Below are 110,290 nucleotides of genomic sequence, written 5' to 3'. Positions count from 1 at the left end.
GCTGCGCGGTCCGCGTGATCCGCCCCAACGGCGACAACACCCGCCCCGCCATCGCATAACCGAACGCGAACGCCACCACCGTCAGCCCCAGCAACGCCAGCAACGAACGGTTCAGCAGGCTGTTGAGCGCCAGGGCGCGCTGGTGCTGGAGGCACTGCTCGACGGCCTGCTGGAGCAGCGGTCCGGACGTCTGGGTGGGCAGGTCGCAGATGTCACTGGTGGACTCGAACTTGCCGCCGAGGATCTTCAGCGGCAGCGCGCTGCCGTCGTGCAGGGCGTCCGCGGCGAGCATGTAGATGATGGTCAGCAGCACGATGCCGGCCATCAGGAACATCCCGCCGTACAGCAGCGTCAGCCGTATCCGGATCGTCGGCCTGAGCCACGGGAAGGGCCGGACGTTGACCGGTGGGCGGGGGTCCCAGGCGGGTTTGGGCGGAATGGGCGGCGGTGGGGCGGCCGGCTTGGAGAACGAGGGCAGGGAAGGCATCGCCGGTCAGATCCGGTATCCCGAGCCGGGGACGGTGACGATCACCGCGGGCTCGCCGAGCTTGCGGCGCAGTGTCATGACCGTGACCCGCACGACGTTGGTGAACGGGTCGGTGTTCTCGTCCCAGGCCTTCTCCAGGAGCTGTTCGGCCGAGACGACGGTGCCCTCGCTGCGCATCAGCACCTCCAGCACCGCGAATTCCTTCGGGGCGAGCTGGACCTCCTTGCCGTCACGGAAGACCTCGCGGCGGTTGGGGTCGAGCTTGATCCCGGCACGCTCCAGGACGGGCGGCAGCGCGACGGTCGTCCGGCGCCCCAGAGCCCGCACCCGGGCGGTCAGCTCGGTGAAGGCGAACGGCTTGGGGAGGTAGTCGTCCGCGCCGATCTCCAGGCCCTCGACGCGGTCGCTGACGTCTCCGGAGGCGGTGAGCATCAGGACGCGGGTGGGCATCCCCAGCTCGACGATCTTGCGGCAGACGTCGTCGCCGTGGACGACCGGGAGGTCGCGGTCGAGCACGACGACGTCGTAGTCGTTGACCGCGATCCGTTCCAGGGCGGCAGCGCCGTCGTAGACCACGTCGACGGCCATGGCCTCCCGGCGTAGTCCGGTGGCCACCGCATCGGCGAGCAGCTGCTCGTCCTCGACGACGAGAACACGCACGTCGCTAGTCCTTCCTCACGGCCCTTCGGGCGGGCACAACAATCACTCTGAGCCCTTCCATCCTGCCCCGAAGAGCCATAAACCGGCAGTAAGGCGGGAGGGGCGGGCCCTGGGGCCCGGGGCCGCCACGCCCGTTCGGCAGGATTCCTGGGCGGGTTGAGGTTTCCCTGAGGTTGCGGGTGGGGAGGACGACTGCACACCCGCGATCACGCCCTGTCGTTGGCGACCCACGAGCCATGAACTGATCCATTCCACAGGGACCACTCCGTGATCGACCCACCGTCGGCACACCCCCGTGCCACCGACCCACGACGAGGGGGCGCACATGGACGCGTTCACCGCAGGCATTTTGCAGCGCATAGAGAACACCGAAGCCGATCTGGACCGGGCCCGCCGCGCGGGCGATGACTTCCTCGTCGAGGTCGAGCAGGCCGAGCTCGAGGACCTCCAGCGGCTGGCGAACGAGCACGGTGTGCGTTACGGAGCGGTCAGCAACGCCTGATCACGCCGGCGTACGGGGATCGCGCCCCGGCACCCAGGACAGGGTGCCGGGGCGCGGTCGTGCCCGGAGGGTGGCGATGGCGCGGGTCAGTCGTGCCAGGCGCCGAGTTCGTCCAGCATCGGCTGGAGCTGCGCGAAGAGCTCAGGGGAGGCGGCGAGGGTCAGCTCGTGGGAGGCCGGCTGCCCGGGGCGGCCGCCGGTGCGGGCCCCGGCCTCACGGGCGATCAGCGTCCCGGCCGCCAGGTCCCAGGGGTTCAGCCCGCGCTCGTAGTAGGCGTCCAGCCGGCCGCAGGCCACGTCGCACAGGTCGATGGCGGCGGACCCGCCCCGCCGGATGTCGCGGACCTGCGGCAGCAGGGTGCGCACGACCTCGGCCTGGGCGGCGCGGCGGTCGGCCAGGTAGGCGAAGCCGGTGCCGAGCAGCGCCTGGGAGAGCGGCGGCGCGGGCCGGTGCCGGACCGGCTCGCCGTTGTTGTACGCGCCCCGGCCCAGGACGGCGTGACAGGTCTCGCCGCGCATCGGGGCGGCGACCACCCCGACGACCACCTCGCCGTCCTTCTCGGCGGCGATGGACACCGCCCAGGAGGGCAGGTCGTAGAGGTAGTTGACGGTGCCGTCGACGGGGTCGATGACCCAGCGGATGCCGCTGGTGCCCTCGATGCTGGCGCCCTCCTCCCCCAGGAAGCCGTCGTCGGGGCGGTGCTCCCCGAGGAAGCCGGTGATCAGCTTCTCGGATGCCAGGTCCATCTCGGTGACGACGTCGATCGGGCTGGTCTTCGTGGCGGCCACACCGAGGTCGGCGGGCCGGCCGTCGCGCAGCAGCGTCCCGGCGCGGCGGGCGGCCTCCAGGGCCAGCTCCAGAAGGTCGTCGTACAGCGCGTCGGTCTGCGTCGGGTCGGGCACGGTGCTCCTTGCTCGGACGAGCGGCGGTCGGGCGGCGGTCGGGCCGCATAGGGCACACGGCAACCGCCGGGCGTCCGCCGCCGCGGGGTACGGGTCTACGCGGGGCCTTGAGCGGCCGGGCCCTGCCAGTCGGCGCCGGCCGCGGCCGGGCGCGGGGTGCGGGCCGGGCAGCAGCCGACCGGGCACAGGTCGTGGGAGGGGCCCAGGGCGCCCAGGGCGCAGCGCTCGGGGGTGCGGCCGCATTCGGTGGCGGCGCGCTCCAGGAGGAGCTCTCGGACGGCGGCGGCGAACCGGGGGTCGGCGCCCACGGTCGCGGACCGGGCGACCGGCAGCCCCAGTTCGGCGGCCTTGGCGGTGGCCTCGGTGTCGAGGTCGTACTTGACCTCCATGTGGTCCGAGACGAAGCCGATGGGGGCCATGACCACGGCGGGGACGCCGGCGGCGTGCCGCTCCTCCAGGTGGTCGCAGATGTCCGGCTCCAGCCAGGGGATGTGCGGGGCGCCGCTGCGGGACTGGTAGACGAGCTGCCAGGGGTGGTCCACCCCGGTCTCCGCGCGGACCGCGTCGGCGATCACCCGTGCCACGTCGAGGTGCTGGGCCACGTAGGCGCCGCCCGCGCCGTCCTCGGTGTGGTCCTCCGGGGTGCCGGAGGTGTCCGCGGCTGCGGTGGGGATGGAGTGCGTGGTGAAGGCGAGGTGGGCGCCGTCGCGGACGTCCTCGGGCAGCGCGGCGAGGGAGGCCAGCACGCCGTCGACCATCGGCCGGACGAAGCCGGGGTGGTTGAAGTAGTGCCGCAGTTTGTCGACCTGGGGGACCGGCAGACCCTCGGCCTGGAGGGCGGCGAGCGCGTCGGCGAGGTTCTCGCGGTACTGGCGGCAGCCCGAGTACGAGGCGTAGGCGCTGGTCGCCAGTACGGCGATGCGGCGGTGGCCGTCGCCCACCATCTGGCGCAGGGTGTCGGTCAGGTAGGGCGCCCAGTTGCGGTTGCCCCAGTAGACCGGCAGTTCCAGGCCGTTCTCGGCGAAGTCCTTGCGCAGTGCGTCGAGCAGTTCGCGGTTCTGGGCGTTGATCGGGCTGACGCCGCCGAACAGGAAGTAGTGCTGCCCCACCTCCTTGAGCCGCTCGCGGGGGATGCCGCGGCCGCGGGTGACGTTCTCCAGGAACGGGACGACGTCCTCGGGGCCTTCGGGGCCGCCGAAAGAGAGCAGCAGCAGGGCGTCGTAGGGGCGGGGATCACGCTGTTCGGGCATGGCATCGATCCTGCCACCCCTCCCCCGGGTGCGGCGGGCAGGTCCCGGTAGGCGGACGGCCGGCGAGCGCAGCGGGATCGGGCCGAAAAATCGGAGGCGTGGGGCTCGGCACCGCCCGTAAGCTGTATCGGCCACATACATTCCTTACCGATCTTCGGTCCTCATCCGGCGGAGCGCCCCCGTTGCCCAGTCCCTACCGCGCCATCTTCGGCCGCCCCGGCACCAAGTCCTTCTCCGCCGCCGGGCTGCTGGGCCGGATGCCGCTGTCGATGTTGAGCATCGGTGTCGTCACGATGGTCTCCCAGCTGACCGGGCGGTACGGCCTGGCGGGCGCGCTGTCGGCGACCCTCGCGCTGTCCGCGGCGGTGCTCGGCCCGCAGATCTCCCGGCTGGTGGACCGGCACGGCCAGCGCCGGGTACTGCGCCCGGCGACGCTGGTGTCGCTCGCCGCGGTCGCGGGTCTGCTGCTGAGTGCCCAGCAGCGGTGGCCGGACTGGGTGCTGTTCGTCTTCTCCGCGTGTGCGGGGTGCGTGCCGAGCGTCGGGTCGATGGTCCGGGCGCGCTGGGCGGAGCTGTACCGGGGCTCTCCGCGGGAGCTGCACACCGCGTACTCGTGGGAGTCGATCGTCGACGAGATGTGCTTCATCGTCGGGCCGATCCTGTCGATCGGGCTGTCCACCGCGTGGTTCCCGGAGGCCGGGCCGCTGCTGGCGGGGGGCTTCCTGGCGGCCGGGGTGTTCTGGCTGACGGCGCAGCGGGCGACGGAGCCGGTGCCGCATCGGGGGGAGCAGCAGGCCAACGGCTCGGCGCTGCGTTCGCGGGGGCTGCAGGTGCTGGTGGGGACGTTCGTGGCGACCGGCGCGATCTTCGGGGCGATCGACGTGGTGACGGTGGCGTTCGCGGAGGAGGCCGGGCACAAGACGGCGGCCAGTCTGGTGCTGGCCGTGTATGCGCTCGGTTCGTGTGTGGCGGGCGCCGTCTTCGGGCTGCTGCACCTGAAGGGCCATCCGTCGCGCCGCTGGGTGATCGGGGTGTGCGCGATGGCGGTGAGCATGGTGCCGCTGCAGCTGGTGGGTTCGCTGCCGCTGCTGGCGGTCGCGCTGTTCGTGGCGGGGCTGTCCATCGCCCCGACGATGGTGACGACGATGGCGCTGGTCGAGGAGCACGTCCCGCGGTCGAAGCTGACCGAGGGCATGACGTGGACCAGCACCGGTCTGGCCGTGGGGGTCGCCCTGGGTTCGTCGGCGGCCGGCTGGGTGGTGGACGCCGCGGGTGCGGAGCGCGGCTATCTGGTGCCGGGGGCGTCGGGCGTACTGGCCGCGCTGGTGGCGTTCGCGGGCTACCACCGGCTCCGTCCGCGGCAGGCGTCGTCCGCGGCGGCCGGCCCGGTCGCGGCGGGTCTGCCGGAGGGCGGTACGGCGGCCGCGGAACGGCAGGACGGGCAGCCCGTCGGGTGAGTCGCGCGACCCCGGGGGTTACCGGCGGTACGAGATGTCCCGGAGCCGGGTGATTGCGGCCGATTCCTTGATCGCGCAATTCCGTTCGGCCCCTGTGGAGGACCCCGGGGTGACTGACATCATGCGCTCACACCCGCGGCGGCCGACCGGCCGGCCCGCGTGGAGGGAGGGGACGTCACCATGGCAGTCAGCAACGCCGTCGGCGGCTGGGGAGGGCGCGGCTCCACGGCCGCCCCGTGGCGCAACTGGGCGGGCAACGTCACCACCCGCCCTGCCCGGAGCGTGGCCCCGGCGAGCACTGAAGAGCTGGCGGCCGCGGTCCGCGCCGCCGCCGCGGACGGGCTGACGGTCAAGGCGGCCGGTACCGGCCACTCCTTCACCCCGGCGGCCGCCACCGACGGGCTGCTGGTCCGTCCCGAGCGGCTGACCGGCGTCCGTGCGGTGGACCGCGCGGCCGGCACGGTCACGGTGGCCGCCGGAACGCCCCTCAAGCACCTCAACGAGACGCTGTCCGCGCACGGGCTGTCGCTGACCAACATGGGCGACATCATGGAGCAGACCGTCTCCGGGGCGGTCAGCACCGGCACCCACGGCACCGGCCGGGACTCGGCGTCGCTGGCCGCCCAGGTCACCGCCCTGGAGCTGGTCACCGCCGACGGCTCGGTGCTGACCTGTTCCGCCGAGGAGAACCCGGACGTCTTCGCCGCCGCCCGGCTGGGCCTGGGCGCGCTCGGCGTGATCAGCGAGCTCACCTTCGCGGTGGAGCCGGAGTTCCTGCTGAACGCCCGTGAGGAGCCGATGCCGTTCGACGAGGTGACCGGCCGGTTCGACGAACTGGTCGCGGAGAACGAGCACTTCGAGTTCTACTGGTTCCCGCACACCGGCAACTGCAACACCAAGCGCAACAACCGCAGCCAGGGCCCCGCGGCCCCGCCCGGCCGGATCAGCGGCTGGGTCGAGGACGAGCTGCTCTCCAACGGCGTCTTCCAGGTCGCCTGCGCCGTCGGCCGTGCGGTGCCGGCCGCCATACCGGGCATCGCCAGGATCTCCAGCCGCGCCCTGTCGGCCCGTACGTACACCGACATCCCCTACAAGGTGTTCACCTCGCCACGACGGGTGCGGTTCGTGGAGATGGAGTACGCGCTGCCCCGGGCGGCCGCGGTCGCGGCGCTGGGCGAGCTGAAGGCGCTGGTGGAGCGCTCGGACTTCAGGATCAGCTTCCCGGTGGAGGTGCGCACCGCGCCGGCCGACGACCTCCCGCTGTCCACCGCCTCCGGCCGGGAGACCGTCTACGTCGCCGTGCACATGTACCGCGGCACGCCGCACGAGGCGTACTTCGCGGCCGCCGAGCGGATCATGACCGCGCACGAGGGCCGCCCGCACTGGGGCAAGCTGCACACCCGTGACGTGGCGTACCTCGCCGACGCCTACCCGCGGTTCGGCGAGTTCACCGCCGTCCGGGACCGGCTGGACCCGGACCGGCGGTTCGGCAACGCCTACCTGCGCCGGGTGCTCGGGGACTGACCCGGGCACCCGACGCGGGCGGAAACGGCCGTTTCAGGAAGCTCCCCGTTCAGGAAGCTCCCGGTTCCGGCGCCCCCGCCTCGGGCTCCGGCCCGTTCTGCTGACTCCCCTGGTTGCCGCCGGTCGCGTCGTCACCGCTTCCGGTGTCGCCGCTGTCCGCCGAACCGCTCGGGGACGGGTTCGTGGACGGCGAGTTCTCCGGGTCCGGCGAGCTCTTGCCGCCGTCGGACGGGCTGGGGCTCGGTGACGGGGTGCCGTGGTCGGTGCCCCGGCCGTCGCCGGTGTCGCCGGACCTGCCCGGGTCCGGGGTCGCACCGCTGCCGTTGCCGTGCCGGCCGCCGTCCCTCGGGGTGTCGCCCGGACCGGGCGACTGCGGGGTGACGGGCTGGTGCCGGCCGGTGCTCCCGGTCCGGGTGAGATTGCCGAGCGTGGTGCCCTGCTGGCCGCTCGGGGTCTGCCCGGTCAGCAGCTCGGTGGCGGTGACCCCTCCCATGGCGAGGGCGAAGACCGCGAGCGCGCCGAGCGCCGGCCGCTTCCAGCCGCGCAGCCGGGTGCCGTACGTGGTGGCGCTGATCTCCTCGGGCCGGCCGACGGGGGGCGCGGCCGGGGCCGGCGCGGTGGGAGCGGCAGCCCGGCGGGCGGGCGGCCGCCCCGGCGACAGGGCGCGCTCGTCGAGGCGCGGCACCATGTGGGTCCGGTCGAGGGGATGGGCATTCGCGGGATCGCGCCGGCGGGCCATCTCGGCCCGGGGGATCACCTGTGTACGGGCCGCGTCGGGCCCGGAGGTCCGGGCGGCGACGGAGGTGACGGGGTCCTCCGTGCCCTGCTTGTCGAAGGTGGGCAGCACCATCGTGGGGTCGGGCTGCCCGGCCTGGCGGGTGATGGATGGGATGCGGGAGGAGGAGCGGCGCGGCCTCGGCCGGGTGCTGACCGAAGCCTCCTTGATCTGCTCGCCGGTACGCCGGAAGAGGTGCTGGAATATCGACCCGCCGGTGGTGGCCACGACACTGACCAGACCCGCGCCGATGATGGTTCCGTACACACCGAGTTGACCGGCGAGATACGCGGCGACGGCCGCGGCGAGTGCACTGCCGGCCACCTGAGCGACGCTCAGGTCTATCCGCTTCTCCTTCTTCTTCGTGCCAGTTTCGGTTTCTTCGTCCATCTCCAACCTTTGATAGCCCCTTCGATCCATCTTGCACGGAGAAATGACCAATTGGCGGAGTCAACAGTTCCGAATCTGGGGAATATGTGAAACTCCCCACCCGTGCGCCAGGTCGAGAGATCGACAAGGTGACCGAGCGCCACCGTTCCCCCGGAAGTTCGGCGGCGCGGCGGTCCACCTCGGTGGTCCGAATGGAGTACTGTGACCAACCCTGGCCCCGGTTCCCGTCCGGCTGCCCGGAACCCACGGGAGGGGCCAGATGGCGGCACTCAACCCCGGGGCGCCGCCGCTCGGCACGGGTGATCGGCGACAGGGCAAGCGGCATGGTCACTGAGCGTTGCGAACTGGTAACCGTGTCATAACGGCGTTCGAGGGCCAAGCCTCGACACGCCGGGCAACTCGGCAATGTTGTGGCAGGCTGCACCCGGGCAGGCCACACTCGACTAGCGGAAGCAGCGACGCACGTGACGTCGGCAGGCACCACCCGGGAGGTCCCCATGCCCGAACTGCGTGTCGTGGCCGTCTCCAACGACGGCACACGGCTGGTGCTCAAAGCTGCGGACAGCACCGAGTACACGCTTCCGATCGACGAGCGGCTGCGCGCCGCCGTCCGCAACGACCGTGCGCGGCTGGGCCAGATCGAGATCGAGGTCGAGAGCCACCTGCGGCCGCGGGACATCCAGGCCCGGATAAGAGCCGGTGCCTCCGCCGAAGAGGTCGCGCAGCTGGCCGGCATCCCCGTCGACCGGGTGCGTCGCTTCGAGGGCCCGGTGCTGGCCGAGCGCGCCTTCATGGCCGAGCGGGCCCGCAAGACGCCGGTGCGCCGGCCCGGTGAGAACACCGGCCCGCAGCTCGGCGAGGCGGTCGCAGAGCGGCTGTTGCTGCGCGGCGCCGACAAGGACAGCGTCCAGTGGGACTCCTGGCGCCGGGACGACGGCACCTGGGAGGTGCTGCTGGTCTACCGGGTCGCCACCGAACCGCACTCGGCGAGCTGGACCTACGACCCGCCGCGCCGGCTCGTCCAGGCCGTGGACGACGAGGCCCGGGCGCTGATCGGCGAGGCCGACGACACGCCCGAGCCGAGCTTCCCGTTCGTACCGCGGATCGCCCGGCTGCCGCGCGACCGGCCGCTGGACCGCACGCTGGACCGGCACTCCGAGCGCGGTGAGCGCGGTGCCCAGTCCGGCGGCGAGGACGACGCCCGGGGCACGGAGGAGGCCACCGGCGAGCGGGAGCGGGATTCGCTGACCAGCCTGCTGGAGGCGGTGCCGAGCTTCCGCGGCGACATGGTCGTACCGGAGAGCGCCAAGGCGCCGCAGGCCGACGAGGAGTCCGAGGCCGAGGTCGAGGAGCCGCCGGCCCCGGCGGCGAGCGCGGGCGCGGGTTCCGCGTACGCCGATGTGCTGATGCCGCGGGCGGTGGCCGGCCACCGCGACCGGCTGACCGGGACGACGGACCGGCAGGCCGAGGCGGACGGCGTCCGGCCCGGCCGCCGGGCCGCGGTGCCCAGCTGGGACGAGATCGTCTTCGGCACCCGGCGGAAGAAGCCGGAGTAGCGGCCGCCGGTCCGTGCCCCGTCCGTCCGGTCCCGCTCAGGGGCCGGGCGGACGGCGCGTACGGGGCCGTGGACGGCCCGTGACGGGGCTCAGCCGGGCTGCGGGCCGGTGGCGACCGGTCGGGACGGGTCGGCGGACCATTCGCTCCAGGAACCGACGTACAGGGCCGCGGGGATGCCCGCATGGGCCAATGCGAGCACCTGATGGGCCGCGGAGACCCCGGAGCCGCAGTAGACGCCCACCTCGGTGTCGGGGGTGGCGCCCAGCGCCGCGAACCGCTCGGCCAGCTCGGCCCGGTCCCTGAAGACCGTGCCGCCCTCGGCGACGTTCTCCGTCGTCGGCGCGGACACCGCGCCCGGGATGTGGCCGGCGACCCGGTCGAGCGGCTCCACCTCGCCCCGGTAGCGCTCGCCGGCCCGGGCGTCCAGCAGGACACCGCGGCGGGCCAGAGCGGCCGCCTCGTCCGCGGTCAGCAGCGGCAGCGCGCCCGGCACCGGTGTGAAGTCGCCCGGTTCCGGCGCCGGTTGGGCGCGGCTCAGCTCGCCGCCTGCGGCCCGCCAGGCGGCCAGCCCGCCGTCCAGCACCCGTACGTCCTGGTGGCCGCTCCAGCGCAGCAGCCACCAGGCGCGGGCGGCCGCCCAGCCCTGTCCGCCGTCGTAAACGACCACCGGGCGGTCCGCGCGGACCCCGGCGGCCTGCATCGCCTTGGCGAAGACGCCGAGATCGGGGAGCGGGTGCCGGCCGGCCGGGCCGGGCGGCGCGGCCAGCTCGGCGTCGAGGTCAACGTAGACCGCGCCGGGCACATGGCCGGCCTCGTACTCGGGGCGGCCGGGCGGGCCCCCGAGCTGGTAGCGGACGTCCAGGACCACCGGAGGAGTGGACTGCGCCAGCTCGCTCGCGAGTTCGGTAGCGGTGATGATGACATTCATGGGACTCATCCTTGCGTAGCGGCGACTACGTACAGAAGCGGGTGCGCACCCTCCGTATGACGGAGTTACGCTCTGCATTTACGACTCCGAAACGGACTCGAAACATCAAAACGGGCATTCTCCTTTGCGAACGCGCCGTGGACGGCGCGGCCGGGGCGCACACCAGGACACAGGGTGCGAGCATCTGCTCGGGCCCCCGCCCGTACCCCCATGGTCAGCCCCCGATGCTCCGAGGAGAGTGACGATGACGACCGAGGCAGCGACTCGGCGGATGCCCGGCGCGCCCTGCTGGGTGAGCCTCCTGGCCCACAGCCTTTCCGCGACGCAGGAGTTCTACGGCGCGCTGTTCGGCTGGGAGTTCCGCCCGGGGCCGCAGCACTTCGGTCCGTACGCGCGGGCCTTCCTCGACGGCCGGGAGGTCGCCGGGGTCGGTGAGCTGGCCCCCGACCGCCATCTGCCGGTCGCCTGGACCACCTATCTGGCCAGCGACGACGCGGATGTGACCGCCGAACAGATCCGTTGCTGCGGCGGGACGGTGGGCGTCGGCCCGCTGGACGCGGACCATGACGCGGGCCGGATGGCGATCGCCTCCGACCCGCAGGGGGCGATCTTCGGGATCTGGCAGGGCCGGACGATGATGGGCACCACGGTCACCGGCGAGCCCGGCACCCCGGTGTGGAACGAACTGGTCACCCAGGAGACCGGCGCCGTCAGCCCGTTCTACGAGCACGTCTTCGGCTTCGAGGCCGAGCCGGCTCCCGCCGACGGCACCGACCCGGGACCCGGCTCCGGCTCCGACTCTGACTCTGGTTCCGGCTCCGACTATCTGATGCTGCGGCTCAAGGGCCACCCGGTGGCCGGCATCCACGGCGTGGGCAACGCACCGCTCCGCGACCGCGGCCCCCATTGGATGACGTACTTCGCGGTCCCCGACACGGAGGCCGCGGCCCGCCGCGTCAGCGAACTGGGCGGCCAGGTACTGGACCCGGCCCACGAGTCCGCCCACGGCCGGGCTGCCACCGTCGCCGACAGCGAGGGCGCGGTGTTCACGATCGTCCAGCAGCGCTGAGCCGGGCGGGCAAGAAAAATACCGGGCGGTCTCTTTGGCCGCGCCACCTCGGCGCCTCACTCCCGGCACCCGACTCAGGAGACCGCCGACGCCTTCCCGGCCTCGAAGAGCCGCTCGGCGCGGAACGGTGAGGTGTCCAGCCTCGCCAGCACCCCGGGAACGGCGACGTTGGGCAGGAAGAGCTCCAGGAGCCGGGAGATCTCGGTGGACAGGTCGGGAGCGTTCGGCACGGCCTCCGCGACGAGCTGCACGCCGGTCCAGGCACCGACGAACAGCCGGGCCGTGTCGGTCGGGTCGACGTGCGGCAGCAGTTCACCCCTCCCCCGGGCCTCGATGAGCAGCTCCCGGCCCAGCACGATCCAGTCGGGCCAGCGGGTGCCGAACAGGCTGCGCGCCTTGGAGTCGACGGACAGCCGGATCGACGCACTCAACAGGGGCTCCCGGGGCAGGCGGTGAGCCAGCAGCAGTGAGATGTCCACCCACTCCTGGAGCTTGAGCACCTGCGGCACCAGCCCCTCGGTGGTCACCGCTTCGTCCAGGACACCGCGGGCGAGCTCCTCCTTGGAGGTGAAGTGGAAGTACAGCGCGCCCCGGGTGAGCTTGGCCCGCTCGATGATGGCGGCGATGGTGGCGGCTTCGTAGCCGTACTCGTTGAAAATCTCCGCGGCGGCCACCAGGCAGGCCTTGCGTGTGCGGATCGCCCGTTCCTGTTTCGCCAACTCGCGTCTCCCGTGACCAGGTGTTTGCCGCAGTCTTTACCGCAGCACAGAAAAAGACCGCGGACCCGGTATTTTATCAGCGCGCAACTTCCTTCACATGCGTCGCATACAGGGGACCCCCATGCCCGAAGCCGCCATCCGCATACACACGTTGCCCCACGACCGCGGGTCCCCGGGCCCCGCCCTTCGAGTTCTCGATGCTCAGAGCGGCACAAGTACCGCCGTGACCACCGCAGTTCCCCGGGAATATGCCCATCTCCGGGATGCGGAACGGGTATTCATCACTGGCTGGAACCGTTGCGGTCCCGGCGCATTCTCGCTCACCGGCCGGTGGCCGGCCGCCCCCGACGAGGGGCGGTGCGATCCGAGAGTGCTGGCGCAAACCTTCCGGCAAAGTGGGCTGACGATCGCTCACGCGGAATACGGCGTCCCCCTGAGCCACCACATGATTCTGCATAACCTGAGTTTCACGACGAATCCGAAATTCCGTGTTTCGGACGGCGGGCCCACGGAACTCGGTATCGAGGTCGCCGTCTCACAGGCCCGCCGCAGCGGCCGCTGCGTCAACGCCCTGGGCATGGCGGTTCGCCTCCACCAGGGCGACGTGACCGTCGCACAGGCGGAGGCGGAGTTCGCCTGGTCCTCGCCGGCGGTGTACCGGCGGCTGCGCGGCGAGCACCTCGACGTCGGCTGGGGCTCCTGGCCGCTCCCCGCCCCGGTCCGCCCGGAGCTGGTGTGCCGGTCCGGAGCGGCCGAGGTGATGCTCGCCCCCGGCGCCCGCCCGCGCCGCTGGCAACTGCGCAACGACACCCGCAACACGCTGCTGTTCGACCACCCCGTCGATCACGTCCCCGGCCTCGCCCTGCTCGAAGCCGCCTATCAGGCCACCCACGCCACCGTCGCACCGGCCCGCTTCACCCCGGAGACGGTCATCAGCACCTACGAACGCTACGTCGAGTTCGACGAACCGTGCTGGATCGAGGCGCAGTTACTGCCCCGCACCCCCTCGGGCCGCCTCACCGTCCTCGTCACCGGCACCCAGAGCGGCCGGACCGCCTTCCGAGCGGGCCTGAGCGGAGCGCCCTGTTGAGGGCGTGGGTGGCTCACCGGCTCACTGGTTGACCAATCCGCCGTCCACCGGCAGCACCGTCCCGGTCAGGAACGGGCAGCGGTCGCTGAGCAGCCATGCCGCGGCCGCCGCGATCTCCTCCGGAGCCGCGGTACGTCCTTGCGGCGTCGTGGAGTTGGCCAGCTCCTCCAGGCCGGGGTTGCGGGCGAACCATTCGGTGGTGATCTCACTGCGGGTGGTGCCGGGCGCCACCGCGTTCACCCTGATGCCCTGGCGGGCGTACTCGTCCGCCGCGGCCCGGGTGAGCCCCACCACCGCGTGCTTGGAGGCGATGTAGGGGGCGGCGGCCGGGATCGCAATCAGACCGGCCACGCTGCTGTTGTTGACGATGGCGCCGGCGCCCTGCGGGAGCATCGCGGCTATCTCGTGGCGCAGGCAGTTCCACACCCCTCGCACGTTGGTGTCCATGATGGCGTCGTACACGTCGTCGGACATCAGGTGGAGCGGGGTGCGGTCGCCTCCGATGCCCGCGTTGTTGAAAGCCGCGTCCAGCCGCCCGTACGTCGTGACGGCGAAGTCCACCGCCCGGGCGGCGTCCTCGGCCACGGACACGTCGGCGACGACGTACGCGGCCTCGGCGCCCTCGGCCCGCAAGACGCCGGTCAGTTCGGCGAGCCGTTCCTCGCGGCGGGCGACCAGGACGACCGTCGCCCCCTCGTCGGAGAACACCCGCGCCGCCGCGGCGCCGATGCCACTGCTCGCCCCCGTGACCAGGACGACTTTGCCGGAGAGAAGTTTGCCCGAGAGAAGATCGCTGTTCATGGGACGAGTCTGGCAGGGGCCGCCCTTGGCGAGGGTCAGCCCGTCGCGTCCTGCGGCGTCGGGGCGACCGGCAGGACGTCCGGGGAGAGCGCGCCCGCACGGGTCGTGGCGCTGGTCATCCGGCGCAGGTGGTGACGGCGGCAGAGCACCTCGTAGCCCACTTCCGCGGTCGTCCGGCGGACATCGCCGACCACGACCTGGGCGCCCTCGACGACCATCGCGCCGCCACCGTGCGGGCGTTGTGCGTGGCCCGGGCGCCGTCCGACGGACGTCAGCAGCGCCGCCATGTACTCGGCCGGGTAGTTCGCCTTGAGGTAGGCGGTCCAGTACGCGACCGGGCTGTAACCGGCGGTGTGGGACTTGTTGAAGGCGTAGCCCGAGAAAGGGAGCATGACGTCCCACAGGGCCTTGATGGCCTGCGCCGCCATCAGGTCCACCGGCGGCTCCGGCTCAGCCGGCGGTACTGCCTGGCCGCCGGCTGCGAGGGTGTCCACCAGGAGGTTCAGCGCCTCGGCGTAGTCGTCGTGCAGGTCACTGATGTCCACGCCCGCCATCTCGGACATCAGCAGCTCGGCCAGAGTCAGCTCCCGGTCCGTGGTGGGAGCCGGACTGGACAGGTCCCCGGGATCTCGGATCTCCTCGGGCCAGTGCAGCGTGTGCAGCACCAGGATTCCGTTGCGCGGCCGTAGGACAGCCGGCCTCTCCCGCCCTGTTGACTGAACCAGTAGACGTATTTACGCAGGTCAGGTGGGGTTTCTGCTAGCTTCCCGACATGCTTGATCCAAGCCTGCATGACCGGGATCTGGCCTCGCTTGTGCTGCCCGAGATCGGACGGCTCGCCGAGACAGATGCCCCCTGGTCGCCGTAGCGATTGGTCGATCCGGCCGGGAATGTAGTGGAGCCGGTGGCGCTCTACTTTGGCCCGGACCCGCTGAGGAGGTCGGCAGGCAGCCGGTCGGGGTGGCGCTCATGCCGCGGGAAGCGCTACAGCGAGTGACGATCTTCGGTACCTGTCATCAAGCCCCACAGCCAGTCAGATCGAACACGGCCTTGTCTCCCACCGAGCACGAGATTTCCCGGTGCTGGTTCGGTGCTGACTTCGGAGGGTCAATGGCGGCAAAACCACAGGGCGTAGCTCTGACCGGATGAGTTGTCGTACCACTGGACGGTGGTGCCGACCCGGCTCGCGGCGACGATGCGCTTGAGGTGGGGAGTGGGCGGGGAAGCGGTTGCAGAGGCGGCCATGGGTACCACTTCCGGGCGGGTGCGGGGAGGTTGACGTGTGGCCACACCGTAGAAACGTCCGGGTACGTCGCGCATGTGGCGGGACACCACACTTCACGGCCGGAGGGTGCGTGCGCCCCTCATGAGGGGTCGGTTTGCCTCCGTGAAGCCGTTGCGGAATTCGCCGAACGGTTCCCCCTCGTGACCGTGCGTAGTCAGGTGGAACGCATAACGGTTGGGGGATGGCTTGGACAACCGGACAAACGCAGGTAAATGGGCCCTGCTGTGAAGGGTTGTGAAAGTCTGCTCGCCAATTTCTGTTACGCACAGCCAGTCACCCGCGTCTCCTTACATGTACGGCGGAACACAGTCGCGCGCACCGGCGCCGAGAGAGCAAACGCAGAGAGTGGGGGGCGTGGACGCGGAAAACGGGGTGGCGGTGGTCACGGCCGCACAGAACGGCGACCACCGGGCTCAGGACGAACTCGTCGGCGAGTGCCTGCCGTTGGTGTACAACATCGTCGGCCGGGCCCTGAACGGTCACGCCGACGTCGACGACGTGGTGCAGGAGACCATGCTCCGCGTCATCAACGGCCTGGACAGCCTGCGCGACCCGGCGGACTTCCGGTCGTGGCTGGTGGCCATCGCCATGAACCAGATACGCCAGTACTGGCGCGAGAACCAGTCGCGGACCGCGCCCCTCCCCGGGTACGACGGGCTGGACGACTCCCTCGACATCGCCGACCCCGGCGCCGACTTCGTCGATGCCACCATCACGCGCCTGGGCCTGGAGGGCCAGCGCCGCGAACTCGCCCAGGCCTCCCGCTGGTTGGACAGCGATGACACGGCCCTGATGTCGCTGTGGTGGCTGGAGGCGGCGGGTGAACTGACCCGCGCCGAGGTCGCGGCCGCCCTGGAGCTCTCGCCCCAGCACGTCGGCGTCCGGGTGCAGCGGATGAAGGGCCAGCTGGAGACGGCCCGGGTGGTGGTGCGGGCACTGGACTCGACCCGCAAGGCGGGCCCCCGGGCCTGTGCGGAACTGGAGTCGATGGCGGAACGGTGGGACGGGGCGCCCTCCTCGCTGTGGCGAAAACGGTTCTCCCGGCACGTTCGCGCGTGCGCGGGCTGTTCGGGCCACCGGGAGGAGTTGGCACCCGCCGAGAAACTCCTCGTCAACCTCACGCTGGCGCCCATGACAGGGACGGCCGCGGCCGCGCTGCTGGAGGCGGTGTGCGCGAAGGCGGACGCCGGGGAGGTGGCGGCGCGGGCGGCCGGAGGGATGACCCCGCTGCCCGCAGCCGAGGCGGGCTCGTTCGCGGGCGCCGCCGGGCCCCGTACCGTCCATGCTCCCGTGCGTGCCGGGCACCGCCGTGGCACCGGCTCCCGCCACCGCCACGGTCGTCACCGGATACCCCTCGGCCGCCGGGCCGGACGGACTACGAGCAGCACAGCGCTGCCCGTCTCCCTCGCGGGCGCCGCCCACCCGGCCGACCGGGGCCGACGGCGAAGCCCCTTCGCCCCGCGGCCGGCGGTGGCCCTCCCGTCCGGTCACGCCGCGTCCCCTGCCGGTCAACTCGTCCGCACGTCCGGCCAATCCCGAGAAGAAACGTTTCGTCCGACAGGCCGCCGGCCGGCTCGCCCCCGAACGAACCGAGACCGGCCGGCCACCGCCGCGCACCGCCCCGACGCGCCGGCCGGCGGTACAGCGCCGCCCGGAGGACCTGCGCACCCCCCGCTTCCACGACCCCACCGACCCGGACGGCACCGGCCCCGCCGAGCGGATCACCGCGGCGGTCTCTTCCCGGAGCGCCCCGGTCGACAACACCGCCCTCCGTCGGCCGGGCCCGGTGAGAGCGACGAGCGCCCGGAAGAACGGCACGGTGCACCGCCGCCACGCGCCCACCCACACCTGTACGGACGGCCGGAGCCGGCGTCGCCTGCGGGCCGGCGCGGGCCGTGCCGGACACAGCACGCCACGACGCAGCTGACGCGTTTCCGCTGACGTGACTCCGCCTGCGCGGCACCGCTGAAGCGAACCGCCGCGAACCCCCCGGCCCCCTGAACCCCCACCGCACCCCCCACAACACGGGCGTTCCACGGCACCACCCTGCGCACCGCTCACGCGCCGCAACGTGCCCAACGCCTGTTCATCACCACCACACACCACACGGCAGGAGAGAGAGTTGGGGAAGAGAAGCAGACGCCGTCACGCCGCGCGCAGCGCCGGTGGCGGTCGTCGGACCGGCATAGTCGCCGCCGCGGTCCTCGCCGCGACCGGCATCGTCGCCACGGGCGTCGTCTACGGCGTGACCAATGGCGGTGCCTCCGGCGACCGCGAGACCGCGGCTGCGCCCGGCTCGGCGTCGCAGACGGCGACGAAGCCGGCCGCCAGCCCCGAGCACAAGAAGCCGCTCGCACCGCTGGAGAAGCTGCCCAAGAACGACCCGAAGCACGGCATGGTCTACAAGGGCCTCAAGCCGGCCCCGAAGAGCGACTCCTGCGTGGGCGTCTACAAGGTGGTGCGCTCCGGACTGTGCACGCACGGACCGGACGAGCCGCCGAAGGGCGTCGACATCCACCGCACCACCCCGCCGGCTGTCAAGGCCAGCGCACCCAAGCCGGACCTGAACAGCGGTGACGCCCACGCGCCGTCGTCGAAGGATCTGCTGAAGGACGCCCCGCCGGTACTCGACGCCCAAAAGGACGCCGGCCAGCAGACCGCAGCGGCCCAGGCACCCGCCGCGGGCGACGGAGAGCGCACGGCTGCGGCGGGCGGCCAGCAGGTCGTGTGCGACGGCGACGGCGCCACCGGCAACCGCGTACAGGTGCTGTACGTACACGCGCCCGGCCAGTCCCGGTACGGGCAGTACGTCGCCTCGTTCAAGCAGTGGGCGGCCGGCGCCGACCTCATCTACGCCGAGAGCGCCAAGGAGACGGGCGGCACCCGGCACATCCGGTACGTCACCGGATCCGACTGCACCCCCACGGTCCTCGACGTCGAACTGCCCGCCTCATCGCTCGGCGAGTTCAGTGCCACCAACAACGCACTGGCGGAGCGGGGCTACAACCGCCGCGACCGGAAGTACATGATCTTCGCCGACGCGCAGGTGTACTGCGGCATCGGCAGCTTCGCCGGTGACGAACGTCCCGACGCGAGCAACCAGAGCAACTTCGGCCCGTCCTACGGCCGTACCGACTCCGGCTGCTGGAGCGCCTCCACAGCCGCCCACGAGCTGGGCCACAACCTGGGCGCCGTCAACAACAGCGCCCCCAACACCAGCCGCGGTGCACACTGCACCGACGAGTGGGACATCATGTGCTACTCGGACACCCCCTACTACCCGCAGATGCGCACCGTCTGCCCCGAGCGCGGCCACGACGAGCGCCTCGACTGCAACCACGACGACTACTTCAACACCGACCCCCGGCCGGGCAGCTACCTCGCCACCCACTGGAACGTGGCGAACAACCAGTTCCTGATCAAGGGCGGCTCCAGCCCCGACCCGGACCCGGGCCCCACCGCCGGCCCGAAGCCGGTCGTCGGCACGGTCACCGCCGACACCGTGAGCCTCAGCTGGCAGGCCGTCAACTCCGCGGCGAGCTATGACATCGTCCTGAACGACCAGTCCATCGGCAGCGTCAGCACCGCCGTGACCCGGATCGTCAACCTGCGCCCGGACACCGACTACACCGTCGCCATCGCCGTGAAGGACCGCGACGGCCGTACTTCCAAGCCGGGCCCGAAGACGTCGTTCCACACCGCCTCCGCAGGCGACCCGACGAAGACGATCGCCTCCGGCAAGCCCTACGCACTGCTGAACCCCCTCACCGGCAAGGCCGCCGACCTCTACGGCGGATCCTCCGCCGACGGCACGGTCCTCATCGGCTGGCAGCGTCACGGCTACGCCAACCAGCAGTGGGTCTTCCGCGACGCGGGCGGCGGCTACCTGCGGATCGAGTCGGTGCTGTCCCACAAGTGCCTCCAGGTCGGCGGCTCGCTCCAGGCCGGTGCGTACGTGATGCAGCAGCCGTGCTCGTCCGCCGCGTCGCAGCAGTGGAAGACGACGGCCTCCGGCAGCACGTGGACGTTGGCCCCCAAGGGCACGGACCTGGTGCTCGGTGTCAGCGCCCGCGACTACTACGGCGGCACGCTGCTCGAACTCCAGCGGCCGGACAACCGGGGCCAGCAGAACTGGACCGCCCAGCCCGTCTCCTGACCGCCTTTCCTCCCCTCTCCCCGGCCACGCCGGCCATACCAGCCCCACCGGCCACACCGGCCACCTCGGCAAGGAGCCCCTGATCCATGCGTCTGCGTCCTCGCGCACTGTGTGTGCCCCTCCTGGCGTTCCTGGCGTCGCCGCTGCTCGTCCTGGTCCAGGCCGGGCAGGCCGACGCGCACGGTGACAGCATCCAGTTCACGGTCACCGGCCAGGACACCGGGCACGTACGGGCCCAGGCGACGTACGAGGACGACCATGACCCGGTCGACGAGCGGATCTCGGGCACGCTGACCGCGGTGTCCGCGGACGGGCGCACGCGTGGCCCGTGGCGGCTGGTCGCCGTCCCGGGCCACGCCGGAACCGTCACGACCCAGGAGGTACTGCCTCCGGGCACCTGGAAGGTGACCGTCGAATCCGGCTTCCCGGAACTCGGCCGGGGAGAGGGGAAGATCGACGTGCCGGTGGTGGACCCCCGGCCCGGGGGGAAGACAACCCCCCGGCCGGCGCGGCCCACGGCGTCCGGGACCGCCTCCGCGGCCCCGTCCGTCGAGCCCGCCACACCGGCCACCGCACATGCGGCGGCCAGGGCGGGAGCGGAGTCCGGGTCCGGGTCCGAAAGGGCGACGGCGTGGCTGCCTTGGACCGCCGCGGCCGCGGCCGTACTCGCGGTCACAGCCACCACGGTCACCGCCGTGCGCCGTAGGCGGCGTTCGCGCACGAACTGACCCACACCGAGGGCGCACCCTCCTCACAGCCCGGGGCGTAGCTCACCGAGCCACCCTCGCCGCTGGGGCGTGTCCGCAGAGTCCTGCCAGGCGTCACAAGCCTGGCAGGACTTTTTGCGGGCACGCCCCAGCTTTTCAGCCGCTCGTGCAGTTCCTCGGCATCGCTCAGGAACCAGGTCTGCTGCCCGCGGTTGCACTCGCGGACGAAGTCGCGCAGCGCCGAACTGGCCCCCGTATGACGCGAGATGTCGCCGATGGCGGCGAGCCCCACACGGTAGTTGACGAACTTCTGGATGATCTCACCGGCGATGCGGGTGCGCAGCCGGAAGAACGCCTCGTCGAACCGCCCGGCGGGGATGACGACCCATCGGACGCCCTGATACACGGCATTGCCGATGAGATCCAGTACGTCGCCCTCGCTGCTGATGCTCGCGCCCTCGGGGGCGCACATCAGGACAGGGACGTCATGGATCGTCTGGACAGCGGTCGTCATGGCAGCCAAGGCTAGTAACCTGAGTCGGAGATCCGGTGGCAGTACGCGGCGACTTTGTCGAGGATCTCGTCGGCTGTCTTGGTCCAGACGAAGGGCCGTGGTTGCTCGTTCCAGTCGGTGAGCCAGGCACGGATGTCGCGTTCGAGGGCTTGGACGGAGCGGTGGACGCTGCGCTTGAGCTTCTTCTGGATGAGCTCGGCGAACCACCGTTCCACCAGGTTGAGCCAGGACGAACTGGTGGGCATGAAGTGCACGTGGAAACGTGGGTGCGCCAGCAGCCACTTCTTGATCACTGGCGTCTTGTGCGTGGCGTAGTTGTCGAGGATCAGATGGACCTGAAGGCCTGCCGGCACTTGTTTGTCGACCTTGGCCAGGAACTTTTTGAACTCGGCGGCCCGGTAGCGGCGGTGGAGGGAGCCGATGACTTTTCCGGTCGCCACTTCCAGAGCGGCGAACAAGGTGGTGGTGCCGGCCCGGACGTAGTCATGACTGCGGCGTTCGGGAACGCTGGGCATCATCGGCAGGACCGGCTGGGAGCGGTCCAGTGCCTGGATCTGCGACTTTTCATCCACGCACAGGACCAACGCCTTTTCCGGCGGATCGAGGTAGAGCCCGACCACGTCGCGGACCTTGTCGATGAAGAACGGATCTGTGGACAGTTTGAACGTCTGCGTGCGATGCGGGGCCAGCGCAAATGTCCGCCAGATCCGCGAGATGGCCGACTGCGACATTCCCGTGGCTGCGGCCATCGACCGGGTCGACCAGTGGGTGGCGCTCTTCGGGGTCTCCTGCAGTGTCTTGACGATCACCCGCTCGACATCGGCATCAGTGATCTTCCGCGGGACACCGGGACGCGGTTCGTCGGACAAGCCGTCCAGGCCACGCTCCAAGAAGCGCCGCCCGCCAGGTGCGGACCGTGTCCGGGCGATGCGCAGCCGGCGTGATACCTCCATGATCGAGTGCCCGTCGGCATGCCCGTGATCACCCATCTAGCCGAGTCCGTTTGTCCTGCCCCTCAAGTCGTTGAACCTTGGCGCACTCCGCAGCACGGTTGCCGCGGCCCTCAGTTACTCCTTCTCAATATCGTCGTCACAACCCCTTGAAATCGCAGAGAGCTGCCGCTGTCCCTGACTCACTTGGTGGAAGACCAGCCGATTTGGATGACACGGGGCCGCTGTCTGGGAGTGACCAGTTGGGCTCGCCCAGGCGGCATGCGTTCGGCCTTGGCAGTGCCTATCAGAGGTCCTTCGTCTGAGTCCCCGGACAGGACGACGCCGGTGGCTCCGAGTTCCTTGAGGCGTCGGGTGACCGGGTCGAATGAGGCGCGGGCTGCTCCGGCGGTGTTGCGGGCGACGATTATGCGGAGGCCGATGTCCCGGGCGTACGGAAAGAATTCGGCCAGCGCTTCAAGGGGGTTGCCGGACGGTAGTGCAACGAGGTCGTAGTCGTCAATGACGATGAAGATCTCAGGGCCGTGCCACCAGCTGCGGGCACGCATCTGCTCGGCAGTGACCTCTTCCGTCGGCATCCGGGCTTGCAGGATCGGGATGAGGCGATGGATGCCCTCTTCGAGGGATGCTGCTGCGGGAGCGTAGTGAAGCACGTGGTCCTCGGGGAGCTGGCCGTGCAACCCTCGGCGGTAGTCGCCGACGATCGCCAGTGCTTCATGAGGCTGATGCCGCTCGGCCAGGCGCCGGGCCAGCAGGCGCAATAGCGCGGACTTCCCGGATTCGCTTTCGCCGTAGATGACCACGAGTGGGTCGGTGTCGAAGTTGAGGTAGACCGGAGCGAGCGCCGTTTCATCGAGGCCCACTGCGAAGCCCTGCTCGGGGGTTTCGCTCGCCTTTGGCAAAGCGTCGACGTGCAGGCGCTCCGGGAGCATGCGTACCGGTGGGCACACGGGGCCCTGCCAGTTGGATGCGATGGCCGCAATCAGAGCGACGGAGCTCGCGGTGTCGTCCGTAGGGTCTTGTGTGGCGTGGGGCTGGGCGCCGTGTGGGAGCGCGGCCACATAGTGCAGTCCGCCTCGTGCGAGGCCGTGGCCGGGGCGGTCCATGGGTACGTTACGGGCGCGTTTGCGGTCGTGTTCGGAATCCAGGGGATCGGCCATCCGGAGTTCCAGCCGGGTGGCGAGTTGGTCTTTGAGGGCGGGGCGGATGTCGTTGTACCGGCCGGCCGTGAGGATGAGGTGGATGCCGTAGGCGAGGCCCCGCATGGCCATTGCCTCGACTTCGGCGACCAGCTGCTCGTGCTGCCGTTTGAAGGTTCCCCAGCCATCGATCACCAGGAAGACGTCGCCGAAGAGGTGGTCGGGGTAGTGCCCTACGGCTCGTCGTCCGCGGTAGGTCCGGATGGAGTCGATGTGGTGGTCGCGGAAGAACGCCTCCCGTTCGTCGAGGAGCTCGCGTATCTCGGCGATGGTCCGACGGGCCTTTGCCGCGTCGAGCCGCGAGGAGACGCCCCCGACGTGAGGGAGCTCTGCCAGGGACGACAGAATGCCGCCCCCGAAGTCGAGGCAGTAGAACTGGACTTCACGGGCTGTGTGGGTCAGGGCGAAGGACATGACGAGGGTGCGGAGCAAAGTGGACTTGCCTGAACGCGGTCCGCCGACAACGGCAGCATGGCCTTGCGGGCCAGAGAAGTCGCAACGAAGGGTCTCGCGGCGCTGCTCGAAGGGAATATCGGCAATGCCCACCGGTATGACCAGGGACATCTCCCGCCATTCGGCCGGCTGCAGACCTCGCTCGGATGTGATCGTGAGCGGGGGAAGCAATTCGCCGAGGCAGGGAGAATCTTCCAGCGGCGGCAGCCAGACCTGCTGTGCCGGTGGGCCCTGATCTTGGAGGCGCTCCACCAGCACATCCAGTACGGAGATCTCGGCGACGTGGCCATCGGCCGCAGTTGCCTCAGGCGCAGGGTGTGACGGGACGGGATCTGCGAGGGCGGATTCGGCGGTGAACAGCATCGGTGAAAGATCATCCCGGTGCCCAGAGGTCGTGATTCGCCTCGGGCGGTGCGGACCGGAAACGTACGCAGCCTTGAATTGCGTCGGTGCCTCTGTGTCGTGGCTCAGGAGCCCGGCTCCTGGCACGTTGGGCAAGTGGTAGGCATCGGTGCTGCCGAGGGCTATCCGTGATTCTTCGGCGGTGAAGGTGCGCATCACCAGCCGGTAGGACAGATAGGTGTCCAAGCCCCGTAGCCGGCCTTCGTCCACCCGTTGCGAGGCGAGGAGCAGGTGCACGCCGAGCGAGCGTCCGATGCGTCCGATCTGAAGGAACATATCGATGAATTCAGGCCTGGCCGTCAGCAGTTCGCTGAACTCATCGATGATGATCAGCAGGGTGGGTAACGGCTGAAGCGGCGCACCCGCTGACCGTGCTCGCTCGTAGGCGCCGATGTCGGCGAAGTTTCCGCTGGAGCGGAGCAACTCCTGACGGCGGAGAAGTTCACCGGCGAGGGCGTCCTGCATGCGGTCGACGAGGGTGAGCTCCTCGGCGAGATTGGTGATGAGCGCGGCGACATGCGGCAGGTCGGCCAGGCCGGCGAACGTTGCGCCGCCCTTGAAGTCGGCCAGGATGAAGTTCAGTGTCTCGGACGTGTGGGTGGTCGCGAGGGCGAGGACGAGGGTGCGTAGTAGCTCGGACTTGCCGGAGCCGGTGGCGCCGACGCACAGGCCGTGGGGCCCCATGCCTCCCTGGGATGCCTCCTTGAGGTCGAGGACCACGGGGTTTCCGTCTCCGTCCACTCCGACCGGTACACGTAGGCGGTCTTGCGCAGCCCGTTGTCCGGACGGTGGGTCGAAGGTTGTGGGGTCCTCGATGTCCATGAGCTCGGTGAAGCTGAGGTTGCCCAGCAGCGGGTCCTCATCCTCGTCGTCGCTGGTCCGCAGCGGGGAAAGGGCCCGAGCGAGGGCAGTGGCTTCCACTGCGGTGAGAGTGTCTGGCATACCGGCATAGACGGAGCCGGAGGCGGAGACAAGGCTGAGGGCTTTCGGTTCGACAGCCAGCCCCGGTCGGCGATCCACTCGATGGGATCCACCTCTGGGTGTACGGCGCTGCCGCTCGCCGCCGACAGCCGTTTCGAGGTCGATGACTGTCACGCCCAGAAAGCCGTCCCGGTCGAATGGCCAGCGAAATGTCGTCGCCGGACCGGGATCCGCGAGGATCACCACATGGGGTCGATCGAGCAGCGGCTGGTCATCCACTGCCCAGGTAGGGCGCGTGGAGAAATCCTCGGCGAAGTCCTCTGCGAGCTCGTTGAGCGAGGAGTAGACCAGCAGTTGTTGCGCCTTTCGACCGCCTGCGGCCCAGGCCTTGGTGGAGTAGGCGTGCGGCAGCCACTTGATCCAGTCCCATTCCCCGGCCGTACCCAGAGCCGTGACGACCACGACGCGCACATCGTCCGGTGAGTGCAGCGTCGCCAGCTGGCAGACCAGCGCCCGAACCGACCCCTGGACGGTGTCGGGATCGCCCCTGATCGTCAGCCGTGGGAACGCCCGCAGAGACAGCGCCAGGGGCAGCTCATCGAGGTACTCGTACGCTGCAACGAAGTGTCGCAGTGCATGCGCGGACAGCGGCTCCCACTCTTCCGCAGGCGCTGCCCGCGGAACCACGAGGCGGGTCGCGAGAGTCTGCGGCCCCAACCCGACGCGTACCTGTACGAAGTCATCGTCGCCAGGCCGGCGCTCCCACAGCCTCGTGCGTTCGGCGATGGCCGCCCAGAGCTGGGCCGGCTCGGGGAAGGTGTGGAGTTCGGCCAGGCGCTGGGCGCGTGCGGTATCCCGTGCCTGCTTTCGGGTGCGGGCCAGGTACTTCAGGTATTCCTGACGTGCCGCGTGGACGCCTGATGATGAGCCGCGCCGGGCACGGACGAACTGGCCCACCCCCATGATGGCGGCGGAGATGAGCATGATGCCGCCCATGAGCTTCATGAACGGTGGTGAGCCGGGAAGGAAGAAATACACCGCCGTGCTGGCCATGCCTGCCATGGGCAGCAGTGTCAGGAGAACGGATTCGCCCTTGTGCTCCGGCAGCTCGGGAGGCGCCTTCAGCTGCAGCTCGCCCTTGGGGTAGTCAGGGGGCACGGTGCGCGGAGGGCGCTTGATGGTGACGGTTACCAATGGGGCCTATTACTGCTGGAAGGGCGGGCCGGGCTGCTGGTGGCTGTACGGGGAAGGCGGCGGCGCGACAGGGCGCCGGCGCCTGACAATGACCACGACTAGCGCGGTCATGAGTCCCAGCGCCACTACGCCGACGGCGCCCCAGATGACATAGGCCGAAGCCCTACTCCCGTTGGAAGAGGCGTCGGACGAGGCACCGGGAGCCGGTGAAGCCGAGGACGGAGCCGGCAGCGGGCCGTTCTGCGAGCCTGCCGGGATGTCATCGGTCAAGGCGCTGAATGGGCGGATGAACCCGTAGCCGTAGTGCTTGTCCGGGAGCTTCGCACCCTTCACTGAGTCCGGCAACTTGGCTGTCTTCACAAGGCGGTTGGCGATCTGCCCAGCCGTGAGGTTGGGGAACTTGGAGCGGAGGAGGGCTGCAGCGGCTGAGACATAGGCGGCGGCGTCGGAGGTGCCGGTGCCACTTCGATAGCCGTGGTCACGTCCGGCGCCGGGGATGTCCACTCCCGGTGCCGCGAGCAGGTTGTTCGACCCGTAGTTGGACTTCTCCCAGACCTTGCCTGAGGAGTCGACCGCTCCGACCGAGATCACGCCTGGGATGCTCGCGGGGTAGTTCGGTTCGGCAACTCCGTCGTTGCCGGCCGCGGCAACAATGACGGCATCTTTCTTTCGCGCATACTGAACAGCATCGTCCAGGTCAGTGATCTTGAACGTGTCCCCCAGCGACAGATTGATGACTGTCGCTCCGTGGTCGACGGCATAACGGATCGCTTGCGACACGGGGGATTCCCCCTTGCCCGTGCCGATCCGCAGGCCATCTTGAGTGTTGACGAGCAGCGGCAGAATCTTTGCCCCGGGGGCGAGCCCCTTGACGCCAGCTGCGCCCCGGGGCCCGTGACCATGGCCTGCGATCAAGGAGGCCATGGCGGTGCCGTGTGAATTCTCAGTTTCGCGGTCGGCACGACCGCTGCCCTTGAGAAGGTCCTTTCCCGGCAGCACATTGCCCACCAGGTCGGGGTGGGTCCCGTCGACGCCGGTGTCGACAACAGCGACGGTCACCCCCCGACCTGTGGACACCTTCCCAATCGCATCCGCATCGAATGCCGACAAGGCCCACTGACGATCGCGAATGGAATCCGCGGCTGCCGGGGGCGCTACATGCGCGAGACCGACCACGCACAACAGCGCCGTCCCACCTGCCGATCTCATCCATCGTTTGAACGTCACGCCTTGCTGTTTCCTTCCGAACTGTCCGGCTCCAGCGCACGGCTCCGCTCTTCCGGTATGGCGCCGTCCTCCGCCTCCTCAGAGGCCGGAACGCCAACGACTCCCGGCACAACGTCCCGCTGCGAAACCCAGGTCTCTTCATCCTCGACGAGATAGTCAGGACGCTCTGACTTGCGTCGCTCCTTGCCTTTACTGGCGGACTGCCCGCTGGCCGGTACGCCCAGCGGACCACGCGAACGAGACGATCCTTCCGAACGGCCGTTCAGAGCGCCACCCCGACTGCGATGCAGACCTGAGCCGCCCTGTGAACCACGACCCGGTACACCAGGCTTGTTCGGTTCCCCGACGACACCACCGGGACGCCGCGCTACCCCTCCCTGACGGCCACGAGCGGCCCCCTTACCGGACCCGCCGGGGCCCGTGCCGCCGGCAATCGGCGGTCGTCCCGCCTGGCCCGGCTGGCCGGGAGCACCCGGCACAGCGGTCTTCCCTGCAGTAGTACGACCACCCGGAGGCTTGCTCGGAACGCCCGGTGAACCGGGACGCACCGTTCTGCCGCCTGCAGGCCCGCGCCCGCCCATCACCGGGCCACCACCAGGAATGCTCGGCCCACCGATGCCTGAACCAGAGTTGTCAGGAGCCCCGACGACCGGGGCCCCGGGGCCGGTGCCAGGCGGACCGACGGGATTGGCTACACCCCCACGAACACCGTCCAACGCCGTACCAGGACGCGGCGCCTGCGGCATAGGAGGACGCGTCCCGGACCGGGCAGAGCTTCCTGTACCCCCGCCTTCCTGTGAACGCTGAGGCGAAGCAACACCACCCGCGGGAGGCATGCTGCCGGATGCACTCCGGCTGGACGCCCTGGCGGCAGTCCCTGTCCCCCTCCGCGGACTCGCCACGGCTGGAACCACAGCAACTCCCACATCTGGCGGCGGCACCGTCGAATCCGGTGGCGAGATGGGCTTCTCCGAGTCACGGGGTGGTGGTGGCGCCAGCTGATTCGACTTGACGTTGTACGAGGCCCCGAGTTTCTCCATATGGGCGGCCGCCTGCAAGGCAATCTCCCGCCCACGGGACAGCGTGCCCCTGTGCTTGTCCAACGCATCGCCGGAGTTCATGCCGTTGGCAAGATCGTGCTTCAGGGTGTCATCGCTGCGAGAACCGAAATCACTCAGCCAGTCCGCACCATCCTGAACCTTAGAGCCGATGGCTTGAAGGAGGTCCCCACTCTTCGATGCGCCCTCGGAGTCCTGCAGAGCCGTGACGGTCCTTTGGGCATCGCGAAGGTCGATCGCCGCGGCTTTCAAAGTATGCGCCGTATTCTTTGCGTACAAGGAGCCGTTTGCGAGACTCGCGCTCAGAGTCTTTGCGTGCCTTTCGAAGGCTTCTGCGGCTGCACCGTGCCAGTACTCGCGGACATCCGCCACGGCCTTGTCCAGCAGATCCTTTATGCTTCCGTCCGGCGCATCGCCGGCAAGCTGGTCGTGCACGTACATCCAGTGGTCGGCGATCTCATCGACCTTGTCTGGCTGCGCGTCGCGCACCATGGCCTTCAGCGACTCAAGCGTATGGCTTGAGAAGTTGGTGGAGTGTCCACCCCCGCTACCCATCTCATTCCTCCCCGTTGTGCCGACTCACTATTGAGTCGGCGGCAGCCTGCGTCAGCGCATGGACTGGCGGACTTCTTGCTCACGGCTCTCGTAGTCGTCGTGCACGCTTCTCGACTTCTTGCCGGCGTCAGCAATCATGTGCTTCAGCTCGGCGACCATGGCGGCGAGCTCCCGCTTCATCTTGCTGTGCGCATTCCGAAGCCCAGCTTCCTCGGCGAATCCCTGGCCGAGGTATCCCTCCGGCAGCTCTGTCTTGTACTCCGCCGTGGCCCCGACCCCGTCCATGGTGTCCACAAGCGCATTGAGCCGCGTGATGACCTGCTGCAGCGCACTCAGATCGACCCGATATTCCTCGGCCATCTGTAAATCCCCCTTGGTGTCGCAGAACCGTGCCTCGCCCCCCACGCACGGCAGACACATGTAACCGCCCATCAGAAGGCCGGGTCAACCGGCTTCCTGGCGGGTCGCGAGACGACGTATATGTGTCCTGAAAGCGATGCTGATCTGGCTCGCATGACTGCTGCGTCGGGCCGCGCTCACCTGACGGGCACCCCTCCGGGTGTAGCCGAGCTACTGGCGAGCCCGAAGCCGGCCACCGTCGTCACGGCAACTTGAGACCGGTGCAGCCGTGACGTTCGGCCGACCGTGTGGCGAATGTCTTGAGCGCAGAGAGCTCCAATTGCCCATCCGGGGCGAAGTGATCGCTCTCATCGGGCAGGCCCGTAGCGATGTACAACGCCTTGCCTCCGGAAGGACACTCGGCCGTAGCCCAAGTACTGCTGCCTTTACGACCAGCCGGCTTTCCGGGATCGAGCTCGTCCCCATACCCCAGCTGTGCTGGCAGTGCCTGAACGAACGGGCCGTAGAAGGCGCTAACGCGATAGCGGGATTTCCCTGAATCCGAGAGGAGGTAGCAGTTCTCGATAGGCGCCTTCGGATCTGTGGCGCTTTCACGCACAGCGGTCGCGATACCTGCGCAGGTTCCTCTGGCCTTACCTTGCGGCACTTTCGCGTGTGCCGTGTTGTCCGATACACGGTCGATGGAGCCACCGGGACGGACATCGCATCCCCAAGCTCTGGCCGCGTTCTCCGCCGTCTTCACGGTCGTACGCGCAAATCGGGTACGCTGAGCATTTGCCTCGATCGAGTGCGTAGCCTGCCCTTTCACCGTGACGATCAGCGAGGAACGCTTCGGGTCACCAGGGTGGTTTGCGCACGGCATGGTAACCGTTGCGACGAGGTCGTTCCCTGAGCGCCCCTCGTCCATCACCCCTTCCCATCCACGACCGAGCGGAATTGCCATTCCCACATCACCGTACGGCTCAAAGCCGCCGAAGTCATGGAGAGCGCCTGCCGCGCCGGAACTCCAGTCCATTGCCGCCGACAGCCACGCCCGGCCCTCAGGATCGCCTACGGAGCACTTGTTCAGTTGACCTGCATGCGGATTAACTCCACCCTCGGCTTCGACGTCGTGTCCGCGCAGGCGATCAACTCCGAGAAGTTCCTTGACTTCCGAAGTGTCAACGCTGCCCCTGCAAACGTCGGCCAGACTTCGCTCGTCCTGCCAACGATCGTAGGCTCCGCTGAAGTAAAAGACGCAGGGCGCAACCAAGGCAAAGGCGATGACACCGAAAATCAGCAGCCTTTTGCGTTTCACGCGATCGGCTCCCGGCACGGGATCACCGATGCGACGCTGTTCCGTAGCATCAACCATGACTAGTTATTATTCTTCCCTCGACCCAGCGTATCCTGAGCGTCAGTGCGACCGTCCTCATAAATACCCCTCATATCATTCTGCACGGAATGAACGTGTCCCGAATCAGGGTCATCGTTGTGCATCTTGTACCACTCGGCCACCATCTTTTGGACGCCTGATTGTCCGCTGGTCCCGAGTTCACCTCGGATGGTGTTCTCATCTATTTCGCCAGCTCCGGCAGCCTGAACGGCTGAGTCCACATGCTGTTGCCAGGCAGCAGCGCCGACGTCGGTAAGGCGAACCGCGATATCGCCGACTACGGGGAATTTGGTAACGATTCCTGCGGTGGTGTGATAGCCAGCCTTTCCGATCCACCACTTATGATCAGTGAGTCCACTGTCACGCCGATCGAGGATGACATCCCCCTGGATAGCGTCAATGGCGCCGGTAACTCTTGCAGCGTCTCCCATGACACCCCTTACGTCTTTCTCTGGGGCATCGGGCGAGAGGTCAGCCAGCTGCTGTGCCACATGGGCCGTTCCTGCCTCCTGCAGGATGTGGTACGCCTCAGGATCATCCGAGACTCCGCGCATCACCCGAATCAAAGACGACCTGTCGGTGGACATCCGTATCTGTCCAGCGCCTTCGTCCTGCCAGACGCCTGATTCCCCCTTCCCCTGGTGGTCCAGGGACTCGACGTTGTTTCCTGTCAGGATGTCGTGCGTATCCGATACATAGTCGCCAAGCGCGCTGGCGATCGGACGCTGCATACCTTCGGGGAGCTTCTCGTTCTTTGGGCCACCGTCGAGCATGTTGATGCTGTCACGCATGACCCTGGCCTGCGATGCAGTGTGCTCCCGCACAGCATCTTCCCCACCGGGCTGATGCCCGGTTGCGCCGGCTTCGATGGCAAGGGCCAACGACCCCTGCCCCGTCTTCTCCTCGAACCCGTCTTTCACCCACTCACGGTCATCCACAAGGTATTTGAGATTTCCGTTCTCACGAGACTCGCCAGGATCGAGGAACTGGGTGGCAGCATCCGGATTCATGCTCAGCGCATCCATGTACCCCGTCATGGGATCGGCGCCCGGTCCATCTCCGGAGTAGTCGATCCGCAGCATGGTGGAGTCCGGAGCCCACAACTCCCTGGGGGTCGATCCACTTCTGGACTTCTCGTACTTCACGAGGTCCCGGCCGTAGTCATTGAGGAAATCGGCGTCGTAGATCCCGCTGCGCATCAGGCTGCTCATCAACTGGTAGCCCTTCGCGTTGGGGCCACCGCTACCGCCGGGGTCGATCGTCTGCGGGCCCAGCGCCAGCATCTTCTCCTTCCAGCCGTCCATCGCTGCGCTGTCACTCTGCGTGGCCATGCCGAGTGTGGAGCCAAGACCGGCCTGCAAATGCTTCAGAGCAAGGTTGCGTTCGACGCCTCGCTCTCCGGAGCCGGGCCCGGACGCCTCACGCCAGAATTCGAGTACGCCCTTCGGGCCCATGGCGGTAGCGAACTTCTCCGCGAAGACCATGTCGGTTCTGCGCCTGGAAAGGATCTTCCCCAGCCTGTCCAACTCGGCGTTGCTGAGGTCTTCACCCTTCTCGGTCAGCCTCAGTGCCTCGGCCATGTCCTTCTTGGCATCCCGGGCCGAGTCCAGTGACGTATAGATGTTCTTGCTGAAGGAGTCGTTGTTCTTGCCGTTGGCGTCCTGGCGCAGTGCCCAGTCCGCGGCTTCGTCAGCTGCGGTGGCGTCCCTCAGCACCTTCTCGATGCGCCGTTGTATGGCTTCGATCTGGGCCTTGCGCTCCGGCTTGAAGACGTCCACAGACGCGGCGCCAAAGCCTTGGTTCTCGGGATCCACATCGATGACCGTGCCGCTGTCCAGCACTTCAAGCTTCTCGGCCGGTGCTTCCTCATCGACGATCCGGCGAAGCTTCTTCTGTGCGGCGCTGAACTCCGCATGGGCGTCGAGCAGCAGCGTCGCGATCGCTTGCGCCTCTGCCGCGGCGGCACCGTACTGCTTCTTGATCTCAGCGAGAGAGCTCTGCGCCTGGTCGGCCGCGTCCCCTTGCCAGTCAGCCTTGAGTGGGTTCGTGACACGGGCCTCGAACAGCTCTTGCAGCCCCTGGTACTTCTTGGGCAGCAGCTTCCACTCGTCAGCCGCCGCCTGAAGCTTGCCAAGGTCGGCGTGGAGGAGATCGGAGAACGCAACCATGCTCAGCCCCTCCCGCCGTCAAGTGAATCCATCCTGGTCTTCTCACCGTGCTCGTTCCGCTCGTACGAGGAACTGGTGTCGCGCAGCTTTACGTTGGCCTCAAACAACATCGCACTGAGGTGGACAGACTCCTCGGCCCACCGCCTGTGCAACCTGAACAGTCCGCCGGCCGATTGCCAGCCGCGAAGAGCGTTCGACGCCACATCAGTCTCCGCCAGCGTGTGCTGATCCACCTTGTCGGTGTCCCCCTGCAGCTCATCCAACGCCCTGGCCGCCTTGGTCAGAGCGGATGGGCGGACCGTCGATTGATGGCCTACCGCCCCTGCGCCTCCACCCCCGTTGGCACCAGCCGAGTTGAGCTCCATCGTCACGTTCTGGCGCTTGGCGGCATCGGTGAGTGTCCCGTCCGCGTTGTAGCGGAACGGATTGAGACGGCGGTCCCAATCCTGGTCGTAGTTCATCTGCTTCCCCCGTGGCAGTGCAGCCTGTTGAGCGCTGCGAGTGCGCAGCAGAAGGAGCTTAGGACGTCAAGTAGAGCGGGACAATTAGCTCTGCGGTTTGTCTCAAAACCATTGCTGACCTGGGAAGATGAAGGAAACGGGCGAATGGGAAGCGGCACGGTCATGCCCGGTACGGGATTCAACTGACGATGAGTGGCGATGGGGCGCCGCTGCCTCACAAGAGCAACAACCGGTGCGGACGGTGGCGCGCGAGCAGCGGCACGTGATCACCGGGAGCACCACTGGCTCAGCACCAAACTCACGCTGTGGCTCCCAGACAGCCGGTCAGTCGTCCGTCTATCGGCACCTGTCCGGCCGCGTGGGTCCGCGGAATCTTGTCCCACACCGCCACGGCGCGAGCTGGGCGCGGCTGTAGCCAGAGTGACGCCCACCGCCGACGAAACCACGGCGGAGGAGACAGACGGTGAATGCCGGAACGAGTAACCGAATCGTTCCGGCACGTCTCGCCACGGCATCCCAGTCCGCACCCGGCAGTATCCCGTTGGTCACCTGCCGGTGATCGCGCCACCGCCCGCACCGGCTGTGGCCCGTCCGCAACAGCAGCTGGCCAACCGTGCGTCGCCACCACCCGGGCGCTCGCCGGACACCGCGCCCCACCAGTCGCAAACCACCGATCGTGATCCTCCCAGTGGTGGCACCCCTGACAGCCCTGTCCCGCATACCCATCCCTGTGGACAACCAGTGCACATTCCCGGAGGCACTCCCGGGAACCCGCAGGTCAGAGAGGGGAGCCCACCGGGATGCAAAACGGCCCCGACCAGGGCATCTCCCCAGGTCACATGGGGTGTGACGCGACCTTCCCTTGGTTGTGGCTTCTGCCCTGGACTCGAAGAACCTACTGCCAATGCGGCTCGTCACCCCAGTCGTTCAGCCACGTCACGTCTGGAACACAATGAGCCACTCCCTCCCCGGAGCTCGACAGTGCCGCCTTGACGCATGGTCAACCCGACGTCACCGGCAGCACATCAGGCGAAAGCGTTGCCGCTCGTGCCGTCGCGCTCGTCACCCGCTTGCGATGATGACGGCGGCACAGGACCTCGTACCCGACGGCCTCCGCAGCCCCTCGCACATCCCCCACCACGACCTGTTCGCCCTCGACGACCATCTCGCCCCCCACCGTGCGAGCGTTGTGCGTGGCCCGTGCCCCGCACCAGCACATCGCCTCGACCTGAAGCGTCTCAAGCCGGTCCGCCAGTTCGATCAGCCGCTGCGAGCCGGGGAACAACTTGGTCCGGAAGTCCGTAGTGATGCCGAACGCGAAGACATCGAGGTCCAGATCGTCCACGATCCGGGCCAGCTGGTCGATCTGCTCGGGCGACAGGAACTGCGCCTCGTCCACGATGACGTAGTCCACCTTGCCTCCCCTCGACATGCGCTCCACCACGAACGCGTACAGATCCAGCTCGGGACCGGCCTCCACCGCGTCGGTCACCAACCCCAGGCGCGAGGACAGCTTGCCGGACCCCGCACGGTCCTCCCGGGTGAAGATCACGCCCTGCAGCCCGCGGGCCGACCGGTTGTGCGCAATCTGTAGCGCCAGAGTCGACTTCCCACAGTCCATCGTTCCGGAGAAAAATACCAATTCGGACATGGCGCGGGGGATGGCCTTTCGGGTCGGAGTCGTCGCCCACCCAGGGGAGGGCACGGCCCGCGCGGGGCCAACGGGCGGAGGGCACAGGGAAGGTGAAGGGCGGGGTCGCGGGCGGGCTGCGGTCAGGTGCGGACTTCCAGGAGCGGCACCAGCTGCTCCATGGAGGTCATCGACCCGTGCATACCGACCATCTCCGACTCCCGGGGCTCCCGTTCGGTCGCGATGATCACCATGTCGGCGTGGGCGGCCGCGACCACGTCGCCGATCCGGTCACGCACCCGGTCGTCGACGTACGGCCCGAACCACCCGGCGGCGATGGCCTCTTCGCGACTCGCGACCCACATCTGGTCGCCGACCACCTCGCGCCACACGGCGAGCACATCGGCGGCCGCGCCCGGATGGGCGTAGACGTGCCGGGCCCGGCCCTCGCCGCCCAACAGGCGGACGCCGGCGCGGAGTTCCCAGTCCTCGTCGAAGTCGATCCGGGACTCCGGGCCGAACGGGATGTCGATCATGCCGTGGTCGGCGGTGATGTAGAGCGCGCTGCGCGGCGGCAGTTGCTCGGCCAGCCGCTGGGCCAGCCGGTCGACGTACATCAACTGTCCGCGCCAGGCGTCGGAGTTGACGCCGTAGCGGTGGCCCTTGCCGTCGACCTCGGAGTAGTACGTGTAGACCAGCGAACGGTCGTCGGCGGCCAGCTGCGCGGCGGCCAGGTCCATCCGCTCCTCGCCGGAGAGCCGGCCGTGGAAGGTGCCGCCGCTGAGCGCGATCTTGGTCAGCGGGGTGTGCTGGAAGTCCGGCGCGGAGACCTGGCAGGTGTGGATGCCCGCGGCGTCGGCGAGCTGGAAGACCGTCGGGTAGGGCTGCCAGGCGTACGGGTCGGTCCACGGGTACCAGCGCAGCTGGTTCATCAGCTCACCGGTGGCCGGGTCCTGGCAGGTGTAGCCGGGCAGGCCGTGGGCGCCGGGCGGCAGGCCCGTGCCCACCGAGGCGAGCGAGGTCGCGGTGGTCGAGGGGAAGCCGGCGGTGAGCGGACGGCCGCTGCCGTTGAACGACGATCCAAGGAGAGAGGTGAGGAACGGTGCCTCCTCCGGGTGCGCGCGGAGCAGGTCCCAGCCGAGGCCGTCGATCAGGAAGACGCAGGCCCGGTCGGCGGGTGCGAGGTCCATGCCGGTGGCGAGCTCGGCCATGCCGAGACCGGCGGCGATGGTGGGCAGCAGATCGGCGAGCGAGCCGGTGCCGTACTGCGGGACCGGCGCGCCCAGCGGGTCGAGCGGTTCGGGTTCCGGCCAGGCGGGGGCGACGTCGACCATCAGCGGGAGGTGGTGGTGGCCGCGGTGGCCTCGGAGAGCGCCTGGGCGAAGGCGAGCGTCTCGCGCACCGAGTCGGGGCCGTCGCCGGCCTCGCTGACCCGCAGCGAGAGGTCATCGGCGGTGGAGGAACCTGTGTAGCCGTGGTCCGCCTCGCAGTTGGGGTCGCCGCAGGCGGCGGGCTCCAGGTCCAGCCGGGCCACCGCGCCCCACCCGATGGTGAGCACGACCTCGCGGGGCAGCTGGCCGGGAGTGTACGACTCCGGGTTGGCGACCACGCGGCTGAGCACCACGGAGGAGATCCGGCCGAGCTTGACGGACTCGGTGGAGGTGGTGGCGTACGGCGAGGGGGAGGTGGCGTCGGCGGCCTGCTCGTCGGTGTGGCTGACGATGAAGCGGGTGCCGGTCAGGACGAGGACGGTGACGTGGCGGCGGACCTCGTTGGCGTCGAAGGTCGTCTCCTGGTGGACGAGGTACGACACCACCGGCTCACCACCGACCGCGGCCTGCACCGCCTCGGCCACGAGCGTCGGGTAATAGCCACTGCGCTCGATCGCCGCGCGCAGCCCCTGGGTCGTCGTACCGGTCTTAGCCATGGGGTCCATCCTACGGGGCCCGGCGGGCACCACGGCCCCTGCGGGGGCGGGGTCCGTGCGCTCCGGGCGGCTCAGTAGGCGGGCAGGCGGCGGGGGCCCAGGTCGGTGGTGGCGGGCGGCCGGGCCAGGCGGACGGCGGCGCCCAGGACCGACAGGCCGCGCGGGGCGACGACGACCGGTTCGAGCTCCACCCCGACCACCTCGGGATGGTCGTCGACGAGCCGGGAGACCCGGAGCAGCAGCTCGGCGAGGGCGGCGGTGTCCACCGGCTGGGAGCCGCGCCAGCCGAAGAGCAGCGGGGCGGCGCGGATCGAGCGGATCTGCTCGGCGACCTCACGGTCGGTCGCGGGGATGAGGCGGTGGGCGACGTCGCCGAGCAGCTGGGAGGGGGCGCCGGCCAGGCCGAAGGAGAGCACGGCGCCGGCGGCCGGGTCGATGGCGGCGCTGATGACCGTGTCGACGCCGCGCGGCACCATGGACTGGACGACCGGCCGGAGCTCTTCGGGCGAGCCGAGGAAATCGGTCAATTCGGCGTAGGTGCGGCGGAGTTCCGTTTCGCCGGCGATGTCCAGCCGGACTCCGCCGAGGTCGGCGCGGTGCCGCAGGTGGGGCGCGGTGGTCTTGAGGGCCACCGGGTAGCCGAGGCGGTCGGCGGCGCGCACGGCCGCGTCGGGGTCGGGGGCGGGCAGCACGGGGCGGGTATGGATGCCGTAGCGGGCGAGCAGGGCCGCGGCGTCGTCGTCCGGCACCCGTACCGAGCGGCCGCTGGGGACGTCGGCGGTGAGCCGGTCGAGGAGCCGCTCGATGTCGGCACCGGCCGCGGCCTCCTGGATGTCGTCGTACTCGGGCACCCGGCCGGGATCGGCCGCCTCCCGGCGCCAGGCGGCGTAGCGGACGGCCTCGGCGAGCGCCCGTACGGCCCGCTCGGCGGCGGGATAGGCGGGGATGCGCAGCGGGGCGGGACGGCGCCGGGGCGGGGCGGCGGCCTCGGTGGCGGGGGTCGGGGGCGTCCGGTCCGCGGGGCGGGCGCCCGGCGGCGGGCCCGGGGGGAACGGCGGACGGGCGGGCGGGTACGCGGGCCGGGGTGGTGGGGCGGGGGTTGCCGTCGTCGGTGGGGTGAGGGCGGTCGTCGCCGGTGAGGAGGGGCCGGTCGTGGCGGGCGGGTGAGGTTCCGCGGCGGCCGGCGGGACGGGCTGGTCCGCCGCCGGGGACACCGGGTCCGGGAGGGGCGGCGGGGCGGCGAGGGTCTCAGCCAGGGCGTCCATGGCGAGGTGCACGACCGTGACCGGCTTCTCCGGGTGGGCCGCGGCGGCCGCGCGCAGGGCCGCGGCGAGCGCGGTGCCCTCGCTCGCGCCCGGGGAGGCGCCGTCCTCCTCCCCCACCCAGGGAATGGCCGTGACGATCACCGCGTCGCAGCCGTCGCTGGAGAGCGTCTCGTCGAGCGCGGCGCGGAAGTCGTCCGGTGTCGCGGCGGAGGGCAGCACCCGGGGGCGCAGCGGCCGCAGTCGCTCGGTCAGACAGGCGTCGTAGGCGAGCAGGGCCAGCGACTCGGAGTTGCCGAGGATGGCGATGCGCGGGCCGGCCGGCAGCGGCTGGGAGGCCAGCAGCAGCCCGGCGTCGATCAGCTCGGTGACGGTGTCGACGCGGATCACCCCGGCCTGGCGCATCAGGGCGGCGACCGTGCTGTCGGGGACGCGGACGGTGGGCACGGCGTGGCCGGGCGGGGCGGTGCCGTTGTGCCGGGCGCCCCGGGCGACCACGACCGGCTTGACGGCGGCGGTGCGGCGGGCCAGCCGGGCGAACTTGCGGGGGTTGCCGATGGTCTCCAGGTAGAGGATCACGACGTCGGTGTCGGGGTCCTCGTACCAGTACTGGAGGAGGTCGTTGCCGGAGACGTCGGCGCGGTTGCCGGCCGAGACGAACGCGGAGATGCCGGCGATCCCGCCGTCCCCGGGGCCGCGGGCGTGCAGTCCGCTGAGCAGGGCGATGCCGATGGCGCCGGACTGGGTGAACAGGCCGATGTGGCCGGCGCCGGGCATCTGCGGGGCGAGGGAGGCGTTCAGCCGGACGTCGGCGGAGGTGTTGATCAGGCCGAAGGCGTTCGGCCCGATGAGCCGCATGCCGTACGAGCGGGCCTGGTGGAGCACCGCGCGCTGCCGCTCCCTGCCCTCGGGGCCCGCCTCGGCGTAACCGGAGGAGAGGATCAGCACGCCCTGGACGCGGTGTTCGCCGCAGTCGCGGATCACTTCGGGGACGCGCTCCGCGGGGACGGCGATGACCGCGAGGTCGACCGGGTCGGGGATCTCCCGGAGCGCGCGGACCGCCGGCACGCCTTCGGGGTCGAGCCGCCGCAGGTCGTCGGGGAAGGCGTGGTTGACCGCGTGCAGCCGGCCGGTGAAGCCGGCGTCGAGGATGTGGCGCAGGGCCGTGCGGCCGATGCCGCCGGGGGCGCGGCCGGTGCCGATGACGGCGACCGAGCCGGGCGCGAGCAGCCGCTGGACGGAGCGGGCCTCGGCGCGCTGCTCGCGGCTGCGCATCACGGCCATGGACTGCTCGGTCGGTTCGAGGTCGAACTCCAGCCGCACCACGCCGTCTTCGAAGGTGCGCTTCTGGGTGTAGCCGGCGTCCGTGAAGACCTTGATCATCTTGGTGTTGGCGGGCAGCACCTCGGCGGCGAACCGCCGGATGCCGCGCTCGCGGGCGACGGCCGCGACATGCTCCAGAAGGGCGGAGGCGACCCCACGCCCCTGATGGGCGTCCTGCACCAGGAAGGCGACCTCGGCCTGGTCGTCCTCGGGGCTCTTGGCGGGCAGCCCCTGGTCGTTGATCCGGTCGTAGCGGACGGTGGCGATGAACTCGCCGCCGACCGTGGCCGCGAGCCCGACCCGGTCGACGTAGTCGTGGTGGGTGAAGCGGTGCACATCGCGGTCGGACAGGCGCGGGTAGGGCGCGAAGAAGCGGTAGTACTTGGACTCGTCCGAGACCTGCTCGTAGAAGGAGACCAGCCGCTCGGCGTCGTCGGGGGTGATGGGGCGGATCCGCGCCGTGCCGCCGTCGCGCAGCACCACGTCGGCTTCCCAGTGGGTCGGGTATGCGTGGTCCGGCGGCTTCTGCATGCGGACAGCGTACGACCGGCCACCGACAACCGGCCCGGCGCGCGTAATCTCGGGGTCGGGGGAGGCTGGGAGCAGTCCCGGCCGCGTGAGAGAATGGTCTAGACAACAGTCACGACTTTGAAGGGCAACACCATGGCTGAGCGCCGCGTCAATGTCGGTTGGGCCGAGGGCCTGCACGCCCGCCCCGCATCGATCTTCGTCCGGGCGGCCACCGCCGCCGGCGTCCCGATGACGATCGCCAAGGCCGATGGCAACCCGGTCAACGCGGCCTCCATGCTCGCGGTCCTGGGCCTGGGCGCCCAGGGCGGCGAGGAGATCGTGCTGGCCTCGGACGCCGAGGGCGCCGAGGAAGCGCTCGACCGCCTGGCCAAGCTCGTCGCCGAGGGTCTCGAAGAGCTTCCCGAGACCGTGTGAGTCCACCGGGACGCCCCTTCGTACGACGGCCCCGCCACGGTGACCTGAAAAGGTGCCGCGGCGGGGCCGTTCCGCGTGCCGAAGAAATACGGTTCCGGGGAAATGCCGTTCCGGACAAGTGCCGTGCCGGGGGAATGTCCTGCCCCGCCCCCACGCAAATGCCGTGCCCGCTGCCGCGGAATAATCATTGCCTGGGACCAATGCGCGGGAAAGGCATGCACGGGAAAGCCTGCGAGCTCATGTGCGTGCCGGAAAAGCAGGCGCGCGCCGGTACCCCGAAATCAAAGACGGGCGCCATCGATCCAAGGCGCAAAACATCCGCCTCGAAATCGCGTACCCCTTTGTATACGGCCCGCTTGTTAAGAACGGGCGCGCGCTGTGTTGACGGGCCGTTTCGTGTCGCTCACGTCGGGTGCCGCGATGCGCCTCAGCCGGTACACCGGGAGCGACCGCTCGATGTGCGCCGCCATCAGGGCGCGGGCCCGTTCCGCGTCGCCCCGGGCCACCGCGTCCAGTACCGCGCCGTGGTCGTCCCAGGCCTCACCGGCCCGCGGCGGCGGCTCCATCGCATACATCCACTCGATCTTGCGGCGCAGCTGGGTCAGCAGTGCGGTCAGGCTGGGGCTGCCGGCCGCCTGGGCCAGCGTCTCGTGGAACCAGCCGTCGAGTTGGCGCAGGTCGGCGGGGCTGCCGTGGCGGGCCCGCTCGCGACCCAGCCGTACCAGACCGCGCAGCACCTTCAGGTGGGCGGGAGTACGCCGGGCGGCCGCGCGGGCCGCGCCCAGCGGCTCCAGCAGGGCGCGGATGTCCAGTAGGTCGGCGGCCTCCTGCTCGGTGGGCTCGGCGACGCAGGCGCCCGCGTGGTGGCGGGTGGTGACGAAGCCCTCCGACTGCAGGGTGCGCAGCGCTTCGCGGACCGGCACTCTGGAGACGCCGTAGCGCGCCGCCAGGATCTCCTCGATCAGCCGGCTCCCCGGCGCCAGTGCACCGGAGACGATGTCCTCGCGAATCGCCGTGCACACCGCATGCGCGGAAATATGGCCTCGCATCGATCGTGCCTCCGCCGTAATCCCCGGAAAACGCCGCCGGTCGGCGGCTTTTCCGAGACTCTATTCGACCGGCGGGGCTTTTCCGACGGACTCCGCGTATTCGGCGATATTTTTTGGCCAGCGGGCGCGGGGCATGCTCAGGCGTGCGCCGAGGGCGTGCGGGCGGGCCGGTCGGACGCCAGCTCAGACGTCGACGCCGTGCGACCGCAGATACGCGATCGGGTCGATGTCGGAGCCGTAGTCCGGGCCGGTGCGGGCCTCGAAGTGCAGATGCGGGCCGGTGGCGTTGCCGGTGGCCCCGGAGAGGCCGATCTGCTGGCCGGGGGTGACGGTCTGGCCGACGGAGACGCCGATCGACGACAGGTGGCCGTACTGGGTGTACGTGCCGTCGTGCATCTTGATCACGATGTTGTTGCCGTACGCGCCGCCCCAGCCGGCCTCGACGACGGTGCCCGCGCCGACCGCGTGGACGGAGGTCCCGGTGGCGGCGTGGAAGTCGATGCCGGTGTGGCTGCCGGACGACCACAGGCTGCTGGAGGCCTGGTAGCCGGTGGAGACGTAGGAGTCCGCTACGGGGGCGACGAAGGCGTTCAGGCGCTTGCGCTCGGCGTCCCGGGCGGCCCGCTCCTTGGCCTCGCGCTCCGCCTTGGCCTTCTTCCTGGCCGCCTCGGCGTGCCGCTCGGCCTCCGCCGCGCGCTTCTTGGCCTCGGCCTCGGCCTTCGCCTTCACGGCGGCGACCTCGGCGGCGGCCTGCTGGGCGTCGGCCTGGACCTCCAGGCGGTGGGCGAGCTCGTCACCGAGCACGACGGCCTGGGTGAGGCCGGTGTCCTGGGCGCGGGCCGCGTCGGAGGCGGCCAGCGCCGGCGAAGCCAGGGTTCCGACGACGCCGGAGGTGGCGAGGGTGGCTATGCCGGCGAGCTTGCGGGTCGTCCGGGCGCTGCGGCTGGCCCGGCGGTGCTTCCCGGTGGCACGGGTGAACGCCATGTGCTGGCTTGTCCTTTCCTTCCCTCTCGCCTACCGGGTTAGCTGACGGGTTCGGAGCAGGAAGGTCTCCTACGGGCTCCTCCGGAGAGGGGCCCGATTCACCCCAGGGACGTGGGTCCCCGGCTCCCCTGGCTCGCGCCGTACGGGGACTCGGCGATGACTGTCCGGTGCCACTGTTGTGGCGGAGTTGTGACGAACAGCCGGACCGACGCTAATCGGGGCCACTTTGCGGAGCCAAACAGAACCGCGATTTTGTGCGGGATGCCACAAGTTCCGGCCCAACGAGCCCTCACAAACCGGACATACGGCGGACTCCGTCGGACTCCGATGGACTCCCCCAGACATGCGACGGCTCCCGTGGTGAACGCACACCACGGGAGCCGGTCAGGACATGACGCGTCGTCATGCGCCAAGGGGGCGCTAGCCGCTGACGACCGTCACCTCTCCGATGCCCAGCGCCTTGACGGGCTCGGTGATCTGCGCTGCGTCGCCCACCAGGACGGTCACCAGGCGGTCCACCGGGAAGGCGTTGACGGCGGCGGCGGTCGCCTCGACCGTGCCGGTCTCCGCGAGCCGGAGGTACAACTGCGCCTGGAAGTCGTCCGGGAGCTGCTGCTCCACCTGGTCGGCGAGGGTGCCCGCGACGGCCGCCGCGGTCTCGTACTTGAGCGGCGCCACCCCGACGAGGTTCTGCACCGCGACGTCCCGCTCCTCGTCCGTCAGTCCCTCTGCCGCGAGGGTCCGCAGCACCTTCCAGAGGTCCTCCAGCGCGGGCCCGGTGGAGGCGGTGTCCACCGAGCCGCTGATGGCGAGCAACGCCGCGCCGGTGGTGCCCTCGGGGGACGTGGGGGCCGTGGAGCGCAATACCTGGCCGAAGGCGCGCACCCCGTAGGTGTAGCCCTTCTCCTCGCGCAGCACGCGGTCCAGCCGGGAGGTGAGGGTGCCGCCCAGGCAGTACGTGCCGAGCACCTGGGCGGGCCACACGCGGTCGTGCCGGTCGGCGCCGATCCGGCCGAGGAGCAGCTGTGTCTGGACCGCGCCGGGGCGGTCCACGATCACCACGCGGCCGGTGTCGTCGGCGGCGATCGGCGTGGCCCTGACCGGCTCGGCGGTCGAACCGCTCCAGGCGCCGAGGGTGTCGGCGAGCGCCGCGGCGAGGTCGATGCCGGTGAAGTCACCGACGATCACGGCGGTGGCCGTGGCGGGCCGGACGTGCGCGTCGTAGAAAGCGCGCACGGCCGCGGCGTCGATCCGCGCGACGGTCTCCTCGGTGCCCTGGCGGGGGCGGGAGATCCGCGCGGTGGACGGGAACAGCTCCTTGGAGAGCGCCATCGCCGCGCGCCGGGCCGGGTTGGCGAGCTCGTGCGGGATCTCGTCGAGGCGGTTGCGGACCAGCCGCTCGATCTCGCTCTCCGGGAAGGCGGGGGCGCGCAGCGCGTCGGCGAGCAGGCCGAGCGCGCGGGTCAGCCGGGACGCCGGGACCTCCAGGGAGACCCGTACGCCGGGGTGGTCGGCGTGCGCGTCCAGCGTGGCGCCGCAGCGCTCCAGCTCGGCGGCGAAGCCCTCCGCGTCGTATTTGTCGGTGCCCTCGGACAGGGCACGCGCCATGATCGTGGCGACACCGTCCAGGCCCTCGGGCTCGGCGTCCAGCGGGGCGACGAGGTTGATCTCGACCGCGACGACCTGCTGGCCGGGGCGGTGGCTGGTCAGGAGTGTGAGGCCGTTGGGCAGTTGGCTGCGCTCGGGGGCCGGGAAGGCCCACGGCTTGGGCGCGCCGCTCTGGGGCTGCGGGTGGAACTGCATGGTGCTCCCTGCGGAATCCTGACGGGTGGCGTCGCTCACTGCTCCGTCTCCCCTTCCTCGGCGCCGTTGCCGGCCGGCTCGGTGGGCTCGTAGACGAGCACCGCGCGGTTGTCGGGGCGCAGCCGGGCCTTGGCGACCGCCTGCACCTCCTCGGGGGTGATGTCCAGGACCCGCTGTACGGCGGTCAGCGCGAGCTGCGGGTCGCCGAACAGGACGGCGAAGCGGCACAGTTCGTCGGCGCGGCCGCTGACCGTCGCCAGGCGGTCCAGCCACTCGCGCTCCAGCTGGGCCTGCGCCCGTTCCATCTCCTCCGGGGTGGGCCCCTCGGCGGCGAACCGCGCCAGCTCCTCGTCCACCGCGCGCTCGATGGCGGGCACCTCCACCCCGGCGGATGTCTTCACGTCCAGCCAGCCCAGGGAGGGCGCACCGGCCAGCCGCAGCAGACCGAAGCCGGCGGCGACGGCGCTGCGGTCGCGGCGCACCAGCCGGTTGTACAGGCGCGAGGACTCGCCGCCGCCCAGGACGGTCAGCGCGAGGTCGGCGGCGTCCGCCTCACGGGTGCCGTCGTGCGGCAGGCGGTAGGCCGCCATCAGGGCGCGGGAGGGCACCTCCTCCTCGACGACCTCGCGCAGCTCGCTGCCGATCACGTCGGGCAGGGTGCCGTCCCGGGGCGGCTGCTTGCCGTCGTGGGAGGGGATCGAGCCGAAGTACTTCTCGATCCAGGCCAGCGTCCGGGCCGGGTCGATGTCGCCGACGACCGACAGGACGGCGTTGTTGGGCGCGTAGTACGTACGGAAGAACGCCCGGGCGTCCTCCAGGGAGGCGGCGTCCAGATCGGCCATCGACCCGATGGGGGTGTGGTGGTACGGGTGGCCCTCGGGGTACGCCATGGCCGTCAGCTTCTCGAAGGCCGTGCCGTAGGGGACGTTGTCGTAGCGCTGGCGGCGCTCGTTCTTGACGACGTCGCGCTGGTTCTCCAGGGACTCCTCGTCGAGCGCGGTCAGCAGCGAACCCATGCGGTCCGCCTCCAGCCAGAGCGCCAGCTCCAGCTCGTGGGCGGGCATGGTCTCGAAGTAGTTGGTGCGCTCGAAGCTCGTGGTGCCGTTGAGCGAACCGCCGGCGCCCTGCACCAGCTCGAAGTGGCCGTTCCCCTTCACCTGCGCGGAACCCTGGAACATCAGGTGCTCGAAGAGGTGAGCCAGGCCCGTACGGCCCTTGACCTCATGGCGGGAGCCGACGTCGTACCAGAGGCAGACCGCTGCGACCGGGGTCAGGTGGTCTTCGGAGAGCACCACGCGCAGGCCGTTGGCCAGCCGGTGCTCGGTCGCTGTCAGGCCGCCGGAGCCGGCTTGTTCTGTGGCCGTGTGACCCATGGGCATGTACGTCCCTTCGATCGCTTGCGAAGAAGTTCTGTCACTGTATGCAACCGCGTCGGCATCTGGCGAAGTTCCCGCAGGACCGCCCCCGAACGAGGGCCCGCGCAGAGCCGTCACGGAGCCGCCGCCGGGCCGTCGTGGGGGCCGCCACCGGGCCGCCGCAGGGGCGGAAGGGGGAGTCGCGGTCGGCGTTGTCAGTGGGGCGGTCCACAATGGTCCGCGTCAGACTCAGAGATACTCGCCGGTTGATCCCCCAGCTGATCGACCCGGCTGATTGACCGACGACGCCCCGGCGCCGTCCCCGACCTCGGCAGTAGACGCAGCAGAAGGAGCCGCAGCCGCGATGGCCCGCCGCAGCACGAAGACCCCGCCGCCGGACGACTTCGAGGAGAGGATCCTCGACATCGACGTCGTCGACGAGATGCAGGGTTCCTTCCTCGAGTACGCGTATTCGGTCATCTACTCGCGCGCCCTGCCGGACGCCCGCGACGGCCTCAAGCCCGTGCACCGCCGCATCCTCTACCAGATGAACGAGATGGGCCTGCGCCCCGACCGCGGCTATGTGAAGTGCGCCCGGGTCGTCGGCGAGGTGATGGGTAAGCTCCACCCACACGGCGACGCATCCATCTACGACGCGCTGGTCCGCATGGCGCAGCCGTTCTCGATGCGGCTGCCGCTGGTCGACGGGCACGGCAACTTCGGCTCGCTGGGCAACGACGACCCGCCGGCCGCGATGCGGTACACGGAATGCCGGATGGCGTCCGCGACCTCCCTGATGACCGAGTCGATCGACGAGGACACCGTCGACTTCTCGCCGAACTACGACGGCCAGGAGCGGGAGCCGGTCGCCCTCCCCGCCGCCTATCCGAACCTCCTCGTCAACGGCACCTCCGGCATCGCCGTCGGTATGGCGACGAACATGCCGCCGCACAACCTCGGCGAGGTCATCGCCGCGGCCCGCCATCTGATCAAGCACCCGAACGCCGACCTCGACACCCTGATGCGCTTCGTCCCGGGCCCGGACCTGCCGACCGGCGGCCGGATCGTGGGTCTGAGCGGCATCCGCGACGCCTACGAGAAGGGCCGCGGCACGTTCAAGATCCGTGCCACGGTCACGGTGGAGAACGTCACCGCGCGACGCAAGGGCCTGGTCGTCACCGAACTCCCCTTCACCGTCGGCCCGGAAAAGGTCATCTCGAAGATCAAGGACCTGGTCGGCTCGAAGAAGCTCCAGGGCATCGCGGACGTCAAGGACCTCACCGACCGTGAGCACGGCCTGCGTCTGGTGATCGAGGTCAAGAACGGCTTCCACCCCGAGGCCGTGCTGGAGCAGCTCTACAAGCTGACGCCGATGGAGGAGTCCTTCGGCATCAACAACGTCGCGCTGGTGGACGGCCAGCCGCTGACGCTGGGCCTGAAGGAGCTGCTGGAGGTCTACGTCGACCACCGCTTCGAGGTCGTGCGCCGCCGCAGCGAGTTCCGCCGCAGCAAGCGCCGCGACCGGCTGCACCTGGTCGAGGGCCTGCTGACGGCCCTGGTGGACATCGACGAGGTGATCCGCCTGATCCGCTCCAGCGAGAACAGCGCACAGGCCAAGGAGCGGCTGATCGAGCGCTTCTCGCTGAGCGACGTCCAGACCCAGTACATCCTCGACACCCCGCTGCGCCGGCTGACCAAGTTCGACCGGATCGAGCTGGAGTCGGAGCGCGACCGGCTGCAGGAGGAGATCGAGAAGCTGACCCAGATCCTGGAGTCGGACGCCGAGCTGCGCAAGCTGGTCTCCGGCGAGCTGGCCGCGGTCGCCAAGAAGTACGGCACGGACCGGCGCACGGTCCTGCTGGAGTCGGCCGGCACCACGGTCGGCGCGGTGCCGCTGGAGGTCGCCGACGACCCGTGCCGGGTCCTGCTGTCCTCGACGGGCCTGCTGGCGCGTACGGTCACCGGCGAGGTGCCGTTCGACGTCGACGCCAAGCGGGTCAAGCACGATGTGATCGTCTCGGCGGTGCCGGCGACGACCCGCGGTGAGGTGGGCGTGGTGACGTCCCTGGGCCGGCTGCTGCGGCTCCCGGTGATCGATCTGCCGCAGCTCCCGGAGACCGCGGCGGCGCCGACCCTCGCGGGCGGCGCACCGCTCTCGGAGTTCCTGACGCTCCAGGACGGCGAGGACCTGATCTGCCTCACCACCCTGGACGAGTCCTCGCCGGGCCTGGCGCTCGGTACGGAACAGGGCGTGGTCAAGCGGGTGGTGCCCGACTACCCCGCCCACAAGGAGGAGTTGGAGGTCATCACCCTCAAGGAGGGCGACCGCATCGTGGGCGCGGCCGAGCTGCGCACCGGTGAGGAGGACCTGGTCTTCATCACCACCGAGGCGCAGCTGCTGCGCTATCCGGCGTCGCAGGTACGGCCGCAGGGCCGGCCCGCGGGCGGTATGGCCGGGGTCAAGCTGGGCGAGGGCGCGAAGGTGATCTCGTTCTCGGCGGTCGACCCGGCGGCCGACGCCATGGTCTTCACCGTCGCCGGCTCGCACGGCACCCTGGACGACTCGGTCGCCACGGCCAAGATCACACCGTTCGACCAGTACCCGCGCAAGGGCCGGGCGACCGGTGGAGTGCGCTGCCAGCGGTTCCTCAAGGGCGAGGACTGCCTGATCCAGGCATGGGCCGGACCGGCGCCGGTGCGGGCGGCGGACGCCAAGGGCGCGCCGGTACCGCTGCCGGAGCCGGACCCGCGCCGGGACGGCTCGGGAGTGGGCCTGACGAAGCCGGTGGCGGCACTGGCAGGACCGGTGTGAGCGGGGCTCTGTAAGCGGGGCTCTGCAAGCGGGGCTTTCGCCTCTCTGCCGACGGGAGAGTTGACGCCGTCGGGTGAGGGGAAGTGAACGCCGTCGGGCCGGTGCGGAACCGGCCCGACGGCGTTACGTGTTTTCTCTACTTCCCCTGCTTCCCCTGCTCGTCTATTCGTCTACCGACGCGTCCGCCGACGCGTCCCCCAACTCATCCCCGAACTCCTCTCCCTCGCGGGAGGCCACGTACCGCAGCACGCCCCACATGCTGTTCACATCGGCCTCCGGCGACCCGGTCTCCCGGCAGTTGTCCAGCTCCTTGCGGAGTGCCGGGGCGTCGATGCCGCTGCCGATGAGGACGAGCTGGGTGCTCCGCTCCTCACCCCTCGGCCAGGGCTCGGGGTAGAAGCGCAGGAAGTCGCCGACGGCATGCACGGTGAACTTCTGCCGGTTCTCGGGGACGTCGAAGTGGACGAAGCCCTTGATGCGGTAGAGCCCGGCCGGCCGGCTGTCGAGGAAGTCCATGAGCCGACGCGGGTGCATCGGCTCTGCCGAGCTGAACTCCACGCTCTCGTAGGCGGCGTGAAGGTGCCCGGAGTGGTCGTGGGCACCGTGCGCTCCACAGGCGTCGTGGCCGCAGTGGCTGTTGGGGTCGTGGTGACCGTTCTGGGGGAGGTTTCGGGGGTGCTCGTCGTTGGCCGCGGCCTCGCGCAGCAGGTCCTCGAAGGACAACTGGCGCACGGCCGCGTCCTGGTCCTCCCCCACTCCCCGGTCGAAGAACAGCTCGGGGTCGATCCTTCCGTACGCCGTACAGATCACCGGCCGGCCGGGCGCCAGGTCCGCGAGTGCGTCCCGGAGCGTTCGGCGCGCCGCGTCGTCGATCCGGTCGGCCTTGTTGAGCACCACGATGTCGGCGATGCCGACGTGCCGGTCCAGCTCGGGATGGCGGGCCCGCGTGGACTCGAACTCAGCGGCGTCCACGACCTCGATCAGCCCGCCGTAGACGATCCGGTCGTTGTCGCTGGCGAGGATCATCCGGATGAGTTCCTGCGGCTCGGCCAGCCCGCTCGCCTCGATGACGATCACGTCGATACGGGCGGAGGGGCGGGCCAGCCGCTCCAGGTACGTGTCCAGTTCGCTGGTGTCGACCGCACAGCACAGACAGCCGTTGCCGAGCGAGACCATCGAGTCCACCTGTCCGGCGACGGTCATGGCGTCGATCTCGATGCTGCCGAAGTCATTGACGATCGCGCCGATACGGGTCCCGTCGCCGACCCGGAGCAGGTGGTTGAGCAGGGTCGTCTTGCCCGAACCGAGGAACCCCGCGAGCACGACGACCGGAATCTGTTGCGTGGCCAGAAGGCGCCTCCATGGTGCGGGTGGCGGGCCACACGGCCCGGCGGCGGACGAGCCGTCGATCCTAACGGACCGGCCATACGCCGCTCGGACCGAGCGCCTCGTCCGGCGCAGGGGGGAGCGGGGCCGACCGGCCGACGCCGGAACGGGACCTGGTCACTCATAGGCCTGGTCGGGCTCATCGACTCGGTCAGGCTCGTTGGCCTGGTCAGGCGCCAGGCACCGGCACTCTGGCCCGGCGCCAGGACCCGCAACGCGGGCCGGCACCTCGGCCCGGTACCGAGGCACGTTGCCGGGTCCCGTGCCGAGGCACAGCGCGGGGCCGGTGTCGAGCTCCGTGCCGGGCCCCGTGCCGAGACACAGTGCCGGGGGCCGGTGCCGGGCCCCGGTGCCGCCCGCCCCGTGCCGGCCCAGCGGCGCCGGCCTCATGGCCGACCTCCCGCCGCCGCCCGGGACCTCGTGGTGCTGACTAGCTGGGCACCACCTCCGGCAACGGCTGCGGCGGGGGCGGGCCGACGTACCGGGCAGCCGGCCGGATGATCTTCGAATCCTCCGCCTGCTCCAGGATGTTGGCGCTCCAGCCGACGACCCGGGCCGCGCAGAAGGTGGGCGTGAACATCTCCCGCGGCAGTCCGCACAGCTCCATGACGACGCCCGCGTAGAACTCCACGTTGATGTGGAGCTCGCGGCCCGGCTTGAGCTCGGCCAGGAGTACCTCGGCGCGCGACTCCACCTGGACGGCGAACTCCACCAGCGGCCCGCCGAACTCCTCGGCGATCCCCCGCAGCATCCGTGAGCGCGGGTCCTCCGTGCGGTAGACGGGATGGCCGAACCCCATGATCCGTTCGCCGCGCAGGACCCGTTCGCGGATCCATGAGTCGATCCGGTCCGGTGTGCCGATCGCGTCGAGCGTGTCCAGTGCCCGGCTGGGCGCTCCGCCGTGCAGCGGGCCGGAGAGCGCGCCGATGGCTCCGACGAGGCAGGCCGCGAGGTCGGCCCCGGTGGAGGCGATGACCCGGGCGGTGAACGTCGAGGCGTTGAAGCCGTGGTCGATCGTGGAGATCAGATAGGCCTCTATCGCCCGGACCCGGCGTGGATCCGGTTCCTCGCCGGTGAGCATGTAGAGGTAGTTGGCGGCGTGCCCCAGATCCGGTCGCGGCTCCACGGGCTGCTGCCCCTGGGCCAGCCGGTGCAGCGCGGTGAGCAGGGTCGGTACGGCGGCGACGGTGGCGAGCGCATCGGCCCGCCGGCGGTCGGCGTCGATGTCGTACAGCGGCCGGAAACCGGCGCTCGCGCCGAGCAGCGAGAGTGCGGTGCGCAGCCCGGCGAGCGGGCCCGCGAGCGCCCCGGCCCGGGCCAGGGCGGGCAGTGCGTCGCGTACCGCCGCGGGCAGCGGCCGCAGCGCGGCGGTCTCGGCCCTGAAGGCCGCCAGCTGGGCCGCGTCGGGCAGCGCGCCGTGGAGCATCAGGTACCAGACGTCCTCGAACGTCCGGGTCCGGGCCAGCTCGACGGCGGAGTACTGGCGGTAGTGGTAGAAGCCCTCGCGCCCCCGGACGTCACCGAGTTGGGTCTCGGTGACGATGACGCCCGCGAGTCCGCGGGGTGCCTCGATGGGTGCGTTCGCCTCGGCGATCGGCATGGCAGCTCTCCTTGCTCTTCCTCCCCCAATATTGATTCGACTATCTATGCTTGACTCAATACTCGTCAATATTGATTGAATCAATGCGTGGGTCAATGCGGGAGGGTCCTGGACATGGATGAGTCCGGGTACGGACGGGCTGGATACGGTGATCCCATGGCGGATCACGACACGGCGCAGGACACCGGCGAGCGACGGCTGAGCACACGGGAGGCGGCCGACCGGCTCGGCGTGAAGCCGGAGACGGTCTATGCGTACGTCAGCCGCGGTCAGCTGACCAGCCACCGGGAACCGGGCAGCCGCGGCAGCACCTTCGACGCGAAGGAGGTCGACGCGCTGGCCCGCCGCAGCGGCCGCCGCGAACCGTCCGCCGCCGGCGTCGAGTTGGGCATCCGCACCGGCATCACCCTGATCGACCGCGACCACTGCTACTTCCGTGGCGTGGACACCGCGGAGCTCGCCGCCCACTACAGCTACGAGGAGGTCGCGGAGTGGCTGTGGACCGGCGTGCTGCGCCGGGGCATCCGCTTCACCGCCCCGCAGGACGCCCGGACCGCGGCCCGCCGCGCCGTACGGGCACTGCCGCCGCACAGCGGGCCGATGGACCGGCTGCGGGTCGCGGTGATCGCCGCCGCGGCCGCCGACCCGCTGCGGTTCGACCTCTCCGAGGAGGCCGTCCTCGGCACCGCCCGCAGCCTCATCCCCACCCTCGTCGATGCCCTCCCGGCCCTCGGCGAAGAACCCTCCGCCACCGGACCGCTCGCACCCCGGCTCTGGGCCCGGCTGACCGCGGAGCCGGCCGACCCCGCATCGCTGCGCGTCCTGGACGCAGCCCTCGTCCTGCTCATCGACCACGACCTGGCCGCCTCCACGCTCGCGGTCCGGGTCGCGGCCTCCGCCCGCGCCCATCCGTACGCGATCGTCTCGGCGGGCCTGGGGGCGCTGGACGGCCCACTGCACGGCGCCGCGAGCGGGCTGGCGCACCGGACGCTGCTGGAGGTCCTGGACCGGGGCAGCGCGGCCGCCGTCGTGGCTGATCACCTGCGGGCCGGCCGCCGGGTACCGGGCCTGGGCCACCGCCTCTATCCGGGTGAGGACCCGCGTGCGGGCGTCCTCTTCCGGCTGCTGGCGGACGTACCGCAGGCCGCACCCGCCCTCCAGGCCGCCCGCGAGGTCGTCACCACAACCGCCCGCCACACGGAGCTGCACGCCAACGTCGACCTGGCACTCGCCGTGCTGACCGTCGCGGCGGGCATGCCGCCCGAGGCGGGCGAAACGGTCTTCGCCCTCGCACGCACCGCTGGCTGGATCGCGCACGCCCTGGAGGAATTCGACGAGCGCCCCCTGCGCATGCGCCCCAGCGGCCAGTACCACGGCCCACGACCTCCGCAGCCGCTGCCATGAGCGGGCCCAAGCCGCCTTGCGCGTCCGCCATGAGCCGGCACCAGCGGTCGTGCGCATCAGCCGTAAGCAGGCCTCAGCCATCTTGCGCGCCCGCTGTGGGCAGCCCCGAGCCAAGTCACTCAGCTGGCCTGAGCGACCCCGGCCCATCTCGCTCATCCGCCCTGAGCGACCCCGAGCCACCTCGCTCCCCCGACCTGAGCGACGCCGACCCACCTCGCTCAGCCGCCCTGAGCAGCCCTGGGCGATCCGGCGCTCCTGCCGCGACGGAGAGCGGGTGGCCGGTCGTTCCTCCGCCGGCGAGCCGTGAACGGGCCCGCGTTGCCGCCGTGGCGTGAGGTCATTTCTCGTCCCCCGTCCCTCCCGCGCAGGCGAGCGAGCGGTCCGGCGTGCCTGCCGTCTGAACCATGAGGTTAGGCTCGCCTTCGTGAGTACCTGCGCCACTGCCTCCCGTAACGCGGCCGAACCGCTCGCCGGGACCTCGGCCACCGCCCGCACCTGGCTGCTCATCGAGCAGACCGGCCCCTGGGGAGCCAGGGCGCTCACGGACAGCCACCTCGACCCAGGGCTCGGCCGGGCCCTGAACGCCGCGGCGGACGGGACCGACGTACGCATCGCCCTGATCCGGCGGCCGGGCCGCCACGCCGACCGCCACGGCGTCTCCCGCCGCCGGCTCTTCCTCGCGCACACCGCGCCGGGGCGCTCCTGGCTCCGCACGACCACCGTCACCGATCCCGGCGCCGCCCTCGGGCTGGACTTCGCCGCCCTCGGCGCGGGCGAACACCACGGCATCTGGGAACCGCATTCCGGCGACCCGCTGGTCCTCGTCTGCACCAACGGCAAGCGGGACCGTTGCTGCGCCCTGCTCGGACGGCCACTGGCCGCGGACCTCGCCGCCGCCGGAATCGATACCTGGGAGGTCACCCACCTGGGCGGCCATCGCTTCTCCCCCACCCTTTTTCTCCTTCCTTACGGATACGCCTATGGCCGTGCCTCGGCGCATCTGGTCAAGTCCGCCGTGGAGGCGGCGCGCGGCGGACGGATCGCCTTGGACCACTGCCGTGGCCGTTCGGCCTGGGACCGCCCCGCCCAGGCGGCCGACCTCGCGGTCCGTGCCCGGATTCGTGAGGCCCGCGCGGACGCCCTCGACGTCGTACGGGTCGAGGCCCTTCCGTCCGCACCCGCCGCCACGTCAGCCGGCAGCGCGGGGCCGGCCTGGGCCGTCACGGTCGCGCACACGGACGGCCGGACCTGGCAGGTGACGGTCGAACAGCGCACCGACGGCGCTCCCGCGCCCGCCAGCTGCGGCGCACCCCTCCTTCCTCCGGCGCGGATGGCGGTCACCTCGCTCACCGCCGCAGATCCGGCCTGACTCCTTCACGGCTTCCCGGCTTCGCGACCTCACGGCTTCACGGACTCGACACGGACGGCGGCGACTCCGACACCGTCACCGTCACGCTCTGTGACGACTCTGCGAGAGTAAGTGCTCGCGCTCCGCGACCGAAAGGCCTGTGGATAACTCCCGCGAGCCCGCCCCTCGCCGTCCACAGGCCACTCCGCCGCTCCCGTCGCGGCCCGGCCGACGCGCCGCGCGTGGCCATCCGGACACCCTCCGAATTCCTCGCCGCAGGGATTACCGGCCCGGCGGTCGGCCCGCTTACTGTTCGTGCGTATGGGCGAGAAGGAAGCGTCGGTTCCGCGCCCGAGCGCCGCAGAGCCCTCGGGCCCCGCACCGTTTCCCGCCGCCCCCTCCACCTCGCGCAAAGCGACCGGCCCGGGCAGTACGGCCACGGCACGCACCACGACCGGCCCGCGCCTGACGCGCCCCCGGCTGGGCTGGCCGCGGCGGGTCTTCTCCCAGGTGCTGCTGATGCAGCTGGCCATCGCCACGGGGGTCACCGCGCTGGCGACCGGCCTGTTCCTCGCCCCGCTCAGCGCCCAGCTGGACGATCAGGCGATGCGCCGGGCGCTCGCGATCGCGCAGACCACCGCCGCCGAACCGCGCCTCGACGACGCGCTGGAGGCGTCCCGCCCGAGCCGCCACGGGCCTGTCCAGAACGAGGCGGAACGCATCCGCGCGGCGACCGGCGCCGAGTACGTCGTGATCATGGACAAGCGCGGAGTGCGCTGGTCCCACACCGATCCGGACGAGATCGGGCGCCACGTCTCCACCGATCCCAGCGCCGCGCTCTCCGGCCGTGAGGTCATGCAGATCGACGAGGGCACCCTCGGCCGCTCCGCGCGCGGCAAGGTCCCGCTGCGGGACGAGAACGGCAAGGTCGTCGGCGCGGTCTCGGTCGGCATCGCGTACGAGAGCGTGCGGGAGCGGCTGCTGTCCACCGTGCCCCAACTGCTCGCGTACGCGGGCGGCGCGCTCGCCGTCGGCGCACTGGCCGCCTATCTCGTCTCCCGCCGTCTCCAGCGCCGCACCCATGACCTGGCCTTCTCCGACATCTCCGCGCTGCTCGCCGAGCGAGAGGCGATGCTGCACGGCATCCGGGAGGGCTTCCTCGCCCTCGACGGACAGGGTCGGATCCGCCTGATGAACGACGAGGCACAGCGCCTCCTCGATCTGCGCGCCGCGGATACCGGCCGCCCCCTGGACGCCGCCCTTCCCCCGGGCCGGACGACCGATGTGCTGGCCGGCCGCGTCTCGGGGGCCGACCTGCTGGCGGTCAGCGGGCACCGGGTGCTGGTGGCGAACCGTATGCCGACCGACGACGGCGGGGCGGTGGTCACCCTGCGCGACCGCACGGAGCTGGAGCGGCTGGGCCGCGAGCTTGACGGCACCCGCGGTCTCATCGACGCCCTCCGGGCACAGGACCACGAGCACGCCAACCGGCTGCACACCCTCCTCGGCCTGCTCGAACTGGGGCTGCACGAAGAGGCCGTGGAGTTCGTGACCCGCGCCGTGGGCGTCCACCGGGCCACCGCGGAACAGGTCACCGAGCGCATCCACGATCCGCTGCTGGCCGCCCTTCTGGTGGGCAAGGCCACCGTCGCCACCGAACGGGGCGTGTCCCTGCGGATCGCCTCCGGCACTCGGCTGCCCGACCGCCTGATCGACCCGCACAGCCTGGTCACCGTTCTCGGCAACCTCGTCGACAACGCCCTGGACGCCACTGCCGGTGCGCCCGACGCCCAGGTGGAGGTGGAGGTGCGGACCGAGGGGCGGACCGCCGTCGTGCGCGTCGCCGACAACGGGCCGGGCGTCCCCGAGGAGCGTCGGGCCGAGATCTTCACCGAGGGGTGGACCACCAAGGAGCCGCCCGCCCACGGGCAGCGCGGCATCGGACTCGCGCTGGTCCGCCGGCTCGCCGAGCGCTACGGGGGCAGCGCCGTGGTGGGCGAACGCCCAGGAGGCGGCGCCGTGTTCACCGTCACGGTCCCCGACGCGCTCTCCGAGGAGCCGGCCGGGGCAGCCGGCGACCCCCAGGGCGCGCGCCGCACCGAGGACGCCACGGAGGCCGGCCGATGATCGACGTACTGGTCGTGGACGACGATGCGCAGGTCGCACGGATCAACGCCGCGTATGTGGCCAAGGTGCAGGGTTTTCGGGTCAGTTGTGTCGCCCATACGGCGGCGGAGGCCCTGGCCGCCCTGGAGACGCACCCCGTAGAGCTGATCCTGCTGGACCACTACCTGCCCGACCGGACCGGCCTCCAACTGGTCGGCGAACTACGACGCCGTGGCCTGTTCACCGACGTGATCATGGTGACGGCGGCCCGCGACATCGCGACCGTACAGGCCGCGATGCGGCACGGCGCGCTCCAGTACCTGGTCAAGCCGTTCACCTTCGCGGGTCTGCGCTCCAAGCTGGAGGGCTATGCGGCACTGCACCGCACCTTCGCCGGCGGCGGGCAGGCCGAGCAGTCCGAAGTGGACCGGCTCTTCGGCGCGTTGGGCGCCGCCAACGCCGGCTCCGCCGAGCTGCCCAAGGGCCACTCCACCGCCACCGCCGACCGCGTGCGCTCGGTGCTGCGCTCCGCGGACACCCCGCTCTCGGCCCAGGACGTCGCCCACCGGGCCGGACTGAGCCGGCAGACCGCCCAGCGCTATCTGAAGCTCCTGGAACGCGCCGGCCGGGTCCGCCTCACCCTCCGATACGGCGAGACGGGCCGGCCGGAACACCGCTACGAATGGGTCTGACCCGCGGCGGAAGCTAGACCGCGCCCGCCCCCGTGAGTGCCCGCACCTCCGCCTCCGCGTGCCGGGCCGGATCGGCGGCCTCCGGGGAGAGCAGCGTTCCCAGCCAGCCCATCAGGAAGCCCAAGGGGATCGAGACCGCCCCCGGGTTGGACAGCGGGAAGACGGCGAAGTCCAGGTGGGGGAAGAGAGATTCCGGGCCTCCGGAGACCACGGGTGAGAGCACCACCAAGGTGAGCGCGGGGACCAGCCCGCCATAGACGGACCAGACGGCACCCCGCGTCGTGAAGCGGCGCCAGAACAGGGCGTAGAGCAGGGCCGGCACATTGGCCGAGGCGGCGACCGCGAAGGCCAGGCCCACCAGGAAGGCGGTGTTCAGGTCCTGGGCGAGCAGCGCCAGTGCGATGGCGACGGCTCCCACCGCGACCGCGGCGAGGCGTGCCACGGCCACCTCGCGGCGCTGTGCGTCCCGTACCGTGCCGCGCGGGCGGCGCAGTGAGGCGTACAGGTCGTGGGCCACGGAGGCCGACGAGGCGAGGGTGATGCCGGCGACCACGGCCAGGATGGTGGCGAAGGCGACCGCGGCCACCACGGCGAAGAGGACCGTTCCTCCGGTGGAGCCCGCCCCGCCTCCCAGGTCGACGGCAAGCAACGGCATGGCAGTGTTGCCCGCCGGGTTTGAGGCCCGGACCGCATCGCTGCCCACCACGGCGGCGGCTCCGAAGCCGAGCACGACGGTCATCAGGTAGAAGCCGCCGATCAGCCCGATGGACCAGCCGACGGAACGACGGGCGGCCCGCGCCGTGGGCACGGTGTAGAACCGCGACAGGATGTGTGGCAGCCCCGCCGTCCCCAGGACGAGTGCCAGTCCGAGGCTGAGGAAGTCCAGCCGCGCGGTCCAGCCACCGCCGTATTTGAGACCCGGTGCGAGGAACGCCTTTCCATGACCGCTGCGTTCGGCGGCGGTGTTCAGCAGCGCACCGAGGTCCCCGTGAAAACGGATCACCACCAGGACGGTCAGGGCCGTGGCACCGCCCAGGAGGAGCACCGCTTTGACCACCTGGATCCAGGTGGTGGCCCGCATGCCGCCGAAGGCGACGTACACCACCATCAGGGCGCCCACACCGATCACCATCCAGGTACGGGCCCGCGGTCCGGCGCCGCCGAGCAGCAGCGCCATCAGACTGCCGGCACCGACCATCTGCGCCACCAGGTAGAGCACGGACACCGTGACGGACGCCGCGCCGACCGCGATCCGCACGGGGCGTTCCCGCATCCGTGCGGCGACGACGTCGGCGAGGGTGAAGCGCCCGCAGTTCCGTACGAGTTCGGCCACCAGGAAGAGCACGAGCAGCCAGGCGACGAGGAAACCGACTGAATACAGCAGACCGTCGTAGCCGAACAGGGCGATCAGCCCGGTGACGCCGAGGAAGGACGCGGCGGACATGTAGTCACCCGCGATGGCGAAACCATTCTCCATGGGCGAGAAGAGCCTGCCTCCGGCGTAGAACTCCTCCGCGGAGCCACGCCTGCGGCGTCCCGCCCAGAGGGTGATCGCCAGAGTGAGCGCGATGAAGGCGCTGACCAGAGTCAGGGCGAGGGTCTCGTGGCCGCCGGTCACCGTGCGTTCCCCCCGGTCAGTTCCTGGGTTTCCCAGCGGATCTCCAGGGCCGCGCGGTCCCGCCGGAGCCGCGCGTGCCGCATGTAGGCCCAGGCGAGCAGAAATGTCGTGGCGAACTGGCCGAGCCCGGCGGCCATCGCGACGTTGAAGGCACCGACGAGCTGGCGGGCCATGAGGCCCGGCGCGGCGATCGCCGCCACCACATAGGCGAGGTACCAGACCAGGAAGGCAAGGGTGGCGGGGACGACGAAGCTCCGGTAACGGCGGCGCACCTCCTGGAACGCCCCGCTCCGGTGCACCGCCAGATAGATCTCGCCCGGGTGGATCCCGCTGCCCCGTGGCCCTCCTGTGGCCAGCGGCTCCTCGGCCTCCCCTTCGTGGGCCCCCGCGTCCGCCGCACCGGCCGGTTCCGCCCACCCGGGGGCGAGGGCGTCGTACCAGGTGTCGTCGAGCCGTACGGCCCCGGGCTCACCGGCCGAGCGGCCGTCCTGCTTGTCCACCGAACTCTCCTTGGTGCACGGGTTGGTTGTCCGTGCCGCCCAAGGGTGGACAGAAAGGAAGATCCCGGACGCTCGCTTGCCGCCCCTTCACCCCATCAGGTGATGGATCACCGGGAACTACCCGGGCGGCTGTGCGAGCCCGTGGCGGTACGCGTAGTGGATGGCCTGGGCCCGGTCGCGCAGCCCCGCCTTGGCGAAGAGGTTGTTGATGTGGGTCTTCACGGTCGCCGTGGAGACGTGCAGGGCGCGGGCGATCTCGGGATTCGACAACCCCTCGGCGACCAGCCGCAACACCTCCACCTCGCGCGCGGTCAGCCCGTCCGGGGGCTCCGCCGGCGGCTGCGCCACGGTGCGCGCGGGTTCGGTGAAGCGCTCCAGGAGGCGGCGCTGGATCTTCGGCGACAGGCCGGCCTCCCCGGAGAGCACGTCGTCGATGGCGCGGACGATCTCGTCACCGTCCGCATCCTTGGTCAAATAGCCGCGGGCGCCGGCCTGCAGGGCGGGGAAGAGCGAGTCGTCGTCGGCGTAGGTGGTGAGCACCACGACCTGGGTGCCGGGGTGCTCCGCGCGAATGCGGCGGGTGGCCTCGACCCCGTCGCAGCGGGGCATGCGCAGGTCCATCAGGACGACGTCCGGGGCGTACCGGGCGACCAGTTGGACCGCCGCCTCGCCGTCCGCCGCCGAACCGACGACCTCAATGCCCGGCAGCAGCCCCAGCAGCATCACGATTCCCTCGCGCACCACCGTCTGGTCATCGGCGACCACGACCCGCGTCACCGTACGTGCCGTCATGCGGGCACCCGCAACCGCACCACGAAACCCTCCTCATCGGGGCCGGACTCCAGCGTTCCGCCGAGGAGTTCGGCGCGCTCCCGCATCCCGAGCAGACCGTACCCGGAACCGCTCACGGAGAGTGCGGAGAGTGCCGGGTCCCGCCGGCGGCCCCCGTCGTCCCGCACCTCGAGCCCCACGTCGTCCGCCCCGTAGTCCAGCCGCACGTTCACCCGCGCCCCCGGGGCATGCTTGCGCACGTTCGTGAGCGCCTCCTGGGCGACCCTGCGGACCGCGAGGCCCGCCTCGGCCGGCAGCACACGGGGCACGCCTGTCACATCCAGCCGAAAGCCCTCAGCGGCCGTCAGACGGCGCAGGAAGTCCTCGACCGGGATCAGCTCCCCGCGGAGGGCAGAAAGCGCCTCACGGGTGCCGTCAAGCCCTTCCCGGGCCATCCCCCGGCACGCCACCACCCGCTCCAGGAGCTGTGCGCGGTCCGACTCCAGGTCGGGACTTCGCTGGATCAGCTGCCGCACCGCCTCCAGATGCACCAACTGGGCGCTGAGGCTGTGAGCGAGGACATCGTGGACCTCCCGCGCGATCCGCCCCCGTTCGGCCAGTGCCGCCGACTCCGCCTCGGCCTTGCGGGCCGCCCGTTCCTGGGCCAGCAGCCGCTGGGCGTTGCCGCGCGCCTCGGCGTCGAGACGGACGACGTAGCCGGCGAGCGCCAGGCCCGCGGTGGTCGTGGTGGTCGTCAGCCAGCTGTCGGTGTTCATCACGGCGTACGCGGCGAGCGCGGCCGACGAGCACAGCACGCCGACGGCCAGCGGCAGCCGCTCCATCGCGGTGATGGCGCAGGCGCACCACAGGACGATCGCCGGCGTCCGGGCGCCGGCGAAGGAGAAGCCGAAGGCCGCGGCCTCCAGGACGACCAACAGGCCGACGGACGGCCACAGAAGGCGCTCGCGCGTCACACGGAAGAAGGCGCGGAACGCCAAGAGCGTGGCGGCGACCCCCGCGAGCGCCGCCACCAGGGCCCAGCCCCGGAAGTGCGGCCCGGCCACGGTGGACCACGTCAGCCCCGCGACGACCAGGACGCGCACCGACCGGCCGATCCACAACCGGGCGCCGCTCATGCCTTCCCGCGACAGCGACTCCCTCAGCGGCCAGCTCGTCAAGGAAGGGGGCAGCACGTACGGTCCTCGATCGGTGGACGGCGTTACGGGGCGCGCCGGGGCCTCAGCCGGCGACAGGGACACCGTACGTCCGCTGGACGTTCTGGGCCCGCCAGGTGGTGACCCCGGTGCGGGCCAGCAGCATCGCGGCGACCGAGAGCAGGATCGCCGGGCTGCCCTGATGGACGCCCAGGACCGCGGCGAGGGCCATCAGGCCGCCGCGCAGCACCATGGCGCAGAGCCACACCCCGGCCGCCGCCCAACTGCCCTTGGTCCACACCACCCCGTCCGCGTCCGTCCAGATGCGCGTCGTCCAGGCCCAGCCCGCACCGCAGGCCAGCCCTATCAGGAGGCCCACGGCCAGCAGGACGGCGGAGGCGGTCCGGTGCGCGGGGTCCAGCAGGCCGGGCTCACGCAGCGCCAGGAACGCCAGGACGGCGGGGATCAGCCACCACTTCCTGCCCTCGGACGTGATCCGCTGGGTGCTGAACTGCTTGACGAACACGAACACGACAGCCGCGACGATCGCCGCGATGTTGAGCAGGCCGCTCATGACCTGAGCCTCCGGGAGACGGGGTTTTCCGACGTCCCCGACGCTACGGAGAGTGGCGGCCGCGCGGATCGGAGCCAGGGTGGGGAGCGGGTGGAAAGCGCGGCGGGCGCCGCTCCACCCTGGGGTGGAGAGACGCCCGCCCGGGCTCAGGGAGCGCTCAGGTGTCGATCCGGGAACGGTCCAGAGTGGCCGCGGAGTTGGTGATGAACTCCTTGCGGGGGGCGACCTCGTTGCCCATCAGGAGGTCGAAGGTCTTCTCCGCCGCCTCCAGGTCGCTGATGTTGATCCGGCGCAGGGTGCGGTGGCGCGGGTCCATGGTCGTCTCGGCGAGCTGGTCGGCGTCCATCTCACCCAGGCCCTTGTAGCGCTGGATGCTGTCCTTGTAGCGGACGTTCTTGCGCTGGAGCTCCAGCAGGGTCTGGCGCAGCTCGTTGTCCGAGTAGGTGTAGATGTACTTGTCCTGCCCCTTCTTGGGGTTGGTCAGCTCGATGCGGTGCAGCGGCGGCACGGCGGCGAAGACCCGGCCCTGCTCGACCATCGGCCGCATGTACCGCTGGAAGAGGGTCAGCAGCAGGATGCGGATATGGGCGCCGTCGACGTCCGCGTCGGCCAGGAAGATGACCTTTCCGTAGCGGGCCGCGTCGATGTCGAAGGTGCGGCCGGAACCCGCTCCTATGACCTGGATGATGGCGCCGCACTCGACATTCTTGAGCATGTCCGAGACCGACGACTTCTGGACGTTCAGGATCTTGCCGCGGATCGGCAGCAGGGCCTGGAACTCCGAATTCCGGGCCAGCTTGGCGGTGCCCAGCGCGGAGTCGCCCTCGACGATGAACAGCTCGCTGCGGTCGACGTCGTCGCTGCGGCAGTCCGCGAGCTTCGCGGGCAGCGAGGAGGACTCCAGCGCCGTCTTCCGCCGCTGCGCCTCCTTGTGCTGGCGCGCGGCGATGCGGGTGCGGGCCGCGGCGACGACCTTCTCCAGGACGGCGCGCGCCTGCTGCTTGGCGTCCCGCTTCGTGGACGTCAGGAACGCCTTCAGCTCCCGGCTCACCACCTGGGCGACGATCCGGGAGGCGGCGGAGGTGCCCAGCACCTCCTTGGTCTGGCCCTCGAACTGCGGCTCGGCGAGGCGGACGGTCACGACCGCGGTCAGGCCCTCCATGGCGTCGTCCTTGACGACGTCGTCCTCGGCGACGCGGAGCAGCTTGCTCGACCGCAGGACCTCGTTGACCGTCTTGGTGACCGCGCGCTCGAAGCCGGAGACGTGGGTGCCGCCCTTGGGGGTGGCGATGATGTTGACGAACGACCGGAGGGTGGCGTCGTAGCCGGTGCCCCAGCGCAGCGCGATGTCCACACCCAGTTCGCGGGTGACTTCGGTGGGTGTCATGTGGCCGCGGTCGTCCAGGACCGGCACGGTCTCCTTGAACGTGCCCTGCCCGGTCAGCCGCAGGACGTCGCACACCGCCTTGTCCTGCGCCAGGTACTCGCAGAACTCGCTGATGCCACCGTCGTAGCGGAAGGTCTCCTCCGTCTTGCCGGCGCCGTCGAGGCCGCGCTCGTCGCGGACGACCAGGGTGAGGCCCGGAACGAGGAAGGCCGTCTGGCGGGCGCGGGCGTACAGCGTCTCCAGGGAGAGCTTGGCGTCCTTGAGGAAGATCTGCCGGTCGGCCCAGTAACGGACCCGGGTGCCGGTCTTCGTCTTGGGGATCCGCTTGCCCTTGTGCAGGCCGTTGGCCGGGTCGAACGGGGCGTCCGGGCCCGATTCGGTGAAGATGCCGGGGACGCCGCGGCGGAAGCTGATCGAGTGCGTCTTGCTGTTGCGGTCGACCTCGACGTCGAGGCGGGCGGAGAGGGCGTTGACGACCGAGGCGCCGACGCCGTGCAGACCGCCGGAGGCCGCGTACGAGCCGCCGCCGAACTTTCCGCCGGCGTGCAGCTTGGTCATCACGACCTCGACGCCGCTCAGCCCGGTCTTGGGCTCGACGTCCACGGGGATGCCGCGGCCGTTGTCGCGCACCTCCACGGACCCGTCGTCGTGGAGGATCACCTCGATGTGGTCGCAGTAGCCGCCGAGCGCCTCGTCGACGGAGTTGTCGATGATCTCCCAGAGGCAGTGCATCAGACCGCGGCTGTCCGTGGAGCCGATGTACATGCCGGGGCGCTTGCGGACCGCTTCGAGGCCCTCAAGGACGAGCAGATGCCGCGCGGTGTAGTTGGAACCGTCCCGGTCTGCCCCGGTCAGCACTGCGGTGGACGGCACGGACATCTCGGCGGTCACGCGGTTCGCTCCTCGCTGAATTTCTGGCAGTCCGCATTCCGCGGACTCGGTTGTGGCGGTGTCGCCCGTCAGAGGGTACCGAGGCCTGGTAGAGCCGATGTGACGCCACCCGTAAGCATGCTCATGGTAGTAGAATTTCGCTCGTGCGTTCGATCGCTCGTTGGGGTGACGTCCGAGTGACGTGCACATCACGTTCCCTTCGAGGCATGAACCATTTAGGCTCCGGGCACGTCCTCATCAACAACCGGCAAGCCAGCCGGGGGGACCGACCCAGCACCCAACGTGAATCAGACCACCAAGCAATACGGCTCATTCGCCGCCACCCGGCAGCACCCGGCCCCCTCGAAGAATTTTTTTCGAGGAAAAGGCACGAGCGGGAACGTTTTCGGCCTGGTTGGATGTTGACCCTGGTACGACAGCTCGTCGAGCTAGAGAAGAGGCGACGTGACTACTGTTCTGACACCCGCGAGCCCGCTGACGGCCGCTGACCGCTGCGACCGCTGCGGCGCCCAGGCATACCTGCGCGTCGTCCTGATGTCCGGCGGAGAACTGCTCTTCTGCGCCCACCACGGTCGCAAGTTCGAGCCAGAACTCAAGAAGATCGCCGCGGAAATACAGGACGAGACGGAGCGGCTGAACGCTTCTCCGGCGTCCGCGTCCGATGAGGAACGCTGACACTTCGCATCCACGACGAGCGAGCAGCGGCCTTGCGCCGTGAGACGGGCGGTCACCCCGGCACCACCGGGGGGCCGCCCGCTCTCGTTCGCGCGCCCCGCTCGTCTGCCGGCTCCCCGCGGCGGCTCAGCCCGCACCGTGCGCCGATACGGCCGGAAGCAGCGCCCAGGCCCGCGTGTAGACCCCTGGGCTCCCCGCCTGGCCACAGCCGGTCCCCCAGGACACCAGCCCCACGAGACGTCCGCGGACGACCAGCGGTCCACCGCTGTCGCCCTGGCAGGCGTCCCGCCCGCCGTCCGGCTCCCCCGCACACAGCATGGAGCGGGACCGGTACGTTCCGTCCGCGGTGCCCGGATAGGCCCGCGCGCAGACCACGTCGCGCAGCACGTTGACGTGCGCCGAGCGCAGCCGTGACGCATAGCTGCCCTCGCCCGTGGTGTCTCCCCAGCCGTAGACCGTGGCCCGGCTGCCCGGCCGGTAGCCCCGGTCCTTCCGTCCCGCTATCGGGATGGGCCGGTTCGGCACTGGCCTCGGGAGCGTGAGGACGGCCATGTCGCCCTCGTTGGTCCAGCTGTCATAGCGGGGGTTCACCCAGACCTTCGCCGGCTTGACCTCCTGTCCCCCGCCACCGGTGAGGTTGTCGCGCCCGATCACGATGCGCAGGTCCCGGACCTGGCGCCAGGGGACGCCCAGCACTTCCTTGCTCAGGCAGTGCGCGGCCGTCACGACCGTGGAGTGCCCCACCAGCACCCCTCCGCAGAACTGACCGGAGCGCTGGGCCCCGAAGCGCTCGTGGGAGGCCAGCGCCACCGCCCAGGGACTCTGGGACAGCTGGGTGGGCTTCCCACCGATCACCGACTCGTCCGCGGTCGCCGGCACCGGCAGGGTGAGGACCAGTGCGAGGGCTCCGAGAGCGGCGCCTGCGGTCGGACGCATACGGACTCCTGACTGTGGGACAGCTGTCGCCCACCCAGAGTGACCCAAACGGCTGCGCCCCGCACCCGGACGGCGGCGAGCCCGGCCCCTCCCCATTGGAGAGACCGGGCTCACGGCGCTGTACGGGCCGGGCGGTTCGACTAGTCGAGGTAGTCCCGCAGCACCTGGGAGCGCGACGGGTGACGCAGCTTCGACATCGTCTTCGACTCGATCTGACGGATCCGCTCACGCGTGACGCCGTAGACCTTGCCGATCTCGTCCAGCGTCTTCGGCTGGCCGTCGGTGAGACCGAAGCGCATGGACACGACTCCGGCCTCCCGCTCCGAGAGTGTGTCCAGAACCGAGTGCAGCTGCTCCTGCAGGAGCGTGAAACTCACTGCATCGGCGGGCACGACCGCCTCGGAGTCCTCGATCAGGTCACCGAACTCGCTGTCGCCGTCCTCACCCAGCGGGGTGTGCAGCGAAATCGGCTCGCGGCCGTACTTCTGGACCTCGATGACCTTCTCGGGGGTCATGTCGAGTTCCTTGGCCAGCTCCTCCGGGGTGGGCTCGCGGCCCAGGTCCTGGAGCATCTGGCGCTGGACACGGGCCAGCTTGTTGATGACCTCGACCATGTGGACGGGGATGCGGATCGTACGGGCCTGGTCGGCCATGGCGCGGGTGATGGCCTGGCGGATCCACCACGTCGCGTAGGTCGAGAACTTGTAGCCCTTGGTGTAGTCGAACTTCTCGACCGCACGGATCAGACCGAGGTTGCCCTCCTGGATCAGGTCCAGGAAGAGCATGCCGCGGCCGGTGTAGCGCTTGGCCAGGGAGACCACCAGACGGAGGTTGGCCTCCAGGAGGTGGTTCTTCGCCCGGCGGCCGTCCTCGGCGATGATCTCCAGCTCACGCTTGAGCTTCGGCGCGAGCTTGTCGGAGTTCGCCAGCTTGTCCTCGGCGAACAGGCCCGCCTCGATGCGCTTGGCGAGCTCGACCTCCTGCTCGGCGTTGAGGAGCGGGACCTTACCGATCTGCTTGAGGTAGTCCTTGACCGGGTCGGCGGTGGCGCCGGCCGCGGCGACCTGCTGGGCCGGGGCGTCGTCCTCGTCATCGTCGGAGAGGACGAAGCCGGCGTTCTCCGGGGTGTCGGCGCCCTCGGGGCCCTCGCCCTTGCCGGGGGTCGGGGTCTCCTCGGTCACCTCGTCGTCGAGCAGCTCGTCGACGTCCTTCTTGGCCGCGGTCTTCTTCGCGGTGGCCTTCTTGGCCGTGGTCTTCTTCGCGACCGTCTTCTTGGCGGTCGCCTTCTTCGCCGCTGCCTTCTTCGCAGGCGCGGACTCGGACTCACCGGCCGGGTCCGCCGCGGGGGCGGTGGCGGCGGCGGTGGTCTTCTTGACCGTGGCGGTCTTGGCCGCGACGGTCTTGGTGGCGGTGCGCTTCGCCGGACTCTTCGCTGCGACGCTCTTGCGGGTGCGCTTGGGCGCCTCTGCGGCACTGACCATCAGCGTCACACCCTCCTCGTCGAGGATCTGGTTGAGGCTGCGCAGAACGTTCTTCCACTGGGTTGGCGGAATCTGGTCAGCCTCGAAGGCCCGACGCACGTCATCGCCGGCGATCTGCCCATCTGCCTTTCCCCGCTCGATGAGCGCCATCACAGACTCGGACTCGGCGATCTCCGGCGGGAGCGTACGGGATGTGCTGGCCGACACGAACAACCTCTCGGAACGATGGAAACGGCTTCCGACCCCGTCCAGTGTGGATCGGAGCCGACGACCGCCGGTGGGGATGGACCGACGGCGCAGGGGCAACCGGGGAGTTGAACAGCGTCACGAACGCCGCTCGTATTCCCTCCTCGGCTATCACCTCTTAAGTCATCGCGCTTCCCGGGAGAGCGTTACGCCCAATCTGCGTGGCCCGAGTCACACCCCATAACGACCCATTCCCTGTCATATGACATGCAATCCTCCCGAGATCTGCCGCCGGATCCGGTCGACGCCCCGGATCCGGCGAGCGGGTGCGCCTTCGCCGCGTACGGCGTGCCCAGCCCGAGAGGTACGCAAGGCACGGGGCCGCGCGGCGCCTACGTTCCGTACGCGGTCGGGTACGGCTTTCAGTGCTCGCGGGGCGCGGGGACGACGTGGTCCACAGGCGTCCCGGAGCCCTGGCCGACCGCCTCATGGGCGGCGAGGAGCTGGCGCATCGCGGATTCGGCCGCCGTGGCGTCGCCGGTGCCGATGGCGTCGACCACCCTCATGTGCTGGCCCACGGACGTCTCGACCGGCCGCTCGCAGCCACCGGCGGGTCCGCCGGAGACGTGCAGGGCGGCGGAGACGATGCCGGAGAGGTGCTCCAGCATGCGGTTTCCGGCGAGCTGGAGCAGCAGGGAGTGGAACTCCGCGTCGGCACGGCCGAAGGTCATGATGTCGCCCTGGGCCGCGGAGTGGCCCATGATCTCGACCATGTCGGCCAGCCGCTGCTGGATGTCCTCCCGGCCGTGCCCGGCGGCGAGCCGGGCGGCCAGCGGCTCGATCGTCCAGCGCAGCTCGCACAGCTCCCGGCGCTGGTCGTCACGCTGCGGCCCGTAGGCGCGCCACTCGATGATGTCGGGGTCCAGGAGGTTCCAGTCGCTGACCGGACGCACCCGGGTGCCCACGTTGGGGCGCGCGCTCACGAGCCCCTTGGCCTCGAGGACGCGCAGTGACTCACGGACGACGGTGCGGGAGACCTCGAAGCGCTGGCCGATCTCCTCGGGGACGAGCGGACGGTCGGCGCCGAGATCGCCGGAGACGATCATCTGGCCGAGCTGCTGGACGAGTTGGCCGTGCAGGCCGCGGCCGCGGCTGCCGGCCGCGCGCCGGCCGACCCGGCCGATCTCGGCCTCGGAGCCGTCCCAGACCTGCGGAACGCGCTCGGCACGCTCCGGGCCGACCGTGTTGCCGGTGTTCGCGGCGTTGGCGGCGTTGGCGTAGGGGTAGCGGTCAAGCTCGCCCGGGCCTGCGAGGCCGGTGTCGCCGGGGCGAGCCGCGGTCATCATGGTGTGCGCAAGGGTACTCACGCATCCTTTGTCGGCGACACCCTGAACACCCTTGAGGTCTTTGGTGAAAAGCACACGAAAGGGTGATCGCCCCCCATCTCTGAATTGACGCTTTATCGGAAGGAAATGCGCTGCCCAGGGCGAGTTACGAACAGCATGCGCAACAACAGGGCGTCAAAACAGGCGCCTTACTCGACCGGAACGGAGAGCCACAGCGCTCCGTAGCGACATCGCCGCAGGCCAGGGCCGGTTGTCCGCAACGACGGCGCGGCGCCTGCGGATTGAGCCGAGCCGCTTCTCACGACCGATATGGCGCGGTCGATTCCGGACCGCCACTTGACGGCCACCGCACAACCACTCCTTGAAAACAGGGAATTTCACACCCGGAACAGCGGCATCAACGGGCATCCACCACACCGGATGACGACCCATTCCGCACCTCGACTCACGAGGCTCTCCGCGCCACGGGCGTTACCCGGCAGGTGAGTTGAGGAATCCACTCGGGGGCGACGACATCGGGGTGCGCGCCCGGCGGCGACGCCGACGATGCGGGCGGTGCGAGCGGCGCCGAAGCAGGCCGGGGTGCGACCGGCACCCGACGGCCGCAGCGACCGCGACGCCGCGGGAGGCGGGCCGTCGACAGGCGCGCGGCCGGACGTCGGCCATCGGCGGGACGAGCGGACCCACCCGGACAAGGTATCGGAATATGTCCTATTTTCTCGTAATTGTTCAATCGTGTCGGTTTCCGCGGTGCGCGGCGCACAGGAGAGAACAGTCGCCCGTTGTCGCCCCCATCGGATACGCGGCGGCCAAGGCCGAGGGCCTTACTCAGACCTCGGGGCGCAGCATTGGGGGGTTGAGCAGCGTCGCGCCACCGGCCCGGAAGAGCTGCGCAGGGCGGCCGCCCTGTCGCGTCGTGGTGCCGCCCGTCGGCACCAGGAATCCTGGCGTGCCGGTCACCTTCCGGTGGAAGTTCCGGGGGTCCAGGGCCACCCCCCACACGGCCTCGTAGACCCGGCGCAGCTCCCCCACCGTGAACTCCGGCGGGCAGAAGGCCGTGGCGAGCGAGGAGTACTCGATCTTCGAGCGGGCCCGCTCCACCCCGTCGGCGAGGATCTGGGCATGGTCGAAGGCGAGCGGGGCCCCCAGCTCGCCCTCGCGGGCATGGGCGTCGTCCGGCTCCAGCAGGGTCTCGACCGGCGCCCACCGGGCACTGTGGGCGTCACCGCCGGCCGTGGGTGCCGGCAGGTCCGGCGCGAGGACCAGATGCGCGACGCTGACGACCCGCATCCGGGGGTCCCGCTTCGGATCGCCGTAGGTGGCGAGCTGTTCCAGGTGGGCGCCGTACACGGGCGGGGGTCCGGCCGGGGTCTGGGCGTGCAGACCGGTCTCCTCGGCGAGCTCCCGGGCGGCCGCTGCCTCAAGGTCCTCGTCGGCCCGGACGAATCCGCCGGGCAGCGCCCAGCGGCCCTGGAACGGCGGCTCACCGCGGCGGACAGCCAGCGCGCAGAGGGCGTGGCGGCGCACGGTGAGCACGACCAGGTCGACGGTGACAGCGAAGGGCGGGAAGGCCGACGGGTCGTAGGGAGGCATGGCGTGATCATAGTCGTCCGCCTGACGATAAACAGGCCCGCAGTACCTCACGAGCCCAGTTGCAGGCCCTCCGCAGCCGCTTCCACCATCCCCATGCCGAGTCTGCTGATCCGTACGGCGAACGGCTGCTCGGCGACGCTCAGCCCGGTGAGCTGCATCGCGCCGAGCGGGGCCGTACCGAGCGGCCGCACGGACACCGTGCCGGCCGGTACATCGGGGCGCAGGCCGGCGAGGGCGATCAGTATGTGCACCGCGCCGGCGGCCGACACCGCTGCCGGGCGGCAGGCCGCCGGATGTGGCACGGGTGCTCCGTCGGCCGTGCGCTGCTCCCCCGCGTACATCTCCGGGAGGCGGTGCCCGAAGCTCTCCGCGGCATCCAGGACGCCCCGGGTCAGGGCTGCGGCGGCCCGCTCGTGGCCGGCCGCGGCCAGTCCGGCGGCGGCGATCGCCGTTTCGTGGACGCGCACCGCACCGCTGCGGTGGCCGAACGGGTTGTAGCCGCTCTCCTTGGCACCCAGTCCGCGCAGTCCCCACCCGGAGTCCATGACCGGCCCGCTCAGCAGCCTCGCCAGCTGGTCCGTCTGGGCCGCGTCCAGCAGACCCGGGGCGAGGGCGCCACCGCCGAGCAGTCCGGTGTCGAGGAGATGGGCGGCGGCGGAACCCAGGTACGGAACGGGCCGGCCATCGACGGTTAGCAGCGCGGCGGGGCGGCCGCCGGCCCGGTCCTCCAGCCAGAAGTCCCTGCGGAACCGGGCGCGCAGCTCCGCGGCCCACTCACGCAGCGCCGCGGCGTCGGCGGATCCGCAGGCGTCGAGGAGATCCGCGCCCAGCAGGGCGGCCCGGTGGGCGTGGGCCTGGGTCTCGCAGCGGTACGGCCCGTCGGGCGCCGGATCGGGGATATAGCCGCTGCGGGCGCGGCCCACCGGGTCGGAGACGATCCGCAGCCATCTCAGACACCGTTCCGCGGCGGGCAGCAACCGTTCGGTCTCCGGCTCGGGCAGTCCCCAGCGGTGCGCCTCCGCGAGCACGGCCGGGAACAGCAGGGTCGCCTCGATACCCGTGCAGCTGGGCGGGGCATGCGGTCCCGCGTCCCGCAGGGCTCCCGGAATTCGGCCGAAATCCGGCCCTGGTGCGGCCTGTTGGCCACGGGCGAGCGCCCGCAGGGTGCCCGCGGCAAGCCGGGTGCCCAAGGGCAGCAGCATTCTGGCGGCCCACAGCGCCTCGGCCGGTGCCAGCCCGCAGCGCCAGGGGAACCCGCCCGCGAGATAGACATCAGCGGGCGCGGCCGGGTCCCGTATCGCCAGGCCGTACAGATCGTCCAGACCGGCCGCCATGAGGGCGTCGGCCCGGTGGTCGTCGCACTCCAGCCGGGCGTCCGACCAGGGGCGGGGTGGCCGGTCTGCGCGGGTGCGCGGCGCGAAGGTGCCGCTGCGCGGGCCGGGGATGCGGGCGTCCCCGGCGCGACGGTGCCCGGCGGGTCCGCTGCCCGGTCCGGCGGTCTGCTCCAGTTCGACGCGCAGCTCGATGGTGCGGCGGCCGCCGGGTGGGAGTTCGAGTTCCCAGCGCAGCAGCCCGGCCGAGGCCAGGGCGTCCTCGGGCGGCGGGTCGGCGGTCACCACCGCGTGCACTCCCGGCCCTGACCAGCGGAGACCGGAGCCGTGGACGGCGGCGCGCAGCTCGGGGCCCGGGAGGCCGACGGCGACGGCTCCAAGCTCCGCCAGGTCGGTCTGCAGACGGATCTCCACCGGCAGTCTGACGGGCCGGGTCGCGCTGCTGAGGAAGGTGATCCGCTCGGTGCCGTCGGCCGTCCGCAGCCGCTCCATCCGGATGTCCGGGTCCGGCCCCCGCTCACCGGTTCTGCGGATCGTGCCGACGAACCGGGCCCGGTCGGCGGCGGTCATCCGGCCCTGGACGACCAGCGGTTCACCGCCCGCGACCCGCAACTCGCAGTGGGACAGGACCCGCCGGCCGTCCCGGTAGAAGCCGTCCATGCCCTGGCCGGTCAGCTGCCCCGACGCGGGGGACACCGCGAGGGCCGGCAGTGCCACGCAGACCAGCGAGGAGTGGACGGGCTGTGGTTGAGGGGTCCGGGGCGGCGCCGGACGCCGCTCTTGGGACGGCCTGCGGGCCGGTTGGGTAGTGGGGACGATGCCTGGCACGCTCTGCACTCCCTGGTGACGTCGGGGCTTCGTACGGCCTGCGCCATACAGGTGAACGGTCCGGCCGGCGCCCAGGTCACGCCGGCCGCACAACGACCGGGCGGTCACCGCCGGCTCCGGTCGTCATGACCGCTCCGCCGCCCGCCACGTCCCCCGGTCGTACGTGCCCCGGGGCCCGTACCGCCGCGGGGTGCCCGAGGGCGGCCGGCGGGCGCGGTCCGGCCGGGCGCCGGGCGCTTGGCGGACGGGGATCGCTTCGCACCGGAGCCGGGCGCGCAGGCTGCGGCGCTCGTCGCTTCCTGGTGCTGCTCGCGCAGGCAGCGGCGCAGTGGTTCCGGGTCGAGCCCCTCGTTGATCGCGCGGTGCAGGAGCTGGGCGAAGGTGTAGCCGGGGTCGAGCGAGAGGGCACACCCGAGGGCCACCCGCGCCGAGGGGCCGTCCTCCGTGGACCAGCTGACCCATCCGGCGAGGGTGAGCGGTGCCGTGGCGTGCTCGGCATAGCCTCCGGCGCAGCGCCGGGCGAGGGCCCGCCACAGACGGAGGGCGGGGGCGGCGGCCGTGCCGTCCATCCACTCGGCCGCCCGGTCACGGGTGACCCGGTCCTGGAGTCCGAGGATGAGACTGGCCGCCTCGGCGTTGGTGATCAGCGCGTCGTCGCAGGCGTCCCGGGCCCGGTTGCTGCCCGTCGGGGTGTCCTGACGGAAGCGGTGGATCATTGCGGCGGCCAGATCGAGGGTGTCCTTCCGTACGATCGCCGCGCCGTCCGGGCGGAGCATCCGGGGCACCAATGCCCGGGCTGCCGCGTCCAGGGCCTTTTCCTGTTCGGCGGCCCGCTGCCCCGTGCGGGGCCGCAGCCTGGCCTCCATCTCTTTGAGCGAACCGCGCACCTGCATTCCGGCGTAGGCCGCCGCCGCGGCCATCACGGACGTGCCCGGCATCACCATCGGGGTGCCGTCCGCGGGGCAGCACCGGAAGTCGGGGCAGCAGTAGGACCAGAAGCGCCCGTTGGAGAGACAGAGGGCTTCGAGGACGGGGACGTCGAGCGCTCCGCAGGCCGTGCGCAGCCGCTGGGCGAACGGCTGGAGCCGGTCCCTGACGTCCCGGCCGTTCTCGCCCTCCGCGGGTTCCTGACAGAGGTAGACGATGATCGCCGTGGGTCGCGGGGCCCCCTCCTGACCGGCCGAGATCAGGCATTCGGCGAGCTGGTCGGCGACGTCGGACCACTGCGTCCGGTCCGCCGGGATGCCGAGCCGGACCCGGCCGCCGAACCGTCCGCGCTCACCGTGCAACGCGACCAGCACCACGCTGTCGTCCGGGAAGAAACCCCGCTAGAGGGGTAGGTGACTCGCCGTAGTACCCGCAGATCACTCAGCCCACAAGGTCCTCAATGAGGTTGAGGGCGTCGTGCAGCGAGCCGCGGAGGCGCTCGACGAGACGGATAAGGCCGGCCGGATCGGTCGTACCAAGGTCGGCATTCCTGGCGCAGGTAAGGTCTGCGCGAGCCAGCGCCACACGGGTCTCTTGCTCGGGGGTGAGGCGGCACTCATCGGACTCCGGAGCGTCTGGCATTGATGTCCCTTCTCGTGCCGCCTCTTGCGTGCACGGACCAACGTACGAGGCTGCACGGGCTTCATGGCAAGCCCGTGCAGGCAATAGTTACCAGCCAGTAGCAAAGTGACCCAAACTTGGTGCTGACATGGTGATCATGTTCCCGTGAACTGCCGGAGTGTCAACCGCCGAACCGCCCGAGTGGGTACTCGCCCACCGCCGCCGGGTCGGCCTCCGCATCCGCGAATTACGCACCGAGCGTGGACTTTCGCAGGAGCGCCTCGGTGAACGCGCAGGGTTGGACAGGAAAACGATCTACCGCATCGAGTTGGCGACGTACTCGACGTCTATCGATCACCTCGCGATGATCGCCGATGCTCTCGACGTACCCCTGTCCGCACTCTTCCGGGACTAGCGCAGCCAGGCCCGCTCAAGTGCCCGCACCTCTTCGAGGTGCCTCTGCACCACCGTGAAGAAGCCCCCTGGACCCGCGTCGAAAAGGCGCACAGCTCCACGTACAGGCTGTGCGCCTCTCCCGTCGTCTCGCGGTCAATCACCCGCCGCACACTGCCACCCGTCGGGCGATGAGCTGCTCAGCTCGGTGCCGCACCGAGTGCAGGGCGGACGGGATAGATCCGGCAACGGCACCCGCTCTCCGCGGCGGTCTCAAGCTTCCAGCGTCTCCTGAAGGCACGCACGGCAAGCGTCGACAAAGACCTCCCGGGCCTTCTTGAAGGCCACCCAGTCTTGCTCGTCCTTGGTCGCCCGGCCTAGCTCCCTGATCTGCTCCACGACCGCCTTGGCTTCCTTGTGCGGGCCCACCGGCTCGACCAGCATGCGGTTGTACGCGTCCGCGGTGACCAGGTACGCCGCATCCTGCGCCTCGCGGGCCTCGTCGGGCGTCGGGTACTGGTCATCCGCCTTGCGCCAGCAGACGGCCGACTCGGAGTCTGCCGCGCTCAGGAACCGGGCGTACGTGTCCTGCCGTGCGAGGTAGAGAGCAGAAGCGGTCGCGCTCATGATCTTCTCCGGGGGTGGGGGAACAACGAGCGTTGCCACGCTACTCGGCCTCCTCTTCAGCCTCACCGGATCGCCCGAGGTTCCCCCGTCCGTGCTCATGATCAGCAGTCGGTACCCGCAACGCGCGGGTTGCTGTACCTCACGGTCCGGTGAGGCGACATGATCGGCTCTCGCAGACGGTCGTCACCACCCTGCGTCGGATTGCACTCGGCGTCGGGGGCGCAGGCGAGCTGGGGACTGCAGGTGTCGAACGAGGGGTTGCAGTCCGGCAGGCAGCTCGGGTCGCCGCCGGCCCGCGGCGCCTTCTCGGGGTGAGCGGCGGCCAGTTCCGCGCGGGCGCCCTGCATGGCCACCCCGTGGTAGATGTCCCGAAGGCTCTGTTCATGGACGTTGCCCACGGTCATCCAGCGCGCGAACACGCACGGCCAGACGTCGCCGTTGGGCGAAACGGCGAGCTTGTTCCTCCCGCAGCGTCCACAGAGCTTCGAGACGTCCGGCGCGGCACCGTCAGCCCCGCGGCCGAACGGCCGGACCTTGTCCGTCCGGACGTCCCTCAGACCGATGTCCAGCAGCTGCCGTCGGCCCTCGCCGCCCCGCTGCCCCTGCAGCACGTTGATCACGCTGCCGCGCATGGGAATACCGAGGGCCTTGGCCTTCTCCACGTTGGCCCGCGTGCGGGCGTGCGAACCACGGGTTTCGGTGACGTCGTCGTGATCCTTTGCGTCATCCGAGTAGTAGCTGAACGCGAGCCGCACGTCCGGCAGCCGGAGCGCCTCCCAGACAGGGTCAGTGACGTGCGTCAGGTTGCTGAAGACTTCAACGCGCATGTGGCGGGACCGGGCGTGCCGGATGAACTGGGGAAGATCGGGGTGGAGCGTCGGCTCACCCCCGATGAACTGGACGTCGCGAACGCCGAGGCTGCCGAGTTCGTCGATCACACGCCGCCAGTCGGCCGCGGTCATGGTGCCGTGATCACCCTGCGGCGAGGATCCGGCGTAGCAGTGACGGCAGGCTAAGTTGCAGAATCCTGTGATCTCCAGCCAGGCGAACTGGGGAGCGAGCAGAGCCATGGGGCTTCCCTCCGAGGGTGGGTGTCAGAGCACCCAGCGGCCTGCCCGCGTCCAGCAGTTGGCCACGGGCGGGCCGTTCGGTGCTACTCCTCGCCGTCCTCTGGGACGGCAGGAGAGTCGGGGATGAGGAAGCCGCGGAGCGGGGGATTACCGTCTTTCCCGATCGCTGCTTCGGCCGTCCTCATGGAGGCCACAACGTCGGCGTACTCGGCTTGGATCCACTCCATGGCGGCAGTCCTCTCTCGGTGGGGCTAGGCAGGCTAGCCCTACTTGGGTTTGGGCATCGTCACGATCGGCCCGCTATCGTCCGAATGCTGGCAGCTGGAGGCCACCGAGATCAGGTCATCATCCGGTCGGCCCCACAGATCCCCGTCCACGCTGTACCCGGCCTCCTGGATCAGGGCCGTGGTGCGGTCGATGGCGCTCTGGTTGTACCGGCTGGGGTCAGGCGCCTCGGGTCGGTGGTGAACGAAGCCGCCGAGGCGGTCGCACAGTTCGGCGTAGGTCTGGGTGTGGAGGATCAGGGCGTGCCAGCCCGCGTCGACCGCACACGAGGGGACCAGTCGGGCGTCCGGGAACTGCGCGCAGGCGGCAACGAAGGCAAGGGCCTCGTTGAGGATCGCCTCGGCGTCGGCCGCCTCCACGTCGGGGTTGTCGGTTCGGATGGTTGAGCAGACGGCGGCGTACTGCTGCTCGGTGAGTAACGATCGGGCAGACTGGCCCATGTGGGTCTCCATTCGGTGAGGTGATGCCTCGCTGTGGAGGCTCGGACCCGTCCTGGCCGAGTAGTCCGGCCAGGGAGGAATCGGCCGGGACGGGGTCTGTAGTTGCCGGCCTGAGGACGGCGAGCCGGTGCCGACTGAGGACCGACGGGTCACCCCTTTTTGTTGACCTTGTCGCGCATCTTGTCCACAAGATCCCGCTTCTGAGCAGCCTGCTTGGCGGAGTTCGCGTTGTCCTTGCGGTCGATGGCGTTCTCGTTGCGGACGCCCTTGTCCTTGGGCATGGTCGTCTCCTTCTTGGCAGTACTTGATTGCGACCGGCCGCCGCCGCGGAGAGCTGTGCGGCGGCCGGCCTACCCGCGGCGCCTCGGGGGATGGGCACCACGGGAGTCTCAGGGGAGAGGGCGCGGCCGGGGCGGCCACGGCTCGCCCGGGCTCCAGACGCCCTTCAGGAGAGCCTCCAGCTGGTCCAGAGCGTGGCTCTCCAGGTCAGGGTCAGGCGGCAGATCGATGCAGATCTCGCAGTACCAGACCAACCGACTGGGACCAGACTCCGAATCCACGCGCGCAGTCCGCAGGCCCTTGGTAGCCCCACAGATGCGGCACTCACGCAGCGCCCGCAGCCGCACAATGGTCTCCGCAGCGGCAGCCACCAAGCAACTGGCCTCGGCGTCGTCCATGCCAGGGCGTAGGCGGCGGAGGGCGCAGCGCAGGCACAGCGGGGCCACCTCTGGATGTCCGGTGGCGTCAGGGGCCTCGTAGTGCGCCACAGCGGTGGCCCCGCAGTCGACGCAGACTCCGCACTCGGGCAACAGTCCTGCAACCAGGTCATCCATGACGACCGCCCACGCTGCCGACCGTGATCAGGAACACGATGACCAGGACGCCCAGCCAGTACTTGGCAATGCGCTGCTGGCGTGGCGTCACGACTGCCTCCCCACCAGCACGGCACAGAAGTTGTGACGGTCGTTTTCGTCGAAAGTCGTGGCCGTCCATCCGCCGGCCTCGATGATGCGCTGTTGCATGACCAGCCGATGCGTGGTGTCCGTGGCCAGCCGGCCCAAGTTGTGGATCAGGCACAGCACCTCCCGGCGGCCCGCCTCACCCCGCATGGCGCCCAGCAGCTCATCGAGTTGAGGGCGGTGGGTGCTCATAGCGTCGGCACCGCGGTCAACCCAACGGCCCGCCAGCACCCAACCCATGCGGTCGGCGTAGGACTCGCAGCCCATCCGCCTCAGGTCCAACTCACGGGTGGTGCGTCGGTCGCGGCTGGCGCACCGGTCGTAGACGTACGCGAGTGGCGCAATCATCACCGGGCCTCCGCCGTATACCGGGTCAGCAGCCACTGGCAATCCCGGGCCAGCAACTGCACCTGCACATGCGCGGTGAACACATCAACCGCCGGGCCCAGCTCGGCCTGCCGCTCGATGCCATCAAGCCGCGCGGTCAACCTGTGCGCCTCGATGCTGCTGGGCCAGAGGCGCTGAGCGGACGCTCGGGCTACCGGGAGGAGGGCGGCTACGTGTCCACGCAACTCCTCCTCAAGCTCGGCCAGCGCACCGAGGTCGGGCCTGCCGGAGCCGAGGCGCAGCGCTCGCGAGATCGTCGCGCTGATCGTCTCCGCATCAATCGGCAGAGCATCGCCAGCCGCGGCGACCGTGGCCATTCGTGCACGGTCCGTGTCCATGTAGTGACCGTAGAAGCGTGTGACCAGCACCTCAATGGCACTTTGGAAGTCCCAGAAAGCGAAGTGCCAATTGCTACAACGGAACTGACAAGGCATCCGCCAGATCGCGCATCTCCGGCGTCAGAGTCCGGCGCTTCTTCACCACATGGCCCATGATGTCCTGCGCGTAACGCTGGCTCGCCAACCACTCTGGCGCCCGGCTGTTGATGGCGGACAGCGTGCCCACAGCTTCGCTGTACTGACGCATCATGGTGTGCGCCTGGGCCACGTCGAGCCGGTGGCGCCAGTACTCCGTACTGGCCTTCTGGCTCCCGTGGCCGGCCATCGACAGCACCTTGTCGGGCTGGTCCAGCACGATGTACCTCTCCGCCGCCTTGTAGCTGACCGTCGCAGGGCCCCATGTCGTGAGCCGGTCGCGCCCTCGCGGAAGTTCCCGGCCGGTCAGTACCGCAACCGACTTCGCGAGCCGCATCGTGTCTGCCGCTTCGCCCGGGCGGTTGTCCCGCAAGTTCGCGGCTGACGCCTGCAGCAGCAGCCACCCCCAAGCCGCCAGCTCCTCCGGCGTCGCACGGGATAGACGGGGCTCAAGGTCGTCCGCCCAGCGGGTAGCCAGCTGCCGAGACGCCGCCAACTTGCCCTGCCGGACCAGAAGCCAGCTCCACGTCGTCACGATCGCGGCACCACGCAGCCGGTCAGGGGCGTCATCAAGGGCCCGCTGCAGGGCAGTCTCGGCGGCACTGAAGGCGCGTACCTGCGTCAGCACTGAGCCAGCAATCTGCAAAAGATGCGCGCGGAGAGAACGCGCCTGGACACAGTCCCCCAACGCATCGGCATCCCGCAGCAGCGGCCCCAGGATCCGCGACAGCTCGGCGAGCTCATTGCCGAAGTACGCACGGCGTACCGTGGGCAGAAGCGCCCGCACCCCTTCGAGGGTGGGCTCTTCTTCCGGCTCAGCCGGAGCGCCTTCCACGGCCTGCTGAAGAGGCCGCCATGGCTCTGCGGTTTCGGCTGCCTCCTGGTCGTCGCGCTCAAGCAGGTGGCTGGTGGGGACACGCAGCGCCGTTGCGAGTTTGTGTGCGGTCTCCATCCGTGTGTCATGCACCTCGCCCTGCTCCAGCTTCCGGATCGATGAAAGGGAAACGCCCGAAGCTTGGGCAAGCCCCTTCTGTGTCAAAGCCCGGCGCTTCCGGATCTCGCGCAGGCGCGTACCGATGTGCATGTCAGTGTGCTCGGGCATACTGGACTCCGTTCTGACCTCGACACTCAGAACGGTACGCCGTGGCTGGGCCCGGGGCGTAGCACGAACGGCCCTCGCTCACCCGCGGGGGCCGTCTTCGTGGGTGCGCTTGTCGGTGGCCAGCCGTACCATTCGCCCTATGGCGATCACATGCGTCCCTGACGCCACCGCCGAGGCCAATGAGGCGATACGCCGGTTCATGGCTGCCCGCGCTGGACGCCCGCTGTGGGCCGACGAACAGGACGAGTACGAACAGCTGCTCGCCGCATGGGTAACCGCGCTGCGCGAGCCTCCGACCATCTGACCAGGACACGAAGAATCGCCCCGCCCCTGCCGTGTGCAGGGGCGGGGCGTCGTCACGACCTGCGCCGGTCAGGAGCGAGAACGGCTGGCGGGCTGGCCGTCGGGCTCGGCTCCGGACTCGGCGCGCCATCACGGCGGCACACCAGCGCATCCGAATCGGATGGCGAGGTCTGCAGGCTGTAGCCGTCCGGACAGACCTGCCCGTCTCGGCCGTCCTTCCCGTCGGCGCCATCCTTCCCAGCAGGGCCGGCCGGGCCCGGCTCGCCGCGAGGGCCTTGAGGCCCCGGGCTCCCCGCTACGCCGGGTGCTCCGTCGCTGCCCGGTGCTCCCGGTGCCCCGTCGCTGCCGTCCGCGCCAGTCTTCCCCGGCGAACCGGGCGATCCCGCGGGCCCTGGCTTTCCCTGCGGCCCGGTCAAACCCGGCGGCCCCGGGATCGGGACAGGGACCCGCGCCCGGTCAGCCAGCCCGGCGATTGCCCTGGACGGGTCCGGCGCGGCTGGCGTCTTTCCTGCCGCCTTCACCTGCGCCCGCAGCGTTCGTACGTCCCCGGCCAGCGTCGTCACCGCGCTGCCCCGCCGGTTGGCCTCGACCGCGAGTTGGTCAGCCCGTTCGGACTCAGTAGTGATGCGGGCCCAGATGATGATTACTGCACCGGCGAGCGCGACAAGGGTGCAGACGAGCGCGAGAGTTCGCCAGCGGTGCGCGAGAGCCCGCTCGGTGCGGCTCACGGTGTACCTCCGAGGTCGATAATGATGCTGCGAAGACGGGCGATCTCGTCTGCCTGAGCGGTGAGGCGGGCGTCTCGCTCGATCAGCTGACGGTCGAGGCGGTCGCGTTCCTCTTGCAGGTTGTCGGTGAGCGAGCTGTAGCCGGTGAGGGCGTTCTCTGACCGCTTGCCGAGGTACGCCACCACCGCGCCGGAGAGCACCCCTGCGAGCGCGAGCACGCTGCCGAGGGTGGTGGCGTCCAAGGCGTCTCCTGTCCGGGCTGATCGGTCAGACGGCCTGCGGGCCGGACGGCTGCCGGCCACCAGACGACGTGGCCGCCTCGATCCTCGGCGCGATGCCGGACGGCCGCCACAGGGTGTGGTAGGCGACTCCGATCACGAGCACCGCCGTCAGCATGCAGGTGGTGATGGACGAGCCGCTGAACTGCCCGTTGAAGTAGGCCGTGCCGAGCCCCACGATCACAGCCCAGAGGAGCATCACGACGCCCTTCAGCGGGCCGGCGAACCGCGGCTGCTGCACGATCGCGATGACGGGCGGAGAGAGGAAGCCGAGTACGGCGGCCCACAGCTGTGCGTCAGTCATGGTGAAGATCCGTTCTGTCGGTGGCGCGCACCGTGGCACGCCGGGTTTCAGGCGACGACCTTCCAGCCGTGCCGCTTGCCGAGCGCGGTCAGGGACTTCTTGCCGGGCGTGCCGTCCGCGGCCTGGCCCGGCTTGGTGCCCTTGAACCCCTGGGCGAGCTGCTCGCGGGAGTAGGCAGCCTTGGTCGGCTCATCGAAGAACCCGCGGGCGAACGCCCCCTTCAGCCGGCCGTCGGCGACAAGGGCGTCCTGGACACGGGTGATGTCGTCTGTCCCACCGGGGTGCTTCTTCTCGTCCGCAATGCTGTGCGTGGCCCCGTACACCACCGCGGCGAGGCTCACGCTCGGCTGCGCCACTTCCCCCGATGCCCACGCCCGCAGTTCGGCCGCCGACATGTACGCGATGCTCCGGTCCATCGGCTGCGACGTGAACTGCCAGAGCAGCGGGGCCCAGCCGGCGGGCTTCGGCCGGGTCGCCGCCTCCGCCTTGGTGAACGCCGCCGGGCCCCACGGGTACGCCGGATACCACAACGGCGTCCCCGCCGGAACATGGCCCGCCTTGAGGTCATCGCCGCTGGTGTAGACGCCCACCCGCTGATGCGGGAACGCGGTCCGGACCCGGGCCAGCCACGTGGTGACCCACTCCCGTATCTGCGCCGCGCTCTTGCCCCGGTAGTTCCGGCCGTCCGGGTACCTCTCCAGGTCGAGCCAGTGACAGAACCCCTTGCCCGCGAAGGGCCGGACCGCCGCGATGTAGTTGTCCGCCTCCTCCTTCGGGTCCTGTGAAGGCCACCCGAAGTGATACGCCCCGCATGTCAGCCCGGCGCCCTGAATGCCCTTCATGTGGGCACCGAACCGGGAGTCGCGGGAATGCATCCCCTCGCTAGCCTTGGCGAAGGCGAACACCACCCCGTTGGTCCGGTGTTCCCTCCAGTTCTGCGGGCTCTGGTAGGCGGAGACATCGACTCCGCGGCATGTCGACATAGCGTTCCTCACAGGGTGTTGGTCGCGACCGAGTAGCGCGTCAGCGTGCTGCTGACCCCGTCCCGGCCGTCGAAGATTCCTCGGACGGCGGCGATCACGTCCTCTTCGGACGTCAGCCCCTCCAGCCCCCCACCGGCGCCCTGCTGGATCTGGATCACCAGCGAATAGCCGGTCTCGTCCGGCCCGCTGGCCTGCATCCGGTAATACGGGTACGGCGTATCAGCCATGGGTGCTCCCTATGCGAGGCGCTTGACGCGCATGTAAGACCCCGACCCAAGGCGGGTCGCGGTCGCGTTGCTGGTGGCTTGCGCCCACTGGAGCGCGAGCGTTCCGGCCGCGATCGTGGTGACGACGCCCTCCTCTATCGCCACGCACTGGTTGGTGGCGTGGTCGCGGGTGCCGTACGTGCAGGCGGTGGAGAGGTTGTGGACCCCCCACCGGCCGGTGCCGCCGGATGAGGTGCTGGACAGGATCTGGCCCTGATCCGGGCCGATCGCCGACCGGAGGCCCGTCCAGTTCACCGGCACGTTCCACATCGTCTTGAAGCGGGCGGCGTCCAGCGCGGCGTAATGGAGGTACATCTCGACGCGGTACGTGGCGTTGGCCTCCAGCGAGACCGTGAGGTCTGGATCATCCGCAAACGTGGTCGTCGCCGCGCGGTCCGTGTTCGCGGTCTTCCACTGCTCCAGCGGCAGCATCGATGCCAGCAGCGCGGCGGTGATCCGCTGCCCTGCCAGCAGTACCGGGTACTGCGCCATGTCTCCTCCTACAGGGCTATGACGGGTTGAGAGGCGAGGCGCACGTCCGCGCCCGCGCTCTGGCTCTTGACCACGCCGTTGATGGAGCGGGTCACGGTGAAGGTCTGCGGGCTGGTGGTGCCCGACACGGCGGTGACGCGCACGACCTCGCCGCCCACCCGGACGTCGAAGGGCACATCGGCAGCCGCGGTCGTCCACAGCGGGCCCGTGCTGGTGGCAACGCTCAGCGTGGTGGCCGTGCTCGTGACACCGGCGGCGAGACTGCTGCCCGCGGTGTCCCCCCGGCCGTACGTCGAGTCGTCGAGGTAGGCGACGTTCCACGGGCCGGCCGGAGTCGCGTTGAATTCGAGGGTCCACTCGAACTGCGACAAGGTCTCGGCGTAGCCCTGCACGATCAAATCGATCGTGTCTGGCGGCAGCCACGGCGGCGGACTGGCGATGGTTACCCGGTCGCCGACCTTCACGGTCGTGGCGGCGTCGATGAGCCCCGGCGCCCGGGCGAGGTTCACCCGCACGACCGGATAGCGGGTCTCATCCCAGGTGCCCATGTGTAGGCCCCACCCCGCATGCTGCGCCGGCTGGTCATCGGTCACCAGGTTCAGGGTGGAACTGTCGTCGTACCGGCCGACGCCGAACGGCGGTGCCTGCGTGGACAGCGCCCCGACGTCGAGCGTGGAACGGGCGCTGCTGCCGTTGATGCGGGCCACCGTGACGTCATTCCGGACGTGCTGATCGTCGTCCGTCGGCTCCAACGGGCCCACGATGTCGGTGTGGTAGCTCAGGGCAAGCGCGGGCGCCTGGTTGTACAGGCTGGTGCGGTCCCGGTACGCGAGGCCGAGCCGGTCACGGCTCTCGTACAGGATCCCGTGATCAACGTCCTCACACTCTCGCAACAGGTCCAACAACGGCAGTGAGCGCTGTGCGCCGAGCAGTTCGGCACCAGGCCCAAGAGCCGCCGCAAACGGCAACCCTTCTTCCTGCGTCAGGCGCTCCAGGCGGTCACGCGCGGATTCGCCGCTGAACGCCTTGTCGGCGCTGTTGTAGATCAGGGTCTCCGCCGCCGCGAACACCGCCAAATGGCCGAGCCGCAGCCCCTCCAGCCCCAGACCGAAGGGGCTGGAAATGCGGCTCACCGCACCAGGCGACCCGGCGAACGTCGTGGAGGTACCGAGGGTGCTTCCACCGATCGTTATCCAGGCCACATCCAGCTGAGTGTTGCTGCCGCTGGCGCTCGCCTTCATCTGTAGCCGGTTCCAGTTGCCAGTGAACCCCGCGGTGGAGACGCTGATAAAACCGATCTGCGTTCCGTCCACGTCGAGGGCCTGGACTTGCAGGTTGTTGGTCTGGACGCGGACGACGTAGCGGCGTGCGGTCCCAGTGGCGGACACGTCCAGTAGCGTCGTGAGCGAGGACGGCATTGCCGCGAGGTTGTAGACCATCTCTATGTGCCACGCGCCGGGCGTCGCCAGCGGCACCGTGGCCGAGATGGACGCCGCAGCCGAGACGATCGGCAAAGGAGCCGACCCCGGAAGCGTGTCATCTCCAGCCCACTGCAACCCCGTGGCAGACAGCGGCTGGACCCCTGACACGGGCGACATGGCCTGCGTGGCGCTGGCCCCGTCCTCCATCGGCCAATACGCCACGAGCGTCGAGTCCGTGGGGATGCGGCGACGCAGCGTCGAGGCCAGCGGCGACGAGCCCTGGCCGTACCGGCGGAGAATGCCGGCGGCCTCGACCTGGGCGTAAACGTCGGTGGAGTCCCACCGGGTGGGCCACGAGGAGACCTCGCCGGAGAACCGCACGCGACGGTTGGTGATGTCCGTGCCGCCGGCCAGGGTCCACACTTTGCCGGTGCTGTCCGTGAAGCTGGTGGTGCCCGCGGTCTGCGCGGTGAAATCAGGGTTGGCGACCAGGGTGCCGCCGATGCCGGAGCGGACCTGCACGGCGTGGCAGGCGCCGGACGCGGTGGTGAAGTTCAACAAGCCGATGGCGTCGCCGACACGGAGCGGGGCGTTGCTGTTGAAGATGCTCGTGGTCCCGGCGAACAGCACCGGCCCGCCGAGGTACGACCACGGACCGGCGATCGTCGCCGCGGTGTAGAACTGCACCGTGGCGCCACCCGCGCCGTTGTTCACGTCGAGCGTGACGGCCAGGGCCAGGCGGCCGGACGGTGGAATCGTCGGTGCCACCGGTGCGTCTGCCTGGATCGGGGTCGCTCCGTCAACCGACCATTCGAAGTGCGGCACCCCGTTCCTCATCCCGAGCCACCAACTCCGGCCGCCGGCAGCGAACGTGAATTTGCCGATCAGTTCCAAGTTGGTGGCGCCCCAGTTGGTCAGCGTGCCGTCGAACCGGACGTCGAGGTCCCCGGTGATGTCGAGCGCGGCAGTATCCGGCGTGCTGGCGTAGTCGCCCACCGCGCCCGGCAGTCCCAGGTAGGTCGCGCCGGTCAGCACCGACACTCGCACGGGGGTGTTGCGCCCGATGAGTCCGTAGTACGGGCCCACCGGGTTCCGCGGCGAGTACTTGCCCGCGCGGTTGTTGAGCGTCATCACGCAGCGGCCGGCGTCCACCTTGGTGCCCTCATCCGACCGGCCGCCGGTGATGCGGATCTGGTCCCGGGAGTAGACGTCGTGGGTGATGTCCGTCCAGGTCCCGCCGAGGTTAAGCTCGACTTTGAGCGGCAGTGCCGTCTGTGGAAACGCCATGTCGTCACGCCCTCCCCAGCACGAATTGGACGTCTCCGCCCCGGATCCTCACGGCCTTGCGGAGGATCTCAACGAGCAGGTCGTCCAGCCGGGCTCCGCCGGAATGCAGCTCCAGCACGACGGTGCCGCCACCCGAGGCCGCGCCGCCGCTGAGCATCCGGCGGGTGTCGGCGTTACTGCGGACGCGGGTCCCGAACGGTAGATCCGCGATCTCCGGGCCCTGCTCGCCGACCAGCGTCCAAGCCGAGCGCGGTCCGCCGCCGGCCGCGCCGATGATGCCGCCCGTCGCCCGGCCCCGGACGCCGAGGGCGCGCTTGATGGTCCGCTCGATAACCGCCGCCGCCCGGTCCATCGCGTGCTCGATCCGGCTCGCGCTCTTCTGCAGCCCGCTGACCGTCTTCTCGGCTGCCTTGAGGCTGGCCCCGAACACCGCGTCTGCGGACGTCTTGCCAGCCGAGGAGGCGTATCCAGCAATCTGTGACTGGAACTTGTTCATCGAACCGATCTCGGACTTCGAGGCCCCCATCAGAGCGCCCGCGGTCTCCAGCCCGCCGCCGTCAATACCCGCCTCGGCGATCTGCTGGAGCAGGCTCTTGCTCAGGCCCTTCTTCTTCAGCCCAGCCAGGGCCCCAGAGAACGCCTTCGCCTTGTCCCGGCCGGCGATCAGCCCGCCCATGACGCCCTTCACCGTCACCGGCCCGTCGCCGGACCCACCGCCCTTGACGACGCTCGCCGCGGACAGGACGCCGCCCTTGACGGAGTCGGACAGTTGCGACGCAGCGCTCTTGAGGTCGCTCAGCTTGGTCTTGGCCTTGTCGAGCTGATCGGTCACCTTGGAGAGCGACCGCTCGTTCTTGATGAGGGACCGGCCGTAGCTGTCGAGCATCCGCAGCAGGCCGCTCTCCTGCCGACCATGCGTCGACTTCTGGATCACACCGCGCCACTGGTTCAGCGCCGACACCAGCGGACCGATGCTCTCCGGGCTAGCCAACGCGTTCCGAATCTCGGTGTTCTGGTAGCCGGCCATCTGCCCGAAGTGAGTGATGGTCAGGTCGCCGACGGCAGCGTTGCGGGCCTCGCGCTCCGCCTGGGCTTGTGCCCTGGCCCGAGCGACCGCACCGCCCCCGGCAAAGCCGGGGAGACCCTTCAGCTTGCCACTGTTGATCGCTTCCAACAGGGGCAGGAACCTCCGGGTCTGCTGGGCGTTCACCACGAACTCGGTGTTCGAGACCATGGCCCGAGCGCCGCTGGCGAACAGGGCGAGGATGCTGTCCGACGTGCCCGACCCGGGCCCACGCACCAGCCCCTCAGGGGCCACCTGGACGTTGCCGCCCTCCGCGTACCCACGCACCCGGCCGCCGGCCGCATTCCCGAAGAGCGGCGCGCCCGTCGGACCGCGGGCGATCAGCGTCCTGGTCTCGACGTAGTTGCGGCGGATCGTCGTCGACAACGTGATCGACTTGCCCTTGAGCGCATCGCGCGCCGCCTGCACCGCGCCGATACCCCGCAGCGCCGGGCCGGAGTTGGCCGTCACGCTGAAGCGGCCGTCTTTCAGGTGCTTGACCTTGTACCCGAGCGACTCCAAGACCTTGATTGCAGACCCGGTCAGGGCGCTGACTGTGACGCTCTTACCCTTGGTGGCCTTGAGCTTTCCGATCACCGCGTCGAGACCGGCGATGGCGTCGTCGGTCTGCATCTTGATCTTGGTGCTCTTGCCACTCGGGATCTGCATGATCTGATCCGCAAGCAGCTTCGCCTGGTCCTTGTTGAGCCCCATCGCATGAGCGTTCTTGAGGAACTCCGACCGACCCCGCGAGTAGATCGCGTTGACCTGCTCCCACGACTGGCCCGACTCCCGCGCGCTGGTGGCTGCGTCCTTGGTCTTGCTCGCCAGATCGTTGAGGGCGGTCGCCGCAGCCTGCGCCTTGGGCGAGTTGAGGTCCAGCTGACCATTGACCATGTGCAGACTGCCGGCGTTCTCCTTCGCTGCCTTGGCCGCCGCGTCGATGCTCGCTTCGAACCCGATCATGCCCCCGAGCGCCGAGCGGTTCGCGTCGTTGAGGGCCTCGATGCTCTGCCGCAACCCGTCGGCCGACTGCTTCTGCGCGTTCAACTTGGCCTGCACCGCGATCGCCTGATCACCGAACACACCCATCGCGTCTGCGGCCAACCGCTCCTCGAACGCCTGGTCCGCCAGCGACGACTTGTAGTCGTCCAACTGCTTACGCAGTTCCCCGCCGGTCATCCCCTTCTTGCGCATCGCCGCCGCCGCGCGGTCCAGAGCCGCCGCGGCCAGATCCGCCTTGCCGCCCCGGACCAGGTTGGCAAGCGCCTTGTCGATGCCGTCAACGGCCTCTTTCGCATCCGAGATCTTCGGCGCGTCGATCCCGGTGAGGTCGCCCAACCATTTCTTGATCTGCTGGTCGAGGTCCGGCCGCGCGAGGATGCGCAGCGAGTCGGCCAACCCGCCGAGGTCCTTACCGAACGCCTTGGACAGCTCGCCAGTCACCTGCCCGGTCTTGCCGAGCTTGCCGAGGCTCGTCGTGAGGCGGTCGACGTCCGGCGGTGTCGATCGGCCGGCCCGTGAAATCGCCGTCAGCGCGAGCACCACCGCGCCGAGCGCCGTACCCGCCACCGCCAACTTGGCCGTGCGGGACAGGGCCCCGAATCCAGCGGCCAGGGACGCCAGTCCGCCGGTGGCGCCGCCGGCCGCGGACCGAGCGGCGATGATCTGCGCGACGAACCCCGCGATCGCGCCGCGCCCGGCAGCCAGCCCGGCAGCCGCGAGCTTGACCGCCTTCAGAGCGAGGGCGAGTTGCAGCAGCCCGGCCAGGGCTCCCGATGGCACCGCGGTCACGATCTTCGCGAGGGCGTTGACGATCGACAGCATGCCCACGCCGGTATCCGACGCCGCCGCCACCAGATGGATCAGGGCCTTGCTCAAGTTCAGCAGGGTCTGCCCGACCTCGGGCCCCACCGACTTTGCGTACGCCAAAAATTCCTTGATCTGACCGCCACCCGCGCCGCCCTGCAGCACCCGCATGAAGTGCACCAGACCGTCCGTGCCCCGCTGAAGGGCCCCGTTCGCGAACGCCGTGAACGACCGGATGAACTGATCGAAACCGCCACTCGCGACGCCACCCGCAAGGACCGTCATCAGCCGATCCAACTGCGACGCCGCGCCCTGCACCATCGGCGTCAGCCGCGGCAGAACCACGCCCATCGTCGCCAACCCCTTGGTGAACACCGGCATCGTGTCGCCCGCGAGGTCGAGACTCCAGCTCTTGTACTCGTCCTTCAGGACGCTGAGCGCCGCCGCGGCCTTGCGGGTCTCCGGGTCCATGTCGGCCACCTGTGCCAGGTACGCCTGTTGGGCGGTCAGCGCCTGTTTCGACGCTGCCCCGTGCTGTCGGACCGCGTCGTTGTATTTGGTCTCCGCCTCCGACGCCTTCTTCACCTCGCCGATCTGGCCGGCGATGGCCACCCCGAACGCCGCGAGCGCGAACCCTGCAGCCCCCAGATTCGCGGCGATTGGCACCGCCGCCGCAGCGATTGGCAGCAGCGCAGGCGCGAGGCTGATCGCCGCCGCCCGCAACTGCCCCATCGAGTCCTTGGCACCGCTGGCCGCCCCGTGCACAGTGCCGACGCGGCCCTGAAGACCCCCGAGCGTGCCGCCGAGGTTCCGCATGCTCTGGCTGAGCTCGTCAGTGTCGCCGCGCAATGAGCGGGTGCGCTCTCCGAGCCCATCGAGTCGACCGTCCGCGGCCTGCGCCCGGGTGTCGAGGGTGCGGAGTCCGGTGTGGGCGCTGGTGGTGGACGTCCGCATGTCCTGTAGGGCCATGTCCACGGCTGCGGCCCGGCCGCGGAGCGTACGGAGTGACTGGCTTGCGTCCTTCGCTGCCGCGTCCAGCTCATGGAGTCCGGCCGCGGCAGCGAGGGAGTGCGCGGCGAGCGCATCGAGGGAATCCCCGGCCTCGTCCGCCTTTCCTCGCAGCCCGCGTAGGGATGCCTCAACTGCGGCCAGCCCGGTGGAAGAGTCGTCGGTGACCTTGACTCTGATCTCGATGTCATTGGCCATACGGGTCCCCTCCCTCCGGGCTGGTTGGTGGTGTTCCTAGGCGCTCGATGGCGAGCAGTTCGAGTAGCTCGGTGTCTTCTTCGAGCAGGGCACTCGGCAGGCAGTGGAACTGCCGGCAGAGGGTGAGGATCAGGCGGGCACGGCCGTAGGCAGCGGGTTCGCGGACAGGGGTTCCATCGGGATCGACGCCTCCGGGGACGGCCCGCCATCGGGCGAGGTCGCGTCCAAAGGGTCGGAAACCTTCCCGCCGAGCCGCTCGATCCAGTCGGTGGCCAGCGCCAGGGCGAGGCTCTCGTCCAGGGCAAAGAACTCGTCGTAGGTGGGCGGGGTCGGGGTGCCGTCCTCCTCCTCCAAGTTCCACGAGATCAGCGAGTCGGCGAACCGCTCCAGCTGCCGGACGATGCCGCTCTTGCTGGTGACCTCCGGGCCCTCGCTGTAGCCCATCAGCTCCAGGTAGTCAGCGAGGTTCATGCCGCGGGCGGTGGCCCGTACGTCGCCGTACTCGGCGTGGCCAGCGAGGGAGATCTCGATGCGGCGCGGCTGCTTGCGGTATCCCATGATCGGTCGGTCCTCTCAGGTCCAGGTCGGGACGGTGCCGTCAGCCAACACACCGGGAACCGCCGCGGTCAGTTCGCCGGAGTCCGACCGGGTCAGGGGGTAGTCCGTGAAAAGGACCTCGTTGGTGAGGGTCTGGCCCGACACGGCGAGGGTGGTGGTGCGCGCCACGCTGGTGCTGGGCACGGTCTTGAACACGTCGTGGGTCCGGTTGGCGGCGTCGTTGAAGACCGTGTTCAGGGTGATGCTGAAATCGGCGAGCAGGAGGAGCCTCTCCATCGCCGACTTGTCGATACCGGTGACGTCCTGTACCGCCCGCGGCGTCGCGAACTGCAAGTTGGTCACGTCGTTCTTGATGTCCCGGAGGGTGCCCGCCGCGTCATCGACGCTGCACGTGGTCCACCCGAGTCCGCTCTCCTTGGCCATTGATCAGCCCTCCTTTCGCTGGTCGGCGATGCGCTGCTGGTGCTCGCCGAAGTCCTCGACCCAGTCGGCGGCACGGGTGTGCTGCCGGGTCCTGCCGGTGGGGTTGCCGCGCCAGTCGCCGTCCCGCACTGCGTAGATCTCCGGGCGGGTCTGGTGCTCGGCGAAACAGCGCTGGCCAGCCTCGAAGCGGAAGACCGTCAGCCCGTCGCCGCGCTGCTGCTCCCGGAACGTCCGGCGGGACTGCCCCCGGATGTACGCCGCCTGCTGCTGGCCAAGCGGCGTCCGCTCGTCAATCACGGACTCCCAGCCGTGCCGCCACGCCGCACAGCCCACCTGCTCACAGGCGGCCCGGACCGCCGTGTCTCGGGGCACGGTGATGCTGTACGTCTGGTACGCCTGCACCGGCATCACCGGCTCGATGCGGTTCACCGATCGCAACATCAGAAGACCACCGCCACGTCGTTCCGGACCGCCGACACCGCGAACACCGCGTTGGTGAACGTGCCGGTAGTCACTGCTCTGAGGTACCGCTCGACGGTTTGGCCGCGCGCCGTCTCGATGCGCTGGCTCGTGACGCCCGTCGCCGCGGTGAACGCGCCACCAACCACGTCCGCCCACGGGTCGCCGACGCCGTTGTCACTGCTCTCCTGCAGCTTCACCGTGACGCTGGTGCCGGTGACCGCGAACACGTGCAGGTAGGCCTGCAGCCCGAACAGTGCCGCCCCGTTGAAGAGAGGCGGGGAGCCGGGGCCGAAGTCAACCGAGGCGCCGTTCGTGCCGACGGTGTCCGTTCGCTTTCCCGCGGTCAGGCTCTTGCCCCAGCCAAGGCCATAGCCGTTGGCCTGCGCCTCGACCGCGAACGTGAACTCGCCGCTGTCCGAGCGGGTCGCGTCATAGTTGGCCTGCTTGGCGACGATGTGCGCCGACGGCCCACCGAGCGCCGTCCCCCGGTAGTAGGACAGGATCACGTCCGACGTCGGCAGCGCCGAGAGCCGAAGGTGGGACCGGTCTGTACCGGGGTTGAAGAACGACGTGAACTGCAGCCGGCCGTCCCGCCGGCCGCCGATACGCTCCGGCGCACTCTTGTCGATGCCGGTGACCTCCATCGCGGCCGGCCCGCCCCCGATGTTGCTGAGGGAACCGATGTCGCCGGACAGGTCGTAGCCGCTGACGTACAGGTTGTCGCCGAGTCCGCTTTGCTTCCCCATCTATGCCTCCTCCCAGAGGTCGTTGACGACGCACGGCACGGTGATCGTCATCACCCGGTACAGGGCCCCGCCCTGCTGGATGTAGCCCGCCTGCACGTCCATCGGCTGGCCGTGCGCGCCGAGCAGGTCGACATGACGGAGTAGGCCGCCGAGTGTGAAATCGCCGCTGTACGCCGCGCACAGGGCGTCCACGGCCGTGAGCATGTCGGGATCGATGGCGTCGGCTGGCATCGCCTGCGCCGAGGTGTAGATCCGCACGTTGAAGACCAGCAGCGCCGACACCGAGGCGAGTCCAGACGAGCGGATCGTCTTGACCTGGTTGGCCCACACGGCGGCCGTCAGCCCGCGCCCGGGCGGGTTCTTCGGCTCGTGCCCGTTGACCTGCTCGAAGTAGCCGAGCGACATGGCGTGCGAGGTGAGGGCGTCGGTGAGGCCGGCGATGTCGAGGGCCATGTGTCACCCGCCCATCTCGGGCAGGTGACGCCGTACGGCGCGCTCGGCGATCTCGGGCCCACGGGCCTCGACGAGCTGCTTGGTCTGTCGCCAGTGCCCGTATCCGGCGAACCGGGTGGCGGGCGCGTTGCGGCTGCCGACGCCCTCCAACCAGGGCCCGTACACCACGCCCTGGTCGTGGACCAGGTCCACGTCCGCGCTGACCCGGGTGGTCATGATGTGAGACTCGTAGTAGCCGGAGGGGTGCCGGAAGTACTGGCCGGTGAGGGCGAGCACGTGCTCCTCGGCGAACTGGGACACGTCGTCCCGGGCGTCGTTCGCCGCGTCCTGGATCGCCCGCTCGGCCCGGCCGTCGAACAGCGGACCTTCACAGCGCACTTCCACGCCCATGCCGCTCACACCCCCCTCGTACGGGCCTTACGGCCGTGCTCGTCGTACGTGGCATCCCGCAGCGCCTGCAGCGCCCCGAGGTCCGGCTTGCCTTCCTTGCCGCTCTCCCCGGACCGCAGCACGCGGGCGCCGCCGGCTGACTCGAACGCGATGATCCACACCGCCTCGGCGATGGTCAGTTGCCGGACCAACGGCGGAGGGTCCCAGCGCAGGACACTGCCGCCCGCGGTGTGCGCGGCAGCCGTCGTCCCCACCACGCCGCGCTCAACCCGCAGGGCCCGCGGGGCGTAGATGACCGCGCCGCTGCTGTGCGGGGCATTGGGGCTACCGTCCCAGGCGCGGCGGACGATGAGGTTGTTCCCGGCGATCTCCTCGACGCGCATGCGCTCGGCGTCGATGAGGATCGTCTCGGTCTGGGCGAACTCGCTGCCGTCGGCGACCGGGACCATGACCGTCTTCATCTGCTGGTCGAGGTCGGCCGTGATGGTCTGGCCAGTGTCGGCCATGCTGCGGCCGGTGACGGTAAGGCGCTCGTCATCGAGCCGGAGGAGACTGCCGACGCCGAGCGCGGCGGATGCGGCGGCGTCCACGGTCAGCGTCGTCTCCGACGCGCCGAGCCCAGTGCGGGTGCCAACGGCAGTGCTGTCGTCGCGGTAGCCGAAGAGGCCGAAGCCAACGATGTCGCGCTGAGGAGTGGGGCCGCCACCGAAGGTCGAGTTGCTGCTGATGTTCAGCTCGATCCGGTTGTACGGCGGCCCGTACTGGTTCGGTTCGAGGAGGACGTCTGCCGTGTCGATGGCACGGCCACCGGACGTGAGGGAATCCAGCGAGATCAGCTCGTTGGCGTCGAGCCACAGCCGCCACGGCCGCGGGCCCGGCGCTGCCGGCCAGTCCCACGAGCGGGTGGCCTGCTGCGGGTAAAAGGTCCGGTGGCACAAGCCATCGACGGAGCGCGAGGCCGCACTGATGGCACGGTCGACCTGCGCGTTGTTGCGCGCGGTCTCCTTCGCGTCGAGGGCCTGTTTGACGTCCTCGCGGGTGGCGTACCAGATGCCCATGTCTCTCAGACCCCCTCTCTCTGCTGGTTGGGAGTGTTCGGCCGGGACGGCGTATCCGTTGGCTGGCTGCTGTCAGTCGGACCTGCCGCTGCCTTTTGCGTCACTGGCCGACCTTCCGGCCGCCTGGCCGCCATCCGTCGAATCGGCAGAAGAGCTGCCCGTCTGGCCCTTCTTCGAGCGGCTCGCCGTCGTTCGGGCAGGCGACCGGCGGTTCGTCGAACTGTCGCCGTCGCTCTTCTGCGGCGTCTCGGTAGACGTAGAGGAGCTGCTCCCAGGAGATGACTCCTCACTCCCCTCGGTGTCGATGGACGGCCCGCCGTGAACGGTGATCTTCGGCATGTGCTCTCCTTCCTCGACGCGCTCGGTGCTCCCGCACTGCGGACAGCGGGGCGCGCCGACGGCGTAGCGTGCGGTGCAGTCCTTGCAGACCCAGACCACGTCAGACTCCGAGCGCGGGCAGGTTGGCCGGGGCCCGGCCCGCGGTGAGGTCCCGGGTGACGGCGTTCACAGTGCCCGCGCCGGTGGACGTGAGCTTCACGTACCGGTATCCATCGCTGAGGCTGGTGCCCTCGACCTCGACGACCGCCGCGTTCTGTACGGCGGACGCGGCAGTGACGACGGTGGCCGCTGCTGCCTGCGTGCGCCGGGTCCAGGTGTCCGAGCCGTTGCCGGTGCTCGTGTGGTACTCGGCGATGCAGGCGAGGTTCTGCGCGCCGGTGCCGGATGCGTCCTTGGCTTCCTGCAGGGTGTACGTGTCGCCGACGCCGCCGGCGAGGTAGCAGAGGAAGCTGATGCCCGCGGCCTGGCGCAGGCTGACCCACGCTCCGTCAGCGGCGGGAACGGTGTTGAAGAGCCTTCCGAGGGCCTTCTGTGACATGCGGTTCTCCTGTCTGGTTGCCGCCCCGGGGCGACACTGCCGGGTGGTTGGTGGCCGGCGGCGGGGTGCGAATGCCGCCGCCGACCTGGGAGTTACGCGGCCAGTTCGACGAACGGGGACAGCGTGTTGCTGCTGCCGTTCTGCGGGGTGATGGCGGACTGGAGCCAGGGGCGGCCGTCGACCCTTTGGATGATCCTGAAAGTCGTCTTGTCGGAGCCGAAGTTGTAGTCGGTGCTGCTGTCGGCGCTCATGGTCTGGCGGTCGCCGACGAGGTAGTACGAGAGGTCGGTGAAGGCCAGATCACCGCGGGCACCGAGGGTGCCGCCCTTCTCGGTGATGATGAGCGGCCGACCGAAGATCGTCATGGGCGCGGGCCCGGCGGCGTTGACCACGAACACCGAGTTGCCGCCGGTGCCGACGGTCAGCGACATGGTGAGCAGCTGCGGGAGAGCGTCCGGGGAGCAGGTCCACACGGCGCGCGAAAGGCTGCTCGGCAGCATCCGCGCGTACATACCCACGATGTCCTCAAACTTGATCTTGTTGGCGGTGGTGCGAGTCACCGCGACCGCGGCCGGGTTGCCCGCGCCACGGAACCCGAGCGGCTCGCCGACGCCCGAGCCACCGATGAACTTGGCGTCCTCCTCGAACGCGAGGGCCTGCGGCCAAAGTCGCTCCAGCAGCGCGGCGAAGCTGGTGATGGAGTCCTGGAGCAGCTCATTCGGCACGGCCGAGAGGCCCGTCAGCTTCTTCGCGTCCAGGGTGATGCGGCCGAACTTCGGGTTGGCGTCCTGGAGGGCGGCGCCCTCCTCGCCCCAGTAGGCGACCATCCCGCCGAACACGGAGCCGGCGTTGGTGGTGCTGTCGATCATCGGGAAGGGGACGCGCGGCGACTCCATCGGCACGACGGTCGCCAGCGGCCGGACTACCGACTGTTCGAGGGCGATCTCCATCAGCTGGGAACGCAGCGTCTCCGGGACCAGGAACCCGCCGTCCGCAGGGGACACGCTGCCCGCGGCGTTGCGGAGCGCGGCGAGCTTCTCGCCGATGTCGTTGCTCGTGTTCTTGTGCCAGATCGTCCGTACGTAGTCGATGCCGTTGGTGAAGTGCTGGTCCACGGCCGCGCCCGGGGCGGACGGGTTGTGGGCGGTGCCCTGCCGGTGGGAGGTCAGCATGTTCGCGGACTTGCCCGCGCGCTTGTTCTGCGGGTCGAGGTCGAGGCGCTTGACGTCGTTCTTGCCCGGGGTCATGCCGTTGTCGCGCAGCATCTGCGCGAACACCTTCTGCGTCTCCTCGGCCACCAGCCGGTTCAGCTCGGTGCCCTCACTCTGCTGGTTCGTGGCGTAGGCGTTGATGAACTCGGCGAGGGACTCCCGGTTCTCCATCACCTGCTTCAGCTTGGCCGGGTCGGCGAGCATCTCCGCCAGCTCCGTGGCGTTGCGCGGGACGGTCGTTGTGGGTGCCACTGGTTGCCTCCTCAGGCGTCCGCCGCGCTGGACGACGCGGGATCGGTGGTCAGGTTGGAGACGAGCGCTGACCAGTCGTCCGCGTCGTCGGGTATCAGGCGGGCGGTCATCGCCGCCCAGTCGTCGTCACCGGTGGGGTCGTCGGCGGGGGTGTCCTCGCTGCGGGACACGTCCTGGACGGTGTCCTCGCTGGTCGGAGGCTTGGTGTCCTGGGCGGTGGCCGTGTCCGGGACAGTGGCGTCCGGTTGTCCCGCGGGTGTCCCGTCGGCGGCGGACGCGGTCAACTCGGTGTCGGCCCGGTCCTCGGCGTTGCCGTCGGAGAGGTGGGCTTCCAGGTGCGCCCGGACGCCCGCGCGCTCCCCGTCGGGGACGTCCGCGGAGTCGAGCCGGGCGAGACCGTTGCGGCATGCCGCGAGGTTCGCCGCCCCGCCCTTCTCCCGGTGGTGCGGGAACTTGTAGGTGGCCTTGGCGTCCGGGTCGCCGTCGGGGTCTCGCCACGCGTGGGTGGCCTTCAGCACTGTGCCGTCGTTGGGCATCTTGGCGACCGCCGCCGGGCCGTCCCAAGAGCTGTCCTCGGTGGCCGTGTGGTGCACGCTGCTCGCCGTGTCGACCGGCGCAGGGACGGCCGGGTCCGGAGCCTGCGAGCGGCCGGCGTAGCGGAACAGGGACAGGTCCCAACTGTTGGCCAGCGCCGGTTCGGGCTGGTCCGGTTCAGCGTCGGGACGCTGCCGGGTCTCGGCCACCTCATCGGCCAGGCCGGCGGCTACCGCCTCGGCCGCCGTGTACCAGGTCTCTGCGCGCATCCGCTCGCGCCACTCCTCGGGCGTGCCGCCGGCTCGCTCGGCGTAGATGCCCGCGATGTTGTCGCTCTGTCGGTCGAGGAGGTCGGCGGTCTCGCGCATGTCGGACGCATTGCCGATGGCGAGCCCGGAACCGTCGTGGATCATCATCTGTGAGTGCGGCTGCATGATGACCCGGTCACCAGCGAGGGCGATGACGGAAGCGATGGATGCGGCCAGGGAATCCACGTAGGTCGTGACGTATGCTCGGTGGCTGCGAAGCAGGTTGTGGATGGCGATGCCGTCGAAGATCTCGCCCCCGGGGCTGTTCACGCGGAGGGTGATGGCCGAGACGTCGAGGTCGCGGAGTTCGGACATGAAGTCCTCGGCGGTGACCCCGAAATAACCGATCTCGTCGTAGATGACGACCTCGGCAGCGGACTGCCCGAGGTTGGTGATGCGGTACCAGTCGGTGCGGCCCTGACGCAGCGACGCGACGGGACGAGTTGACCTCATCTTGCCGTGCATCAGGGCCTCCCCAACCGCTCAACCACAACGATGACAACGTTGTCAGAACTCATTGTGCACCATCCCACCGGATAGCAACGGTGCCCCTGCACCGCACACCCCCCAGACACTCCCGGTACCCGCCCGTCCCGTACGCCGCCTGAGCCTCCGCCAGACCGCTGAACACCCGCCCGTCCACGGCCGAGCACGGCGCGCACCGATTGGCGTCCAGCCGCTCCGCCGCAACCAGCGATGCCCCTGGCACGGCCTCCAGCGCCAGCGCACACACCGCCAACCGCGCCCCGTTCAGGGCCCGGTGGAGCGCGCCGCCGAGCGCATCCCGCAACGGACGATCCGACAGCGCCACCAGGAACGCGCGCACCTGCTCGGCCACCTCCGCCGCCACCGCGCCCGGCACCATCAGCCGCAGCGCCTCACGGCCGGCCGCCGCCGCCAGCCCCGCCGCGAGCAGCGCGGCCACCGCCCCGGCCACTGCGCCGAGTTGCTCCTCGGGCGCCTCCGGCTCCTCGACGGTGGCACCGTGCGCGGACGCCTCCGCCACGACCTGCCCGGCCGCCGTCCCCCACAGGGCGGCCATGGCCGCGGTGAGCGCCGCGGCGCCCGCCTCGCTGCTGGCCGTGAGCGCGCTGAGCGCTTCGGTGTCGCCGTCCTCGACCGCGGCGCGCACCTGCTCGATCAGGGCGTCGCGCTGGTCGGCGCTGATGTCCTGCCAGTCGTCGAGCAGTTGGTCGAGGGCGTCGTCCAGGGCGGCCCGTGCGGCGTCGAGGCCGTCGTCATCCTCGGCCTGGTCCTGCGCGCGGAGTGCGGGCCGGTGTGGGGCGCGGGCCCGGGCGAGGTCGAACACGGACAGACTGTTCCGGGCAGCCGGCGGTGCCGGTGCCGGCTCCGGGGCCGCGGGGGCCGGCGGCGGGGGCACCTCGATGCCGAGCAGCGGCAGGATGGTCCCGGCCAACGCCGCCGGCGCGGCCGTCACCAGCTTGATCAGCAGCTCCTTATCCGGGTCCGCGTCCGGTCGACCGAACGCGAACTCAGGCAGGCCCACCGCGGCGAGCACTTCCGGCCCGTACCCGCCCGCCTCGATCAAGTTGCGTGCGGCCTCGGCCTTCGACGTGAGTTCCTTCGCCTCCAGCTCACGGTCCGCCGGCACCGGGTTGACGTAGTCGAACTCCAGGCCCCTGGCCGTCGGCCCGAACAGCGGCAGCAGGTCGTGGTTGAGCGCGGCCTTGATCCGGTCGAGGCGAGGCACCACCAGGTACCGGGCGAACATGACCTCGCCGGCCTCGGCGTTCGCCCGGTTGACGTCATCGACGGTGCCGAGCATCCCCTTGGGCATGCCGAACGCCTCGCGGATGACCTCCCGGCCGACGTTCCGCAGCTCGGCGAACTGCATGTCCCGCATCGTGTACTTGCGGTCGACCCACTTCATGCCGCCTTCGAGGAGGCCCACGCGGTGCGCGTTCGCGGTGCCCTTGTGCTGCTCCCCCCACCGCGCGGTGAACTCGTCGAACTCGGCGTCGGACAGGCGCTTCTCGACCTCGACGATTCCGCCGGGCTCGGCCGAGTTGAGGAAGAAGTTCCTGTTCCACTCGGCCGAATAGCGGGTCGCGTCCAGGTCGGCGAGCATGCTTTGCACCGGCCCCATCCCGCGGTACGGATCCAGCGGGTTCGGGGTGCGCAACTGCACCACCTCATCCCGGCCCAGCTGCACCCGCTCGCCCGATGGGCCCAGGTACAGGTATCCGGTGAGGAACTCCACGGGGTCCGGGATCGGCTCCATCCGGTCCGGGCGCACCGGCCACAGCTCCAGCGGGATGGAGAACCGCGGGTCCCGGGCGATGACCCACCAGCCCTCGCCGGTGAGGTCGAGGTGCTGCTCGAAGGTCTCCACGAACTCATGCCGCGGCATGTACGGATTGGGCTTGTTCCACAGGTCCAACGCGGCGTGAGAGGTGACCTCAGTCCGCTCGTCCGGGTTGCCGTTCTTGGCCGTACGCCACAGCTTCCACTCGACCTCGGCAACCGCGGTCGAGGTGCGCTGGACAATGGCGAACAGAGTGCCCACCGCGCCCATGGCAGCCATCTGCTGCTCAGCGTCGCGGCGGCGCATGAACGGGACGGTTCTGGTACCGCGGGAGACGAACGGCACCGGAGGCCCGCCTGCCGCCTTGTTGAGCAGTGCGCCGAGGGGAGACCTCATCGTGTCCTCCCAGAGTCGTCAGCGGTCAGGTACTCCAGCGCAAAGCAGCTCAGGCCACCGACGGCGAGGCCGAGCGGCAGGGCCACCGTCCAGGCGGCGGCGGTGAGGCCGCCGAACCCTGCGAGGGTCAGCAGCGTGCTGCGTGCACGTCCCCAGAGGGGGCCGAGTTTTCTGATCGGGCTCATCGCACCCACCTCATTCGGGGTCGTCCGCCGAGGTCGAGTTCGGCGGCCATGTAGCGCATGGCGTCCATGCCGTGATCGTCGACCTTGAGCGGCTGCTCTTTCGGCTGTTTGCCGGGCTGCTGGTCCCACACATAGCCGCCCAACTCCTCCTCTGTGGAGGTCGGCTTCTTGGCGTCGGCCAGGGCGGCGTCCCGTTCGACCACGGCGTCCCGCAGTATGAAGAGCCTCGGCCGGCCGTCGCCGGCCTCCTTGAACCGTGCCTGCACCGCCTGGATGCCGTCTGACACCGTCTTCTTGGCCGCGCTGGTGCCCATGTCGAGGTGCCTTTCGAGGGTGGCGCGGTCCTCGGCGTCGTGGTCGCAGATGACGGCCCGCGGCTTGGGCTCGGCCCACACCAGGTGGCAGTCCTCGCAGATGTGGCAGTCGTGCGCGCGGGCCCGGGAGCCGCAGCAGGTGGCGCAGCGGCGGACCAAGCGCAGCGCGTGGCGGGCGTGGTCCTCGACCAGGCGGCGGGAGCGGTAGATCTCGCGGTAGAGGTACAGGCGGCCGTCCGGGTCCTCGGCCCACCACTGCATGACGAAGGGGTTGGTGAACCCGAAGTCGACTGTGATCCATCGGGTCCAGTCTTCGGGTATCTCGAACCGGTCGACCAGGTGGACGCGCGGGTCGTACTCCTCGTACACCAGGCCCTCGGCGGCGACCCATAGGCCGCGGCGTAGGCGTAGGTGTCGGACGCCGGTGAGTTTGTCCAGCTTGCCGATGTAGTCCTGTCCCCGCTCGGTCAGGACACCGTCCTGGAACAACACGGGGTTGTCCTCATGGCGGCAGTCGAGGAGGACAGTGTCCCCGCGGTCTGCGCGCTGCTTGAGCCAGTGGGTGGGGACGCTCGGGTTGGTGTCGGCCATGAGCTGCTGAAAGCTGATTCGCCCGTTGCGGAGGCGGGTGGTGATGGCCTCCCAGTCGTCCTCGGTCAGTTCGATCGCCTCTTGCACATAGGCGATGTCGTACTCGGAAGACATGATTCGGGTGCTCTTGTCCATGCCACCCACGGTGATGACGCTGCCGTTGGTGTAGCGGTACTGCGGGGACTCCTGCGCGCTGCCGCCGTACCAGCGCACCAGGCCAGCGTCGATAGCTTCTTTGGCGACCCACTCCCGCCACGTCACCAGGGCCGTACTGCCGAGGCTGGCGAGGGTCTTGCGGATGATGATCCCCCTCATACCGGGGTTGGCCAGCGCGAGCAGGTGCAATTTCTCCAGGCACGCCCGGGACTTGCCGGTGCCGGCCGGACCGGACATGAGCACCTCGGGCGCCCGGCAGTGCATCACGTCGAGGGCGCTGCCGTGGGGCGCGTAGACGTGCTCCAACGTCGCGGTGGTCACCAGCGCTCCAGCCGTCGGCCAGCACGGATCTCCCGCGCAAGAGCGTCCCAGAGCCAGGGCGCGCCGAGCCGGGCCTCGCGGGCGAGGATGCGTGAGAGAGCCTCGCGGTTGCCGTAGATGCTCAGGGCCTCGGCGATCGCGGCGTCGATGAGTTCGTCGGCGCGTTCGTCGGTCATGTAGAGGTGGTTGTGCACCATCTCGCGGTGCAGTTCCTCGCGGGCGCTCACCGGAGCTGCTCCATGTCGACACCAACGATCTCGTACCGGACGCCGCCGCTGACCTCGGTCTTTGTGGCGGCATCGAGGCCGCGCAGCTTGCGGTACGACTCGCGAATCTTCAGAGCGGTGTTGAGCGCGGCAAGCCTCGGCCCGTCGTCGGGGAGCGGCACTTCCGTGCCGGTGTCGGGGTCCCGCATGGTGATGATGCGGCCCTGGTTCACGGTGACGTGGTTCCGGCCGAGGATCTCCATCGCCTCGACGTACAGGGCGTCCAGCTCGGCCGCCTCCGTCTCGATGAGGCGCTCGACCGGCTCGCGGGCCACGTCTTGGATGGCGCGCCGGACGCCGCGCCATGCGTCGCCCTTGTCTGCGTAGCCGAGGCGCTCGGCGATCTCCCGGTAGGGCACGGCGGGGCGCTCGTTGCGGAGGTCTGCCGCGGCGGCGTCTCGTGCGGCGCTGGCCGGTGTGCGGACGAACTTGCCGGTGGTGTCGCGTGCGCGGTCGTCGTCCGCCGGTGGGGTGGGTTGGTTCATGGGTGACCTCCCTGGCGGACCGGTGGTGGTGCTCTGACAACGTTGTCAGTGTATCGGCGGCCGCGGTCGAGCCACGTGGGCTGTGCACGGGGCCGGGCGCGCAACCGCCCCGCTCCCGGGCGCTGTTCCGGGGCGGGGCGGGCGGGGTCCGAGGAGCGCCAGCAGCTCGGATAGTTGTCGCTTCTACGGTACGCGGGTGGCCGTTCGGCATCGGTGGCCCTGCACGCGGTCGGGCGCGGCGGGTCAGTGCGCGAGCGTGTAGCGGACCAGCCCGCCCATGGGGTGTGGGCTCTGGAGGATGATGACGCCGTCGCGCACGTCGACTGAGCATCCGGCGTACAGCGCATCGCTCATGTCGAGGCGCAGGTGTTCGCCTGTGGACGGGCGCGGGTACTCCCACGTCCTCCCATCGTCGTCACTGGTCTCCTTGCGGTACGTCGCGGTGATGTCGACGTCGGCGACGGGGCTGCTGTCGTAGATGCGGAACCACTCGGCAGGGCGGGACATCGAAGGTGTCCTTTCGTTGGTAGACGCCCCCGGGAGACGGGGGTAGATGGCCGGTAGGCGGCGGGAGATGGGGCGGTAGACGTGCAGGTCAGGCGGCGGTAGACGCCTCGGGAGACGGGTTCGGGGCCTCCGCCGGGGAAGGGGCCAGGAGATCCGCTTTCAGGACCCCGCGGGTGGGCACCTTGTTGAGCTTCAGGAGGGGTTCTACGGGGATGCCCAAGGCCTCCAGACGGAGGCGCAGATCGGTCACCGTCCAGCCCACTCCCTGCCCCTCTTTCTGGAGGTGGGCGAGGACGGTCTTCAGGTGCACCCCGCGGGCATCGCCCATGAGGTCGAGGAGGAGGGTGCGCACGGCCTCGGCGGACTGCTCCCCCGGGGGCTCGGCGGGGGCGTCGTCAGCGTCCTCGGTGGCGGCCTCCGGGGCGTGGTCGCGCCCGGCCCGGTAGGCGGCCCACAGCCACCCAGCGGTGATCACCCACAGCAGGCCGGGCGCGGCCCGGATGGTGCGCACCGCGATCCAGCCGAGGCCCACCACGACGCCGAGCCGGACCCACGAACCGCGGCTGGTCGGTGCTGCCTTGATCCAGGCAGTGATCCGATTCGCTCGACGGCGGGCAACCTCGATCGAGCCGTACCAGAGCCGATCGGCCACGCGGTGGAGGCGGTTCACAGGATGCCCGCCCCTTCGAGGATGGCGCGGCCCTGCTGCCCGGCCGCGTTGATCGCGTCGGGTAGGAATCCGAGCAGGTTGGCCGCGCCAGCCGTGAGGCAGAGCGTCGAACCGACGAACGCCCCGCCGAACATGCGCTTCTTGTCGTGCTTGCCTGCCGACTTCCAGGCGATGACAACGCCCACGGTCATGAGCAGAACCACCGCGCCGCCTTCTGGGGCGAGGTGGCCGAGGTCGCCGCGTGCGAGCGCGCCCCCGCCCTTGGCACCGGTGACGCCGCCAAGCACTTTGTCGCCCGTCCCGTTGCCTACGCCGGCGGAGCATCCGGCGAGCCAGCCGAGCAGTCCGCCAGCGCAGATGGTGGATACCGCCCCGAGGCTGAATCCCTGTCCGAACGGGATGAGCTTCTTGAGGTCGTGACCGGCCTTCCACCAGGGCCACAAATTGGCATAGGCGACGGCGAGGGACAGGGCGAGGCCACCGAGGGAGAGGGAGGTGGAGGTGGTCACGGGCGGACTCCAGTGAGAAGGGTGACGGGGTCGAACCAGCCAATGGCGCCGGTGCCCCCGACCAGGGCGACGATCAGGGCGCCGCGGGTCCACCAGCGGGGGCGGCGGTCGTTGGCGAAGAACGCATCGGCATAGAAGGTGAGGCCGAGGGCGGCGCCAGCGATGAGGTAGGCCGGAAGGATGCCGGCTTCGGTGCGGGCGTCGTGCATCGCCGTGGACCAGGCGCCGACCATGCTCCGCCCGCCGAACCATGGACCGAGTACCACCACGGCGGACACGACCGAGGCCCACGGCCGGATGCGGCGGGTGAGCCAGGACCAGTCCCTGCCCTCCGGCTCGGGCTCCGGGGCGGGGGCTGGCGGCCCGAGCGTGACGTAGACCTCGATCGGGCCGGGTGGGGGTGCCGTGGCCCAGGGCGGTGGCGGGGGCGCCTGAGGCGGGATGACCGGCGGGGGCGGTGGGGCGACCGGGCGCCACGGTGGCGGGTCGAAGGTTCCGTACGGCACGGGCGGCCCGGGCGGCGGTGCGGTGGGCAGCGGCTGGCCGGAGGGGATGACGCGGGTGATGCGTGCGGGCTCGGGCATGACGGGTCCTCAGTGGAGGAGGGCTACGGCGTACGCCGCGGCGAGGGTGAGGTAGAGGGCAAGCCGGTAGCGGCGGCGCAGCCGGGCGGAGGGCTCGCAGCCGGCGCACCGGGTGAGGGCGAGGGCGGAGAACATCGCGGCGAGGAGCCACCAGAGCGTCATGAGGCTTTCGGCTTGTGCCGGTTGAAGAGCCGCACGACGGAGTCCTTGTTGACGTTCGGTCCGTGCACCTTCCGCGCGTAGTCCAGGGCGGCAGCCTTGTCCTGGGCGCCGGCGGCGATGGCTGTCCGGACGGTGTCCGTGAGGGACTGTCCGGCCGGGGCGATCGGGTGAAGGTTGCCGCCTGAGCTGCTGTCCTGCGTGTCCTGGACGGGCGGGACAGGCGCGGGGTTCTGGGCGGGCGGCGACGGCGCGGCGACGGGCGGTAGGACATCGTCCTGCTGCACGGGCGAGGCCGGGACGGCGTGCGAGACAGGGACTGTCCCGCCGTCCTGCTCTGTCCGGGACAGCGGGACAGGGAGCGCGGCGGGGGTGAGGCCGGAGGAGGCTACGAGCGCGTTGTACTTGCCCTGCATCCGCAGCAGTTCACGTTCCTGCCCCGCGAGAGCGAGCTGTGCGCCGTTCCGGCCACGCCTCACCCGCAGCCACGCCTGCGTGCGCTCGGGGAGCGGCACTGCGGTGTGTCGTAGGACCAGCGTCCACATGCCCTTTGCGATGAGGGAGATGACCGCGCCAGCCAGACCGACCCACCGGCCAGCGCCTGGGGTGGTCGCGCCGTGTACGTAGATCACCACCATGGCGATAGCCAGGGCGACGTAGCCGACGCGGCGCGGCACCTTGGCCCGGTCGGGGTCATAGCGCGCGAGCCACTCCAGCGCCTGGCACGCCATCCATGCCGCGTCGAAAGGCAGCGCGGCAGGGTAGGCCACCCACGCAGGCGCGGCCCGGTGGAGGAGCGCCCCGGCGGACACGGTGGACCAGACGACCGACACCCCGTTGAGGACGATCGCGCCGCCCGTCACCGCGTTGAGAACGATGTAGTCCCAGTCGCGCGGGGGGATGGGGATGCGGACGGTGTACTCGTCGGGAATGAGTTCGGTCTGACCGTTCTCGGTGTGGGGCACCTCGCAGGTGCGGGTCTCTTCGCGGTACTTCACGGGTGCTCCCGATCGTTGGTGCGGGCCCGCCGCGCGGGGGCGGCGGGCCGGAGGGTTATCGGGTGGGGGCCTGCTCGTTGCCGTGCGCGCGGGCGGAGGCGAGCAGGTCGCGGGCGGCGCCGCGGGCCTCGGGGCCCGTCACCGGGTCGGTCGAGGCAGCCCGGTCGGCGGCGCACCGTGCGACGGTGGCCGGCTCGGCGATGATCCGGTTCGGGCGCAGCTTGGCGGTGCTCATCGACGCCTCGCTTTCGCGGCCTGCCTCAGGCGCTCGGCGTAGGCGGCGCGGGTGTCGCCGTTGATGCGCAGGTGGTTGAAGACGTGGTGGAGGGCCTTGGTGTCCGCGGCCATCTCGGGCGTGGGTTCGCCGTACGTCTGGTAGGCGTTCCACACGGCCAGTTGTGCGATGAAGGCGAGGCGAGCGGGGGTGAGGATGGCTCGCGGGTAGACGCCGGGGAGCCGGTCGGCGGTGTCGGTGAGCAGCTCGTGGAGCCGCGGGCGGCGGGCGGTCATCGCGCGGCGCCGGTGAGGGCGGGCGCGGTGGCGGCGGCGCGCATGGCGGCGGACAGCTGGGCGCGGGTGGTGCTGGCGGGGAGCGGGCCGAGGGCGGCGAGGGCGGCGTCCACGGTGGTGGCGGCGGCCTGCTCGACCTCGGCGAGCTGGCGGGCGGCGAGGCTGGCGGTACGCACGGCAGCGTCAGCGCGGGTGGCCGCGGCGTCGAGGGTGGTGGGGGTGACTCCGTCGCGCCGGGCGGTGTGCACGATGAAGGCGGCGGTGCGGGCGGCGCGGGCGGCGGTGCGGGCCTGTTCGCGGGCGGGGGCGGTGAAGCGGCGGGCGGTGAGGGTGAGGAGTCCCTCGGCGAACCGGGGGCCGATGACGGCGTCGGGCTGCATGTGGGGGTTGGCGTCGATGACGGCGGCGGCGGTGGTGAGGAGAGCGGCGAGCGGGGCGGTGGTGGCCGGGTGGCCGTGGGTACGATCCATGGCGGATCCACTCCCTGTGACGTGTGGGTGGGTCTGGCCCCGGCCCATTTGGCGTGTGCAGCGCCGGGCCGGGGCCGTTGTGCATCAGCAGCGCAGCTGCTTGCCTATGACTGTAGGGGTCCCCTACGCTCAGGGCAAGCGGCCCGCCGGGAGAAAGGGCCGGGATGAGCGAAGAGGAGGTGCGTCGCGTGTCGGACGCCCTTGATGCGGTCGAACAGATCGCGGACCGGGAGGAGCGGGTCAAGGCTCAGAGTCGGATCATGGCCGAGCAGATCCGCCGCAACAAGTCGTGGTCAGCCGACCGCACTGCCTTGATCCGTGAACTGTGGGACGACGGCGACGGGCTGTCGTACCGGCAGATCGCGGACCGTCTTCAGATCAAGCTCAGCACGGTGCAGGACGTGTTCCGCGGCTACAAGGGGTCGGGGACCGCACGGCCGAAGAAGACAGCGGAGCCGTCCGAGTAAGCGCGTACACGTCGGAGGCCCCGCCCGGGATCGGGTGGGGCCTCCGTCATGTGGTTGCGGTCGGGGTGCGGGGCGCAGCTGGTGGCGGCAGGGTGGGGGTATGCCGCCCGAGCGTCCCCCCGTGGTCGTGCATCCGCCGTCGCCTTCCGGCGGCCGGCGAGTCACGGTGCGCGGGCAGATCGCCGGCTTGGCGTACGGCATCGCGGACCTGCTGGAGTTTCTGCGCCGGGCCGGGCTGGATCCGGACGAGGTACGGCTCGACGACCGGGGCCTGATCGAATGGCGAGGCGCCGGCCCGGACGTATGGGTGTGACACCCTGATCACGTGAGCGCGTCAACCTGCCGCAATAGCTCTACCGGGTCGACGTAGGGAGGCGGGGGGAAGTGGTGCTTCTGCGGGCACATGAGCATGCCCGGTGAGCCCAGAGTGCCGTAGACGGTGAGTCTGGTGGCGGCGCGGCAATGAGGGCACCGAATGCGGAGCGGCCGGCCATCGGGCCCGTCGGCGGTGATGGGGCCGTGAATGGTCACATCGACAGGGTGAGTCATGGTCATCGCGTCTCGCCGCGCTCGCGAAGAACCCGGTACACGTACGACTCGGAAACCCCCAGCACCTGGGCGATCGAGCCGGGGTGCATTCCCTCGCCGGCGTGCTTGGTGATGAGGGCGGGCACGTCGATGCGCTCAGAGATCCGGCGTACGAGGCCGGCGCGCACGATGTCGAGACCGGCGGCGATGGAGGCGGCGACCTCGTCGCGCTTGTAGAGCAGGGGGTACAGGAAGTCGTCGTCCCAAGTGAGGATGCTGATGTCGAATCGCGATGATTCCTGGCCGGTGGTCAAGTCGCCTCCTGAGGCTGATCCAGCACTACTCGTGTACCAAGTACAGTACTGAGTACTGAACCTGGTTCACAGGAGATTTCCGGCCAGACCGAGACCGGTGCTCCAGGCGCGTTGCCACCGGATCAGTAGTCGCCGCCTTTGCGCAGCTCCTGCAGCACCCGCCCGCGATACGTCGGGCAGTACGCCTCCACAGCCATCGCGAGCACCTCATTAGCGTCCGACTTCTCTGTACCCCAGTCCACGCCGATGGGGTACAGCCGGCCTTGGGTGGGATCGAAGAGGTAGTCGACGCTGTGGCCGTCCTTCAGGGCCGCGCACCACTTCGGCGGGTACGCAAGAAGTTCCTTCTGGGTCGGCCCGCTGTCGTCCCAACTGTGGACGGGGTGGTCGACGATCGCACCGAGGAACTTGTCCGATGGGGGCGTAGTCGGCTTGGCCTTGGGCTTGTCCTGGTTGCCGCCGCAGGCGGTCAGTAGCAGGGCGGCGGTGAGGATGCCGACGGCGGCGGTGCTGTGGCGCATGTGATCCCCCCACGGGTGGTTGAGGGGGCAATCATGCGGCGGCCGGGTGGCGGGGTGGGGGACTTGTGATGGAACGGTGACGCGGTTCGGGCGGCGTCGCGCCACACCAGTCCCATCAGCATCAAAATCGTGCATCTTGCCTCTCGCGCGCCGCGATCTGCCTAAGGCTGTGTAGGGCTCGACCGGGCCGACGACCGCTTGGGAGACGCATGCCTAACCGTGACGATGAGCAGCAGCGGGAGCATTACGAGGAATGCCCCGTCTCAATCTTCAAGAGTGGGGAGTGTCGGTGCGGGGCGATCGACTTTGAAGATGAGGCGTATCGCGCCGAGCCAGACGACATGTTCGCGCGGGAGTGGGGCTGTTTCTGACCGACTAGGCCCGGCCGCGCAGCGAAACGGCCCCGCCGTGTGCGGCGGGGCCGGTCGACAGGTGGGGCTGCGGGTCAGAAGCCTCCGCCGGGGAACGTCGGCGTGCGGCGGGCAGGCGCGGCGAGGATGCGCTCGGCAAGGCGCAGCGACTCATAGTCGGTGGCTGCACCAGGGTTAAAGTCCGCGGCGCCCGTGTGGGCGAGGTGCGCACGGGCGTTGAGCACCTCGATCAGGGCGAGGGCGATCTCCGGTGTCAGGAGGGCGGCGAGCGCGGCGGGGTCGTTGGCGCGTACCGCATCATGCAGCTTGTCTGCGGCGGCATTGAGGGTGGCGGCGGGGCTGGGCATGACGTTCTTCTCCCTGGTCGGGTTGTGCCGGGTTAGGCGGCGAGCAGCATGCGGGCGGCGAGCTGGTGGTAGCAGCGGCCGGCCTTGAGGCCGGCCGGGCAGGTGCACGCGGTGGGGGCGGTGCGGTAGGTCTCGGTGCCGTCGGTGGACACGGTGATGAAGGCCACGGAGCGGAGGGGGATGATCGCGCCGTCGGCGATCAACTCGTGGGCGGACGCGATCTGGTGGGGCTTGTAGTCGGTGGTGTCGACGGCAGCAGCACGGATGCGGCGGGCGCAGGTGGGGCCGTAGCCGTTGGCGATGGAGCGGGGGGAGGTGAGGGGGCGGTGACAGCGGAGGCAAGTGCCGGTCTGCTGGGTGTGGTTCATCGGGCGCCCCTTCGGTGATTAACCTTGTGGGTACACAGTAACGGTAACCGTGTACCCACACAAGAGGTGCGGCGAAAGGACCTCCAGATACGACGCCCCGCCGGTCGAGAGACGGTGGGGCGTTCGGACTACGTCGTTCAGTGCGTCGAGGCCCGGGACGCGTGGGTTATCTGCTCACGGATGCGTGACCCGCAGCGCTGGCCGCCGCCCCTTCCGCCGCTCAAGGGTGACGGTGTATCCGCGGGCCTGGAGCCTGGCTGCGTACTGGTGGAGATGCGCCTGCTCGTCGGGCCCGTCGTGCCAGCACCGGACGGTGCGTGGGCTGGCCTGGGTGGCGCGGTGGCCGGGCCGCCAGGCAGTGCCGCGGGTGGAGTCGGGGTGTCCGGCACGGGTGAGGTCGTGGGCGACGTCACATGCTCGGATGCAGCTGGTGGCCATGGGTCTCCTTACGGGGGTCGGTGCTGGGGTGTGCGAAGGCCCCGCCCCTCTTCGTGAGGGGCGGGGCCGGGGCCTTCGTGGTGAATGGTGGGCAGCGGGTCGGATGCCGGGCTGCCTCGTGGTCTGCCCGCCGGTCCGGGGACGGGCGGGCGCTGCTGCGGGGTGGGCTACTGGCCGCGCCAGTAGGCGAGCGCGCCGTTGATGATGTCGCCGTTTGTCTGGCCGGGCTCCTCGCTGAAATCGAACCAGGTCTCGTTGAGCCACCTGGCGAACGGTCGGGCGGACTCCTCGGGCAACTCGCCAGCCTTGATGACGTAATCGCGGATCATGTCGTAGTCGACCGGCTGTACGCCGGGGCGTACGTCCTCGGGTGCGGCGCCCGCTTCGTCGCTGATCTCGGCGAGGGCGTTGGGGTCGAGCGTGGGCATGGTGTCTCCCTGGTGTCGGTGGTGTGGTGAGTACCCCGCCGCGGAGTCGAACCGCCAGGCCCGGCGCTGGGGCGCCGTTCAGGCCGGCCGGTTGCGGGACGGGTGTTCAGGGCTGCGCTCGCCACCCGTGCGACGACTCCCCGTCGCGGCTCACATCGGTGAGCCAACCGCCCGTTTCGTGACTGATCGAAACCATGGTCACGGTGGGATTCCTCTTCATGAACTCTCGGGCGGCGCACTCCGCGTCCTGCGCAGTGGCGAACCGGCCGGGCATCCGACCGTTCTTGCCAGCTTCGTTGACCCAACGTCCGGTGACGCGCATATCTCCTCCTACGGTCTGCCTCATCAGCGGGGGTAGGCCACCTCCCGCGGACGCCCCGGAGGGCGTTTCGGCTCAGCAGTGGTACGAGCACGTGCCGTGTCCCTGTACCT

103 protein-coding genes, 1 other RNA gene, 4 pseudogenes and 1 riboswitch are annotated in these 110,290 nt (G+C 70.3%); of the genes and pseudogenes, 21 read left to right on the top strand and 87 right to left on the bottom strand.

Features of this window, described 5'->3' with window-relative positions; genetic code table 11:
- Positions 1-487 (bottom strand): annotated as a pseudogene (locus IG62_RS0107925) (two-component sensor histidine kinase); the annotation flags it as partial.
- A gap of 6 nt (positions 488-493) precedes the next feature.
- Positions 494-1,147, bottom strand: a complete 654-nt coding sequence (locus IG62_RS0107920) for a response regulator transcription factor (RefSeq protein ID WP_006602630.1) — start codon at positions 1,145-1,147, stop codon at positions 494-496.
- Between the two features lie 325 nt (positions 1,148-1,472).
- Here IG62_RS0107920 and IG62_RS47720 point away from each other — a divergent pair, with 325 nt between their 5' ends.
- Entirely contained in the window at positions 1,473-1,649 is a 177-nt protein-coding gene (locus IG62_RS47720; protein ID WP_199812429.1) for a hypothetical protein, read from the top strand.
- Positions 1,650-1,735: 86 nt separating this feature from the next.
- Here the strand turns inward: IG62_RS47720 and IG62_RS0107910 are convergent, their stop codons facing one another.
- Both IG62_RS0107910 and IG62_RS0107905 read right to left on the bottom strand, forming a co-directional pair.
- On the bottom strand, positions 1,736-2,551 hold the full coding sequence (locus tag IG62_RS0107910; protein ID WP_030799114.1) for an inositol monophosphatase family protein: 816 nt from the start codon (positions 2,549-2,551) through the stop codon (positions 1,736-1,738).
- Between the two features lie 95 nt (positions 2,552-2,646).
- Positions 2,647-3,801 carry a ferrochelatase gene (locus IG62_RS0107905; RefSeq protein WP_030799112.1) on the bottom strand — a complete coding sequence of 385 codons (1,155 nt, stop codon included), beginning with the start codon at positions 3,799-3,801 and terminating at the stop codon, positions 2,647-2,649.
- A 182-nt stretch (positions 3,802-3,983) separates the two neighbouring features.
- Between IG62_RS0107905 and IG62_RS0107900 the strand changes: the two genes are divergently transcribed.
- Positions 3,984-5,258, top strand: a complete 1,275-nt coding sequence (locus IG62_RS0107900) for an MFS transporter (RefSeq protein WP_030799111.1) — start codon at positions 3,984-3,986, stop codon at positions 5,256-5,258.
- A gap of 180 nt (positions 5,259-5,438) precedes the next feature.
- Positions 5,439-6,782, top strand: a complete 1,344-nt coding sequence (locus IG62_RS0107895; RefSeq protein ID WP_030799109.1) for a D-arabinono-1,4-lactone oxidase — start codon at positions 5,439-5,441, stop codon at positions 6,780-6,782.
- A 49-nt stretch (positions 6,783-6,831) separates the two neighbouring features.
- On the opposite strand, the gene IG62_RS0107890 is transcribed toward IG62_RS0107895, so the two are convergent.
- Positions 6,832-7,947 carry a hypothetical protein gene (locus IG62_RS0107890; protein WP_030799107.1) on the bottom strand — a complete coding sequence of 372 codons (1,116 nt, stop codon included), beginning with the start codon at positions 7,945-7,947 and terminating at the stop codon, positions 6,832-6,834.
- Positions 7,948-8,444: 497 nt separating this feature from the next.
- On the opposite strand from IG62_RS0107890, the gene sepH reads away from it, so the two are divergent.
- Complete coding sequence (sepH, locus tag IG62_RS0107885; RefSeq protein WP_030799105.1) at positions 8,445-9,503, top strand: septation protein SepH; 1,059 nt, start codon at positions 8,445-8,447, stop codon at positions 9,501-9,503.
- Positions 9,504-9,592: 89 nt separating this feature from the next.
- Here the strand turns inward: sepH and IG62_RS0107880 are convergent, their stop codons facing one another.
- The gene (locus IG62_RS0107880; protein WP_030799103.1) at positions 9,593-10,432 is read right to left on the bottom strand and encodes a sulfurtransferase; all 840 of its coding nucleotides are present in this window, start codon (positions 10,430-10,432) and stop codon (positions 9,593-9,595) included.
- Between the two features lie 244 nt (positions 10,433-10,676).
- Here IG62_RS0107880 and IG62_RS0107875 point away from each other — a divergent pair, with 244 nt between their 5' ends.
- On the top strand, positions 10,677-11,501 hold the full coding sequence (locus IG62_RS0107875) for a VOC family protein (protein WP_030799101.1): 825 nt from the start codon (positions 10,677-10,679) through the stop codon (positions 11,499-11,501).
- Positions 11,502-11,575: 74 nt separating this feature from the next.
- Here the strand turns inward: IG62_RS0107875 and IG62_RS0107870 are convergent, their stop codons facing one another.
- Positions 11,576-12,220 carry a ScbR family autoregulator-binding transcription factor gene (locus tag IG62_RS0107870; RefSeq protein ID WP_030799099.1) on the bottom strand — a complete coding sequence of 215 codons (645 nt, stop codon included), beginning with the start codon at positions 12,218-12,220 and terminating at the stop codon, positions 11,576-11,578.
- Between the two features lie 97 nt (positions 12,221-12,317).
- Between IG62_RS0107870 and IG62_RS0107865 the strand changes: the two genes are divergently transcribed.
- Positions 12,318-13,310, top strand: a complete 993-nt coding sequence (locus IG62_RS0107865; RefSeq protein ID WP_324604610.1) for a ScbA/BarX family gamma-butyrolactone biosynthesis protein — start codon at positions 12,318-12,320, stop codon at positions 13,308-13,310.
- A 21-nt stretch (positions 13,311-13,331) separates the two neighbouring features.
- Here IG62_RS0107865 and IG62_RS0107860 read toward each other — a convergent pair whose 3' ends face one another.
- From IG62_RS0107860 to IG62_RS47090, 3 genes and pseudogenes are all read right to left on the bottom strand, one after another.
- Entirely contained in the window at positions 13,332-14,111 is a 780-nt protein-coding gene (locus tag IG62_RS0107860; RefSeq protein ID WP_030799095.1) for a glucose 1-dehydrogenase, read from the bottom strand.
- Between the two features lie 35 nt (positions 14,112-14,146).
- Positions 14,147-14,370: pseudogene (locus IG62_RS49800) on the bottom strand (thymidine kinase); the annotation flags it as partial.
- An 848-nt stretch (positions 14,371-15,218) separates the two neighbouring features.
- Positions 15,219-15,356, bottom strand: coding sequence for a hypothetical protein (locus IG62_RS47090; RefSeq protein ID WP_158795005.1), 138 nt, complete (start codon positions 15,354-15,356; stop codon positions 15,219-15,221).
- Positions 15,357-15,750: 394 nt separating this feature from the next.
- Here IG62_RS47090 and IG62_RS48380 point away from each other — a divergent pair, with 394 nt between their 5' ends.
- The 3 genes from IG62_RS48380 to IG62_RS0107840 all read left to right on the top strand — a co-directional run bounded on the left by IG62_RS48380 (position 15,751) and on the right by IG62_RS0107840 (position 20,280).
- A complete protein-coding gene (locus IG62_RS48380; protein WP_234326329.1) occupies positions 15,751-17,337 on the top strand; it encodes an RNA polymerase sigma factor in 1,587 nt (528 codons plus the stop codon).
- 181 nt (positions 17,338-17,518) lie between these two features.
- Complete coding sequence (locus IG62_RS0107845) at positions 17,519-19,552, top strand: RICIN domain-containing protein (RefSeq protein ID WP_234326328.1); 2,034 nt, start codon at positions 17,519-17,521, stop codon at positions 19,550-19,552.
- Between the two features lie 86 nt (positions 19,553-19,638).
- Positions 19,639-20,280 (top strand): hypothetical protein, encoded by a 642-nt coding sequence (locus IG62_RS0107840; RefSeq protein WP_030799088.1) that lies wholly within the window; start codon positions 19,639-19,641, stop codon positions 20,278-20,280.
- A gap of 133 nt (positions 20,281-20,413) precedes the next feature.
- Here the strand turns inward: IG62_RS0107840 and IG62_RS0107835 are convergent.
- The 4 genes and pseudogenes from IG62_RS0107835 to mycP form a co-directional block, all read right to left on the bottom strand.
- Positions 20,414-20,773 (bottom strand): annotated as a pseudogene (locus IG62_RS0107835) (DUF4180 domain-containing protein); the annotation flags it as partial.
- Between the two features lie 11 nt (positions 20,774-20,784).
- Positions 20,785-21,744, bottom strand: a pseudogene (locus IG62_RS0107830) (IS630 family transposase); the annotation flags it as partial.
- A 161-nt stretch (positions 21,745-21,905) separates the two neighbouring features.
- Entirely contained in the window at positions 21,906-25,892 is a 3,987-nt protein-coding gene (locus IG62_RS0107825) for a type VII secretion protein EccC (protein WP_030799079.1), read from the bottom strand.
- A gap of 9 nt (positions 25,893-25,901) precedes the next feature.
- A complete protein-coding gene (gene mycP, locus IG62_RS0107820; RefSeq protein WP_158795004.1) occupies positions 25,902-27,119 on the bottom strand; it encodes a type VII secretion-associated serine protease mycosin in 1,218 nt (405 codons plus the stop codon).
- Positions 27,120-28,492: 1,373 nt separating this feature from the next.
- Here mycP and IG62_RS0107815 point away from each other — a divergent pair.
- Complete coding sequence (locus IG62_RS0107815; protein WP_030799074.1) at positions 28,493-28,699, top strand: hypothetical protein; 207 nt, start codon at positions 28,493-28,495, stop codon at positions 28,697-28,699.
- A gap of 84 nt (positions 28,700-28,783) precedes the next feature.
- Here IG62_RS0107815 and IG62_RS0107810 read toward each other — a convergent pair whose 3' ends face one another.
- From IG62_RS0107810 to IG62_RS0107775, 8 genes are all read right to left on the bottom strand, one after another.
- Positions 28,784-29,092 carry a hypothetical protein gene (locus tag IG62_RS0107810; protein WP_030799071.1) on the bottom strand — a complete coding sequence of 103 codons (309 nt, stop codon included), beginning with the start codon at positions 29,090-29,092 and terminating at the stop codon, positions 28,784-28,786.
- Positions 29,093-29,333: 241 nt separating this feature from the next.
- A complete protein-coding gene (locus IG62_RS47085) occupies positions 29,334-30,446 on the bottom strand; it encodes a hypothetical protein (RefSeq protein ID WP_158795003.1) in 1,113 nt (370 codons plus the stop codon).
- A gap of 2 nt (positions 30,447-30,448) precedes the next feature.
- The gene (locus tag IG62_RS0107800; protein ID WP_030799065.1) at positions 30,449-32,635 is read right to left on the bottom strand and encodes a DUF6571 family protein; all 2,187 of its coding nucleotides are present in this window, start codon (positions 32,633-32,635) and stop codon (positions 30,449-30,451) included.
- A 2-nt stretch (positions 32,636-32,637) separates the two neighbouring features.
- Complete coding sequence (locus IG62_RS0107795; protein ID WP_030799063.1) at positions 32,638-33,096, bottom strand: hypothetical protein; 459 nt, start codon at positions 33,094-33,096, stop codon at positions 32,638-32,640.
- Between the two features lie 1,000 nt (positions 33,097-34,096).
- The gene (locus tag IG62_RS0107790) at positions 34,097-34,747 is read right to left on the bottom strand and encodes a thymidine kinase (RefSeq protein ID WP_030799059.1); all 651 of its coding nucleotides are present in this window, start codon (positions 34,745-34,747) and stop codon (positions 34,097-34,099) included.
- A 122-nt stretch (positions 34,748-34,869) separates the two neighbouring features.
- Positions 34,870-36,060: an alkaline phosphatase family protein gene (locus IG62_RS0107785; RefSeq protein WP_030799056.1), complete on the bottom strand. Its 1,191-nt coding sequence runs from the start codon at positions 36,058-36,060 to the stop codon at positions 34,870-34,872.
- Entirely contained in the window at positions 36,060-36,653 is a 594-nt protein-coding gene (locus IG62_RS0107780; protein WP_030799055.1) for a DUF5998 family protein, read from the bottom strand. Before IG62_RS0107780 ends, IG62_RS0107785 begins: the two co-directional genes overlap by 1 nt.
- 71 nt (positions 36,654-36,724) lie before the next feature.
- The gene (locus IG62_RS0107775) at positions 36,725-39,769 is read right to left on the bottom strand and encodes a bifunctional GNAT family N-acetyltransferase/acetate--CoA ligase family protein (RefSeq protein WP_030799054.1); all 3,045 of its coding nucleotides are present in this window, start codon (positions 39,767-39,769) and stop codon (positions 36,725-36,727) included.
- Positions 39,770-39,901: 132 nt separating this feature from the next.
- Here IG62_RS0107775 and IG62_RS0107770 point away from each other — a divergent pair, with 132 nt between their 5' ends.
- Entirely contained in the window at positions 39,902-40,183 is a 282-nt protein-coding gene (locus IG62_RS0107770) for an HPr family phosphocarrier protein (RefSeq protein ID WP_030799053.1), read from the top strand.
- Positions 40,184-40,542: 359 nt separating this feature from the next.
- Here IG62_RS0107770 and IG62_RS0107765 read toward each other — a convergent pair whose 3' ends face one another.
- From IG62_RS0107765 to IG62_RS0107750, 4 genes are all read right to left on the bottom strand, one after another.
- Positions 40,543-41,232 carry a GntR family transcriptional regulator gene (locus IG62_RS0107765; protein ID WP_030799051.1) on the bottom strand — a complete coding sequence of 230 codons (690 nt, stop codon included), beginning with the start codon at positions 41,230-41,232 and terminating at the stop codon, positions 40,543-40,545.
- A gap of 183 nt (positions 41,233-41,415) precedes the next feature.
- Entirely contained in the window at positions 41,416-42,216 is an 801-nt protein-coding gene (locus IG62_RS0107760) for a M23 family metallopeptidase (protein ID WP_030799049.1), read from the bottom strand.
- Between the two features lie 12 nt (positions 42,217-42,228).
- Positions 42,229-42,382, bottom strand: a riboswitch (cyclic di-AMP (ydaO/yuaA leader).
- Positions 42,383-42,636: 254 nt separating this feature from the next.
- Complete coding sequence (locus IG62_RS0107755; protein ID WP_030799047.1) at positions 42,637-44,019, bottom strand: M16 family metallopeptidase; 1,383 nt, start codon at positions 44,017-44,019, stop codon at positions 42,637-42,639.
- Positions 44,020-44,054: 35 nt separating this feature from the next.
- Positions 44,055-45,392, bottom strand: a complete 1,338-nt coding sequence (locus IG62_RS0107750; RefSeq protein ID WP_030799045.1) for a M16 family metallopeptidase — start codon at positions 45,390-45,392, stop codon at positions 44,055-44,057.
- 346 nt (positions 45,393-45,738) lie between these two features.
- Here IG62_RS0107750 and IG62_RS0107745 point away from each other — a divergent pair, with 346 nt between their 5' ends.
- The gene (locus IG62_RS0107745; protein WP_030799043.1) at positions 45,739-48,186 is read left to right on the top strand and encodes a DNA gyrase/topoisomerase IV subunit A; all 2,448 of its coding nucleotides are present in this window, start codon (positions 45,739-45,741) and stop codon (positions 48,184-48,186) included.
- 162 nt (positions 48,187-48,348) lie between these two features.
- Here the strand turns inward: IG62_RS0107745 and IG62_RS0107740 are convergent, their stop codons facing one another.
- Together IG62_RS0107740 and IG62_RS0107735 are read right to left on the bottom strand one after the other, a co-directional pair.
- Complete coding sequence (locus tag IG62_RS0107740; protein ID WP_051797729.1) at positions 48,349-49,536, bottom strand: CobW family GTP-binding protein; 1,188 nt, start codon at positions 49,534-49,536, stop codon at positions 48,349-48,351.
- Between the two features lie 466 nt (positions 49,537-50,002).
- On the bottom strand, positions 50,003-51,172 hold the full coding sequence (locus IG62_RS0107735) for a citrate synthase/methylcitrate synthase (RefSeq protein ID WP_030799039.1): 1,170 nt from the start codon (positions 51,170-51,172) through the stop codon (positions 50,003-50,005).
- Positions 51,173-51,328: 156 nt separating this feature from the next.
- Here IG62_RS0107735 and IG62_RS0107730 point away from each other — a divergent pair, with 156 nt between their 5' ends.
- The 4 genes from IG62_RS0107730 (at position 51,329) to IG62_RS0107715 (ending at position 56,722) form a co-directional block, all read left to right on the top strand.
- Positions 51,329-52,576, top strand: a complete 1,248-nt coding sequence (locus IG62_RS0107730) for a citrate synthase (RefSeq protein ID WP_030799038.1) — start codon at positions 51,329-51,331, stop codon at positions 52,574-52,576.
- Between the two features lie 424 nt (positions 52,577-53,000).
- Positions 53,001-53,945, top strand: a complete 945-nt coding sequence (locus tag IG62_RS0107725; protein ID WP_030799036.1) for a sucrase ferredoxin — start codon at positions 53,001-53,003, stop codon at positions 53,943-53,945.
- Between the two features lie 498 nt (positions 53,946-54,443).
- Positions 54,444-56,051 (top strand): sensor histidine kinase, encoded by a 1,608-nt coding sequence (locus tag IG62_RS0107720; RefSeq protein ID WP_234326333.1) that lies wholly within the window; start codon positions 54,444-54,446, stop codon positions 56,049-56,051.
- Complete coding sequence (locus IG62_RS0107715) at positions 56,048-56,722, top strand: DUF7342 family protein (protein ID WP_030799033.1); 675 nt, start codon at positions 56,048-56,050, stop codon at positions 56,720-56,722. The genes IG62_RS0107720 and IG62_RS0107715 overlap by 4 nt, the downstream gene beginning before the upstream one ends.
- Positions 56,723-56,735: 13 nt before the next feature.
- Here IG62_RS0107715 and IG62_RS0107710 read toward each other — a convergent pair whose 3' ends face one another.
- The 6 genes from IG62_RS0107710 to IG62_RS0107685 form a co-directional block, all read right to left on the bottom strand.
- Positions 56,736-58,340 (bottom strand): cation acetate symporter, encoded by a 1,605-nt coding sequence (locus IG62_RS0107710; protein WP_030799031.1) that lies wholly within the window; start codon positions 58,338-58,340, stop codon positions 56,736-56,738.
- Complete coding sequence (locus IG62_RS0107705) at positions 58,337-58,840, bottom strand: DUF485 domain-containing protein (RefSeq protein ID WP_030799029.1); 504 nt, start codon at positions 58,838-58,840, stop codon at positions 58,337-58,339. Before IG62_RS0107705 ends, IG62_RS0107710 begins: the two co-directional genes overlap by 4 nt.
- Positions 58,841-58,957: 117 nt before the next feature.
- A complete protein-coding gene (locus IG62_RS0107700) occupies positions 58,958-59,632 on the bottom strand; it encodes a response regulator transcription factor (protein WP_030799024.1) in 675 nt (224 codons plus the stop codon).
- Positions 59,629-60,747 carry a histidine kinase gene (locus IG62_RS0107695; RefSeq protein ID WP_051797727.1) on the bottom strand — a complete coding sequence of 373 codons (1,119 nt, stop codon included), beginning with the start codon at positions 60,745-60,747 and terminating at the stop codon, positions 59,629-59,631. The genes IG62_RS0107700 and IG62_RS0107695 overlap by 4 nt, the downstream gene beginning before the upstream one ends.
- Positions 60,748-60,850: 103 nt before the next feature.
- Positions 60,851-61,339, bottom strand: a complete 489-nt coding sequence (locus IG62_RS0107690) for a hypothetical protein (RefSeq protein ID WP_030799020.1) — start codon at positions 61,337-61,339, stop codon at positions 60,851-60,853.
- Positions 61,340-61,496: 157 nt separating this feature from the next.
- On the bottom strand, positions 61,497-63,617 hold the full coding sequence (locus IG62_RS0107685) for a DNA gyrase/topoisomerase IV subunit B (RefSeq protein WP_030799019.1): 2,121 nt from the start codon (positions 63,615-63,617) through the stop codon (positions 61,497-61,499).
- A 444-nt stretch (positions 63,618-64,061) separates the two neighbouring features.
- On the opposite strand from IG62_RS0107685, the gene IG62_RS0107680 reads away from it, so the two are divergent.
- Positions 64,062-64,292, top strand: a complete 231-nt coding sequence (locus tag IG62_RS0107680) for a DUF7455 domain-containing protein (protein WP_030412880.1) — start codon at positions 64,062-64,064, stop codon at positions 64,290-64,292.
- 126 nt (positions 64,293-64,418) lie between these two features.
- Here the strand turns inward: IG62_RS0107680 and IG62_RS0107675 are convergent, their stop codons facing one another.
- The 6 genes from IG62_RS0107675 to IG62_RS0107650 all read right to left on the bottom strand — a co-directional run bounded on the left by IG62_RS0107675 (position 64,419) and on the right by IG62_RS0107650 (position 73,297).
- Positions 64,419-65,228 carry a serine protease gene (locus tag IG62_RS0107675; protein ID WP_030799017.1) on the bottom strand — a complete coding sequence of 270 codons (810 nt, stop codon included), beginning with the start codon at positions 65,226-65,228 and terminating at the stop codon, positions 64,419-64,421.
- A gap of 140 nt (positions 65,229-65,368) precedes the next feature.
- Complete coding sequence (locus IG62_RS0107670) at positions 65,369-66,916, bottom strand: RNA polymerase sigma factor (RefSeq protein ID WP_030799015.1); 1,548 nt, start codon at positions 66,914-66,916, stop codon at positions 65,369-65,371.
- 401 nt (positions 66,917-67,317) lie between these two features.
- Entirely contained in the window at positions 67,318-68,316 is a 999-nt protein-coding gene (locus IG62_RS0107665) for a FadR/GntR family transcriptional regulator (RefSeq protein WP_037837937.1), read from the bottom strand.
- A 753-nt stretch (positions 68,317-69,069) separates the two neighbouring features.
- Positions 69,070-69,834 carry an NUDIX hydrolase gene (locus IG62_RS0107660; RefSeq protein ID WP_030799012.1) on the bottom strand — a complete coding sequence of 255 codons (765 nt, stop codon included), beginning with the start codon at positions 69,832-69,834 and terminating at the stop codon, positions 69,070-69,072.
- 47 nt (positions 69,835-69,881) lie between these two features.
- Positions 69,882-71,882: a glycogen debranching N-terminal domain-containing protein gene (locus IG62_RS0107655; protein WP_030799011.1), complete on the bottom strand. Its 2,001-nt coding sequence runs from the start codon at positions 71,880-71,882 to the stop codon at positions 69,882-69,884.
- 215 nt (positions 71,883-72,097) lie between these two features.
- The gene (locus IG62_RS0107650) at positions 72,098-73,297 is read right to left on the bottom strand and encodes a DUF4192 domain-containing protein (protein WP_078871871.1); all 1,200 of its coding nucleotides are present in this window, start codon (positions 73,295-73,297) and stop codon (positions 72,098-72,100) included.
- A 422-nt stretch (positions 73,298-73,719) separates the two neighbouring features.
- Between IG62_RS0107650 and IG62_RS0107640 the strand changes: the two genes are divergently transcribed.
- Complete coding sequence (locus IG62_RS0107640) at positions 73,720-73,956, top strand: helix-turn-helix transcriptional regulator (protein ID WP_030799008.1); 237 nt, start codon at positions 73,720-73,722, stop codon at positions 73,954-73,956.
- Between the two features lie 251 nt (positions 73,957-74,207).
- Here IG62_RS0107640 and IG62_RS0107635 read toward each other — a convergent pair whose 3' ends face one another.
- The 8 genes from IG62_RS0107635 to IG62_RS0107590 form a co-directional block, all read right to left on the bottom strand.
- Positions 74,208-74,561, bottom strand: coding sequence for a hypothetical protein (locus tag IG62_RS0107635; RefSeq protein ID WP_030799006.1), 354 nt, complete (start codon positions 74,559-74,561; stop codon positions 74,208-74,210).
- 101 nt (positions 74,562-74,662) lie between these two features.
- Entirely contained in the window at positions 74,663-75,631 is a 969-nt protein-coding gene (locus IG62_RS0107630) for a radical SAM/SPASM domain-containing protein (RefSeq protein ID WP_037837936.1), read from the bottom strand.
- A gap of 266 nt (positions 75,632-75,897) precedes the next feature.
- Positions 75,898-76,368 (bottom strand): glycine-rich domain-containing protein, encoded by a 471-nt coding sequence (locus IG62_RS0107620; protein ID WP_030799002.1) that lies wholly within the window; start codon positions 76,366-76,368, stop codon positions 75,898-75,900.
- Positions 76,369-76,505: 137 nt separating this feature from the next.
- Positions 76,506-76,637 carry a hypothetical protein gene (locus IG62_RS49470; protein WP_267887860.1) on the bottom strand — a complete coding sequence of 44 codons (132 nt, stop codon included), beginning with the start codon at positions 76,635-76,637 and terminating at the stop codon, positions 76,506-76,508.
- Between the two features lie 544 nt (positions 76,638-77,181).
- The gene (locus tag IG62_RS50045; protein ID WP_420711053.1) at positions 77,182-77,349 is read right to left on the bottom strand and encodes a hypothetical protein; all 168 of its coding nucleotides are present in this window, start codon (positions 77,347-77,349) and stop codon (positions 77,182-77,184) included.
- Positions 77,277-77,663, bottom strand: a complete 387-nt coding sequence (locus IG62_RS0107600) for a recombinase family protein (protein WP_030798999.1) — start codon at positions 77,661-77,663, stop codon at positions 77,277-77,279. The genes IG62_RS50045 and IG62_RS0107600 overlap by 73 nt, the downstream gene beginning before the upstream one ends.
- A complete protein-coding gene (locus IG62_RS0107595; protein ID WP_158795002.1) occupies positions 77,663-78,040 on the bottom strand; it encodes a DUF6415 family natural product biosynthesis protein in 378 nt (125 codons plus the stop codon). The genes IG62_RS0107600 and IG62_RS0107595 overlap by 1 nt, the downstream gene beginning before the upstream one ends.
- A 73-nt stretch (positions 78,041-78,113) precedes the next feature.
- On the bottom strand, positions 78,114-79,277 hold the full coding sequence (locus tag IG62_RS0107590; RefSeq protein WP_030798994.1) for a helix-turn-helix domain-containing protein: 1,164 nt from the start codon (positions 79,275-79,277) through the stop codon (positions 78,114-78,116).
- A gap of 139 nt (positions 79,278-79,416) precedes the next feature.
- Between IG62_RS0107590 and IG62_RS47715 the strand changes: the two genes are divergently transcribed.
- Entirely contained in the window at positions 79,417-79,581 is a 165-nt protein-coding gene (locus tag IG62_RS47715; protein ID WP_199812428.1) for a hypothetical protein, read from the top strand.
- Positions 79,582-80,304: 723 nt separating this feature from the next.
- Here the strand turns inward: IG62_RS47715 and IG62_RS0107575 are convergent.
- The 32 genes from IG62_RS0107575 to IG62_RS43110 all read right to left on the bottom strand — a co-directional run bounded on the left by IG62_RS0107575 (position 80,305) and on the right by IG62_RS43110 (position 106,076).
- Positions 80,305-80,550 carry a hypothetical protein gene (locus tag IG62_RS0107575; protein ID WP_030798990.1) on the bottom strand — a complete coding sequence of 82 codons (246 nt, stop codon included), beginning with the start codon at positions 80,548-80,550 and terminating at the stop codon, positions 80,305-80,307.
- 25 nt (positions 80,551-80,575) lie between these two features.
- Positions 80,576-80,890 (bottom strand): hypothetical protein, encoded by a 315-nt coding sequence (locus IG62_RS0107570; protein ID WP_030798988.1) that lies wholly within the window; start codon positions 80,888-80,890, stop codon positions 80,576-80,578.
- Between the two features lie 47 nt (positions 80,891-80,937).
- Positions 80,938-81,873: a glycoside hydrolase family 25 protein gene (locus IG62_RS0107565; protein WP_051797721.1), complete on the bottom strand. Its 936-nt coding sequence runs from the start codon at positions 81,871-81,873 to the stop codon at positions 80,938-80,940.
- 8 nt (positions 81,874-81,881) lie between these two features.
- The gene (locus IG62_RS0107560; RefSeq protein ID WP_030798983.1) at positions 81,882-82,100 is read right to left on the bottom strand and encodes a hypothetical protein; all 219 of its coding nucleotides are present in this window, start codon (positions 82,098-82,100) and stop codon (positions 81,882-81,884) included.
- A gap of 9 nt (positions 82,101-82,109) precedes the next feature.
- Positions 82,110-82,631 carry a hypothetical protein gene (locus IG62_RS0107555; protein ID WP_051797719.1) on the bottom strand — a complete coding sequence of 174 codons (522 nt, stop codon included), beginning with the start codon at positions 82,629-82,631 and terminating at the stop codon, positions 82,110-82,112.
- Between the two features lie 8 nt (positions 82,632-82,639).
- Entirely contained in the window at positions 82,640-85,339 is a 2,700-nt protein-coding gene (locus tag IG62_RS0107550) for a hypothetical protein (RefSeq protein ID WP_030798981.1), read from the bottom strand.
- A 4-nt stretch (positions 85,340-85,343) separates the two neighbouring features.
- Positions 85,344-89,417, bottom strand: a complete 4,074-nt coding sequence (locus IG62_RS0107545) for a hypothetical protein (RefSeq protein WP_051797718.1) — start codon at positions 89,415-89,417, stop codon at positions 85,344-85,346.
- A 129-nt stretch (positions 89,418-89,546) separates the two neighbouring features.
- Positions 89,547-89,975 carry a hypothetical protein gene (locus IG62_RS0107540; protein WP_030798979.1) on the bottom strand — a complete coding sequence of 143 codons (429 nt, stop codon included), beginning with the start codon at positions 89,973-89,975 and terminating at the stop codon, positions 89,547-89,549.
- Between the two features lie 15 nt (positions 89,976-89,990).
- Positions 89,991-90,398 carry a hypothetical protein gene (locus IG62_RS48375; RefSeq protein ID WP_234326325.1) on the bottom strand — a complete coding sequence of 136 codons (408 nt, stop codon included), beginning with the start codon at positions 90,396-90,398 and terminating at the stop codon, positions 89,991-89,993.
- A 3-nt stretch (positions 90,399-90,401) separates the two neighbouring features.
- Positions 90,402-90,827 (bottom strand): hypothetical protein, encoded by a 426-nt coding sequence (locus tag IG62_RS0107530; RefSeq protein WP_158795001.1) that lies wholly within the window; start codon positions 90,825-90,827, stop codon positions 90,402-90,404.
- Between the two features lie 11 nt (positions 90,828-90,838).
- Positions 90,839-91,606, bottom strand: a complete 768-nt coding sequence (locus IG62_RS0107525) for a hypothetical protein (protein ID WP_030798973.1) — start codon at positions 91,604-91,606, stop codon at positions 90,839-90,841.
- Positions 91,607-92,059, bottom strand: coding sequence for a hypothetical protein (locus IG62_RS0107520; protein ID WP_030798971.1), 453 nt, complete (start codon positions 92,057-92,059; stop codon positions 91,607-91,609).
- 3 nt (positions 92,060-92,062) lie between these two features.
- Positions 92,063-92,449: a hypothetical protein gene (locus IG62_RS0107515; protein WP_030798969.1), complete on the bottom strand. Its 387-nt coding sequence runs from the start codon at positions 92,447-92,449 to the stop codon at positions 92,063-92,065.
- A gap of 5 nt (positions 92,450-92,454) precedes the next feature.
- Positions 92,455-93,507, bottom strand: a complete 1,053-nt coding sequence (locus IG62_RS0107510) for a hypothetical protein (protein WP_030798967.1) — start codon at positions 93,505-93,507, stop codon at positions 92,455-92,457.
- A 72-nt stretch (positions 93,508-93,579) separates the two neighbouring features.
- Complete coding sequence (locus IG62_RS47080) at positions 93,580-93,846, bottom strand: hypothetical protein (RefSeq protein WP_158795000.1); 267 nt, start codon at positions 93,844-93,846, stop codon at positions 93,580-93,582.
- A gap of 100 nt (positions 93,847-93,946) precedes the next feature.
- Positions 93,947-94,384 (bottom strand): hypothetical protein, encoded by a 438-nt coding sequence (locus IG62_RS0107505; RefSeq protein WP_030798965.1) that lies wholly within the window; start codon positions 94,382-94,384, stop codon positions 93,947-93,949.
- Between the two features lie 92 nt (positions 94,385-94,476).
- Positions 94,477-95,847, bottom strand: a complete 1,371-nt coding sequence (locus tag IG62_RS0107500) for a phage major capsid protein (RefSeq protein WP_030798964.1) — start codon at positions 95,845-95,847, stop codon at positions 94,477-94,479.
- Positions 95,848-95,858: 11 nt separating this feature from the next.
- The gene (locus IG62_RS43125; RefSeq protein WP_051797716.1) at positions 95,859-97,154 is read right to left on the bottom strand and encodes a head maturation protease, ClpP-related; all 1,296 of its coding nucleotides are present in this window, start codon (positions 97,152-97,154) and stop codon (positions 95,859-95,861) included.
- Positions 97,155-97,203: 49 nt separating this feature from the next.
- Positions 97,204-99,351 (bottom strand): phage portal protein, encoded by a 2,148-nt coding sequence (locus IG62_RS0107490; RefSeq protein ID WP_030798962.1) that lies wholly within the window; start codon positions 99,349-99,351, stop codon positions 97,204-97,206.
- Positions 99,348-99,536: a hypothetical protein gene (locus tag IG62_RS0107485; protein WP_030798961.1), complete on the bottom strand. Its 189-nt coding sequence runs from the start codon at positions 99,534-99,536 to the stop codon at positions 99,348-99,350. Before IG62_RS0107485 ends, IG62_RS0107490 begins: the two co-directional genes overlap by 4 nt.
- Positions 99,533-100,918: a phage terminase large subunit gene (locus IG62_RS0107480; RefSeq protein WP_051797714.1), complete on the bottom strand. Its 1,386-nt coding sequence runs from the start codon at positions 100,916-100,918 to the stop codon at positions 99,533-99,535. Before IG62_RS0107480 ends, IG62_RS0107485 begins: the two co-directional genes overlap by 4 nt.
- The gene (locus IG62_RS43120) at positions 100,915-101,145 is read right to left on the bottom strand and encodes a hypothetical protein (protein ID WP_051797712.1); all 231 of its coding nucleotides are present in this window, start codon (positions 101,143-101,145) and stop codon (positions 100,915-100,917) included. Before IG62_RS43120 ends, IG62_RS0107480 begins: the two co-directional genes overlap by 4 nt.
- A complete protein-coding gene (locus IG62_RS0107475; protein ID WP_030798953.1) occupies positions 101,142-101,669 on the bottom strand; it encodes a hypothetical protein in 528 nt (175 codons plus the stop codon). Before IG62_RS0107475 ends, IG62_RS43120 begins: the two co-directional genes overlap by 4 nt.
- 243 nt (positions 101,670-101,912) lie before the next feature.
- Positions 101,913-102,176: a hypothetical protein gene (locus tag IG62_RS0107470; RefSeq protein ID WP_030798951.1), complete on the bottom strand. Its 264-nt coding sequence runs from the start codon at positions 102,174-102,176 to the stop codon at positions 101,913-101,915.
- Between the two features lie 88 nt (positions 102,177-102,264).
- The gene (locus tag IG62_RS0107465; RefSeq protein WP_158794999.1) at positions 102,265-102,828 is read right to left on the bottom strand and encodes a hypothetical protein; all 564 of its coding nucleotides are present in this window, start codon (positions 102,826-102,828) and stop codon (positions 102,265-102,267) included.
- Positions 102,829-102,842: 14 nt separating this feature from the next.
- Entirely contained in the window at positions 102,843-103,355 is a 513-nt protein-coding gene (locus IG62_RS0107460) for a hypothetical protein (protein ID WP_030798943.1), read from the bottom strand.
- Positions 103,352-103,939, bottom strand: a complete 588-nt coding sequence (locus IG62_RS0107455) for a hypothetical protein (protein ID WP_030798942.1) — start codon at positions 103,937-103,939, stop codon at positions 103,352-103,354. The genes IG62_RS0107460 and IG62_RS0107455 overlap by 4 nt, the downstream gene beginning before the upstream one ends.
- Before the next feature lie 9 nt (positions 103,940-103,948).
- On the bottom strand, positions 103,949-104,101 hold the full coding sequence (locus IG62_RS47075) for a hypothetical protein (protein ID WP_158794998.1): 153 nt from the start codon (positions 104,099-104,101) through the stop codon (positions 103,949-103,951).
- Positions 104,098-105,096 carry a hypothetical protein gene (locus IG62_RS43115; protein ID WP_051797711.1) on the bottom strand — a complete coding sequence of 333 codons (999 nt, stop codon included), beginning with the start codon at positions 105,094-105,096 and terminating at the stop codon, positions 104,098-104,100. The genes IG62_RS47075 and IG62_RS43115 overlap by 4 nt, the downstream gene beginning before the upstream one ends.
- Before the next feature lie 55 nt (positions 105,097-105,151).
- Complete coding sequence (locus tag IG62_RS0107440) at positions 105,152-105,331, bottom strand: hypothetical protein (RefSeq protein WP_030798940.1); 180 nt, start codon at positions 105,329-105,331, stop codon at positions 105,152-105,154.
- Positions 105,328-105,606 (bottom strand): hypothetical protein, encoded by a 279-nt coding sequence (locus IG62_RS0107435; RefSeq protein WP_030798938.1) that lies wholly within the window; start codon positions 105,604-105,606, stop codon positions 105,328-105,330. The genes IG62_RS0107440 and IG62_RS0107435 overlap by 4 nt, the downstream gene beginning before the upstream one ends.
- Complete coding sequence (locus IG62_RS43110; protein WP_030798936.1) at positions 105,603-106,076, bottom strand: hypothetical protein; 474 nt, start codon at positions 106,074-106,076, stop codon at positions 105,603-105,605. The genes IG62_RS0107435 and IG62_RS43110 overlap by 4 nt, the downstream gene beginning before the upstream one ends.
- 164 nt (positions 106,077-106,240) lie before the next feature.
- Between IG62_RS43110 and IG62_RS0107425 the strand changes: the two genes are divergently transcribed.
- Both IG62_RS0107425 and IG62_RS0107420 read left to right on the top strand, forming a co-directional pair.
- On the top strand, positions 106,241-106,543 hold the full coding sequence (locus IG62_RS0107425) for a helix-turn-helix domain-containing protein (protein WP_030798934.1): 303 nt from the start codon (positions 106,241-106,243) through the stop codon (positions 106,541-106,543).
- A gap of 100 nt (positions 106,544-106,643) precedes the next feature.
- Positions 106,644-106,856, top strand: coding sequence for a hypothetical protein (locus tag IG62_RS0107420; RefSeq protein WP_030798931.1), 213 nt, complete (start codon positions 106,644-106,646; stop codon positions 106,854-106,856).
- A gap of 238 nt (positions 106,857-107,094) precedes the next feature.
- On the opposite strand, the gene IG62_RS0107410 is transcribed toward IG62_RS0107420, so the two are convergent.
- The 7 genes from IG62_RS0107410 to IG62_RS43700 form a co-directional block, all read right to left on the bottom strand.
- On the bottom strand, positions 107,095-107,385 hold the full coding sequence (locus IG62_RS0107410; protein ID WP_030798926.1) for a hypothetical protein: 291 nt from the start codon (positions 107,383-107,385) through the stop codon (positions 107,095-107,097).
- Positions 107,386-107,507: 122 nt separating this feature from the next.
- Complete coding sequence (locus IG62_RS0107405) at positions 107,508-107,906, bottom strand: hypothetical protein (protein ID WP_030798924.1); 399 nt, start codon at positions 107,904-107,906, stop codon at positions 107,508-107,510.
- A 445-nt stretch (positions 107,907-108,351) separates the two neighbouring features.
- The gene (locus IG62_RS0107395; RefSeq protein ID WP_030798923.1) at positions 108,352-108,624 is read right to left on the bottom strand and encodes a hypothetical protein; all 273 of its coding nucleotides are present in this window, start codon (positions 108,622-108,624) and stop codon (positions 108,352-108,354) included.
- A 32-nt stretch (positions 108,625-108,656) separates the two neighbouring features.
- A complete protein-coding gene (locus IG62_RS0107390; protein WP_030798922.1) occupies positions 108,657-108,992 on the bottom strand; it encodes a DUF6011 domain-containing protein in 336 nt (111 codons plus the stop codon).
- Between the two features lie 174 nt (positions 108,993-109,166).
- Positions 109,167-109,430: a hypothetical protein gene (locus IG62_RS0107385; protein ID WP_051797707.1), complete on the bottom strand. Its 264-nt coding sequence runs from the start codon at positions 109,428-109,430 to the stop codon at positions 109,167-109,169.
- A 167-nt stretch (positions 109,431-109,597) separates the two neighbouring features.
- The gene (locus tag IG62_RS0107380) at positions 109,598-109,858 is read right to left on the bottom strand and encodes a hypothetical protein (RefSeq protein ID WP_030798918.1); all 261 of its coding nucleotides are present in this window, start codon (positions 109,856-109,858) and stop codon (positions 109,598-109,600) included.
- Between the two features lie 331 nt (positions 109,859-110,189).
- Positions 110,190-110,253: hammerhead ribozyme type II (locus IG62_RS43700), an RNA gene on the bottom strand.
- Positions 110,254-110,290: the final 37 nt, after the last annotated feature.

The sequence above is a fragment of the Streptomyces sp. NRRL S-337 genome, assembly GCF_000720175.1.
In the GTDB taxonomy this organism is placed as follows: domain Bacteria; phylum Actinomycetota; class Actinomycetes; order Streptomycetales; family Streptomycetaceae; genus Streptomyces; species Streptomyces siderophoricus.
The sequence above is the reverse complement of the archived record's forward strand: the minus strand, read 5'-3'. Positions and strand labels throughout refer to the sequence as shown.

Bases quoted from the DNA above. Each gene is read 5' to 3' on its own strand.
- IG62_RS47720 (WP_199812429.1), top strand. From the start codon at position 1,473: ATGGACGCGTTCACCGCAGGCATTTTGCAGCGCATAGAGAACACCGAA.
- IG62_RS0107905 (WP_030799112.1), bottom strand. From the start codon at position 3,801: ATGCCCGAACAGCGTGATCCCCGCCCCTACGACGCCCTGCTGCTGCTC.
- IG62_RS0107895 (WP_030799109.1), top strand. From the start codon at position 5,439: ATGGCAGTCAGCAACGCCGTCGGCGGCTGGGGAGGGCGCGGCTCCACG.
- IG62_RS0107890 (WP_030799107.1), bottom strand. From the start codon at position 7,947: ATGGACGAAGAAACCGAAACTGGCACGAAGAAGAAGGAGAAGCGGATA.
- sepH (WP_030799105.1), top strand. From the start codon at position 8,445: ATGCCCGAACTGCGTGTCGTGGCCGTCTCCAACGACGGCACACGGCTG.
- IG62_RS0107880 (WP_030799103.1), bottom strand. From the start codon at position 10,432: ATGAATGTCATCATCACCGCTACCGAACTCGCGAGCGAGCTGGCGCAG.
- IG62_RS0107875 (WP_030799101.1), top strand. From the start codon at position 10,677: ATGACGACCGAGGCAGCGACTCGGCGGATGCCCGGCGCGCCCTGCTGG.
- IG62_RS0107865 (WP_324604610.1), top strand. From the start codon at position 12,318: ATGCGTCGCATACAGGGGACCCCCATGCCCGAAGCCGCCATCCGCATA.
- IG62_RS0107860 (WP_030799095.1), bottom strand. From the start codon at position 14,111: ATGAACAGCGATCTTCTCTCGGGCAAACTTCTCTCCGGCAAAGTCGTC.
- IG62_RS47090 (WP_158795005.1), bottom strand. From the start codon at position 15,356: ATGGCCGCCTCTGCAACCGCTTCCCCGCCCACTCCCCACCTCAAGCGC.
- IG62_RS0107840 (WP_030799088.1), top strand. From the start codon at position 19,639: ATGCGTCTGCGTCCTCGCGCACTGTGTGTGCCCCTCCTGGCGTTCCTG.
- IG62_RS0107810 (WP_030799071.1), bottom strand. From the start codon at position 29,092: ATGGCCGAGGAATATCGGGTCGATCTGAGTGCGCTGCAGCAGGTCATC.
- IG62_RS47085 (WP_158795003.1), bottom strand. From the start codon at position 30,446: ATGGTTGATGCTACGGAACAGCGTCGCATCGGTGATCCCGTGCCGGGA.
- IG62_RS0107800 (WP_030799065.1), bottom strand. From the start codon at position 32,635: ATGGTTGCGTTCTCCGATCTCCTCCACGCCGACCTTGGCAAGCTTCAG.
- IG62_RS0107795 (WP_030799063.1), bottom strand. From the start codon at position 33,096: ATGAACTACGACCAGGATTGGGACCGCCGTCTCAATCCGTTCCGCTAC.
- IG62_RS0107790 (WP_030799059.1), bottom strand. From the start codon at position 34,747: ATGTCCGAATTGGTATTTTTCTCCGGAACGATGGACTGTGGGAAGTCG.
- IG62_RS0107785 (WP_030799056.1), bottom strand. From the start codon at position 36,060: ATGGTCGACGTCGCCCCCGCCTGGCCGGAACCCGAACCGCTCGACCCG.
- IG62_RS0107780 (WP_030799055.1), bottom strand. From the start codon at position 36,653: ATGGCTAAGACCGGTACGACGACCCAGGGGCTGCGCGCGGCGATCGAG.
- IG62_RS0107775 (WP_030799054.1), bottom strand. From the start codon at position 39,769: ATGCAGAAGCCGCCGGACCACGCATACCCGACCCACTGGGAAGCCGAC.
- IG62_RS0107770 (WP_030799053.1), top strand. From the start codon at position 39,902: ATGGCTGAGCGCCGCGTCAATGTCGGTTGGGCCGAGGGCCTGCACGCC.
- IG62_RS0107765 (WP_030799051.1), bottom strand. From the start codon at position 41,232: ATGCGAGGCCATATTTCCGCGCATGCGGTGTGCACGGCGATTCGCGAG.
- IG62_RS0107760 (WP_030799049.1), bottom strand. From the start codon at position 42,216: ATGGCGTTCACCCGTGCCACCGGGAAGCACCGCCGGGCCAGCCGCAGC.
- IG62_RS0107755 (WP_030799047.1), bottom strand. From the start codon at position 44,019: ATGCAGTTCCACCCGCAGCCCCAGAGCGGCGCGCCCAAGCCGTGGGCC.
- IG62_RS0107750 (WP_030799045.1), bottom strand. From the start codon at position 45,392: ATGGGTCACACGGCCACAGAACAAGCCGGCTCCGGCGGCCTGACAGCG.
- IG62_RS0107745 (WP_030799043.1), top strand. From the start codon at position 45,739: ATGGCCCGCCGCAGCACGAAGACCCCGCCGCCGGACGACTTCGAGGAG.
- IG62_RS0107735 (WP_030799039.1), bottom strand. From the start codon at position 51,172: ATGCCGATCGCCGAGGCGAACGCACCCATCGAGGCACCCCGCGGACTC.
- IG62_RS0107730 (WP_030799038.1), top strand. From the start codon at position 51,329: ATGGCGGATCACGACACGGCGCAGGACACCGGCGAGCGACGGCTGAGC.
- IG62_RS0107720 (WP_234326333.1), top strand. From the start codon at position 54,444: ATGCAGCTGGCCATCGCCACGGGGGTCACCGCGCTGGCGACCGGCCTG.
- IG62_RS0107715 (WP_030799033.1), top strand. From the start codon at position 56,048: ATGATCGACGTACTGGTCGTGGACGACGATGCGCAGGTCGCACGGATC.
- IG62_RS0107700 (WP_030799024.1), bottom strand. From the start codon at position 59,632: ATGACGGCACGTACGGTGACGCGGGTCGTGGTCGCCGATGACCAGACG.
- IG62_RS0107695 (WP_051797727.1), bottom strand. From the start codon at position 60,747: ATGAGCGGCGCCCGGTTGTGGATCGGCCGGTCGGTGCGCGTCCTGGTC.
- IG62_RS0107690 (WP_030799020.1), bottom strand. From the start codon at position 61,339: ATGAGCGGCCTGCTCAACATCGCGGCGATCGTCGCGGCTGTCGTGTTC.
- IG62_RS0107675 (WP_030799017.1), bottom strand. From the start codon at position 65,228: ATGCGTCCGACCGCAGGCGCCGCTCTCGGAGCCCTCGCACTGGTCCTC.
- IG62_RS0107660 (WP_030799012.1), bottom strand. From the start codon at position 69,834: ATGCCTCCCTACGACCCGTCGGCCTTCCCGCCCTTCGCTGTCACCGTC.
- IG62_RS0107635 (WP_030799006.1), bottom strand. From the start codon at position 74,561: ATGAGCGCGACCGCTTCTGCTCTCTACCTCGCACGGCAGGACACGTAC.
- IG62_RS0107630 (WP_037837936.1), bottom strand. From the start codon at position 75,631: ATGGCTCTGCTCGCTCCCCAGTTCGCCTGGCTGGAGATCACAGGATTC.
- IG62_RS0107620 (WP_030799002.1), bottom strand. From the start codon at position 76,368: ATGGAGACCCACATGGGCCAGTCTGCCCGATCGTTACTCACCGAGCAG.
- IG62_RS49470 (WP_267887860.1), bottom strand. From the start codon at position 76,637: ATGCCCAAGGACAAGGGCGTCCGCAACGAGAACGCCATCGACCGCAAG.
- IG62_RS50045 (WP_420711053.1), bottom strand. From the start codon at position 77,349: ATGGACGGCCACGACTTTCGACGAAAACGACCGTCACAACTTCTGTGC.
- IG62_RS0107600 (WP_030798999.1), bottom strand. From the start codon at position 77,663: ATGATTGCGCCACTCGCGTACGTCTACGACCGGTGCGCCAGCCGCGAC.
- IG62_RS0107595 (WP_158795002.1), bottom strand. From the start codon at position 78,040: ATGGACACGGACCGTGCACGAATGGCCACGGTCGCCGCGGCTGGCGAT.
- IG62_RS0107590 (WP_030798994.1), bottom strand. From the start codon at position 79,277: ATGCCCGAGCACACTGACATGCACATCGGTACGCGCCTGCGCGAGATC.
- IG62_RS47715 (WP_199812428.1), top strand. From the start codon at position 79,417: ATGGCGATCACATGCGTCCCTGACGCCACCGCCGAGGCCAATGAGGCG.
- IG62_RS0107570 (WP_030798988.1), bottom strand. From the start codon at position 80,890: ATGACTGACGCACAGCTGTGGGCCGCCGTACTCGGCTTCCTCTCTCCG.
- IG62_RS0107565 (WP_051797721.1), bottom strand. From the start codon at position 81,873: ATGTCGACATGCCGCGGAGTCGATGTCTCCGCCTACCAGAGCCCGCAG.
- IG62_RS0107560 (WP_030798983.1), bottom strand. From the start codon at position 82,100: ATGGCTGATACGCCGTACCCGTATTACCGGATGCAGGCCAGCGGGCCG.
- IG62_RS0107555 (WP_051797719.1), bottom strand. From the start codon at position 82,631: ATGGCGCAGTACCCGGTACTGCTGGCAGGGCAGCGGATCACCGCCGCG.
- IG62_RS0107550 (WP_030798981.1), bottom strand. From the start codon at position 85,339: ATGGCGTTTCCACAGACGGCACTGCCGCTCAAAGTCGAGCTTAACCTC.
- IG62_RS0107545 (WP_051797718.1), bottom strand. From the start codon at position 89,417: ATGGCCAATGACATCGAGATCAGAGTCAAGGTCACCGACGACTCTTCC.
- IG62_RS0107540 (WP_030798979.1), bottom strand. From the start codon at position 89,975: ATGGGATACCGCAAGCAGCCGCGCCGCATCGAGATCTCCCTCGCTGGC.
- IG62_RS48375 (WP_234326325.1), bottom strand. From the start codon at position 90,398: ATGGCCAAGGAGAGCGGACTCGGGTGGACCACGTGCAGCGTCGATGAC.
- IG62_RS0107525 (WP_030798973.1), bottom strand. From the start codon at position 91,606: ATGGGGAAGCAAAGCGGACTCGGCGACAACCTGTACGTCAGCGGCTAC.
- IG62_RS0107520 (WP_030798971.1), bottom strand. From the start codon at position 92,059: ATGGCCCTCGACATCGCCGGCCTCACCGACGCCCTCACCTCGCACGCC.
- IG62_RS0107515 (WP_030798969.1), bottom strand. From the start codon at position 92,449: ATGGGCGTGGAAGTGCGCTGTGAAGGTCCGCTGTTCGACGGCCGGGCC.
- IG62_RS0107510 (WP_030798967.1), bottom strand. From the start codon at position 93,507: ATGGGCATCTGGTACGCCACCCGCGAGGACGTCAAACAGGCCCTCGAC.
- IG62_RS47080 (WP_158795000.1), bottom strand. From the start codon at position 93,846: ATGCCGAAGATCACCGTTCACGGCGGGCCGTCCATCGACACCGAGGGG.
- IG62_RS0107505 (WP_030798965.1), bottom strand. From the start codon at position 94,384: ATGTCACAGAAGGCCCTCGGAAGGCTCTTCAACACCGTTCCCGCCGCT.
- IG62_RS43125 (WP_051797716.1), bottom strand. From the start codon at position 97,154: ATGCACGGCAAGATGAGGTCAACTCGTCCCGTCGCGTCGCTGCGTCAG.
- IG62_RS0107490 (WP_030798962.1), bottom strand. From the start codon at position 99,351: ATGAGGTCTCCCCTCGGCGCACTGCTCAACAAGGCGGCAGGCGGGCCT.
- IG62_RS0107485 (WP_030798961.1), bottom strand. From the start codon at position 99,536: ATGAGCCCGATCAGAAAACTCGGCCCCCTCTGGGGACGTGCACGCAGC.
- IG62_RS0107475 (WP_030798953.1), bottom strand. From the start codon at position 101,669: ATGAACCAACCCACCCCACCGGCGGACGACGACCGCGCACGCGACACC.
- IG62_RS0107470 (WP_030798951.1), bottom strand. From the start codon at position 102,176: ATGTCCCGCCCTGCCGAGTGGTTCCGCATCTACGACAGCAGCCCCGTC.
- IG62_RS0107455 (WP_030798942.1), bottom strand. From the start codon at position 103,939: ATGCCCGAGCCCGCACGCATCACCCGCGTCATCCCCTCCGGCCAGCCG.
- IG62_RS47075 (WP_158794998.1), bottom strand. From the start codon at position 104,101: ATGACGCTCTGGTGGCTCCTCGCCGCGATGTTCTCCGCCCTCGCCCTC.
- IG62_RS0107440 (WP_030798940.1), bottom strand. From the start codon at position 105,331: ATGAGCACCGCCAAGCTGCGCCCGAACCGGATCATCGCCGAGCCGGCC.
- IG62_RS0107435 (WP_030798938.1), bottom strand. From the start codon at position 105,606: ATGACCGCCCGCCGCCCGCGGCTCCACGAGCTGCTCACCGACACCGCC.
- IG62_RS43110 (WP_030798936.1), bottom strand. From the start codon at position 106,076: ATGGATCGTACCCACGGCCACCCGGCCACCACCGCCCCGCTCGCCGCT.
- IG62_RS0107425 (WP_030798934.1), top strand. From the start codon at position 106,241: ATGAGCGAAGAGGAGGTGCGTCGCGTGTCGGACGCCCTTGATGCGGTC.
- IG62_RS0107420 (WP_030798931.1), top strand. From the start codon at position 106,644: ATGCCGCCCGAGCGTCCCCCCGTGGTCGTGCATCCGCCGTCGCCTTCC.
- IG62_RS0107405 (WP_030798924.1), bottom strand. From the start codon at position 107,906: ATGCGCCACAGCACCGCCGCCGTCGGCATCCTCACCGCCGCCCTGCTA.
- IG62_RS0107395 (WP_030798923.1), bottom strand. From the start codon at position 108,624: ATGCCCAGCCCCGCCGCCACCCTCAATGCCGCCGCAGACAAGCTGCAT.
- IG62_RS0107390 (WP_030798922.1), bottom strand. From the start codon at position 108,992: ATGAACCACACCCAGCAGACCGGCACTTGCCTCCGCTGTCACCGCCCC.
- IG62_RS0107385 (WP_051797707.1), bottom strand. From the start codon at position 109,430: ATGGCCACCAGCTGCATCCGAGCATGTGACGTCGCCCACGACCTCACC.
- IG62_RS0107380 (WP_030798918.1), bottom strand. From the start codon at position 109,858: ATGCCCACGCTCGACCCCAACGCCCTCGCCGAGATCAGCGACGAAGCG.